Origin of the sequence: Chryseobacterium sp. MMO-72 (genome assembly GCF_037146035.1) — a bacterium.
GTDB lineage: Bacteria > Bacteroidota > Bacteroidia > Flavobacteriales > Weeksellaceae > Chryseobacterium > Chryseobacterium indicum.
This window is the reverse complement of record NZ_JBBCWG010000001.1, coordinates 173,015-288,357: the sequence shown is the minus strand read 5'-3', so window position 1 is coordinate 288,357 and position 115,343 is coordinate 173,015. Positions and strand designations below refer to the sequence as shown.

Here is a 115,343-nt window from a genome sequence, read left to right as displayed (position 1 = left end):
TTCTCACAAAAGAAAAAGAAGAATTAAGCATTGAAGTTGTTGATCAGAAGTTGACAAATAAAATGACAAAATTTAACTGGAAGTCTCAGTAACCAGACTAAAAGACTATACAAAATGGAAGAACCGCTTACCCATCTTATCATCAACTGGATTGAGGTAGATCATCATATAATTCTGGTTGGTGCCACCGACAATGAGCGCTGGAATTTGGAAAAAGAATTTGGAGGCTCAGGAACAGATGCAAAATCTTCTGTCTGGATAATTTTAAAGGAAAATGGGAAAGGCAGAAGTGTGTCCGAAGAAGCTCATTTTTTCTGTTTTCCCGGAGATCCTGTCCGGTCTCTCGCAATGTCTCGCGTATTCGATTTGTTTGAAACTGCGTGGAACATTAAAAATCAAAATATGAATCTTGATGAAGCCAGAGAAAAGTTCTTCGGAAAAATTCTTGAGGGAATTGTTTAACGAAAATAGCTTTGCTTGTTTATAATTTTATATAAAAAATGGGAGATTTACATTGCGTATACCAACTTAAACCAAGAATTCTTACTTATGGAGCTATCTTACACGTTAAGAAAGACCAAGAAAATATATTTTTAGAAAAATACAAGATCAATAAAAATATGGCATTAACATACGAGATTACACAGAAAATTTAACATTTCTTTAGCACAGAAATTCAGAAAATTTTCGTAAATTTATGTATAATTCTTTCATTAAATGCTCAACTTTTCCAGTATTTTAGAACTTATCAGAACTTTCTCTGATGAACAATCTTGTATTGATTATCTTACACAACTTCGTTGGAATAATGGAGTTGTAAGTCCGTTTGATTCACTATCAAAAGTGTATAAATGCAAGGATAACAAATACAAATGTAAAAATACAGGAAAGTATTTTAATGTAAGAACTAAAACTATTTTTGAAGGTTCTAAAATCTCATTACAAAATTGGTTTATTGCTATCTTTCTTTATACTTCTCACAAGAGAGGTATAAGCAGTTATCAATTAGCGAAAGATTTAGCCATCACACAAAAAAGTGCTTGGTTTATTTTGCAAAGATTAAGATATGCAACCGAACATGAGGCATTTGTAAAAGAATTTGAAGGAATAGTACAGTGTGATGAAACGTTTGTAGGCGGTAAAAACAAAAACCGTCATAAAGATAAGAAAGTTGCGAATTCGCAAGGTAGAAGTTTCAAGGACAAAGTACCTGTATTTGGAGCAGTAGAAACTTCCACAGGCTTTGTAAAAGCAATTGCCGTTACAGACACTAAAGCGAAAACAATTCAACCATTATTACATAAACACATTAAACACGGCTCTCATGTAATGACGGACGAGTGGCATGCTTATAAAGGTATTGGTAAGTACTTTAATCATACTTTCGTTGATCATGGTAAGAAACAATATGCAGATGAAGGAACAACAACCAATGCAATAGAATGTTTTTGGTCACATTTAAAGCGATCAATCATTGGAGTTTATTACATTACAAGTAAGAAGCATTTGCAATTGTATCTCAATGAAATGACCTTTAGATATAATACTAAGCAAATGCGAACCGATAGAAGATTTGATTTGTTTTTAGAAAAAACTCAACAAAAAAGATTAACTTGGCAATCTTTAACAGCGTAAGAAAATGAAGAAAAAGATATTTAAAGAGTTTGAAAATCAGTATAAAAAGAAATTCAAAGACGTATCATTATTAGAAAAGTTCTTTGAAAAATACGTCTTAAACGCTATTAAAGATACTGATTTACTAAAAGAACTCAACAAAAATAACAGAAACATAAACAGTCTAAAACCTTTAGATTATTTAGAGAACGAAGCTATATTATTACGAACAATCAAAGTAACTGTACTTCTTGAATTATCTAAAGATTTTGACGAGTTTAAAAAATTTGATGAAAGGATTCAAAAAGATAAAGAATATATTCCAGACATGGAATTTGAAAGGATTATGAAATCCTTACTAAGTGTACCAAACGAGTAAAGCCCCTAATTTCAGGGGCTTTTTTATTTAACAATTTTAAAATTTACAAAATGGAAAAATTAAAATTAAAAATTGAAAAGCAAAATAAAACTTATGCTTTTAAAACTGCTGAGCAAAAGGTTAGGATTTTAGAAACAGTAGCAAAAGTCAGTGATGATTTTAAATCTTTAAAAGATAACTTTAAAGAAATTATAACTCTCCTTCATAGTAGTTAATTGCATTGCTGATAATAGCAGTTAACGTATTAAAATTTTCGTATTTTTCTCTTCTTGATTTATAATATATTAATTCAGTTGTAAGGTTAGTATGAAAAGCGCTTGTACCATCAATATCATTTAAGATTTGATCGATATGTACTAAAATACCTATTCTTGAGTCAATGGAAGTGAACGCATCTAAATTTCTTCTTAATTCTTTAAGTTTGTCGAATTGTGCTTGTGTAATTTGTTTTGCCATAATTAAAAATTTTGCCTAATATACAAAAAATGTTCTACTTAGAATTTAGATTTTTAATAATTGTTTCTAAAGTATCTAATAACCATCCTATAACAATATTAGTTTGTTCATTAGAACCGTAGTCAATATCTCGACTGTCTAAGTTTTTAGAAATAGCATCTTTAAACTGATTGATTATTTGATATTTTACATTGGTATCTATATCCCATTTTCTAATATCGTTTATCATATATTCAATTTTAGATTTAACAAACTGAAAATTTTTATCATAATTCTGTTGCTTTTGTTGTAAAGCACTTTCTATCAAGCCAAGATTATTAGGTTGAATATATTCGCCATATTGTCGTGGTTGTCTTTGATATTCAGTAGACTTTAAATCATAGTATTCCCATTGTCGAGTAAGACTATTATACAGTTTATAACCGATAATATTTCCAGAGGAATTAAAGTACTCATATCGTCTATAAAGAGAATTATATCTCTCTGTTACGGATTGAGAAAAACAAAATGCTCCAACTAAAAGCATTACAGAAATGAAGATTTTTTTCATGACATAAGATGATTTTGGTTTCACCAGTCCCAAAGTGATGTTTATAATAAATACAGAAAGCGTGGGACTTTGCCGTATTTATCTCTTGCGAGGCTCTGGTAAGCCATTAGGTGAATAAACAGGAAAGCCCACGCCTATGGCATGAGCATTTCACTTATTTATCCTACACCTATTTTTGAATTTACCAGATTCCGCAAGGTAGAATAAAAAGCAAACGCTTTATTTTGTCGATATGTTTAAAGCACAAATATATAAAAAACTAAATAGATAGAAATAAATAAGAGGTGCATTCACACCCCTTATGAAACCTGTTACTTTTTGCAAGATTTAGGTTTACTTCTGTAGAAGTACTTTCTACCGTCTTTAGTAGACTTGTGTACTTTTACGAACTTGTTGGTAGATTTTCTACTCATTGTTTTACAAGTTTTACAATGACAACCACTACCGTGTCATCTTCGGCGAAATGTTTGGATGATTTGCCTATGATGTAGTAATGTAAACCTAAATCAAAAGTAACGAATTTTTAAGAGACTGCTGAAAGCGATCTCTTTTATTTGAAATAAAATAACAATCAAATTATATCAGTGTAAACTGGTATATTAATGCCAAAAATATTTATAATCAAGGGCAGGAGATTTTCTCTAATATTTTTGTAACAAATTCCTATGACGGAAAAGTTCGCAGGTACGCACTTTATGCCACTGCTAGAACAGTGGATTTAAAAAAATCCGGGGTATATTTATCTATACAAGATGGCAGCAAGTCAGGCTTTATTGACTTTGAAGAACATATAAATGAAATATCTCCCTATCTGGAAGACACTCTATTCTATGTGGTTTTAAGTTCAACAATCCATCGATATGAAATTAAAAACGGAAAATTACTATTTGAAAGAACTCAAGATCTAAATTTCGATCTTTGGGATTATAATTTTGGAAAATATTTAACGGCAAATTATCCATCAGAAAAGCAACTCATTGCTGATTTTTACACCGAAGAAATCAGTGAATTAATACGATTCCATCTTGAATTAACTGATGATGAAACTGATCCAAAAGACTATTATGACAAAGAAGAATATGAAGAGGTCTTAACTAAAATTAATGATTATAAAGAATACATTTCAATCGAAAAGTTTAAAGAATTAGAAGACTGGCTGAAAATTCAAATTGATTATTACAAATAAAATCACAAAAATGAACAACAACTTTACAATAGACGATTTACAGGATATATGGCAGAAAGTAAGCATTCTGCACAACGGACAAACATACGGCGGACAAAACAAAAACCAAAAAATAGAATACATCAATCACATCGGAAGTGTGGTATTTGAAATCATCAATGCTTCTAAAAATACTCCTGATTTTAATTTTGATCTTGCTATCAAATGTGCGTTTTTGCATGACACCATAGAAGATACAGATTTCCCAATCGAGGATCTCGAAAAAGAATATGGCAAAGAAGTGAAAGAAGGTGTTCTTGCTCTCACAAAAAATACGGAACTAGAAAAGCAACATCAAATGATCGACAGCTTAAACCGAATAAAGCAACAGCCCAAAGAAGTCTGGGCCGTTAAAATGGCGGACAGAATCTGTAATTTATATGCTCCACCCTATTTCTGGAACGAATTGAAGAAAAAGAAGTACCTTGAAGAAGCCAAAGTTATCTATGAACACCTGAAAGAAGGTAATGAATACTTGGCTAAAAGATTATACGAAAAAATAGAGGCTTATAAAAACAAATGATTAAGATTGAAACACATACTCTTGCAGGACAATTTGATATTGAAATCAAGAAAAACGAAAATTTTTATACCCTTTTAATTATTGCATCCAAATCACAATATTTCAAAGATCACAATGGTAAAGTCTGGAGTGGAAAAATTATCGAAACAGAAAAGCTTTTTGAGATCACAAATCTTATAAAAGAGTGTTACAGAAACCCTTCTGTTCCCAAAAGAATAACGATTCTTGACGGAAGATCTATCAAAATCAATTTAAAAGATGATGAATCTCAAATTACATTAAAACTGATAGACATCGATGAAAACACAAACGAATCTGAACTGATACTGAAAATTAAAGAGCTTATAAACGAGGTAATTGGTCATAGCACAACATTAAAGGATTATTTAGATGTTTTTATGTATTAGCCTTCTTAAATTAATGCAAATTCATTTTTATTAAATTATGACATACAACGAATTTTATAACAGCATCAATCTTAACAACAATATCGAAAAAAGAGATATGGAAACTTATCTTCTGGCTTTATTGAAGATTGCAGAACAGCTAAAAGAACAACCTTTGACAGCCGATTTATTATCGAAAATTCTAATGGATGCATTTACTTCGGAGCCGAAACAATTTGATACAGACTGGTTAAAGATTATAAAAGCACCAGACGAAAAAAAATTCATCAATTCAAAGACAGGTTCTTCATCCGGCGGCGAATATAATTATACAATTGCCGTTATAAAATTTCAGATTGCAGAGCTGCATAAAATGAAAGGAAAACAGCTGGAAGATGAATGGCGTCATTTTGGAATCGATTCTGAAACTGGCAACCGATGGTATAATTTTGAACCGGATTCTATTTTGGAGTGTGGCATGAGATGTTACTTAGACCACGGTGATGATGAAAGTAATGATGAAGAGTTTGAAGTAAGCTGGCTAACTCTAGGAGATTTGCTTGAAATGGGAAGAATTTACGAATAGCAGACTGGTGAAATTAAAAATAAAGGCTGTCGTTACAACAGCCTTTTCATTAATAATTATAATAAACATTTGTGTCATACTGAAATAACGTTTAGAAAAATTCCGGTTTGGATCTTTACAAAACATGAAGAATTAATTTCTTAAAAAAATATGATCTTCTTACCTTGTCATCTGTAAATAAACTTTCATTATTCACTTAAGAACATTTCCTATTATTACAGTACTTTTTTTAAATTGTTAATTTCTGTAATTCTTATATGAAGCTTTTCAGATTTTGGGAAACAGTCTTTTCCACTTTGCAACAGAGTTTCTGCTTACTTTGAAATAAGCCGCAGTATCATTATTATTCATATTATTGTTTTTCTGATACCGAAGAATCTGCAGGATAGCTTCATCATCGTACGCCCGGAACTTCTTGTTTTCTTTTTCATCAGGAATTTCCTTTTCATCAAAAATTCTCTTTTCCAGTTCAAGGATATCCATTACCGAAAGCCTCGGTTTATTGAGTAACGCTTCGCATTTATCTTTTTTATTACGATAACGCATTTCCAGAATATCAGTATATATTCTCTTGTAATCAGGTGAATTTATTCGGAACTCGGGATGTTGTACTTCTCTATCCATCTGTATAAGGTTGTTTTAGGAATTTTATACTCTTCTATGATTTCAGCTTTTGTTTTTAAATTCTTATTCAGTAATTCGAGAACAAAACTGATAATTTCTTTAGTATAAATATTTTTCCGGTAAGCGGGCAGCTTCTGCTTTTCGCTTGTGCCTGCTTTACTTTTTCCGGAAGGAGAAAAAAGAATAATATGCTGTACATATATCCTGAAAAAATCATACTTAAGCAATTTGCTCCATCTCAAAAGAACATGGGTATCTATGCTTTTCTTTTCGTACATAGAACAAATTTCTTTCTCGGTGCATTTCATGAATTTTTCTATTCTGTACATTTCTATCCCTTTTTCATTCACCACCTCGCGAATAATTTTTCCTATATGAATGTTTTTTATATCTAAAGACATAATTTTTTAAATCTGCTATTTGTGTTATTTACCTTCTTGTTTTTTTATCAAAGTCATTTACTAAGTCAACATGAAATTTTTGCATTATTTCATTTTTACAATCCTTGCTTGTTTTGTACAAATATAGATTCTGATATAAATTAAATAGTAAAAATCACAATATTTTTCAATTTAGCTTAAATTAAATAAATAACTGATAAACAACTATTTAAATAAGCTATTTTGTAAATCCAGCGAGTAAAAGTATCTTAAAATACAATTCACCTAAAAAAAAATCTCTGAAGAGTAAAATTTGCAATAAATATAGTTTCCCATTAAAAATATTCAAATCTTATAATTATTCACTAATTTTTGAATTTATTAAGCATTTGAAATTACTAAAAAATCCATTTGCGTTTTATTTTTCAATTCTGAAAAAATTACGAAATTTTTCATCTGTGCATTAATAAAAACTAAATAAAAATCATATCAGTTAATGCACAGCATAGCCGTTCTTTTTTGAGTAGCTTTTTTGATATTCGAAGCCGGCAAGATTAAGAATTAATGCCAAATTTCTTTATAAATTAAGTTTTTAAAAGTTAAAAATTCGATGCATAATTTTATTGAAAATTTTAGACTAAAAAATTATTTTGAACGTAACATTTTGATTATCTTTAAGTAAAAAAAGAATGAAAAAACTTTTACCATTTGTATTATCAGTTTACAGTATATGTAACGCTCAGACAACCGTCACAAAATCCTTTAACGATCCTGTTTCCGGAGATAATGCCAATTATCTTACGGCCACCGGAACTCCAAATAATTCCGGAACAGGTGCGAATATAACTTTTAATAATTCTTCGTTGGTGTTAGGCAGTTCTGCACCCGGAGTTTATTCTACTCCTTCAGCTTCTGAAATTTCTACCTTCCCTGCTTCTACTTTGAAACTAACCGGAAGTCCCAATACAGTCTATTATAAACAATCGGCTTCAAAACTTGAAATTACGGGTCTTATAACAACAGATGCCACGCTTAATTTATCTGCCAATAACGGAACGTTTATTTCTTATCCTGCGGCTTACGGATATAACGAGACCGATCAGGCACAGGGAACATTCACCTCAACAACCGCCAACGGTCTTTGCAAGGGAACTATAACGCTTGCAGCCGATGCATGGGGAACTTTACTTCTGGCTTCATCCTCCTTTACCAATGTTTTAAGAGTAAAATCTGTTCAGAATTTCAATCTTTATCTTCCGAATGATACTTCTTTTGTATTTCCTATAGGCTCCATTGTTAATACTTCGTATTCATATTATGGAAGCACCTATAAATTCCCTCTCCTTACAACCAATGAGACGGTGGTAAATATTCCGGTAGCGGGAATTAATAACCAGACCACAAGCTCTGCTCAGGCTTTAAGTACAATAGTATTGGCAGCCGGAGATTCCTCTGCCAAAGCAAAAGGATTAAAAATTTATCCGAATCCTGCAGATGATTTTATTAATCTTAAAGGAGATACTGAAAATTACGCAACAGCAAAAATTTACAGTTTAGATGGAAAACTCATAAAACAATCGGATCTGAAATCCGGAAAAGTACAGGTTTCTGATCTTCCGCCAGCTTCCTATTTTATTGAAGTTTCTGGAAAAAACAGTAAACCTGAGGCAGCGAAATTCATTAAGAAATAAAAACTTTTAGATAAAAAACAAAAGCCGCCCGAAAAATTTTTCGGGCGGCTTTATAATAATTAGATATTAAAACCGGCAAGTAATAATGTATCATCATCATTATTCACCCTGATCTCCCGGTTTTCGTACAGTAATATGATATTTTCTAAACTTAGAAGGAAATATTTCCTTATCTATTATATATGATGCAACTCATATAGGTTTGTGGATAAAGATGTAAAAATATAGTATTATTTATTTTTAATCCGCTACCTTTAGAGTTATAAATTCATTCTAGAAAATAAGTATATTATCACTTTTAAATGACGTTTTTTATTGAGAAAATTCATAAGAAACATACATCTGTCAGGAACAGCAGGACTGAGTATTTTATTCATAAAGTTTACACGAAAGATAAAAAAGTATTAAATATTTTGTTTATAGATCACAAATAAAATTTTTCAAATGACAGGTAAAATTATTGGAATCGGTAACTGTATCCCTTCCGAAACTATTGATAATTTATTTTTTAACAATCATATTTTTTTAGACGATAAAGGTGTTCTCTTAAAAGATGACAATTTCTCACTTACCGAAAAATTAAAGAAAATTACAGGTATTGAAGAGAGAAGATACGCATCTCAAGATCAGGTTACTTCAGATCTTGGATTAATTGCTGCAAAAGCCGCCATAAAAGACTCAGGAATAGATCCGGAAACTCTCGATTATATTATTTTTGCCCATAATTTTGGCGATGTACGCTACGGAACCGTGCAGTCGGATATGGTTCCGAGTCTTGCAGCGAGAGTAAAACATCTGCTTAAAATTGAAAATAACTTCTGTGTTGCTTATGACGTTCTTTTCGGATGTCCCGGCTGGATTGAAGGAGTTATTCAGGCAAATGCCTTCATCAGAGCAGGAATGGCAAAAAGATGTCTTATTATTGGAGCCGAGACATTATCCAGAGTGGTAGACATTCATGACAGGGACAGTATGATCTATGCAGACGGAGCGGGAGCAGTTGTATTGGAATATAACAATGAGGATAATTCAGGCATACAGTCTCATCTTTCAGCTTCTTATACTCTTAAAGAAAAAGACTATCTGTTTTTTGGCAAATCATATGATAATGAAGCCTGTCAGGATACAAAATATATAAAAATGGAGGGCAGAAAAATCTATGAATTTGCGCTTGTACATGTTCCGGATGCCATGAAAAAATGTCTTGATGAAAGTAAATATACCATTGATCAGGTTAATAAAATTATCATCCATCAGGCAAATGAAAAGATGGACGAAGCCATTGTGGAAAGATTTTACCGCTTATACGGATTAAAAATGCCCGAAAATATTATGCCTATGGTGATCCAGAAACTCGGAAACAGCAGCGTGGCAACCATTCCTTCTCTTCTTACCATGATCTTAAAAGGAGAACTGGAACAGCATCAGATCCAGCAGGGAGATATTGTTTTGTTTGCTTCTGTAGGAGCAGGAATGAACATTAATGCTTTTGTTTATAAATTTTAAAATAAAAGATTATTAATTATTCTGGCGTTTATGTTTTTGTAATTCTCTTTCAATCTCATTAACTTCTGTGAGCGGAAGAAGGTAGTTGTCTTCAATGTAATCGATAAGATTTTGATGGGTATGCCTGTTCATCTTTCTGATGAAAAGGTGGTTTCCCGACTTCAGAGATTCTATAAAATGTTCTGCATGAAGGTCTTTGCTGAAAAAAGTCTTTTCAATAACGGCTCTTTTGTCATCATTCACAATAATATCCGAAAAGTCTGTATTCATTAAAACCGTCTGGAAGAAAGATTCCGCCGGAAGCAGCGTATGCAGATAATAATCTTCAAAATCCATAACCCTTTTATTATTGGTTAAAAAAACACAGGTTTCCCTTGTAAACATAAACCATTTCCCTCCAATGTAAGGCACAACGCCTTTCATAAACTCTCTTTTATAGACATAGGAAGAAATTTTGTGGGTAAGTTCCGTAAAGTGATTTTGTATTCTCTGAAGTGTATCTGGTCTGTAAAACTTTTGGTCGTAATAAAAAATATAATTTCTGCCTTTATTAGCAGTAAGAAACTGCCTGATAATATTTTGCGATTTCAAAGGAGAATCTTCACCGCTTAAATTAATAAAGTAGTCCCACTCAATGCTTGCATTAAGAAGATATTCCATCGCATTAAGTTCTGTCTGGATCATGCTGAAACCTCCGGAAACAATGTTTACACTTTCTAAAATATATACATTGGGAAACCGGACGAGGTAATTCTGTATTTCCTCCGTTAATTCTGCTTTTGCCTTCCGGTCTATATGTATAAGATAGAACTGATCTCTGGTATAAATCTTTTCAAACATTTCTTTAAAGACATCCTGCTTATGATGGATCATAATAAAATATGCGATTCTTACCTGCTTTAAAGATCCGGAAGGAGATTTTTGTGGATATGCCAGAATTGCATCTGCGTATTTTTGCATAAAGATTAGATTAAAATTATCGGCATTATGCAAACAATTCTGTTATGCGTGAAAGGTAAGAATAAAATTTTGATAATCAATTAATTAAATTAAAGAGTATTCGCTTATTTTATCTTATATTTGCAAAAGCATTAATAAAACAGGTTTCTGCCTTCGCTATTCTGTAATAGTTTAAGATCACAATTTTTCTTTCAGTTTGCTTTTTCAGCCACCCGATTATCAGAGCGATTTCAAGTAGAATTCAGCATTTTTTTATTTGAAAGATGATATGTCATTGTGTGCTGTTCACATTATTTTACTAAAATAATATCAACGCAATACAATAGAACATTGAGATAACAGCAATATAAAACACTGTTTCTCAGCCAGAACCTATTCAAATTCTTAAAATGAATTTGCTTACCATAACGGGAAACCGAAATTAATATGATCAGTTTTAAAAATTTAAATTTAATCAATCCTATTGTAAGAGCTGTTACAGAAGCCGGATATTCAAAGCCAACCGAAATACAGGCTTCTGCAATTCCACATATTTTAGCAGGAAGTGATATTCTAGGGTGCGCACAAACGGGAACAGGAAAAACAGCCGCTTTTGCGATGCCTATCCTTCAGCTTCTGAAAAGACAGACACCAGAACATAAATCAATCAGGGCATTGATTCTTACGCCAACACGCGAGCTTGCCATACAGATAGAAGAAAACTTTAAAATATACAGTAAATATTTACCCCTTTCGCAACTCTCTATTTACGGAGGTGTATCTGCCGGAGCACAGCTTTCAGCTCTCAGAAAAAGAGTGGACATTCTGGTTGCAACTCCCGGAAGATTACTGGATCTTGTAAACCAGCGATATATTGATCTTTCCAAAATTGAAATATTCGTTTTGGATGAAGCAGACCGGATGCTTGATATGGGATTCGTAAATGATGTAAAAAAAGTTATTCAGATGCTTCCTAAGAAAAGGCAGACCCTGTTCTTTTCTGCAACCATGCCGGAAAGTATTAAAAATCTTTCGGAAACAATCCTGAATAATCCTGAAAAAGTGACAGTAAATCCGGTATCTTCTACAGCAAAAAGTGTACAGCAGTCTGTCTACTTTGTAGAGAAAAAAGATAAAACAGGGTTACTCATTAATATTCTTCAAGATAAAGGACAAGAGCGTTCTCTTGTTTTTACCAAAACGAAATATATTGCCAACAGACTTGTTGAACAGCTGGAAAGCGCAGGAATTTTTGCTATGGCAATCCACGGAAACAAATCTCAGACGGCAAGACAAACTGCTCTCAATGATTTTAAGAACAGCAGGATAAATGTTTTGATCGCCACCGATATTGCAGCACGAGGAATAGATATTGATGAACTTCCTAACGTGATTAACTATGAGCTTCCCAATGTACCTGAAACCTATGTACACCGGATCGGAAGAACCGGAAGAGCGGGAGCTGAAGGAACAGCAGTTTCATTTTGTGACGATCAGGAACGTAACGATTTAAAAAACATTCAGAAACTGATAGGATTTACAATGCCTGTCATTTCGTTTCAAAAATAAAATCTGTGAAGTCGACAGATTTATAATACCATAATTTTAATACCCATTACCATGCAACAAGGCACAGTAAAATTTTTTAACGAAGCAAAAGGCTTCGGATTTATTTCTCCTGCAGACGGAGGAAAAGACATTTTTGTACATTCTTCAGGATTAAGCACCAGAGAAATTCGTGAAAACGATAAAGTAAGCTTTGATGTACAGAAAAGCGAAAAAGGATTGAACGCAGTTAACGTTAAGTTAGTTTAGTCCCATCATCTGATGAAAAAATTTTCTAACATAATTTTACATGATAATCTGTAAATTCATATAATGTTTGACGGTATTAAGTAGATTTACTTTTTATTTTATTATGTTCATCTGCCTCTTGTGTTTCACAAGAGGTTTTATTAATTTTATAGGCAGCGAATAAATTTACCAAATACAATAATAAACAATTATAAATTTAAAATTTTTTAAATAAAAAATAAATTATTAAAAGAACATTTTGTTTTTCACACAAAAATCTATCATTTCAATTTTTGCCCGCTTTTTGCTTTTTGAAAAATATCAACCACTAAATATTAGATCATGAAAAAATTTATCTTCCTCCTTCCCTCTTTTATCTTTTCTGGATTTTCGGCACAGGAAACTACTATTCCTGAAACTCCGGCTAAAAAGGATGTTATTAAAATGACAGTTTCTGAAACCCCAGATAAAATGAACATTATCAAGACAAATGTTACAGCATATGTTTTCAGAAACATCAATCTGTCTTACGAAAGAGCCTTTAGTAAACGGTTTTCCTTAAATATGGGATTTGGAACCATGCCTGAAGGAAAAGTTCCATTTATTAATGCATTTCTCAGCGATAAAGACGAAAAAAGATTTCAGAACCTTGAAGTGAAATCATTCAATTTTACAATAGAACCCCGCTTTTATCTGGGAGCAGGCTACGGAAAAGGATTTTATGTAGCGCCTTATTACAGATACTCTAAAATAACTTCCAATACGTTTGATTTTTACTATGATTATACATTCAGCGGAACAACCTACCAGATTCCATTGAAAGGAAACGGAAGCGCACACGGAAACAGTGGCGGCGTAATGGTAGGTGTACAGTTTTTCCTTACACCAAGCAAAAATCTGATACTGGATTTCTGGATCGCAGGAGCGCATTACGGAAAAGGACAGGGTGATTTTACCATGACGAGTGATGTGATCTTAACCCCCGATATGCAGGCTCAGCTGAAAAAGGAAATTGAAGATCTGGATATTCCGTATGTGAATTACACGGTAGAAACCAATGCAAACGGCGCTAAAGTAAATGTAGACGGACCATGGCTTGGTTTCAGAAGCGGACTGTCTCTGGGATATCGGTTTTAAAAAATTTTATTTAGCTATTTTAAACCGTTCTTTCCGGAGAGCGGTTTTATTTTTTTATATTAGTCTGAAATCAACACCGCATGTATTCATCTCACGTTTCTGTTCACTATGCTATTCAGTTTGTTTTAGGATACAGGTATTTCATTAAATATGATAAATTATCTGAAAGTTCTTTAAACTGTAGTGAAACGAAAGATTTTTACAGACAGTTCAGACAAAAAGGCGCATTAAACTTAGCATTGATTCCACAAAATAAAATAGAAGAAAATTTTATTGTCAGAAAATTTTCCCGCTTTGATCATAAACCATTAGTTGAGGTCATCTATTCCGGATATTCGGAATACTTTCATATTTCGCACGAAAGAATTGTCCCGATAAAAAATTACAGAAAACAGTTTATCCTGAAAACAAAAGATCATCTGTACGAAAAAATTTACAACATCATTAAATATTATTATGAGAGTTCTTTAATAGAAGCTAATGATCCCATGTATCAGCATTTTTACGCAAGTGCATTCTCTCATCTTACCGGCAAAACTGAGGATGATATACCTGAAATTTTTCTACTGATGGATGAAAAAAACTATCATCTGATGATGGCAATGTTTAGCATCAAAGGTGTTGGAAATATGGAAATGCATAATGGATTGCAGGGAATGAAGTTATTACCCGAAGACGAAAATTTAAGGACATATATGCTTCCTGAATTGGGAAGTCAGTTTTTGTATACCATTTTCAGATAAATTAAATCTAAAATACTTTTCACAATTAAAGAAAAGAAATATCTTTCCTGTATGAATTCATCACAAATCACCACCGCACAAAGAATCAAAGCGATTGTAGGCGGATCAATCGGAAATCTGGTAGAATGGTACGACTGGTATGCTTACGCTGCTTTTGCCATTTATTTTTCAAATTCTTTTTTCCCGGATTCCGATATGACGGCGCAGCTTTTAAATACAGCCGGAATTTTCGCTGTCGGTTTTCTGATGCGACCTGTCGGAGGATGGCTTTTCGGAAGTATTGCCGACAGAATCGGGAGAAAAAAAGCAATGACGCTTTCCGTTTTGCTGATGTCTTTCGGATCTTTACTGATTGCTTTAACGCCCACTTATAAAACCATCGGTGTTTTAGCTCCTCTCCTTTTGCTGATCGCAAGATTGCTTCAGGGACTGAGTGTAGGTGGAGAATACGGTGTTTCGGCAACCTACCTCAGCGAAATGGCAACTTCAGACCGAAGAGGATTTTATTCCAGCTTTCAGTATGTGACTTTAATTGGCGGACAGTTAATTGCATTGGGAATTCAGCTGATCTTACAGAAATTACTTTTAACGGAAACCCAGCTGGAAGATTGGGGATGGAGAATTCCTTTCGTAATCGGAGCCTTGCTTTCTGTTATTGCTTTATACCTGAGAACCAATCTTCATGAAACCGAAGCTTTTGAGAATAAAAAAGATCTGGGTGAAAAGAAAAAAGGAACTTTAAAGGAACTGCTTAAACATCCGAAAGCCTTAATTACGGTTGTCGGATTAACATTAGGAGGAACACTGGCTTTCTACACCTACACTACATACATGCAGAAGTTTCTCGTAAATACCGTTCATCTTACCAAAGAAGAATCTACGCTGATTTCCTTCATCTCTCTCTTTATTTTCGCCTGTCTGCAACCTGTTTTCGGAGCGCTGTCGGATAAGATCGGAAGAAGACCATTACTATTAGCTTTCGGAGTTTTGGGAACTGTCTTCACCTACCCTCTTCTGAATGCTTTAAGCCATACAACCTCTATGTGGGGTGCATTTTTTCTGATTATGTCTGCTTTAATTATTGTAAGCGGCTATACTTCTATTAATGCGGTTGTAAAAGCAGAACTTTTTCCTTCTGAAGTAAGAGCTTTGGGGGTAGGATTACCTTACGCTTTAACGGTTGCTATTTTCGGCGGAACTGCAGAATACATCGCACTTTGGTTTAAACAGGCGAATGTGGAACATTATTTCTACTGGTACATTACTGTCTGTATTTTCTTTTCTTTTGTAGTGTACGCCACAATGAAGGATACAAAGAAAACCTCAACGCTGGATAAAGATTAATTGATGATAAAAAAAATTCGGCTCAGGTTCCCTGAGCCGAACTTTTTATTTTAATGATAAGCCTGCTTAAATTTCTCTAAAATATTGTCCAGATTATGCCTCTGAATATAAACACTCTTCACATCTTCATACCTCGGCGATTTATAAAAAACTTCGTGGAAATCCATACTGCCGTTTCCTACTTTTACCACTTTCTGTACTTCGATATTCAACTTTCTTAATTCGTCTTTAAAAACCTGAAATTCATCTTGTATATTCTTCATCTATATTTTTGGATTTAATTAAAACTATCTCTTTACATCAAACACCCTACCAAAACAAGGGGGTCGTGTTTAAATTCTGAATAAAGTTAATGAAATATTCCATACAAACATAAGATTTAGACAACATTTTAATAAAATATTTACGACAATCTAAATTATTTTATAATATATATACATTTTTAACAGATTTAACGTTTAAATAAATAATTTAAAAACTTAATAACAATGACGCTTAAAACCGCTTTTACCGTAGCACTTTTATTACTGTTTAATTTTTTCAGAACCCAGAAGCCGGAATTCAAAGCTCCCGATTATGCTTCCATTCAGAAGAACATAGAAGATAAAAAGTCGGAGTTTTACTATCCCGATCTCCTGAAAAAACTAAAACAGAACGATACACTCATTACCCAGGAACAGTACCGCCATCTCTATTACGGATATACCTTTCAGCCAGATTATGAACCGTATAAAATCGACGATAATCTTGAAGAAATGACGAAATTCTACCGTGGAGAAATATCTGATAAAGATCTGCCAAAAGGAATTAAACTGTTCAGACAAACTCTGGAAAAAAATCCTCTGGATTTAAGGGCAATGAATTATCTCGCTTATATGTACCATCTCACCAAAGACGAGGTGACAGCAAAAAAGATTTCACGTAATTTTCACGGATTACTGGAAGCATTTCTTTCCAGCGGAGACGGAATGACGTGTGGAACAGGCTTTCATGTAATTTCCATATCTCATGAATATGTACTCATGAATATGTTTGAAATGGAAGCCCAATCGCAGAGTTATGACGGAATGTGCGATTATCAGGAGTTTGAAAAAGGCAAATATAAAATTGCCGGATTATACTTTAATGTGAGTAAACTTTACGGGAAAATGTCCTTCAAAAGATAGATTTGTTTACTTCTTATGCAACTGTAAAAGATACAAATGATGAGGAGTATTATTTTCTTTGAGAAAGTCAATATACTATCCTATTATTTATCAGCAGGTTTAGCTACATTGGCAGTGAGGGTCTAAGTTTGATGAAACAAGTTTGATGAAGTTGTTTAAAGTAAAAGAGTTTGCTCCTTTAGGAGCAGAATCTGTGTAGAAATAAGAATACATCCGTCATCAATCCATAGGATTGATATCTTAAATACGATAAATTTTCTATAGATAGCGTTCCTACGGAACGCAGAACGCCTTTCGAATATGCTGTTTACACAGATAAAACTCTATAGAGTTTTCTACCATTTTACTTTAAACAACTTTGGTGTTAAAATTTTAATTTAGCATTTCTAAAAGTATTTCGAAATGACCAATAAAAGCCACTGGGAAAATGTCTATGAAACAAAAACCCCTGAAGAAGTAAGCTGGGCGCAGAAAAAACCGCAGACCTCACTGGAACTCATCAGATCTTTAGGATCGGATAAAAGTGTAAAAATTATCGATATTGGCGGCGGAGACAGCAATCTGGCAGATTTTCTTCTGGAAGAGGGCTACGAAAACATAACCGTTCTTGATATTTCTGAAAAAGCTTTGGAAAGAGCAAAACGAAGGTTAGGGAAAGACGCAGAAAAAATACATTGGATTGTTGCAGACATCACCGCCTTTACTCCTGAAGAAACGTATGATATCTGGCATGACAGAGCAGCTTTTCATTTCCTTACCCGTTCGGAAGATATTTCAAAATATGTAAGAATTGCAGAAAAAGCGGTTTCGAAAAACCTTATTGTAGGAACTTTTTCTAAAAACGGTCCGAAAAAATGCAGCGGACTTGAAATCTCGCAATATGATGAAGAATCGATGAATTCTATTTTTGAAAACAGCTTTGAAAAAACAGATTGTATCACAGAAGATCACACTACCCCTTTCAGCACTGTCCAAAACTTTATTTTCTGTACCTTTAAAAAGAAATAAAAACCGTAACCAATTTATAATTCTTAAAACTTATTCCTAAAAACAATCCGTGAATTACTTTCTGAGATTTAAACATGATATCTCCGCTTTTTTACAGTTCATGAAAAAGCCCGATGATCTGCAGACAGCACTTTCTTCCAAAAGAAAACTTCAGCTCATCTCTAATCTTCTGATTATTGAGATCGTTTTCTTTTTGATTGTCGTACTTCCTCTAAACTATCTGGCGGAAAAATGCATTACTCTAAAACCATCCGATGCTTTTGAAAATTTAACATGGCTTCAGGCAGTCTTTTTAATGGTAATTTTTGCTCCGCTTTCGGAAGAATTTATTTTCCGGTATGTTCTTCGTTACAAAAAGTTCTTTTCACACTTTATCAGCAGGGAAAAATGGAACAGAATTTTTCCGTTTCTCGTTTATATTTCCTCAATCATCTTCGGATTGGTACATCTGGATAATTACGTGAATGATTCGTGGACTTTTTATGCATTGTCTCCCTTCATTGTGGCTTCTCAGTTATCGGGTGGACTTATTTTAAGCTACATTCGTGTAAGGCTGAATATTTTTTACAGCATGCTTTATCATGCGTTATGGAATCTTCTGTTCGGAATTTCTATTCCTTGCATCATGTTGCTTTTTACGTCTCCTTTTGCTGAAAAAACACAGGATTACGATATAAGAATTGAGCAGAAAGCTTTTATAAATGACAACGAACCTGTATCATCTGAAACAAAAATAGTTGATGACAGAATATACAGCATTGAAACCAGACAATATTCACTTCAGAGTTTATTGGATCATCTTTACAGAAAAGATCAGTTTACTACAGACGAAGGCTTGATGAATATTCATTTCAAATCCGAAAAAGGAATTTCCAAGGATGAATTTTTGAAAATTTTACAGAAAGAATACGAAATCAAATAAAAAAAGGTTAAAACCAATCGATTTTAACCTTCTTATATCTACAACAAATTACTTCTTAGTTTCTTCTTCCAGTTCCACTTCATGTCTCAGTTGAGCTTTGTAAAGGGTGGAGTAATATCCGTTTTTGTCCAGAAGTTCGAGATGTTTGCCTTCTTCAACAATTTTTCCATGCTCCATCACAATAATTTTATCAGCTTTTTCAATGGTAGAAAGTCGGTGTGCAATAATGATTGACGTTCTGTTTTTCGTAATTTTTTCCGTGGCTCTCTGAATCAGTTTTTCACTTTCGTGATCGATGGAAGACGTGGCTTCATCTAAAATCAGAATCTTCGGATCAGACAGATAGGCTCTTAAGAACGACAGCAATTGTCTCTGCCCAAGAGAAATAGACGAACCTCTTTCGCTTACCACATAATCATATCCTCCCGGAAGCTGTTCGATAAATTCATCAACTTCAATTTCTTTTGCTCCTGCCCTTATTTTATCCAGTGTAATGCTTTCATCCCCAAACGAAAGATTTTCATAAATACTTCCGTGGAAAAGGAAAACATCCTGCAGAACAACTCCGATGTGGCTTCTTAAATTATAAAGCTCATAATCTTTCAGATCCACATCATCAATTAAAATATTTCCGGAATTAATATCATACAATCTTGTAATTAAACTGATGATCGTAGATTTTCCGGCTCCGGTTGCGCCTACAATTGCCACAGTTTCACCCGGATTTACTTTAAAATTAATGCCCTTTAATACTTCCTGCTTTTCATCGTACGCAAAATGTACATTTTTAAACTCTATTTTTCCGTCAAAATGATCTTTTTCCACTTTTCCGTTATTCGGCATGGCATTGTCTTCATCCATTAATCCTAAAACTCTTTCTGCGCCTACGATTCCTCGCTGAATGTTGTTGAAACGGTCGGCAATCTGTCGTAAAGGACGGATCAGCATCGAAATATACTGGATAAATGCAATCACAACTCCCGCACTGATTGTAATATATCCTCCGTAAAAAAGGATAAACCCGATGAAAAGCGAAGAAATTAATTCAACCACAGGGAAAAACAGAGAGAAGATAAAAACCGTTCTCAGCAAAGCACTCTTTAAAGTAATATTGATATCATCAAACTTTTTAAATTCCGCTTCCTGCCTGTTAAAAACCTGAATGATCGGCATTCCCGCCAGTCTTTCCTGAACAAAAGAGTTTTGGTTGGAAGTCCAGTTTCTTTCGTCTCCGAATGCCTTTTTCAGTCTTTTCTGGAAAAATCTTGTAATCACGACCATTAAAGGTAAGATAGCCAGTGTAATATAACTGAGATGAACATTGGTACTGAACATCATTACCAGTACAAAAATAATTCTCAGTACATCCCCGAAAACCATTAAAAAACCATCCGTATACACCGTTGCAATGGTTTCCACATCACCTACCGCTCTCGTCACCAACTGTCCGATCGGAGTTTTATCGAAGAAAGATGTTTTAAAATAAATCAGCTTATTATACAGCCTCTCTCTTATGTCTCTGATTACATTCTGCGAAATGAAATTGGAGAAATAAACCAGAAAAAAGTTTAAAATGGTTTCTGTGAAAACCAGACCGACCAAAAGATAAATATGCTTTAGCATCAGCGCTTTATCTTTCAGCTTGGTAATATCATTATCCACCACTTCCATGGTAAGATAAGGACGGTAAGTAGAAACTATTGCCAGAAAAATGGAAATCACTAAAGTAAGGATGAACCAAGAACGGAACTTCATTCCGATAAAGAACAGCCTCTTTACAATTCCCCAGGTATCTTGTTTTTTCATTGTACGAATTGAAGAAAAGAATTATATAAAATTCTATGCAAAAATAAGACTTTCAAATTTGTTTGCCTTTACAAGTTTGTGAAATACTCATGAAAAATTCAGATAGGTGTTATTTATGGTATAGATGAAAAACAATAATAATGCTCAATTTAAAACTAAGCAGAGCAAAAAACACAGATCATCGGAGATCTCCGGCGGCAAGATTTTACAGGTTCTTATCGTCGGAAGTTCCGACGGGGCAAACCCATATTCAGGAAAGCAAGTGTGAATGTCCGACAGGGCAAACCAATTTTGGGGCAGGCAAAAATGAACTTCCGACAGGGCAAACCAATATTCAGGGAAGCAAATGTGAATGTCCGACGAGGCAAACTACAAATTGTGGCCGAAATTCATTCTCTTCAAGTCCCGCAAAATGTTGTAATGCAAAGGCAAGTCTTTCGATTTCGTCCATGATTTTCGTTTTAAGTTTAAACAATAATGATGACTCTATACCAAGTCACCATCATGTATCACAATTCTTTTTTCCCGATTTCTTCAATTTCCAGAGAAGGTTTTTGGCGGGCTTCTTTTATAAATTTACTTTCCAGAAACATATAAACTCCACATACTGCGGCAACTGAAAGTAACCAGCTTACAAGATTAATTCCTGAAAAAGCCATAAAATTAGAATCATCCAAAGAATCGGGATCAGTAATTCCTACATAAATCCCATAAGAAAAACCGAAAACCAACTGCGTTCCTAAATAAATTCCAATGGCTAAAAGTCCGTAATGCCACTTCGTTTTTCCGAATTTCCCGGCAAGTCTCGCATAATATCTGTATGCAGCAATCAAAATAAAAATACCCATCATAATGTTATTAGTTTTTTTAATTATTTTTCATTTAAACACAAATTACACCCATATTTTTCACAAATGACTCAAATCTAATAAAGAAAATCGAAAATTATTTGTGGAATTTGTGTTTAAATATTACTCAAAATCATATCCCACATCCACCAAGTACAACCCATGCGCCGGTGCAGAAGTTCCCGCAGAATTCCGGTGTTTGTCTTCAATAACTTTTCTTACGTCTTCAGGCTGTAATTTTCCGGAACCAACTTCTACCATTGTTCCCACAATAGCTCTCACCATATTTCTCAGAAAGCGGTTCGCAGAAACGGTAAATTTCAGTTCACTTCCATGCTGCTCCCATTCTGCCTTGTACATTTTGCAGAGGTTGGTTTTATTGTCGGTATGTAATTTTGCAAAACTCGTAAAATCCTCATATTCAAATAAAATTTTACAGGCTTCATTCATTTTTTCGACATCCAAAGGTTTTCTCCAGTGCTGCCACGCCGATTCTTCCGTGAACGGATTTTTTTCAAGGGAAATATAGTATTCGTAGGTTCGGTAAGTAGCATCAAAACGTGCGTGAAAATCATCTTTTACAGGAAATATTCTTTTAATGGAAATATCCGCCGGAAGAAAACTGTTCAGCCTTCTCACCAGTTCCTGATCCAGAATTTTCTCCGTATCAAAATGAGCAAAAATCTTCTTCGCATGAACGCCCGTATCCGTTCTTCCCGCTCCCGTTGTCTTAATCTCTTCTCGTAAAATCGTGGAAAGTGCTTTTTCCAGCTCTTCCTGCACAGAAATAGCATTCGGCTGAATCTGGTAACCGAAATAATTCTTGCCGTTGTAGGAAAATTCTATAAAATATCTCAAGGTAATAAAATAAATATCTGTTGTTTATTTCTACATATAACTTAATTTGAATCAATATCAATTTGTATTTCTTCCATAAACGAAGTGGCTTTGTTTAACTTAAAAAAAGATTTGTTTTAATAAAACTTTGTTTAACCTTGCGAAAACTTAGACGCAAAGGCATACAAAGATTTTTATTTATCTACAATTCCCAAATATTTTAAAGATAAACAAAGGCATTTCACTTATTATAGAAAGACAAGTTAAAATGCACAGCAGATTATAACTCTACAAAAATACTTTAATTTGATGATAATCAATAACAGATTTTTTAAAATAAATATCGAAAAGTAGCTACCATAATCATCCAAATCCATGTGAAATTTCCTATTTTTGCAAACGTATGAAAAGATGGTACCTCTATCCTTTTTCCCTCGGTTATCACATGGTAACGGGTATCCGAAACACAATGTATGATCTGGGAATCTTTAAATCTGTGAAATTCAAAACGCCGATAATCTGTGTCGGAAACCTTTCTGTGGGCGGAAGCGGAAAATCGCCGATGGTGATGTATCTTGCACATTTCCTGTCTAAACATTACAGAACCGGTGTGCTTTCCAGAGGATACGGAAGACTTACAAAAGGATATGCTGTTACGAATTATGAAAGCAATTACAAAACAGTAGGCGATGAAGCCATGCAGTTGTTTGAACGCTTTAAAAACCGTTTTGTAATTGCCGTTTCCGAAGAAAGAGTTCCGGGAGCCAAAAAAGTAATCAGCGATATGGATCTTGATGTTCTGGTTCTGGACGATGCAATGCAGCACAGAGCGATAAAAGCAGGATTCAATATTATGATGACCGATTTTAATGATCCTTATTTTAAAGATCATCTTTTACCGGCGGGAGATTTAAGAGAATCCAGAGCAGGATCCAAAAGAGCAGATATCATCATGGTGAGCAAATGTCCCGATGAACTTACTGAGGAAACCAAACAGTATTACATTTCCAGAATAAGACCGGACCGTACCCAAAAAGTATTCTTTTCATCCATCGGATACGATGAAAATGTGTACGGAAGAGAAAAAATGCTTCCCGATAACAACCTGAATTATTACGACATTCTTTTAATTACAGGAATCGCGAATCCGAAACCTCTCCTCACCCATCTTGCAAAATTTTCGCAGAGGGTGAAACATTTAAAATTCAGAGACCATCATAATTTCACCGAAGCCGATATCAAAAATATTGTTGCGGAATATAAGAAACTAGGGGAATATAAATTGATTTTAACCACTGAAAAAGACTATGTTCGTCTGAAAAGTTTTGACTATCTTAGAGATATTGTTTACTACTGGCCGATCAATGTAATTATTGATAAAAAAGAAGAATTCAATCAAATCATCTTAGATTATGTTAGAAAAAATTAAGCAGACCGCAGATTTCGTTAAAAACATCATTAAAGAAACTCCCGATTTTGCCATTGTTTTAGGCTCCGGCTTAGGCAAGCTGCAGGATGAAGTGGAAGCCATTCATACTTTAGAATACACTGAAATTCCCAACTTTCCGCAGACTACCGTTGCAGGACACGGCGGAAAACTGATCTACGGAATTCTGGAAGGAAAAAAAGTTCTGATGATGAGCGGTCGTTTTCATTACTACGAAGGACATTCCATAGAAACGGTTGTCTTTCCGATCCGTGTTTTTTATCTGTTGGGAATTAAAAATCTCATTCTTTCCAATGCTTCAGGCGGAATTAATCCAAGCTATAAGATCGGCGATATTGCAATCATCCGGGATCACATTAATATGATGCCTGAACATCCGCTTCGTGGCAGAAACATCGACTCCTTCGGTCCCCGATTTGTGGATATGAGCGAACCCTACAGCAGAAAAATGATCTCCGTTGCACAAAATACTGCTTCTGAACAGAATATTACCGTACACCAAAGTGTGTATGTAGCTTTGCAGGGACCCACTTTCGAAACTCCCGCAGAATACGGAATGATTAAAGCCATTGGCGGAGATCTTGTAGGAATGAGTACCGTTCCGGAAGTGATCGTTGCTAAACATATGGGAATGGATGTTTTCGGTATTTCCGTCGTGACCGATTTGGGCGGTCCCGATATTGCCCACTCCGTTTCTCACGAAGAAGTTCTGAATGCAGCTAATACAGCCATGCCAAATGTAATTGCAGTGGTAAAAGGTTTGGTGAAAAATTATTCCTAAACCTAAGATTATTAACAATAAACTTGTGATAAACTAATTTCAGAATTAACCGCAAAAGGGACAAAAGATAATGTAAAGCGAATTTCCAAAATAATGAAAGAACTCAAAAGAATAAAAATCAAAGATTTTAAAAACTATTATGTTCTTTTTCATTGATAATAATCAACTTTAAATAAAAAATTTAGTAGATCTTTTGTGACTTTTGCGGTTAAATAAAAGTTTAAACAGACTTAATATTTGTCGATGTTTTCAGAACGATAGAATTTGTGAATTTTTTAATTGTAAATTCAATAGAAATATTCAATTCAATCAATTCTTATAAAGTCATCAAAAAATCAGTACAGATTGCACGGCATTGTCTAGATTTGCATACATAATTTTTTTGAACATGAAAAAACTGTTGTTACTATTAATGATGGGAATTTTCGGATTAGGCTGTTCTCAGCAGACCCCGAAAGTCCTGAAAAAAGGTTTCTCCAAAGAAGCTTTGGCGCAGAAACTGGAAGATGAAGACGGAAAAACAGTTACCATTCAGCAGATTCTCGATCAGCATAAAGGTAAAGTTTTGGTTATTGATTTTTGGGCAGGATGGTGCAGAGACTGTTTAAATGCGCTTCCGAAAGCCAGAGAACTGGAAGAAAACAATAAAAACATAGATTTTGTATTTCTATCGTTAGACCGTTCCAAAGAAGGCTTTGACAGAAGTCTGGAAAAATTTGAAATGAAAGACAAAGAGAACTACTGGTTTTCATCCGGCTGGAAAAACGATTTCAATAATTATGTTGATCTGAACTGGATTCCGAGATATATGGTGATCGATCAGAAATCCGCCATTGCAAAATATTACGCCATTACTCCGGAAGATCCTGAAATTCAGACAACAATTGATAAACTTTTGAAGTAATTCTTATTTTTACCGCAAAGTAAAACAAAGCTTTATTTTTTATATTGTCTATTATTTTAAGTTATACAAAGGCGCTTCGCTTAAATAAAGTAAGACAATATTTATTCAATTGTATTTCGAAAATAAGTGAAACGGCTTTGTTTTATCTTAAAAATATTTCATTTCTATAAATCTTTGTCTATCCTTCTTGCGATTAAATAAATTCAGGACAAAAGAAAATAATTAAAAATACAGGAATCCATATCTTTGCGGTATGGATTCTTCTTTTCCCATGCGCAAAATAATTCATGTTGATATGGATGCATTCTATGCTTCTGTGGAGCAGCATGACAATCCTGCATTGAAAGGAAAAGCAATTGCTGTCGGAGGCGGACATCGTGGTGTGGTTTCGGCAGCGAGTTACGAAGCCAGAAAATTCGGAGTCCGTTCTGCAATGCCCAGCAAAACGGCGAAAGAAAAATGTCCGCACCTTATTTTCGTACCTCCGCGCTTTGCACGTTATAAAGAAATTTCTAAAAAGATCCGTGAAATATTTTACGAATACACCGATCTGGTAGAACCGCTTTCTTTGGATGAAGCCTATCTCGACGTTACAGAAAATAAAAAAGGAATGGAATCTGCCAATCAGATCGCCAAAGAGATCCGTCAGAAAATTTTTGCCGAAACCGGACTTACTGCTTCCGCCGGAATTTCCGTAAATAAATTTTTAGCCAAAGTCGCTTCAGATATCAACAAACCGAACGGACAGAAAACCATTCATCCCGACAAAATTGAAGGTTTTCTGGAAGAACTTCCTGTAGAAAAATTTTATGGAGTCGGAAAAGTAACGGCTAATAAAATGTTCAGTCTGGGCATTTACAAAGGAAAAGATCTAAAGAAAAGATCCATTGAAGATTTAACAAGACTGTTCGGAAAATCCGGAGCTTATTATTACAACGTGGTTCGCGGAATTCATCATTCAGAAGTAAAACCGCACCGAATCCAGAAAAGTGTGGCGGTAGAAAGAACTTTTTTTGAAGATCTTTTTGATGAACAGCAGGTCAATGAAAAACTGGAAAGCCTGAGTGAAGAGCTTCACACACGTTTACAGAAAAATAATATTCTCGGAAGATCTTTAACTTTAAAAATTAAATACAAAGATTTCTCACTCTACACAAGAAGCATCACCAAAGAAGAATATTTTTCCTCTGCCGAACAATATCTTAAAACCAGTAAAAAACTTTGGGAATTAAGACCTTTTGATAAACCGGTGAGACTGTTGGGATTATCTCTCTCCCACCTCAACACTGAAGAAAAAAAACAGGTTTCTGTTCAACTAAAAATTCCGTTTAAAGAATTCGAAGACTGATAATCCGGATTTTTTCACTAAATTGTAGTAACCAAATTTACAATTTATGAATGAAACGATGATTCAGTATTTCCACTGGTATACAGAAGGAGACAGCAAACTGTGGAAAGAAGCAGAACAAAACGCAAAATATTTAGCCGGACTCGGCATTACCTCAGTCTGGTTTCCGCCCGCTTACAAAGGCGCAACAGGAGGTCATTCTATTGGCTACGACGCTTACGATCTCTATGACCTCGGAGAATTTGATCAGAAAGGAACGATTCCCACCAAATACGGCACTAAAGAAGATTATATTAAAGCGATAAAAGCGCTTAAAGAAAACAATATTAAAGTAATTGTAGATATTGTACTTGGACATAAAGGCGGAGGCGATGAACTGGAAACCTTTAAAGCATTAAAAGTAGACGAAGAAAACAGAGAAAAAATTATCTCGGATGAAATAGAAATACAGTCTTATACCAAATTCACCTTTCCCGGAAGAAATAAAAAATATTCTGAATTTGAATGGAACTTCACCTGCTTCAGCGGTGTGGATTATGCCGAAGGAATGGATTCGCAGATTTTTAAAATTAAAAATGAATACGGAACCGATTGGGAAGAAATGATCGATGATGAGAAGGGAAATTACGATTACCTGATGTACAACGATGTGGAACACAGAAATCCGTTCGTGCGCGAAGAACTGAACAACTGGGCAAAATGGTATTTTGATGAAACTGATTTCGACGGCGTGAGACTGGATGCCTTAAAGCATATTTCATTTGATTTTTATAAAGAATGGCTCACTCTTCTCCGTTCCAATACCGGAAAAAATATTTTTGCGGTCGGCGAATACTGGGCTCCCGGATATCTGAATCTCTTGCAGAAATACATAGAAGTTACAGAAGGATGCATGAGTCTGTTCGACAGTTCTCTACAGAATAGTTTCCATACCGCTTCCAACGAAGGAGCGTCTTACGATTTGCGGAGAATTTTTGACGAAAGTCTTACTCAGGCAGATCCGCTTCACTCGGTAAGTCTTGTGGATAATCATGATACACAGCCTTTACAGGATCTTGAAGCTCCTGTTGAAGAATGGTTCAAACCTTTGGCATATGCACTGATTCTGCTGAGAAAAGATGGTTATCCGTGTATTTTTTATCCGGATCTTTACGGAGCGCATTATGTGGATAAAGATAAGGAAGGCAACGATCAGGAAATATTCTTAAATAAAGTGGACGGTATTGAAGAACTTCTGAAAGCCAGAAAAAACAATGCTTACGGCGAACAGAGAGATTATTTTGAGGATGCCAATTGTCTGGGCTGGGTTCGTGAAGGCGATGAGGAACATTCCGGATGTGCGGTTGTCTTAAGCAATAAAGACGCGTACGAAAAACCGATGGAAATGGGTGAAAGATATATCGGACAAACGTTTTATGATGCTTTGGGAAGATTTGAGGATAAAATTACCATTGATGAAAACGGTTGGGGAAATTTCCCGGTTCCGGCAGGAAATGTGAGTGTATGGCTTGCTGAATAAGTCTGAACACGAATATCACAAATGGCTTTCACAAATGACTCGAATATTTTTGCAAATAGCACAATTTTAAATGAATCTATCTAAAATTACTTTGTGAATATTCGTGAAAATATTTGTGACATTTGTGTTTAAAAAATAAAACTAAACTTTTCGGAGTTCAAGAATTTCCGGTCGTTCTGAATGATCGGAAATTTTTCCTGTTCTTGCAAATTCCGCCCACAATGCGCGAAGTTTTTTTCCGTTTTCCTGAATGTGTTTCCACGGAACATCTTTTAAAAGTTCTGCCGATTTCCATGCTTCCTGATTTTCGAAAATCAGCGGAAGATCTGCACAGTGGGAAGCTCCGATGTAATTATTTTTCAGAATAGAATTAATTTTAAACTGATAAATATTTCCACCACCCGAAGCATAATTTTCAGCAAAAATCTTTGCCGGTTTTTCGTAAATGGATTCTGTTGTTTTACGAACGATTTTGTTGAGAATCTTTTCGTGAAGATAGGTGTAAAGTCCTTCCTGAGCTGTTTTTACATAAAAAGCTGTTTCGTCATGATTGGAACCGATTAATACATCATATTTTTTCGCATTCGCTTTCCATTCTGGTAAACTTTCCTGTTCCGTACATAAAGGGGCAAAACCATATTGCGTACAAAAAGGCATGGACGTTTTCAAACCATATTTTCTGAATGACGGTAAAAATTTCATGTATTCATCCACCATTTTCAGGGGATCTTTTTCATCTTTCAGGAAATCGGTCTTATTAAAAAATTCTAAAGACATTTTGCTTCTTTTCATCCTGAAACCAAGCGGTGCGCTGTGGATAATTGCCCGCTTAAACAGACCGTCAATTCCTTCGGAAATCATCAGATGTGCAATCGCATCGCCTCCCGAAGACTGCCCGAAAAGAGTAACATTTTCCGGATTTCCGCCAAAACTGTGAATATTTTTCTGAATCCATTTCAGGGATTCCATAATATCGAACAAACCTAAATTGGCTGGTCTTTCTTCGTTTCCACCTAAAAATCCAAAAAGTCCGAGACGATAACTTACAGCAACAACAATAATATGCTGTTCTTTTACCCAAACCGAAGGATCGGAAGTGGGAAGATCTCCGCAGCCGATTTCATAGGAACCTCCGTGAATCCAGACTACCACCGGAAGTTTTTCATTTTCTTCAAAATTTTCCGGACGGGTGACTGTTAAAAACTGAGGAGATTCATCGGGTTCGAAATGTTCTACATTCGTTTTCTGGATCAATCTTTCCAGCAGCGGACTAATGTGTTGAGGACAGACCGGTGTTTTATCCGGAATTTCGTGTGTCTGAATATCTTCTACAGGAACCGGCTTTTTATATCTTTCTGATCTCGCGTAACGGATGCTTTTCGCTTTGATCACCCCGTTCGTCTTTATTGCAGAGATTTTACCGATAGAAGTATGAAAAGTATGAATTCCTGTATTTTGTTGTGCCGTCATGATGAAACAATATTGGTCTGCTTTTTAAAGGTAGTGATTTCTTACTTTAACTTCACCTCAATATCTCTTTTTTGCGCTAATTTAACCAACAGATTTGCTCGTTGTACCCGTGGAAATTTATTTTTTAAACTAATTCAGTGTTTTGTATTCACTTGGAGAAACGCCTACTTTACTTTTAAAAAGTCTGGTAAAATGCTGCGGATATTTAAAGCCTAAATTATAAGAAATTTCACTGATGGACTTCGCAGAATCGAAAATCTGGTCTTTTGCCACATCAATCAGTTTATTGTGGATGAATTCCTGAGCGGAAACTCCCATTTCTTTTTTAATGAGATCACCAAAATAATTCGCGGAAAGATTAAGTTGTTCCGCAAAATAATTTACCATTGGAAAGCCTATATTTTTTGGTTTTTCGGAGGTGAGATAATCATTCAGAAGAGTTTCAAATTTTCCGATAACTCCCTGATTGATGTGATCTCTGGTGATAAACTGACGGTCGTAAAACCGCATACAGTAATTCAGGAACAGTTCGATATTGTTAACAATTAAAGATTTACTGTGTTTATCAATCGGCTGTTCCAGTTCATGCTTTATATTTTTAAAACATTCGAGAATAATTTCTCTTTCTTTTTCTGAAAGATGGAGTGCTTCATGCACTTCATAAGAGAAAAAATTATACTCTTTGATATTTTTTCCGAGATTAGTTCCTTTTAATAAATCAGGATGAAAAACGAGAGCAAAACCGGCTGGCTGAATGTAGGTACCTGCATTATAAATTCCGTACGTCTGTCCCGGAGCAATAAACACCAGTGTTCCTTCCTGATAATCGTAGCTGTGTTTTCCGTACTGCATATCGCCGCACATCACATCTTTTAAAAAGACCGTGTAAAAACCAAACTGTCTTACATGCTGACAAATAGGATCAGATTTGGAAAAATCGATTACACTTACCAAAGGATGTAACGTCTCGTGATTCAGCATTTTATTGTATTCTGAAACTGTATTGTAGATTTCAGTCTCCCGATTTTCCATGAAGTAAATTTTAATTGCTATTCAAAATTACTACTTTTAACCCTACATTTTATTCCGTCTGTAAAATTGGTACATCTTTCCGTAATTTATATAAGATGATTTGTTTTAAAAGGTTCGAATTTTGCAGCTAGGAAAATGAAGAATTTTCTATTCTGAATCAAACAGATTAATCAAAATAATTAATACTTAGCAAAAATGAGCACATTCACAGTAAAAGCTTACGGGGCAGAATCCAAAACTGCTGATTTACAGGAATTACATATCACCAGAAGAGAAGTAACCGCAAAAGATGTAGAAATTGAAATTCTATACTGCGGTGTTTGCCACTCTGATCTTCACACCGCAAGAAACGACTGGGGCGGATCAATGTATCCTGTAGTTCCGGGACACGAAATTGTAGGAAGGGTGACTAATGTAGGAAGTGAGGTTTCAAAATTTAAGGTTGGCGATCTGGCTGCAGTTGGCTGTATGGTAGATTCATGCGGCGATTGCGAAAGCTGCAAACATGATCTTGAACAATATTGCCAAAATGGTTTCACAGGAACTTACAACGGAGCTGACAAACATTTAGGAGGTCATACTTTCGGAGGATATTCTCAAAAAGTAGTTGTAGATGAGCATTTCGTATTAAGTGTTCCTGAAAACTTAGATTTAGCGGCTGTTGCTCCGCTTCTTTGTGCAGGAATTACAACATGGTCTCCGTTAAGACACTGGAATGTAGGTCCTGATTCTAAAGTTGCTGTTGTAGGTTTGGGAGGTTTGGGACACATGGCGATTAAACTGGCAAAAGGTTTGGGCGCTGAAGTAACATTATTCTCGCGAACTCTGGGAAAAACGGAAGATGCTAAAAAACTGGGAGCAGATCATGTGGTGATTTCTACGGAGCAGGATCAGATGGATGCTGTAAAAGGGAAATTTGATGTGATTATTGATACTGTTCCTTATGAACACGACATTAATCCTTACATGCAGACTGTTGCTTTAAACGGAACTCTGGTTATGGTAGGATTTGTAGGGGAATTCGAAAATGAAGCTCCAAGTACAAGACCGCTTATTTTCCAGCGTCGTTCGGTTGCCGGATCTTTAATCGGAGGAATTGCCGAAACTCAGGAACTTTTGGATTTCTGCGGAAAACATAATATTGTATCGGATATTGAATTAATCAAAATGCAGGATATTAATGAAGCGTATGACAGAATGCTTAAAAGCGACGTGAAATACCGTTTCGTGATTGATATGCAATCTTTGTAATTCTTTGTATATTGTTAACTAAGGCTCTCTTCGGAGGGCTTTTTTTGTTGGTGGTTTATGGTTTATGGTTTATGGAAATTAAGCTTTCTGATGGTTAAATTTTTCTGATGGTTAAATTTCTACAATGCTACATTTCTTAAATGGTCATATTTCCCTTCCATATGTTTAAATGCCCATTCTGCCATGGAACTGATAACGGGAATTAAACCTTTTCCTGCCTCACTCAGTTCGTAGGTTACGTGTGGCGGAACAACAGGTTTTGCGGTTCTGATAATCAGTCCGTCATTTTCAAGTTGCTTTAAATGCTGGATCAGCATCTTTTCTGTTACCGCAGGAATGGCGCGTTTCAGTTCGCTGTATCTTTTGTCTCCGTTGGAAAGATGATATAAAATTATCGGTTTCCAGAATCCGCCGATCTTTTCCATGACATACGTTACAGGACAGGAATCGAGTGCGTATTTTTTATTCTGCTGAATGGTGGATGTTTCTTTTATGGCTGTCATAATGAATACATACTTTAGGGTAAGTACTTGTATAAAAGTAAGTACAAATATACCTTTGTATCAGGAAATAAAAAAATAATTATCAACAAAAAAATAAAAATTATGAAAATCATCATCACCGGTTCATTGGGAAATGTAGCAAAACCTCTTGCAGAGCAATTAATTGCAGAAGGACATGACATCACCGTAATCAGCAGCAGCGAATCTAAAAAAAGTGAAATTGAAAATCTGGGAGCCAAAGCCGCTATCGGTTCTATTACAGACCTCAACTTTTTAGTTGAAACTTTTAAAGGAAATGATGCCGCGTTTCTGATGACTCCACCCAATATGGGATTTGAAAATCTTGTTGAAAACACAAAAAATGCAGGAAAGAATTACGCTGAAGCCATTCAACAAACCGGAGTTAAAAGAATCGTAATGCTGAGCAGCATCGGAGCAGATTCTCCTGTGGAAAACGGACCGATAAAAGGTCTTCATGCTATTGAGAAATTCTACAATGAGCTGGAAAATACATCCGTCACTTTTTTAAGAGCAGGATATTTCTACATCAATTTCTTTAATGACATTCCTCTGATTAAAAACGCAGGAATTCTTGGAGCAAATTATCCTGATCACACGGAAGTTCCATTGGTTCATCCCAAAGATATTGCAAAAGCTGCTGCTGAAGAACTGTTAAAAAGTTCTGAAGGTAAAAATATAAGATACATTGTGAGCGACGTTCGCAAAGCGCAGGATTTTGCAAATATTTTCGGAAATGCCATCGGAAAAGCGGAACTTCCGTGGGTAGAATTTAAAGATGAAGATTCTTTACACGGAATGCTTCAGGCAGGAGTTCCGCAGGAAATGGCAGAATTGTATACAGAAATGGGAAGAGGAATCCGTACCGGAATTGTTCAGAAGGATTTTATTGAACATGGTTCTGTAGTGGAGGGAGAAATTAAACTTGAAGATTTTGCGAAGGAATTTGCGGGTAAATTTAATGCTTAATGTTATTTTATAACTTTTTCTTTTGTCTTGAAACAAAGGAAACAAAAATTCAAGACTCGGAAACTTCCGCTAAAAATTAAAATTTAATTCTAAAATTCCCAAAACTTGTGCGAATTAAAGATTTGCCTTTTGATTTAATATTTGTCTCGCGCTTCAAACAGTGGGAATTTCTTAACGGACTAAATTTAAATTTTCTTAACGCTCCATTTTCCTATGTCATTTAATCATTACATTCAAATCAGTTTCGGCGAGCCAAAGGCTCGCCGAAACTTTTATCAATTGATTATTTAAATTTAACCTTTACATCAACCTTAATTTATTCCTTTTCTTTTAAAATTTGCTTCAGAACCTTCAGTTTTCCATCAATCGGCTGATCGATTTTTAAGCCTAAAATTTCTGCAACCAAAGGATAAACGTTGATGTTCTGAAATTCATCGATTACCATACTATTTTTGAATTCCGGTCCCCACGCAAAAAATGTGGCTTTCATCTCAGGAACCATCTGCGGATTGTAGCCGTGCTTTCCTACTGATGATTTTTTACCTTTTTCCAAAAATATTTTAGGAGCATTCGGAATTAATAAAATTTGCCCGATTCTTTTGTACCGATCATCTTTTGTTGAAAAATGAAGATATTTGGGAAGCTTTTTATCCAAGTAGACTTCGTAATCTTCTGTTTTATTGGCTTTTAATTCTTTATAAACCTTTTTAACCTCATCAGGATTTTTAACGTAAACCCTCAATAAAGTCTGCGAATTGTAAAAATCAAATCTTTCCTTATTAAAAAGCATTGCGGGAATTTCCAACGGGCTTCCTCCATCTACTTTTATCATTCCGTGATCTGAAACAAAGACAAAGTTTACATTTTGTAATCCTAAATCATGAACCTTTTTCATCAGTTCTCCAATGGCTCCATCCACCAGATGAACAGCATCTTCGGTTTCTCTGGAATCCGGACCGAAATGATGTCCGCTCGCATCAACTTCAGGAAAATACAATGAAATGAAATGTGGTCTTTTTTCCATTGGCAGCTTTAGCCATTCAATTACTTTATCCACTTTTTCCAGCGGTGAGAATTTTTCGTTATAATGGTAATAATAGGTTGGTCTGTTTCCTCCGGCATTACTTGCAGAACCTACCCACATTAACGAAGCGGAAAGCATTCCCTGTTTTTCAGCGAGTCCCCAAAGCGGCGTTCCGCCGTACCAGTTTCCGTCTTCAGCATTTTTCTTATCGCTCATGGCGTAACTTTCCTTCTTTTCATAATCGTAGAAATAATTATCGATCAGTCCGTGATGAGAGGGATACAATCCGGTAATCAATGTCCAGTGATTGGGAAAAGTAATGCTTGGATAACTGGGAATCATGGCTTTTGCCTGAATGCCTTCATTGGAATATTTCAACAGATTTTCTGCGTTGTATTTTTTAGCATAATCATACCGGAATCCATCGGTAGAAATCATGATGACATAAGGTTTTGTCTGGGCTTCAGCAGTATTGTACCGACCAGCAATTACAACCTCTTCTGTATCAACATTATCTTTTTGAGCAAAAACTGTCAGTGAAAAAATTAACAGTAAGAATTGAAGGCTTTTCTTCATTATTTATATTTTCTGCAAAATTAGGATCTAGAATCCTGAAAGAAAAGATTCTCCGGTTAAAAAAAGATTAAAAGTATTTTTTAGAATGAGTGTAAATAAAGAATATTTTATATTTGGATAAAATATCAAATATTGGAATTTTTACTGGATCTTTTAGGAAATTTTATTCGATGGATATTTATTTACCACTGCGATTCTGAAAGAATGAACGAGAAATACAGTTCCCATCCTAAATCTGAGGGATTAAAAAATACTTTAGCAGGAATTATATTAATCGTTTCTGCCACAATTATCATTTTATATTTTTCATAAAAGGTAATGTGGTCAAAAATAGTTGGTGTTTTTCACAAAAATAATTCGTAATATTTGGATGTTGATTGGAAGAGGAAATGAGCAATGCTGAGGAGCAACTCATCAGCAATACAATCAACGCTGTAAACAATAGTTTAGAGGATGGCTTTTGCCATCCTTTTTTTAAAAATTATTGGAACAGCACTATGGCTTAAAAACCTTTTACGAACGAGACTTACTGTTTTGCTTTCCCAAAAAAATCACATCCAGACTTTTTGAAACTCCAACAACGATATTTTTTGAATTTTCAGCTACAAAAAAAGTTTATTGAAACAAAGTTCAATAAACTTACTGTATCATTAGTAATAATAAGCGTTGCGAAGAATTTCACCAACTAATTTTGACCATTAAACCTCATAAAAAAGACCACTTTTCAGTGGTCTCTGTTTTATTCTTTAATTAACTTTTCAAAAGAAGTTGTTCCATCTTTCAACGCAATTTCCAGATAATAATTTCCGGACTTCAAGTCGGAAATATTGACTTCTTTTCCATCTGCTTTTATTGTTTTTACCTTTCTTCCTGTAGATTCAAAAACATCGATATTTTTTATTTTATCTGCGTTTTTGAAATTAATGGTTTCTTTTGCAGGATTTGGGTAAAGAACTACTTTTTTGCTTTGAGCCGCTGCTTCGTTGGTTGCCAGAAGAGCCGTTCTCGTTAGAGTTGTGGAACCTCTGTTGGTAGATGAGTGCTGGCTTAAAGTTGTTGAAGAACCTTTGGCATAAATAATAGGAATTGAGGATGTATTATTCAAAAAAGTATAATCTCCTGATGATGTTAACGGTCGTGTTGCAACAACAGTTCTTACAGTTCCCGAAGTAGTATCGGATGTTACCGTCCAGCTTTGAGAAGCGTCAGCAGTTGGCTGACACTGACAGCTTAAACCTGTATAGTCTCTGCTTGTGGTAGAATTCCAGATAAAATAATCTGTAATCGCGCTCATAGACGTTCCTCCAAAACCTATAGCTAACCATGTAGTACTGGAACCTGTTAACGTAATGGTAGCTGTTGTAGCATCGGTATCTATTTTCACAGTCATTCCTGTAGATCCCAAACTTACTGTACTTGTCGTAAATTGTGACCAAGCCAGATTAGCAATGGCTATTGAAATAATAAGTAGAATTTTTTTCATCTTTTAATTTTTAAGTAGGTTGATTATTTCTTTATTGTTTGTCTGTAAAGCATACTCAAAAGGAGTCATTCCCTGTGCATCTTTTAAAGTTTTATCTGCTTTATATCTGAGTAATAATTCTATCAGTTCTTTATTACCAAATTTCACCGCCCAAAATAAAGGGGTAGATCCTGTAGCATCTGCAATATTCGGATCTGCTTTCTTATTGAGAAGATAGGTTACGAGATCTTTGTTATATTTCACAGAAAGTCCTGATAATGCAGTTCCTTCCTGACTTTTATAGTTCACGTCTTTCACATTGTCTATCAGAAATTTGGCTACCTCAACATTTCCTCTGTAGCAAGCCAGAATTAAAGGAGAAAAACCGCTTTCATTGGTCTGATTAATAATATCAGGGTTCTGCTTCATCATATCCTTAACTTCAGCGACTGTACCGCTTCTCGCAAGATCAAATATAGATTTAGTCTTATCCTGAGCTGTTACAAAAGTAAAGCTCAGGAAAATTCCCATCAATAAAATTAATTTTCTCATTGTTTTGTAAGAACATAATTGTATTGAACATTTACACTTTCAGCAATTTTTTTAGACACCATTTTAGGGATGGTTACTTTATGATCTGCCGTTTTTACTATAAATCCGCCTGACATATAAATTTTTCCGTCTTTGGAATAAATAGCAGCAGTGGAATTATACGCTTTATCTACTCCATGAAAATTCAATTTCCCCTGAACTGTATATTTCTGAGGAGATGCCGATAATTTAGACTTATCAAAATTCAGTATTTTTCCGGTGAAGGTTGCTTTTGGATATTTAGCAGTTTCAGCATAGCTTTCATTGAAATGTTCTTCCATTAATTTTGTTTTGAAATGGAAATTTTTAACCACTGAAACCGATGCAAACTCTCCGGTATCGGCATTGATAACTGCCACATTATTGTCGTCCTGCGCAAAAACATCTTCAAATAAAGGAACCGAGGCTTCAAAAGAAACTTTTCCGGTTTTAGACATATATTTCTGTGCAAACGCAAGATTAGTAAAAAATAATGCTGATATAATTAAAATTAGCTTTTTCATATTTGATCTTTAATTTTCAAGAAGCCCGTCGGCTTTCCATTTTGTAATGATATTAATCTGTGCAGGTGATAAACTTCCGCCTTGAGGCATCTTTAAAGGATCGCCGTTCGCGCGGCTTATCCTGTCGATAATTCCATCTATATCACCTTTCACCTGAGAATACGTTCTAAGATCTTCAGGTCCCGGAGAATGGCAGCTTACACAATTGGCATCGATAATGGGTTTTACATCTTTATTGTAGGTTACAACTCCGGTAATCGGAGTATTATCCGAGATTTCCTCATACGTTCTGCTTTCACAAGCGGTTAATACAACTGCTGATGAAATGATGTACATAAACTTTTTCATACTTTAAAATACTCTGTAAAGATTAAACCCAAAGAAAATCTGCCCTTTTTCCCATTTTCCTGCTGCATTAGTTAGATAACCGATATCCGAATTAAGCTGGGAGTTGGTGAATAATAGCTGGAACACGTGTCCCCCGGTTTCTATATCCATTCCTAAAGAAAGTGGATTTTTATAAAAACTGTGATTGTCGAAATTCACAAAATACTCTGCATTAATAGAAACTCTTTTGGAGATTTTGTAGCGTCCTCCCAAACCTGCAAGAAACTGGTTTTTGTCTTCAATGGTAGGCTCATATAAATTTTTATGAACATATGATGGCGACAACTGAAGAGAAAATTTATCGCTGAATCTTCTGGAAATTAATGCCTGTGTAAGATAAGAAAGCCTGTCCCCGAACTGAAGATGCGGATAATTATCTTTGCCGAGATCTGTATTTACCGCCAAAACGTTATATCCTACAATGTCTACAGGAAAATTTTCATTCTGCTGTACTAGCTTGTACTTTACTCCGCCTTCGAAAGTTTTCAGGTTGGTTTCTCTGGAAAGACTTAGTGAAATTTTATCTGTAACACCATAAATTGCACCCAGTTTTGTAGAGGCGTCATCCAGCCCGAAGAATTCTTTAAAGCCTTTGCTTACATCACCAAAACGGTGCGCCACAACAATATACCACTCGTTTTTTGCAGGAAGTTTAGTAGATTGCCCTGTAACAATTTGTAATGCTTTAAAAGCGGGTTGGGAAACATCGGTGTTTTTTGTCTGAATGGTATCAATATCTTTCAGCAGATCTTCCTGTGCAAAGGAAAAAACTGATGCGAACATTGACAAAAATAAGAGAGTTTTTGTCATACAAGTATATTTAAATTAGTATAACAAACTTATCGACTTATCGAGTTACAATTGTGTGATAAAAGTCACCGACTGAATTGTTTTTATCAATCAAAATGTTAAATTAATTAAATGTAATGTATTAGCCCTGACTAACATTTTCATTTACAGATATTTTTATGCCTTCTTTTGTCTGGATGATCTCTCCCTCATTCTCAATTTTTTTCAAAACACGGCTTACCACCTCTCTCGAAGTACCCAAACTGTTTGCAATTTCTCTGTGGGTAAGTTTTATCGGATTATTTCCGGTAACTGAAATCTGTTGTTTTATATAATTTAAAACTCTCTTGTCTAGCCTGTGAAAGACCGCATCATTAACCATATTCATTAAATCGATAAATCTTTTATCGTATTCTGAGTAGAAAAGCCTGTTGATTTCAGGGAACTTAATCAGCCATCTGTGAACAACGGATACAGGAAATAATAAGACTTCAGAATCTTCTTCCGTAACGGCATAGATCCGGCTTGTATAATCTGTAAAAATTGAAGAAAATGTCATCAGACAGCTGTCGTTGGCACGGATGTAATAATAAATCAGTTCACGCCCGTCATTCAGGCTGAACACTCGTATAGATCCTTTAATAAGAAAGGGAACAAATTTATTTTTCTGCCCTTCTCTTACAATTTCGGTTTTGGCTTTAATTTCAGTAACAACAGCATGCTTATCCAGCTCTTTTAAAAAGTCATTCCCTAAAAAGCCAAACTTGTTAATAATAAACGGATTATTGATCATCTTTATATCCCTACTAAAAAACAAATTTAAAAAATATCAGCATATTAATGCAGAGAATTATTGAAGAATATTATAAAAAAAGCTGCTCCACTTTTGTGAAACAGCTTTCTTTAATTTACAGCCTGTATTTAAGGTTCAAACCATAAAAGAAATAGGATTTGCTTGGCCCCGGATTAAGATCCGTTGCTACTCCTTTCGGATAGCCACTTCCTGTATCTGAATCATTAATGCTGTTTCCTAAGAACAGAAATGTATAATTAATCTGATTGGTGAGATTATTTCCCATCACATAAGCATCAAGATCGAATCTTCCGAAAGATTTTTTATACCCCAGTTTGGAATTAAGCAATCCAAATCCTTTTACCAGATTGGTATTGGCAAAATCTGTGTAGACATTTCCTAAATAATTGTATGTGTTTACGAGATAAAAGCCGGGTTTTGTATATAAATCCAGACCAATTGCGTATTTATTTCTTGGAACGCCAACTACAGTTTTGTGGTCATAAGTTTGATCCGCTCCCAGCAATCTTGTTTTAAAATCTTTATATTTTGCGTCATAATAAGACATATTTACAAAAGGTACAATTCTGTTGATGAAAGAATTATCGTTTTTATACTGATATCCTATGCTCACTTCCAGACCATTATTTTTCTGGCTTCCTGTATTTGACCAATACGTTTGGTTTCCCGAATTTGGGATTACTAATTGTGTCAATTTATTAGAATAATCAATTCTGAATACGGAAACCTGATAATCCAGCTTGGTATCCAATAACAATCCGTGTACACTGAAATCTAACATCTTAGCACGTTCAGGCTGCAAATCATTATTTGCGGTATTGGTAAAATTAATGAAAGATGCGGTAGCTGTCGGAGCGTTGTATCCTTCACTGTAACTTAGATTAAAAATCTGATTTTTCCACTCTTTCTGTAGTGCAAAGTGCGGAGTGTAAGCTGTTTCGTACTGCTTGGTAAATGATTGGTCTTTCTTTCCCGTAATTAAACCAGGAACTGCAAATAAATCTTTTCTGTCGTAATTGGTTCTGTTCGCACTTACTCCCGCAAGAAATGTCAATCCCCAAGGTTTGTACGTTAGATAATCTATTGCAAAATAGGTTGCCTGATTGTTGTTGTATTTAAAATAAGAAGCTCCTGAAATGCCTGTAGTTTCTAATGGATTTGTGATGGATCCTGTAAAACGGTAACTGGAAGTCGTAGACATTGAATTCTGAATCTCCGTTCCGAAATCCAGTCTGTTTTCGAAATCTTTGAATTCATTTTTCAGGGTAAATGTGGAACGTAATCCTACGTTTGGAGAGCTGGTTACGCCGAAAGCCCCTGCAGAAACACTCTCCGTATTTCCGTTATAATAAAAAAGTGTGGTGTAATTTCTAAGATTCGGAAGAATATTTACAGAGTTGCTTAATCCTACTCGTGTGGATTTTATTTTTGTTCCTGAATTTTTTCTGATGTAGGCCGGATTTCCATTGTCGATTCCTGCGTAATAATCATCATAAGAAATCTGTCCGGAAGTATGTTCGTAAGAGTAAGCCTGACTTCCAAAGAAGCTTAACTGATCGTTTTTTCCGAGTTTAACTGTTCCGTTTACATTAAAAAAGTTTTTCAGACCGCTTCCGTTAGGTCTGTAACCATCTGTTTCAAGGTGACCGTATGCAGCATTCACAGAATAGTTTTCATCAGCAACATTGAGCTGAGTGCGGGACTGAAATGTTTTAAAAGCACCAACTAAAGCGTTTTCTGAAACAGTAATGCCTTTGGTAAAATCCGGACGGGTATAAAAGCGAACCGCTCCTCCTACTCCGCCGCCATACATGGTTGCCGCAGGTCCTTTGATCACCTCAACATTGTTTACATAAGCAAAATCGATGTCATCCAGAATGGTAATTCCTTCAGCATTGGTTAAAGGCATATTGTTCCAGTAGGCTTTTACTCCCCAGTTATTAAATTTCTGGTCGTTTCCGTATCCGCGGACAACCAGTCTCTGTCCTCCGAAATTCGTTCTTTTATCGACCTGAACTCCGGGCATTGTAGATAAAGTCTGATCTATTGCTGCCGGATTATTTCTGCCAAGTTCTTCTTCCGAAAGGGTTTCTACAGACTGTGCATGTCTTTTGAACTCTGCCCGTTCCTGTTTTATTTTTTTTCTTCCCTGGATTGCAACTTCTTCGATTTCTGATGATTGTTGTGCATTTGCAATTGTGCAGCCTAATAAAGCTGCAATGCATATATATTTTTTCATTGATTTTAAAAATTAATTATTTGTCGTTTAAAAGTTTATGATGAGATAAAACTTTTTTCCGGAGGCGGAATAATAACGGACAGATAATATGTATTTTCTAATCTTTTAAGATAATCTGATTTCGGTCTGAAATAAAAGGTAAAAAAATGAAGTTTTTCTGCTTCGAAAAAAGTATAAAAGCTGGATGTCTTTATGATTTTCTTATGCTGAAAAGGTGAATTAAAATGCCGCCATGCCCCTATTTTTTTAGCCGCAAAAAATTCTGAAAATTTTAGAATTGAATGAATAACAATATCTTTTTTATCAAAATAGCAGTGATAGTATTTTTCGCCGTTTTTAAGATCAATTTTAATGATATCGTAAGAAAATCCGTTTAACGTAAATTCTTTTTCTTCCTTCCATTCGGCATTTACAATTTCTTTCTCAGAAAAATAAATGGTTTCTGCCGCATCCAACTTATGATTTAAAATATGATATTGTGTTGTTTCATAAATTTTGGTTTTAATGTAGGAAACAAAAGGATAGATCATATTCATCAATACGATCATGAAAGGAATAAACAGAAATATGAAAAACAGTTTTTTGTGCAAAAAAATTTATTGTCTTCGGGGGATGAGTTCTCCCTCTGGTTCTACCAAAGTGAATTTTGGGATATTGATTTTGTAACTTTTATCAGAATCTTTTATGGTGTATTCTATCCAGTTTTCTTTTGGGTCTGAAGAAATCGTTTTTTCAGATTTTACAGCTGCAGATCCGGAAGGTGAATATTCCAGATTATTGATCTCGTCTGGTTTTTGAAAGCTACCTTTTACAGTTATTGCATCTTCTGAAACAGACTGTGCAAACTTCAACGTATTGCCTTCAGCTTTGAAAGATTTTACAGTAATACGATCTTTACTGTTTTTTAATTTTAAAGCTACAGTGTATAAAGTCCCTCTTATGCCGGGTCTTCCGCCGGACCATTCTGTTTTTTCCGCAGAAACTAAAGTTACATTACCCTGATAAAATGAGGAAACCGGCGCTTTACAGGAAAACGCCAGTATCCAAAATATAATTATCAATAGCTGATTGTTCATTTTTTAATCGTCATCTCCGTCATCATTTACTTTCCCTAAAACCAGATAGTTTCCGCTGTATACAACTGTTCCTTTGGATTCAGCTTTCAGGATGTAATTCCCCGGAGTTAATCTCTGACCGAATTCTTCATCAGATTTCACATTCTTTTTGCTGTAAACCAGTCTTCCAGAAGCATCAAAGATACTGATATCAACTGTATTGTATTTAGCAGAATCAAATCTTATGTGTGAAATCCCTTTTGAAGGGTTAGGGTATATTCTCGTTTCGTTGTTTTTACTTTTTACATCGCCAGTGGCTAAAGTAACGGTTGTATTCTGAGTAGTCCATGCTCCTCTTCCATAGGTAGAAACCAAAACGGTTCTTGTTGTAGGTCTGTAATCTAAATTTGTAACTCTTACATTTCCGATATTTCCACTGATAGAAGACCAGGTTGGCGATGCAGAAAGGAAATTGGTAGTTCCCCAAACTCCCATTTCTGTTCCCAGGATTACTTCATTAGCGTCATCAGGATTTCCAAGAATTGTTCTTACCGGCATATCAGGAAGATTTCCTTCTTTGTTTTGCCAAGTTGTTCCTCCGTCTGTAGAAAAGAATACACTTGTAAGATTATAATTGGATAATGTTACCATAATCTCATTTTCATTTTTCCCGAATTCGATATCAGAAATGGTTCCTGCAGCGGGTGTTGTAAGTACAGTAGACGCATACGATGTCGTATTTGCATTTGTAACCTTGATAATTCTTCCTAAATTAGTTCCTACAAATAGTGTTGTAGAAGCTGTTGTATAAGGAGAAACCTTCATCCATGAAATTTGCTCGTTTGTCTGCGCTGTTCCCACAGTCACTATATCATTAGTAAATGTAGTTGATGTTGCAGACAATCCGCCTGTTCTGAATATAGTTAGCCCTGAACGGTAAGAATAAAATACATTATTAACTCTGTCCAAAGCAATTTCGTTCACGAAATGACCATAAGCATTTCTGTTGGCGCTGGAGATAAGATAATAAGTACTGCTCGTTAACAGATAGTGATTATTGTACACATAACTTGCAATTTCATAATTATCCTGATCGTCATATTCGGTATACATTCCGTCTCCTGATGTTGCTGCCTGACTTGTTAAGAAATTATTAGCCTGTGGAGCGCCATATAACCACCAGGAACCATTATCCTGAGCTCCAGCTAAAAGTTCTTCATTAGAAGGTGTTTTAATAGGATTCAGCATAGCAGTATAAAACTGGGTAACGTTGTATCTTGTGTTTCTTGCAGCAAAACCTGATGTGGTTGCAATAGTGTTTTTATTTGCCGCAAAATAAATTCCCCCATCATTTCCAAACATCATCTGATTGGTAGAATAGTTATTAAAAGGGTTAAAAACTATTTCATGCTGATCTGCGTGTACCTGCGAAACCTGTAACGCAGCCATGTTATTGTTGTTGGACCATTTTGAAATCTGCGTCCAGTTTGCTGCTCCGTTTGTAGATTTGTACAGATCAACTCCTCCTATATAAACTGTATTATCATCCAGAGGATCGGTAGCAATAATAAGATCATAGAAAGACTGTCCTCTTGTAAAATCGTTTGCCGGAATTCCTGTATCTGTTGCTGTCGGAAGCGTGATAACCGGAGTGGCATCATTTGTTGCCTGCCATGTTGTTCCTCCATCCGTAGATCTAGCAATACGAACAGGTTCAGAAGTACTGTTCGCTCCCTGCATAAGGGCGTAAACTTTATTGGCATCTGTTCTGGAAAGTGTAAAATTAACTCTCGCACCGGAATTTCCGACATTGTAAACTACACTGAAAGTATTTCCATCCGCAGATTTTAAAATTCTTCCTCCTGAATCTATATTAGAATATCTTGAAGATCTTGTAGACACCCAAACTGAATTGTCTGCTCCAATTTCTATCTGCTGAATAGAATAGCCCGTTGTACTGGTTGTATTGGTAGTGGTATTAAGTGCCAGTAAACTTGTATTTTTTGTAAAGGTAGCACCTCCGTCGGTAGATTTATACAATCCTGCCTGACTTAAACCCTGAAATGCTCCATCGTTATAATTACCGCTTACACCGGCATAAACTTCCGAAACTCCTCCATTGTTTCTTACTTTGATATCATTGATGTAAAAATTTCCGCTTCTTACGTTACCGGAATAGGTTGGAGTAATGGTAAAAATTTGTGTCCATGTACTTCCTCCGTTAATGGATTTCCATATTCCTGAACCTATTGCATCCGCAGTACAGGACTCTCCTGTTCCCACGTATATTATTTGTGGATTATTTGGATCATAAGCAATGGATGATATAGAAGTATTCGCCCAGAATGTGCTTATTGGAGTCCATTCATTTGTACTTACCGAAGGATCCTGATTTACCCAAAGTCCTCCTGAAACACCTCCCGCAAAAACTCTCTTTCCTGTAGGATCATTCGGATCATACATAATAGCACGCGTTCTTCCGCCTACACTGTACGGTCCTCTTTCAATCCATGGTTCGTTAACGATCTTATTGGTAGAAGATCCTCCACTGTTAATAAAAGACATAGGAGCAGTTGGTGCATATTTCCCCTGAGCAATTTCTTCACTCAGCTTTGCAAGAGAACCAAAATTATTTTCACCCGTTACAGGATCCATCGTTCTCTTGAAATCTTCTTCGTTATAAGGATTAGGTGGAATTCCCGCAGACTTCGATAATTTATGCTGCTTTTTTAAGTTTTTCTGGTACTTGGAGTATAATTCCTGAAGATGCTTTTGATTTGTCTGAAGTGTTTTATCCTGAGCATATGCATTTACGGTAATGCATAGCATAATGCCAAGAATGGTATATCGTTTCATTTTTTTTATTTTTTACAAATATAAATGAACTGTAGAAATAATTTTATAAAAAATTATAATTTATATAAAATAATACAATTAAAACGATACAATGTAATTATTATGTTAAATGTAATTCATAAAAAATGCCCCAATAAAAATTGAGGCATTCATGTATTTTTTTAAAGTAAATCTTAAGCGTTTACGTTGTTTCCTCCTAATACGAAAGGTTCAACTTCTTTGATTTCTCCGAATTGCTGCTCGTAGTTAGCAATGTTTTGCTGAAGAGCAGAAAGTACTCTCTTAGCGTGAAGTGGAGCAAGAATAACTCTTGATCTTACTTTTGCTTGCTGTACTCCCGGCATTAACTGGATGAAATCTACTACAAACTCAGATGGAGAGTGGTTTACCAAAGCTAAATTAGCATAGATACCAGCTGCTACCATTTCGTTTAATTCGATGTTGATGTTTCCGTCTTGTGGATTTTGATTGTTGTCCATTGTTATAAAATATTTTTTTATTCGAAATTTTGAGGTTGTGAAAATATAAAAATAAATTCAAACCTCAAATTTCCGAATCATTATTTTTAGTTAAGATCTTCGAATTCTTTTTTAGAACCTACGATCACATTTTGGTATTCTTTAAGACCAGTACCTGCAGGAATTCTGTGTCCTACAATTACATTTTCTTTAAGACCGTTAAGATCATCTACTTTACCTGCAACTGCTGCTTCGTTAAGAACCTTAGTTGTTTCCTGGAATGATGCTGCAGACATGAAGGATTTCGTCTGAAGAGCAGCTCTTGTGATCCCCTGCAATACAGGAGTTGCTGTAGCCGGTAAAGCTTCTCTTACTTCTACTAAAGCTAAATCTTCACGCTTCAGTTTGGAGTTTTCGTCTCTTAATTCTCTTGCAGTAATCATCTGTCCCGGCAGGAATACTTTAGAATCTCCGGCATCAACTACCACTTTAAGACCGAATACTCTGTTATTCTCTTCCAAGAAATCATACTTGTGTTCAAGAGCACCTTCAAGGAATTGAGTATCACCTCCGTCAACGATAGATACTTTCGTCATCATCTGTCTTACAATGATTTCGAAGTGCTTGTCGTCGATTTTTACCCCTTGTAAACGGTAAACTTCCTGAATTTCGTTTACTAAATATTCCTGAACCGCAGTTGGACCTTTGATTCTTAAGATATCGTCCGGAGTAATAGAACCGTCAGAAAGTGGTGAACCAGCTCTTACGAAGTCATTCTCCTGTACTAAAATCTGGTTGGATAATTTAACTAAATAAATTTTTCTCTCTCCTGTTTTAGCTTCAACGATCAATTCTCGGTTACCTCTCTTGATTTTTCCGTAAGAAACTACCCCATCGATTTCTGTAACAACCGCCGGGTTTGAAGGGTTTCTTGCTTCAAATAATTCGGTAACTCTCGGAAGACCTCCGGTGATATCCCCTGCTTTTGCAGATTTTCTCGGGATTTTGATTAAGACTTTACCAGCCTTAATTTTTTCACCATCGTTTACCATTAAGTGGGCTCCTACCGGTAAGTTGTATGCTTTCTGCTCTACCCCTTTAGAATCTACCACCTTCAAGGTTGGTACGGCTTTCTTATTTCTGGATTCAGAGATTACTTTCTCTTCAAATCCTGTCTGTTCGTCAATCTCCAACTGGAATGATACCCCTTGGATAATGTCTTCATATTCTACCTTACCTGCAGTTTCTGCAATGATAACCGCGTTATACGGATCCCACTTACAGATTACGTCTCCTTTCTTCACTTTATCACCCGGCTTCACAGATAATATGGAACCGTAAGGTACGTTAGCCACCATTAACGGAGTTCTGGACTCGTTATCAGCAACTAATCTGAATTCTGTTGAACGGGAAACTACCACTTCAGCAGTATTACCGTTTTCATCTTCAGAAGTAATTGTTCTTACCTCATCCATTTCAACGATACCGTCTCTTCTTGCAACAATTGACGGGTTTTCTGATACGTTTCCTGCAGTACCCCCCTGGTGGAAAGTTCTCAACGTAAGCTGAGTTCCCGGTTCCCCGATGGATTGTGCTGCAATTACACCTACCGCTTCACCCATGTGAATCATTTTACCTGTTGCCAAGTTTCTACCATAGCATTTTGCACAAATCCCTTTTTTAGCCTCACAAGTAAGTGGCGAACGAACTTCAACTGCTTCTAATCCAGCTTCTTCAATTCTCTTCGCGAATGATTCAGTGATTACCTGATCTGCTTCTGCAATTAATTCGTCAGTTTCAGGATCATAAATATTATGTAATGATACTCTACCTAAGATTCTCTCTGAAATTCTTTCAACAATCTCGTCATTTTTCTTAAGTGCGGTAACTTCTGTACCTCTCAGCGTTCCACAGTCGTCTTCTGTAACGATAACATCCTGTGCAACGTCTACCAATCTTCTCGTTAAGTATCCTGCATCGGCAGTCTTAAGAGCGGTATCCGCAAGACCTTTACGGGCACCGTGGGTAGAGATAAAGTATTCTAGAATGGAAAGACCTTCTTTAAAGTTTGCAAGGATAGGGTTTTCGATGATCTCCGCACCGGTAGAACCGGCTTTCTGTGGTTTTGCCATCAAACCTCTCATCCCTGATAACTGACGGATCTGTTCTTTAGAACCCCTCGCTCCGGAATCAAGCATCATGTATACAGAGTTGAAACCACCTTGGTCAGTTTTCATTCTGCTCATGATCATTTCCGTTAATCCTGCGTTGGTATTTGTCCAAACGTCAATTACCTGGTTATAACGTTCTGTATCTGTAATTAGACCCATGTTATAGTTAGCTCTAATTTCGTCTACAGTTTCAATTGATTGTGCAATCATTTGCTTTTTCTCAACAGGAACCACGATGTCTCCTAATGAGAAAGAAAGACCTCCTTTGAATGCGTTTGAGTATCCTAAATCTTTCATTGCATCCAGAAACTTCACAGTTGTAGGGAAATCGGTATCTGCAAGGATCTTACCGATAACGTTTCTTAATGATTTCTTCGTAAGAAGTTCATTAATATAACCTACCTGCTTCGGTACAATCTGGTTGAATAAAATTCTACCCACAGAAGTTTCGATCAATCTTGTAACGATTTGTCCGTCTTCTTTAACCGGAAGCCTACATCTTACTTTAGCATTTAAAGATACTCTTCCTTCAGCATAAGCGATTTCCGCTTCTTCAGGAGAATAGAATGCAAGACCTTCACCTTTTACTTTCATATCTTCTGTAGAACTCAATTCTTTAGTCATGAAATAAAGACCAAGAACCATGTCCTGAGAAGGTACTGTAATTGGAGAACCGTTTGCTGGGTTTAAGATATTTTGAGAACCTAGCATTAATAACTGAGCCTCAAGGATCGCCTCAGGACCTAACGGTAAGTGTACCGCCATCTGGTCACCGTCAAAATCGGCGTTGAATGCTGTTGTTACCAACGGGTGAAGCTGAATTGCCTTACCTTCGATCATCTTAGGCTGGAAAGCCTGAATACCCAGTCTGTGAAGCGTAGGTGCTCTGTTCAGTAGAACAGGGTGACCTTTCATCACGTTTTCAAGGATATCATAAACTACCGGCTCTTTTCTATCGATAATTCTCTTTGCAGATTTTACTGTTTTTACAATTCCTCTTTCAATTAGTTTTCTAATGATGAACGGTTTGTAAAGTTCCGCAGCCATATCTTTAGGAATACCACACTCGTGAAGCTGTAAGTTCGGACCTACAACAATTACGGAACGCGCAGAGTAATCTACCCTTTTTCCTAATAAGTTCTGACGGAAACGACCCTGCTTCCCTTTCAATGAATCTGAAAGTGATTTCAATGGTCTGTTTGATTCAGATTTTACTGCTGAAGATTTTCTTGTATTATCGAATAATGAATCTACTGATTCCTGAAGCATACGCTTCTCGTTTCTTAAGATTACTTCCGGAGCTTTGATTTCCAATAATCTCTTCAAACGGTTATTTCTGATAATAACTCTTCTGTAAAGGTCATTCAAATCGGAAGTCGCGAAACGTCCACCATCCAGTGGAACCAATGGTCTTAGTTCTGGCGGGATAACCGGAAGCACACGCATAATCATCCACTCAGGCTTGTTGATCATTCTTGTATTAGCACCTCTTAATGCTTCTACAACGTTCAATCTTTTTAAAGCCTCAGTTCTTCTTTGTTTTGAACCTTCGTTGTGTGCTTTGTGTCTCAGGTCGAAAGACAATGCATCAAGATCGATTCTTTTTAATAATTCTTCAACCGCTTCCGCACCCATCTTAGCGATGAATTTGTTCGGATCAGAATCATCAAGATACTGGTTCTCAATCGGAAGAGTTTCCATGATATCAAGGTACTCTTCTTCAGTTAAGAACTCCATATTTTCGAAATCAGAACCGTCTAATTTTTTAGCAATACCCTGCTGGATCACTACATATCTTTCGTAGTAGATGATCATATCCAATTTCTTGGAAGGAATTCCTAAAAGGTAACCGATTTTGTTCGGTAAAGAACGGAAATACCAGATGTGCGCAATTGGAACTACCAGATTGATATGTCCGATTCTCTCTCTACGTACTTTTTTCTCTGTAACTTCTACTCCACAACGGTCACAAACGATCCCTTTGTAACGAATTCTCTTGTATTTACCACAAGCACATTCGTAATCCTTTACAGGACCGAAGATTTTTTCACAGAACAAACCGTCTCTTTCAGGCTTATGCGTTCTGTAGTTAATAGTTTCCGGCTTAAGAACCTCCCCTCTCGATTCCTGAAGAATAGATTCGGGTGAAGCTAAACCGATGGTTATTTTATTAAATCTACTTGATTTATTTTTATTTGACATTTGTTAGATTTTAAATTTTAGATTTTAGATTTTAGATTAATTTCCGAATGTTTCCATTCAGCATTTATAATTTAAAATTTAAAATTATTCCTCTAGTCTTACGTCTAATCCAAGACCTTGTAGCTCGTGAAGCAGTACATTGAATGATTCCGGAATACCTGGTTCAGGCATTGATTCACCTTTTGCAATGGCTTCGTAAGTTTTCGCTCTACCTATAACGTCATCCGACTTCACGGTAAGGATCTCTCTCAGGATATTTGATGCACCGAATGCTTCAAGTGCCCAAACCTCCATCTCTCCGAATCTCTGACCTCCGAACTGAGCTTTACCTCCTAACGGCTGCTGAGTAATCAATGAGTACGGACCGATAGAACGTGCGTGCATTTTATCATCAACCATGTGCCCAAGTTTCAACATATAGATTACCCCTACTGTTGCAGCCTGAGTAAATCTTTCTCCGGTACCCCCATCATAAAGGTGAGTGTGACCGAATTTAGGAAGACCTGCTTTCTCAGTGTATTCTGTAATCTGATCTAAGCTAGCTCCGTCAAAGATTGGTGTCGCGAACTTCAATCCTAATTTCTGACCAGCCCATCCAAGAACTGTTTCATAGATCTGACCGATGTTCATACGCGAAGGTACCCCAAGTGGATTCAATACGATATCTACCGGTGTTCCGTCTTCAAGGAATGGCATATCTTCTTCACGAACGATTCTCGAAACGATACCTTTGTTACCGTGACGACCCGCCATTTTATCTCCTACATTCAGTTTACGTTTCTTAGCGATATACACTTTAGCCAACTTCATGATCCCTGCAGGTAATTCGTCTCCGATTGAAATTGCAAATTTCTCACGGTTTTTAACCCCTTGAATATCGTTGTACTTGATTTTATAGTTGTGAATTAACTGTTTGATTAATTCATTTTTATCGTTATCAACTGTCCAGTCTGAACCGCTAACGTTTACATAATCTTCAACTGAAGTCAATAATTTGTGAGTGAACTTAACCCCTTTACCGATGATTTCTTCATCAAGGTCATTTTTCACGCCCTGAGAAGTTTTACCGCTTACAAGGGTATTTAATTTTTCAATTAAAGTGTTTCTCAAATCATCAAACTTTGCCTTGTAAGTGTTTTCAATTTCTTCAAGCTTAAGTTTTTCTTCAGTTCTCTTCTTTTTATCTTTGATGTTTCTTGAGAACAATTTTTTGTCGATCACAACACCTCTTAATGAAGAATCTGCTTTCAATGAAGCATCTTTTACATCACCGGCTTTGTCACCGAAGATCGCTCTCAAAAGTTTTTCTTCAGGAGTCGGATCAGATTCACCTTTTGGAGTGATTTTACCAATCATAATATCTCCAGGCTTCACTTCTGCACCGATTCTGATCATACCGTTTTCGTCAAGATCTTTAGTAGCTTCTTCAGAAACGTTCGGAATATCTGCTGTCAATTCTTCCATACCTAATTTGGTATCACGAACTTCCAAAGAATATTCATCTACGTGGATTGAAGTAAACCAGTCTTCACGAACTACTTTTTCGTTGATTACGATCGCATCCTCGAAGTTGTATCCTTTCCAAGGCATGAACGCTACCACTAAGTTTCTACCAAGAGCCAATTCTCCTTTTTCAGTAGCATAACCGTCGCAAAGTACCTGTCCTTTTTCCACTACATCACCTACTCTTACGTTTGGTCTTAGAGTAATGGTAGTACTCTGGTTGGTTTTTCTGAACTTAGTTAAGTTATATGTTTTAGTAGCAGACTCGAATTGTACTAAATCTTCGTCTTCGCTTCTTTCATATTTAATAACGATTCTGTCGGCATCTACATACTCTACAGTACCTGTACCTTCAGCGTTAATCAAGATTCTTGAATCTCTTGCAACCTGCTGCTCAAGCCCTGTACCTACGATCGGAGCCTGTGGCTTCAATAGAGGAACTGCCTGACGCATCATGTTCGATCCCATCAACGCACGGTTCGCATCATCATGCTCCAAGAAAGGAATTAATGAAGCAGAAATACCAGAAATCTGGTTTGGTGCAACGTCGATAAGGTCTACCTGAGATGGCTCAACTACAGGATAGTCACCATCTAATCTTGCAATAATTCTGTCTGTTTCGAATTCACCGTTGTCGCTCAATTCAACGTTTGCCTGAGCAATAACTTTAGATTCCTCGTCTTCTGCATTTAAGTAGATAGGATCTGCATTAAGCTCGATTTTACCATTTTCTACTTTTCTGTACGGAGTTTCGATGAAACCAAGTCTGTTAATTTTCGCATAAATACCTAAAGATGAAATCAAACCGATGTTTGGTCCTTCCGGAGTTTCAATCGGACAAATTCTTCCGTAGTGGGTATGGTGAACGTCTCGAACCTCGAAACCTGCTCTTTCTCTTGATAAACCTCCAGGTCCTAATGCAGAAAGTCTACGCTTGTGCGTGATTTCTGATAGAGGGTTGGTTTGATCCATGAACTGAGAAAGCTGGTTGGTACCAAAGAACGAGTTGATTACTGATGTTAAAGTTTTCGCGTTAACAAGATCAAGAGGAGTAAAGATTTCGTTATCTCTAACGTTCATTCTTTCCTTGATTGTTCTTGCAATTCTTGAAAGACCTACCCCAAACTGTCCTGCCAATTGCTCACCAACAGTTTTAATTCTTCTGTTTGATAAGTGGTCGATATCATCAACCTCAGCTTTAGAGTTTACAAGTTCGATCAAGTGTCTTACAATCGCAATGATATCCTCTTTTGTAAGAACCTCAGTTGTCGTAGGAATGTTTAGACCTAACTTTTTGTTTAGTCTGTAACGTCCTACTTCACCAAGAGAGTATCTCTGCTCAGAGAAGAATAATTTTTCAATGATTCCTCTTGCTGTTTCCTCATCTGGCGGATCTGCGTTTCTTAGCTGACGATAGATATATTCTACTGCTTCTTTTTCAGAGTTTGTAGGGTCTTTCTGTAGTGTATTCTGGATGATAGAGAATTCATTGCTGTTTTCTTTGTGAATCAGGATTGATTTCACACCCGCATCAAGAATAAGATCTAAATGTTCTTTTTCAAGAATCGTTTCTCTGTCTAAGATGATTTCGTTTCTTTCGATAGAAACAACCTCACCGGTATCTTCGTCTACGAAATCTTCGAACCAAGTGTTCAATACTCTCGCAGCCAATGTTCTTCCTTCTACTTTTTTAAGGGCAGCTTTAGAAACTTTCACTTCTTCAGCAAGGTCGAAGATCTGAAGAATATCCTTATCAGACTCATACCCGATCGCTCTTAATAGAGTGGTTAATGGTAATTTTTTCTTACGGTCGATATAGGCGTACATTACGCTGTTGATATCTGTCGTAAATTCCATCCAAGATCCTTTGAAAGGGATAATTCTTGAATAGTACAATTTGGTTCCGTTTGCGTGATAAGTCTGTCCGAAGAATACACCCGGAGATCTGTGTAACTGAGTTACGATTACACGTTCTGCTCCATTGATAATGAATGAACCAGAGGGCGTCATGTAAGGAACCGGACCTAAGTATACATCCTGAACCACAGTCTGGAAATCCTCGTGTTCAGGGTCTGTACAATACAATTTAAGTCTTGCTTTAAGAGGAACGGAATACGTTAAACCTCTTTCCACACACTCATCGATTGAATAACGTGGAGAATCTACCAAATAATCCAAAAATTCCAATACGAATTGGTTTCTGGAATCGGTAATCGGGAAATTTTCCTGAAAAGTCTTGTAAAGACCTTCATTTTTTCTGTCTTCAGGAAGCGTATCAAGCTGGAAAAATTCACTAAAAGACTCAATCTGGATATCCAGAAAGTCCGGAGTAATGATTTTTCCTTTCGCTGAAGAGAAATTCACTCTCTGATTTCCCCTAGTTGTAGGTGTTGTTTTACTCATAAAACTTTTAAGAAAGGTTAAAAAATATTTTGATTCATTAAAAAATATCAGAAAAAAGAGTTTGAGAAGAGAAAAGTTCCAAAAGACCTTATAATGTTGGCGCTATTAGAAATAGTCTTATATTTTTTTCTCTTGATTCTCAGAATCTTATTCCTAACTGCAACACTGGTATATCTTTTCACAGCGTAATGCAAAATATTTTTATTACTTTTGAGGCAGAACAGCCGCAGTATCTATACATACGAAATCCTCTTCATTTCCATGAAAGAGGTGATATTCAATATTTTATAGATTTACAAACAATTATTCGCGCCAAAAGAGACTGCAAATTTACAACATTTTATTTTCATATACAAATAAAACAACTTCATTTTGAAGATGTTAATTATTTCGTTGAAAAATAAAAAAGGTCATCCAAAATATGGATGACCCGCCCTTAATAAAAAAAACTTAATCTTAAAATTAATTATATAACCTAAGATTTAGCTGTATTTTAAAATACTGAACAGAATAATTAATTCTATTACAATATATATTTTTCAGAACTAAAAATATTTTAAACTTTAATCTGTCAATATATAAAATTAATAAAAAAAATATTAAAATATTAATTTTCAGATAATTAAAATTTCAAAAACACAAGTCACCCCTTCGGATGACTTGTGTGTAGAAACTATTTGCTTATTGAAATTACCTCACGATGACCTTATATGATTTTACAGTCGTTTTTGTTTCTACTTTTATAACATACATTCCTGCAGGTAAAGAAGAAGTACCGATTTCAGCATTTCCGGAGAATTTACCTGATTTGATTAATTGTCCCTGAGCTGAAAACAAAGTATAAACACCTTCTTCGTTAGATTTTACATTTAAATTTTCACCTGCTTTTACAGGATTAGGATACACTTTAACATCATTTGCAGCAGTTTTTACTTCTCCAAGAGATGCTTTTGCTGTTAGACCGCTGTTTTTAGCTACAGAAGAATATGGAGAAAGAGGAGAATTCGGAGAACCTTTTTTAACAAGATCCGTATCTACAACCGCCTGAATTCCATCTGCATCTGCATCATCTATTCTTGAAATAAATCCTTCTCCAAGATCATCCAGATTATCCTTACCGATGGTATAAAGATCGAAGTCCACGTTATTGGATTTAAGATCCACAAAGTCTGGCTTATCATCTCCGTCTGTATTTTTTAAAGGATATTTCATCACTCCGGAATCCGGTGCTGTTTCAAGAACATCTGCAATTCCGTTATTTCCTACCGCAACTCCGCTATCAATTACTCCATTATGGTCTGCGTCAATCTGATCAATAACCGAAGCCGGGATTCCTGATTCAAATAAATCTAAAATACCATCATTATCCGAATCCAGATCAAGGTAACTTGAAATTCCGTCTCCCAATTCTGAAATTACCAGTTTATTTCCATCCACATCATCATCTTCAAATTTTCCGTTCCCGTTAAGATCTTCCAGCGCATCTGGAATACCGTCGTTATCAGAATCTTTATCACAAGCATCAGCAATTCCGTCTCCATCACTGTCTACAGCCGAAGACTTATCGTTCACCGCAGAACATCCTTCCGCACAATCCGGAATACCATTTCCGTTATTATCAATACTGTCGTTTCCGTTCGGACACTTATCATTACAGTTCGGAACACCATCCTGATCATCATCAAGCTGAACAAAAGCATTATAAATATAATATTGCTGAGCCAGAGTAATTCCGATTCCCGGATTGATTTCAATTTTCATCCTGTCAAACGATTTTGTTGCAGTAAAGCCTACATAAAACTGATTGGTTGAAGAAGTAAAGAACTGTCCACTGAACAATCCGCCCGAAGTTCTGGATTCCGTTACTGTTGTTCCTTTATAAAAAGTAACGGTAATATAATCTAAAGCATTTACAGTTAATAAATTAGCACTTTTCGTTAATGTAAATCCGCCAAAAGTTCCCGCAGGATATTCTCCCGTATTGCTTTTAACCGTTAGTCTAACGGTAGGAATTAACAAATTTATAGGAGATAAATTTACTGTAGCAAAATTTGTGGTGTTGGTATCTACAACGTTTCCTGTGTTGGTAATGTTGGTTAATCCGAAAATCGTTCCGGAAGCACCTGTCCAAGAAGCACCCTGTACAATATCTCCTAATCTTGAAGTTCCCGAAGTCTGAATGTACTCATTACAGTCGCAGTCCTGAGGTTCTTCGAAGGCATAAAATACTTTCATCGCTCCAAAATTTACCCCTACAGTCTGAGTGATCTTTAATCTCACTTCATTGAAAGGTTTTGTTGTATTGAGGGAAATTTTTTGTTTGTTGGAGCCGAATCTTAAAACTTTAATATTAATAAGCCCTCCTCCATCAAATAAGTTTTTAGAATCCTGTAATTGTCCGAATAAATAAGTTTCAATTGTTATGTTCTTCAAAAATTCAGCACTCAATAACTTGCCCTGATCATCAGGTTCGATTACAAAGCCCGCTTTATTTCCTGCAGGATAAACCTGATTTTTGTCTAAAACACCCACAGAGTAAGAACCTAACAAACCAGCAGGTAAAACAACAGAACCGTAAGAATTTTTGTCTCCGTCTCCAATTTTATCTCTGTCAATTACAAAAGAAAGAGGTGCTAAAAAGTTACTGCTTCCCGAAACATTCCCATCCACTCCGTTTCCGGCAATAATATCATCGCAAATCCCGTTATTGTCTACAGGAACTTTATTCGGATCGAAAGCAAATGCATAATAAACATTCAGCGCGCTGAATACTGAGAGAGCATTAACCTGATATAGTCTTACTTCATCAAAACTTTTAGACGTTTTAAAATGCAGGAAAACTCTTGTTTTTGTACCTCCAAATGCAGGTACAGACAACAAAGTAGCACTATTGGAACATTCCTGAAGAACTCCCGCTTTATAAGTACTTATTCTTAAATTACTTAAAAAACTTGCTGTAAAAATACTGGTACCAAGATCTACATTAAATCCTGTAATATAACCTGCAGGATAGGTAACATTTGTATTTTTTACAGATACTCCGTTTCCGCTTACCAAAGTGGCAAAGCTTCCCATACTGACACTGTTATCTAAATTGGCATCAATAAGAGGATTCATGCTTCCGCTGTAACAGGCAATACATATACCATTAGCATTTAATGGTTTTGCCTCCACACCCATTCCGCGGATCGGTGTGTAGCCTTGTCCGAAAATCTTTACAGACAACAGTAACAGCATCAGAAAAGCTGTAGTTTTCCCGAATAATTTTTTTGTCATTTTAAATTGGTTTAAAGTTTGTGTATTTTTTTAAAATTGTTGCCATGCATAAATACCAGCAGAAATTCTACATCCGTAAAAATTTCCTGTAGTACCGGATTTTCCGTAAACAATTGTCCCTTCATTACTCGCATTACAATCCGAAGCTAAAGGAACTCCGGTTGCTTTAATTAAAATTCCTTTGCTGATTTCCAGATCCGGAATATTGGTTCCGCTCGGGGTCATATTAATTCCCACATCCGTAACCGCCGTGCCTATTGCACCCTGTCCTGAGAAAGCATGAGAAGTATTTGCATAAACGGTCTGATTGGCAATAGTCGCACTTGCATTAGTTCCGAAGGCAATAGCTCCGGCAGCTCCGCTGGCAACATTGGCATTTCCAAATGCATAATTATTACTCGTTACAGTATTTCCTGTACCAAAAGCAAAACCTCCTGAATTGACGTTAGAATTTCCTACATTAATTCCGCTTACATTCGTTCCGGAAGTTCCGTTATTATTTCCCAGAACAATTGTATTTGCACCTGTCGCAAAATTGTTGTTACCTATTGTTTTTGCACCACTCAAAGAACTATTGGTAGCTCCAATCGCCACTCCCGGAAAATTAGCAGCCTGTGCAGCAACCGTATTTTCTCTTCCTAAAGCTACATTTGAAGAAGTATTGTTTGATAAAGTATTATTTGACCCCCATGAAACTGAAGCATAAGGTGCGGATGCATTTGAATTTCCTCCTCTAAAATTTCCGTTTACATCAAGAATTGCTTTTACGGAATTATTTGTTGCTAAAACTAAATTCTGGCTATCTGCTGTTCCCAGGAAATTTCCGGAAGAAACAGCAGTTCCTAAAGCTGAAGATGTAGCAGTAGTACCGGAATTTCCGGTAATTTTCCAGTTTGAAGACTGAGGCTGATTCATCTGAGTCCAGACAGAGCCATCAAAATAATAATACCCTGCATTTGTCACATTAACAGTCTGTCCTGAAGGTGTTGTATCGGCTGCTGTTACATAAACTATCGCACCTGTTTGAGCCGTGGTATAATTTTTAGCTCTTAACTGATCTCCTGTTAATCTGGGCGCGATAATCCCATCAAATTTCGCTGGATTTGAAGGAAAGCCCGTGACATCAAGCGTAGCCTGACCTTGAGTAGTATTGATACCTACTTGAGCATTAACAATACATCCCAAAAATGTTAGGATAGATAATCCGAATAATTTGCTTTTCATTTTAGTGATTTTTGTAGTTTTTAGAAAAAAATATGTAAAGTGGGTTCATTAAAAATGAACATTAAAATATCAGCTACAAAATAAATATTATTTATTGCGTATTAGCTGTTGTTTTAACTTTATTTAAATTTGCAGATTTCACAAACAGGACAGTAAAATGCCTATTTTTATTAATTAGAAATAGAAAAGTGCAATAAAGAATAATCAGAAGAAGATTCTCCGAAAGAAAATAATTTGTATCCAAAGCTGTGTGTTTTTGAGAATACAAATATAATATATTTTCAATCAAAATAATATTTATTGTTAAATAATTTAAATAAAAATACAATTTAACACATAATAATTAATTAAAAATAATAAAAATTACGAAATAAACAAAAATAAAAATTTATAAATGTATATTTTTAATAGATAAGCCATTATTACAATAAGAATATCAAATATGTAATAAACAAAAAAAGGCCTGAACAAATTGTTCAGGCCCGATATTTTTGAGTAAAGTGAAATTATTTCAATTCTACTTCAGCACCAGCTTCTTCTAATTGCTTCTTAAGAGCTTCAGCTTCGTCTTTAGATACACCTTGCTTCAATGGAGCTGGGGCACCGTCTACGATGTCTTTAGCTTCTTTAAGACCAGCACCAGTTAAATCTTTTACTAATTTAACGATAGCTAATTTAGAAGCACCTGCAGACTTAAGAATTACGTCGAATTCAGTTTTTTCTTCAGCAGCTTCACCTGCACCACCTGCAGCAACTACCACTGCAGCAGCAGCTGGCTCAATTCCGTACTCATCCTTAAGGATAGCAGCTAATTCGTTTACGTCTTTTACTGTTAAGTTTACTAGCGTTTCAGCTAAATTTTTTAAATCTGACATTGTTGTAATGTTTTTGTTGATTATTGATTATTTTTTGAGTGTAAATTATTCAGCAGCTGGAGCTTCTCCTTCAGCAGCCGGAGTTTCCGGAGTTTCAGTAGCAGGAGCTTCTTCTACTGCAGGTGCAGCTTCTTCAGCTTTAGCTTCTACTGTCTCAGGTTTGTTTTGAAGAGCAGAAACAACTCTCTGGATTGGAGACTGAAGTAATCCGATGATTTCACCGATCATTTCTTCTCTAGACTTGATGTTAGCTAACATCTCTAGGTTATTGTCACCAACATAGAAAGTTTCCTGAACGAAAGCAGACTTCAACGCCGGCTTTTCTTCTTTCTTTCTGAAGTCTCTGATTAATTTTGCAGGAGCACTTGCAGTCTCAGAAATCATAATTGCTGAATTTCCTTTGAAAGACTGGAACATCTCAGAGTAATCTACTCCTTCAATTTGCTCCATTGCTTTTTGTAAAAGTGTATTTTTAACAACTTTTACTTTGATATTTTGCTTGAAAGCCTGTCTTCTGAAGTCAGAAGATTTTCCAGCGTTCAAACCTTCTAGATCTGCAACATAAACTACTTTAGCATCCTGAAGCAAATCTTTGATCTCTTGTATTGCTACAACTTTTTGGTCTTTTGTCATTGTCTTAGGATTTATAATTAGTTAACAGATTTAGTATCGATTGCAATACCAGGACTCATTGTAGAAGAAAGATAGATCGACTTCACATAAGTACCTTTAGCAGCAGTTGGCTTCATTTTAATCAAAGTAGAGATCAATTCCTGAGCATTTTCCTTGATTTTAGCAGCATCGAAAGATACTTTACCAATACCAGCGTGGATAATACCGTATTTATCAACTTTGAAATCAATTTTACCAGCTTTCACTTCAGTTACTGCTTTACCAATTTCCATTGTTACAGTACCTGATTTAGGGTTTGGCATTAAACCTCTTGGTCCTAATACTCTACCCAATGGTCCTAATTTACCCATTACAGCCGGCATCGTAACAATAACGTCAACATCAGTCCAACCTTCTTTGATTTTTTGTAAATATTCATCAAGACCTACATAATCAGCACCCGCTTCTTTAGCTTCTGCTTCTTTATCTGGAGTTACTAAAGCCAAAACTTTAACATCTTTACCAGTTCCATGAGGAAGAGACACAACACCTCTTACCATTTGGTTTGCTTTTCTTGGATCTACCCCTAATCTTACAGCGATGTCTACAGAAGCATCAAACTTTGCAGTATTTACTTCTTTTACAAGAGCTGCACCTTCTTCAAGGTTATAGATTCTTCCTTTTTCTACTTTGCTTAAAGCTTCCTTTTGCTTCTTTGTTAATTTTGCCATTTCTTTAAGTTTTAAGCGTTAAAAGTTGGTTTAGTTCCTGTTACTCTTAATCCCATAGATCTTGCAGTACCTGCAACCATAGAAACAGCTGAATCCATTGTAAAGCAGTTAAGGTCTGCCATTTTATCTTCAGCAATCTTTTGAACCTGAGCCCAAGTTACAGCACCTACTTTGTTTCTGTTCGGTTCTCCGGAACCACCCTTGATTTTAGCTGCATCCATTAACTGGATCGCTGCAGGAGGAGTTTTGATTACGAATTCAAAAGATTTGTCTTCGTATACTGTAATAACTACAGGTAAAACTTGTCCCGGCTTATCTTGAGTTCTTCCGTTAAATTGCTTACAAAACTCCATGATATTCACACCTGCAGAACCCAAAGCTGGACCTACTGGTGGAGAAGGGTTAGCTGCGCCACCTTTCACCTGAAGTTTTACCATTTTAAAGACTTTTTTAGCCATTGTTTGTTTTTTAAATTTGAATAATTAATGAGTTTGGAAGCATTTATTATTCAGCAGGTTATCCATTCTCACATTAGATAATCCTACTTTTCGGACTGCAAAATTATGAAATATTTTTGAAATAGCAAACGGAATAGATTGATTTTTAAATAAATTAAGGTAAATTATCCTCAAACGCCTGTGGAATTTTAAACATACTGTCTTTATTATCGAATGGCACAACAATTTTATCCAGAATTTTATCCTTATCTTCTTTTAAGCAACTTCTCTTTACGAGTTGCAAATCGTACACCGCCTTCTCTGATGGAAGAAACGCATACTGGACATTATAACAAAATCTGGTTCCATCTGAATTATCATCCCAGTCTCCGTAAGAATATTCTGTAGTAACAGTGCAAGCCTTTTTTAATTTATTCTGGCTGAAAATAACCAAATCATCATAATATAAAGTTCCCATATGAGTTTGTCCGCCTGATAAAGCGAAGCATACTGTTTTTTTACCAATCACAGTAAATCTATGCAACGAACCGGAATTCCCATACATTCCCCCACTTCCTGCTTCGATCATAAAATCAGCAGTTTCCCAATTCTTCCCATTGAATCGGAATATGAACAGATCGCAATGCCCTGTAGATGCGCCTGCAAAAGGATATTGATTTTCTACTACTAAAGCAGCAAATTTTTCTTTTCCTATTACAAAACGTTTGATATCTGATCTTGAAAGCTGTATTTCCTCATCCATCTCTTCTAAAGGTTTCATATTCATCGTATCATAGACAGGTTTTAAAAGATTATCTACAATTCCCGAAGTTAAAGTTGTATCTACAGCCATTACAACATTTTGCTTTTGAGGTAACGGAGAATTGACCGATGGCGGCGAAGAAGTTTCCTTTTTACAGTTCATTGCAGACAAAAGAAGCAATGTTAAGAATACATATAATGAAATAGTTCGAATCATCATCAAATATATTAAAAAAGAAAAGACCATTCTTTCGAACAGTCTTTTTAAATTATTTTTAAAGCTTTTACACTTTTTCTACCTGCATATAGCTAAGCTCCATTGGAGTTTTTCTACCGAAGATAAGTACAGAAACTTCAATTTTCTTTTTATCTTCAAGAATTTTTTCAACAGTTCCGTTGAATCCGTTGAATGGTCCGTCAATTACTTTAACGTTTTCACCCACTACATAAGGGATTTCAACATCGCTTGCAAACTCAGAAAGTTCATCCATTCTTCCAAGCATTCTGTTTACTTCAGATTTTCTCATCGGAACGGGATCTCCTCCTTTTGTTAAGCTTAAGAAAGAAATAACTCCCGGAATGTTTTTGATAACGTGAGGAATTTCCCCCATTAAATCAGCTTCAATCATTAAGTATCCAGGATAGTAAGGTCTTTCTTTAGGAACTTTTTTACCGTTTCTGATCTGAATAACCTTTTCCATAGGAATAACTACCTGAGTAACGTACTGCTCAAAGCCTAAACGCTTGATTTCCGTCTCAATGTAGTTTTTCACTTTATTTTCCTGTCCGCTGATCGCTTTCAGCACATACCATTTCAATTCGCTCATTATTGGGAAAATACTTTTATTATTAATTGAACAAGTTGATTAGCATTCCAATGATGTTGCTGATTGCTTTAGAAAACAATTCATCAACTCCAAAAGTAAATAACGCCAAGATCACTGTTGCAACAGTTACTACAATTGTAGACGATTGCAGATCAGACCACTTTGGCCATTCAACTTTATGTCTGAACTCGTTATAAGAACCTTTTAAAAAATCGACAAATGAACTCATAATTGTTATTTGCACGGGCACAAGGATTCGAACCCTGATCAACGGTTTTGGAGACCGGTATCCTACCATTGGACGATGCCCGTAGTTAAAAAAAGCTTCCGTAAAGAAGTTCCTTACGGAAGCCTTTATATTGTGTTAGATGATTAGTCTAAGATTTCAGTTACCTGACCTGAACCAACTGTTCTACCTCCTTCTCTGATCGCGAATCTAAGACCCTCGTTAAGAGCGATTGGTTGTAACAATTCTACAGTGATCTCTAAGTTATCACCAGGCATTACCATTTCTACACCTTCTGGTAAGAAGATCTCACCTGTAACGTCAGTAGTTCTTACGTAGAACTGAGGACGGTATTTGTTGTGGAATGGAGTGTGACGTCCACCTTCTTCTTTAGAAAGGATATAAACAGATGCTTTGAATTTTTTGTGTGGCTTCACAGAGTCTTTCTTAGCGATAACCATACCTCTCTTGATGTCAGTTTTTTCAATACCTCTCAACAATAAACCTACGTTATCACCAGCTTCACCTCTGTCTAGGATTTTTCTGAACATCTCAACCCCTGTAATTGTAGAAGTTAATTTTTCATCACCCATACCTACGATATCTACAGGATCACCAGTGTTGATGATACCAGCCTCGATTCTACCAGTTGCTACAGTACCTCTACCTGTAATAGAGAATACGTCTTCGATTGGCATCAAGAATGGCTTATCTGTATCTCTTGTTGGCTCTTCGATCCACTCATCAACAGCATCCATTAACTGCTCAACAGTTTTGAACCACTTGTCATCAGAGTTACCTTCAGTAGCAGCAGTAAGAGCTCCTAATGCAGAACCTTGGATAACTGGAGAGTTATCTCCGTCGAATTCATAAGTAGATAATAAGTCTCTAAGCTCCATTTCAACAAGCTCTAATAACTCAGCATCATCTACCATGTCAACTTTATTCATGAAAACAACGATTCTTGGTACGTTTACCTGACGGCAAAGTAGAATGTGTTCTCTTGTTTGAGGCATTGGTCCGTCAGTCGCAGCACATACCACGATAGCTCCGTCCATCTGAGCAGCACCAGTTACCATGTTCTTTACGTAATCCGCGTGACCTGGACAGTCAACGTGAGCATAGTGTCTTTTTTCAGTTTCGTATTCGATGTGAGCTGTATTGATAGTAATACCTCTTTCTTTTTCTTCTGGAGCAGAGTCAATTGCAGAGAAGTCTTTTTTCTCAGCAAGACCTTTGCTAGCTAATACAGCAGAAATAGCAGCTGTAAGAGTAGTTTTACCATGGTCAACGTGACCAATAGTACCAATGTTCAAGTGTGGTTTGTTACGATTAAACGTTTCCTTTGCCATGATTTAAAATTATTTATTTATTGTTTTTCAAATTTTCGGTGTGCAAATATAATGAATTTTTAAATACCAAAACCTTTTTATTAAAAAAAGTTTCAATATTCGAATCCAATGAAGCACAAACCTTATATTTCAATGTATTGAGATTGCAAATTTACACAAATTTCTCAATTTAGAAAATCAGGAATAGACCTTTTAGCCAAAATATAAACTATCTCTTTAATTATGAATACAATAAAATAGGCGAAAAAGAATCCTGAGAAAAAATTACAGTACGGCAAAACCATAATTTATCTTTTATCGTAGATGAAAGTATGAACCATTAAAAATAATATATTATGAGAAAATTATTACATTTATGTACCGTATTGTTCAGCACCATTATCCTTTTTTCATGTGACGATTCCGATGATATGATGTCTACAGACATGAATATGCCTGTTCAGGGGCCCGATCTTATGGCTTACGGACTTACAGCAAATAACGAACTTGTTGCCTTCAATGCCAACAATCCCAAAATGTTTACTTCTAAAACCGCTGTTACAGGAGTCATTTCAGGCGAAAAACTGATGAGCATTGATTTCAGACCTGCAACAGGAGAACTTTACGCTTTATCCAATGCAAGTAAACTTTACATCATCAACACTTCCAATGCTTCTGCAAGAGCAGTAAATACAACCGCATTTTCACCTGCTGTCTCTGGAACTATCGCTTCGATTGACTTTAATCCTACCGTAGACAGAATTCGTTTAGTAAGCAATACGGGGCAAAATTTAAGACTTCATCCGGAAACGGGAGCAGTGGCGGCAACCGATATGAACATTAACGGAGGCGGAACTCCTTCTGTAGCGGGAGTTGCTTATACGAACAGTAAATCCGGAGCTTCAAGCACAGTGTTGTATGATATTGATATGACTTCCGGAAAGTTATTTAAGCAGGATCCGCCTAACAACGGAACATTGGTAGAAGTCGGAAATCTGGGAACTACTTTTACAGGACAGGCTGCTTTTGATATTAAATATGATAACAGCGTTGCTTTATTAGCTTTAAATAATAATCTACATTTATTAGATCTGAATAGCGGCAAAGCTACTAATATAGGAATGCTTCAGCAACAGATCATTGATCTTGCGATTCCTACAGAACCGGTTGCTTACGCGGTAGATAATTCAAACAACCTTCAGATTTTCAACCCAAACAGTCCGATGCCTGTTTCAAAAGCGATTACAGGACTTCAGAGTGGTGAAAGTATTTTAGGAATAGATTTCAGACCGTTAAACGGACAGCTTTATGCTTTGGGAAGTTCAAGCAGATTGTATACTATTAACTTAGGAACAGGAGCTGCAACTGCAGTGGGAACTTCTCCTTTTGCAACGTTACTTGCCGGAACAGATTTCGGATTTGATTTTAATCCAACCGTTGATAAAATCAGAGTCGTGAGCAACACGGGACAAAATCTTCGTCTTGATCCTGTAACAGGCGGAATAACGGCAGCAGACGGAATGCTGAATCCGGGAACTCCGATGATCGGAGCGGCTGCTTATACCAATAATTTTGCAGGAGCTACTTCAACGACTTTATTCGTTATCGATCATAATACAGACAAACTATATCAACAAAATCCACCGAACAACGGAACTCTGGTAGAGACAGGTTCTTTAGGAATCAATATTACCAGCGCAAACGGTTTCGATATCGGAAGCATGAGCCAAAAAGCGTATTTACTGGCAACAGTGGGAACTGCCACAAAAGTATACAGCATTAATACTTCAACAGGGGCTGCGACTGCGGTTTCAGATTTTCCAAATACAGTAAGAGGTTTTGCTGTGGGATTAGGATTCTAAACTCATAATAATTATTTCAATAGCGAGAATCGCGGAAAACTTCGTTTTCCGCGATTCTTTTTTAACCGAATGTTTATTTAGCCGCAAAGGCAAAAGATTTCGAAAATATGTTGATAGTTTATTATTAAGGTGAAGACAAAAAAACATAAAACTCTTTCTTTAAAGCTTTAGTTATCTTATTTAAATATCTTTTGCCACCTATGGTTAAATAAAAGGTTAAAAGTAAAACTTGTCTAAATTTTTACCGCAAAAGATTGTAACACTTTAGTTGTTTAAGTCTGATACTTAAATGAAAAAAAGAGCATATAAGTTAAAAAAATCAAAGATTTTTTCTCTTTGCAGACTTTTGAAATCCTTTAAATAAATTCAATAAAGTCTTTTGTCTTCTGCGGTTAAATTTAAAATGAGTTTAAAATATAAATGAAAGAATGATCAGATCTGTTGAGATTTTTTAGTTCGGTTGAAAATCCAGAAAATAATCGGGAAAATCAGCAGGGTTAAAACAGTTGCCGTAATTAATCCTCCGATAATGACGATTGCCAAAGGTTTTTGGGATTCCGATCCGATTCCTGTGGATAAAGCTGCAGGCATTAATCCGATGGATGCCATTAAAGCCGTCATGATCACAGGACGTGTTCTGGATTTCACCCCATTCAGCAGTGAGCTGTCCAGATCCATTCCGTTTTTAACATTCTGATGAAATTCTGTAATGAGGATGACTCCGTTCTGAATACAGATTCCCAAAAGGGCAATCATTCCCACTCCGGCTGAAATTCCGAAATTAATTCCGGTAACGTGCAGTGCGATAATTCCGCCAATTAAAGCAAAAGGAACATTTGCCAAAACCAGTAAAGAATCTTTCATATTTCCGAAAAGGATAAATAAAAGAAAGAAAATTCCTAAGATACTGATGGGAACAACCTGCGCCAATCGTTTTGAAGCTCTCTGCTGATTTTCAAACTGACCGGTCCATCCTACAGAATATCCGTCCGGAAGATCAATTTTAGCAACCGCTTTCTGCGCATCGGCAATCGTACTTCCCAAATCACGGTCGCGAATGGAAAATTTAATCCCTATGTATCTTTTAATATCATCTCTGTAAATAAATGCGGCTCCGTTGTCTTTTTCAATCGTGCTGATTTCTTTGAGCGGAATTTTAGCACCGTCCTGTGTAGGAACCATTAAGGCAGCAATATCATTTTCATCCTTCCTGTACTCCTGCGAATAACGGAGACGGATCGGGAATTTTCTTTCGCCATCAAACATTTCCGAAGCGGTCTTACCTCCGAAAGCCATCTCCAGAACAGACTGCGCATCATCGGGCATTACTCCGTAAGCCGCCATTTTATCCCTGTCGAGGACTACGCTTACTTCCGGCTGACCGATATTTTTAATAATTCCGGCATCTTTTACACCTTTAATATCCTTTACCTCTTTTAAAACTTTTTCAGCAAGTACATCCAAAGTCTGAAGGTTGTCTCCGTAGATTTTAATTCCGTTTTCTGCTTTGAAACCGGCAACTGCTTCAGCCACGTTATCTGAAATCGGCTGGGAATAATTGAATGTAATTCCCTGATAGTTTCTTAATTTTTTATCGATTTCTTCAATCAGTTCTTCATAAGTAATGTTCCCTTTCCATTCTTCTTTGGGTTTAAGATTCACGGCAAACTGTACGAACCCAAAACCATTCGGGTCGGTTCCGTCATTACTTCTCCCCGTCTGCGCGAGAACATCCGTAACTTCCGGAAAACTCATAATATCTTTCTTGAGAAGATCGGCTGTATTTAAAGATTCTTTTAATGAAGAACTCATCGGCATTTCGGCAGTGATCCACAATGAACCTTCATTTAACTGCGGTAAAAATTCGGTTCCTAAAAATTTCCCTGAAAATAAAGTCACGGCTAAAAATGACAAAGAAACAATTAAACTGAGTTTTTTATGTTTAAAGGTAAAATTGAATCCTTTTAAAACGATTCTGTCCCAGAAATTAACGAACGGATTATTTTTCTCCTTTACATTTTTATTTAAAAGGATATGTGAAAGCACCGGAACGAGCGTTAACGTAAAAATCAAAGCGCCCATTAAAGCAAAACCTAACGTAAATGCCAATGGTGAAAACATTTTTCCTTCTACTTTCTGGAATGAGAAAATCGGGATCAGTGAAGTAATGATGATTAATTTTGAAAAGAAGATTGCTTTTCCAAGACCTGTCCCGGTCTGTTTGATCCAGCCTGCTTTTGCCAGTTTGTTGAATTTTTCATCACCGTATTTGTGGGCTTTATGGTCGAGCATCACAAAAAGTCCTTCTACCATGACGACGGCTCCGTCAATGATAATTCCGAAATCTACCGCGCCGAGTGAAAGTAAATTTGCGCTCATTCCCGCCAGTTTTAAACATAAAAATGCAAATAATAAGGATAAAGGAATGATGATGGAAACGATAAGCGTTGTTCTCCAGTCTGCCATGAAAATCAAAACAATCACGGTAACCAGAACAATTCCTTCAATAAGGTTGTGCATTACAGTGTGTGTGGTGAAATCCATGAGGTTATCACGGTCATAAAAAGTGACCATTTTTACATCTTTCGGAAGCACTTTTTCATTGAGTTCTTTAATTTTTGCTTTTACACCGACCAAAACTTCACGCGGATTTTCTCCTTTCCGCATCACGACAATTCCTTCAACAGTATCTTCCTGATGATTAAGTCCCGCCTGTCCTACTCTAGGCATAGAACTTTCGTGTACTTCCGCAACATTTTTAACGAGAACAGGATTTCCGCTGTCATTCTGGATGGTAATATTTCCGATATCGGCAACAGATTTCACCAAACCGATTCCACGTACTACATATGCCTGTCCGTTTTTTTCTATAACATCACCGCCGACATTCAAATTACTTTTTGTGACGGCATCATAGACCTGAAGCGGCGTAAGATTATATTTATCTAAAGCTCTCGGATCGATGCTTAATTCGAACACTTTGTCCTGACCTCCAAAAACATTGATGTCTGCAACACCGGGAACTCCTCTCAAAGCACGGTCGATTACCCAGTTTTGTAAGGTTAACAGTTCTCTGGAATCTTTGGTTTTGCTTTGTAAAGTATACCTGAAAATTTCTCCGGTCGGTCCGTAAGGCGGCTGTACTTCGGGATCCACTTCATCGGGAAGACTCACGGTTCGAAGCTGATTATTGACCTGATTTCTGGCAAAAATATCGTCTACTCCATCGTCAAAGAGAATTTTAACAATGGAAAGTCCGAACATCGTGGTACTTCTGACACTGGTTTTCTTCTGAACCGGACTCATTGCGAGTTCAATAGGTGTGGTAACGAAACGTTCTACTTCTTCAGCACTTCGTCCGTTCCATTGGGTAATGATGACAATCTGGGTATTGGTAACATCGGGAAAGGCTTCAATGGGCATATTTTTGAAACTTATGAATCCCGAAACCGCCAGAATCGCTACCCAAATAAAGGTGAATGCTTTATTTTTTAACGAAAAAGCAATGATATTTTTAATGAATTTGTTCATGATGGATTTTTTGATGACCTAAAAAAGTCGTTGAATTCTTTTAACGCAAAAGAGCGCAATGATTTTTGTGACTATTGTCCTGCATATTCTCTTTCACTCAGAGAAAAATCTTCTGATTTGAATCATTAAGGATATGTAAGGAGTTAAGAATTATTAAGAGTTTGCAAGCAGATTGATAAGCACAGATGCTATTTTTTAGATATTTTCTTGATTCAACTTAACTTATTAATTAAAATCTTAATGGTTTAAATAAAATCAGCTATTCAAAGAGCGATAAATCAACAACTGATTGTTTGTAATTACCTGTTCTCCTTCGGATAACCCTTCGGAAACATAGGTAATGTCTCCTACCTGTTTCAGAACTTTTATTTCTTTCACTTTTACATCGGTTCTGGATTTATAGATCACTACAAAACTTCTGTTATCATCAAAAATCACAGCTTTGGAAGGAACCGTAAGTGCGGTTTTATTCTCCGAACTCGTTACTTTAATCGTCGCTTTGCTTTCGGGAATCAGCAACCCGTTCTGGTTATCAAGCACTACTCTTGCCTGCATCGCATTGGTTTGAGGATCGATGATTTTAAAAATTTTATCAATTTTTCCGTCAAAAACCTTATCCGGATACGATAATGTGGAAACCTGCGCTTTCATTCCGAGACTGATTTTATCAATATCAGATTCGTTAACGTTCATGATTGCCCAAACGTTGGTGGTATTGGCAACATCAAAAATATTATCGCTTCGGTCGCTTCTGAGCTGCATATCTTTATTGATATTTTTCTGAACAATATATCCGCTGATTGGTGCAACCACACTGTAGATATTTCCTTTTTTTACATTATATACCGTACTCACTGCACTTGCCCGCTGCAACTGATCCTGTGCTTTCTGAAGCTGGCTTTTGGCTTCCAGAACGTCTCTTTCGGTATTCAGTTTTCCTTCGTACATTTCTTTGGCAACGCGAAGATTATTTTGGGCAACAACCAAATCTGTTTTTGCATCGCTCACATCTTTCTGCACTTCCGCCAATTCTGTACTTCGTATGGTGGCGAGAACCTGCCCTTTTGTTACATGATCGCCCAGTTCAACATTAACGCTTAAAACATTTCCGCCGACCAAAGGATAGACATCGATGTAACTGTTTTTGTCTGCTGAAATCTTTCCATAGAAATTGTAATCGTCTTCTATATATTTTTTTTCAACTTTTGCTAAATCGATTGAATTCAGCATGGTGTTGCTCAGTTCAAAACCTTTTTTTGCCTGCGGTTTTGTTTCTTCCTCTTTTTTGGAGCAGGATAAAACAGACAGGGCAATCATTACCGGAATTATATAATTTTTCATGTTTAATAGAAGATTTTCGTTTGTACTAGTTGATTCAATTGTTCTGCAGACTGCATGATCCCGTTTTTCATATCGTAAATCTGAAGTGCCGTTTCGCGGTAACTGTCCATAAAGTCTGTAAATTCAATAAGACTGATGTTGCCTTTTCTGAAATTATTCAGCATCCCGTTATAGACCAGTTCCATATTATTAAGATCGGTAGATTTAATCTGAGTGAGCTGATCGTATTGTGTTTTCCAGATTTTGTAAGCCGACTGTACTTTTGTTTCAAGGTTCAGCTTCTGAAATTCTGCATTTTTCTGATTCTGCTGAATGGCAAAATTGGCTTTATCCACATTTCCTTTATTGGATTTCCAAAGCGGAAGAGGAATTCCGACCATCAGATTGACTTCATTTTTGAAGGTTCCGCCATTCTGGTCCCACCCTGCCCCGAGATTAAGATCGGGAACGTTTAAAGATTTCTGCCATTGCGCATACAGCTTACTGTTGTCGATTAATTTTAAATTATATTGATAATCGGCATTGTTTTCGAGTGCTTTTTTCTGAAGTTCCGTTTCGTCGCCGAAAGGCTGAGCGGCAAGAATTTCTTTCGCTTCAGAATCGGAAAGCTGTGGTTCTATTTCTTCGGTGACTCCTGTAAGAAGTTTCAGAGTCTGTTCAAATTCAAGAATATTTTTATTGATTCCGACTTTGTCATTATTTAACTGAATGACAATACTCTGTAATCGAACTTCATCTTTCAGCGAAACATTTCCTTTGGCAGACTGTATTTTGTAGGCAGCCAGAAGATCGTTCATATAACCAAGCTGTTTATTGGTATTGTTGAGTTTTAGTTTTTCGTAGTAAAGATCAAAATAAGTGGAACGGAGCTGGGATTTGAGATCAACCAAAAGCTGGGCAAACTGAAGCTGCGCCAATTCCTTATTGGATTTTGCGAAGGCAATTTCATTCTTCTTTTTGCCCCCCATGTAAATTAATTGAGTGACCTGCGCTCCTTTTGCGTGTCCGAAATCGAAAACTTTTCTGTCTTCGGGGTTGTATGCGTTTATTTGTCCGCTCAACTGCGGAAGTTCCCAGATTTTAGCCTGCAAAATATCTGCATCAGCCATATTAATGTTGTACTGTTCGGCGAGCAGTTGTAAATTGTTCTTCTGGAAAGCTTCTTCGCAATCCCGAAGCGACATTTGCTGTTGTGCCGTCATGAATGAAGAAATGACGATGAACAGCCCTGCAAATTTGTTCATTTTATTGATTTTATGATACAAAAATGCCTTTCTGCTATTAAAATGCTCTTAAAGAATGCTTAAAAAAAAATTAAATTTGTTAAGCTGCAACATATAATCATCTCATTTAAATAAAGTTACGAGTTCATTACAGTATTAATTGAATTCATGTAACACTAAGTCTGCAAAGATTTATTTAAAATTTTTGAGAATATTTTCTTTTGCAAGGGCTGAACTGCGTAAATATTTTTAGATTAACTTAAAAAATTATTTCACAAAAATCACACTGAACTTATTGAGGAGATCTGCAGGAGAAGTATAAATAATTTGTGCTCCGTGATATTCTAGAATTCTTTTAACAATTCTTAAACCCAACCCGGAACCTGAAATATTCTGAGAATTTTTTCCTCTTTTAAAGGCTTCAAAAAGTTTTGCCTGTTCTTCTTTCGGAATGGTATTTCCGTGGGAAATAACGTCAACAATCAGATATTCGTCATTTTCTTTAATCAGTACATCCACTTCCACATCATCGGAATAGATGGCTGCATTTTTAAATAAGTTGATGAAAACAATATCGAGTAAAGACTGAATTCCTTTAATGGTTAAAAGAGCATCTTCAGAAGTATCCTCGGAGATCAGAAAATCCAGTTTTAATTTGGGGTAGCTTTTTTCAACTGCCTCAAAGGATTCAAAAATAACTTCATCAATTCTCACTTCTTCATAAATGCTCTGGATGTTTTCCCTGTCGAATTTGGTAAGCAGCAAAAGTGAATTGGTAAGATCTGAAAGCTGATACACATCCCTCTGAATCTGCTGCAAAGATGATAAAGTTTCAGGAGAATGCTGCCCGAATTTTATTAAATTTTCAAGCTGAAAAGCCATTCTTGTGATCGGTGTCCGTATTTCGTGGGAAGCACTTGCTGTAAAATCTTTCTGCGACTGAAATACATCGTCTAATCTTCCGATCATCGTATTGAAGGATTTGGCAAGAACATCAATCTCATCGTTAGAATTACGAACCGGGATCTGGGTTGTTAATTTATGAGCCGTAACTTCAGAAATTTCCTGATTAAGATCTTCCAGAGGCTTTAAAAACTGTCCCATGAAATAATAACTGAAGAAGCCAATGAGAAGGGCACTCATCACATAAGCCGTTATTAAAAGATATTTGAGATATTCCAGTTTGGATTTTCCATTGGTATCTAAAGCACTTGTTAAAATATAGTAATTTTCTCCGTTGATGGTTCTTAATGCCGCATAAATTTCGGGAACTGTTTTTTCGGAATAGATTACTTTTTTTTCGTCAAGCTCTTTAAGAAGATCATTATCCCAGGTCACATTACGGTCTTTAATGGTGCTGTAGATAAGTTCTTTCTGCCCGTTGAAAATTAATATGGTTTCGTTTAAAAGAATGTTATCTGAATTTTCATTAAAAAAAATAGGTGCTTCTTCTTCAAAATCTTTAGACTTGGCAATGAAATGAGAAGTGAACTCCAGTCTCTGCCTGAATCTTTCTTTGAATTCTTCTCTTCGGAAATCATTAAAAGACATATAAATCACCACCATCACAATACCGAAAAGCAATGAAAAGGCAATACTGAGATTAAGTGCGATCTTCCTTTTTAGAGACATTCTATAACGGGCTTAAATAATATCCGAAACCCGATCGGGTGTGGATAAGTTTTACTTTAAAATCTTTATCGATCTTTTTACGCAAAAAATTGATGTAGACTTCTACAGTATTGGTATTGGTATTAAAGTTATGTTCCCACACATGTTCTGTAATCTGCTGTTTGGAAACTGTTCTTCCCTGCGCTTCCGCAAGATAAACCAACAGTTGAAATTCCTTCAGGGTAAGACTGATTTCATTTCCGCCACGATAGACTTTCTGTTCAGTTTTGTTCACAATGAGATCATCAATCCTGATAATTTCCTGATCCATATTTTCAGAAGGTGTTTTTCTTCTCAGCAGAGAATTGATACGCAGCAATAATTCCTCAAACTGAAACGGTTTTACCAGATAATCATCCGCCAAACGTGTAAAGGCATCTTTTTTATCGGAAAGGTCTCCGTAAGCAGAAATAATGATAATGGGTGTATTTTTATCGAAAGAGCGGATGGTCTGACAAACGTCCAGTCCGTTAATTTTCGGAACATTGATGTCCAGAAGATACAAATCGTAGGAATTGTTCCTGATCTGGCGAAGAAATGTTTCCCCATCATAAATCTTGTCGCAGGTAAAATTATTTGACTCCAGAAATTTGCAAAGTTCCGCCGAAAGAATTAAATCGTCTTCCAATAAAAGAATATTCATCGAAAATTATTTTATACGAATGTAACGAAATTTTTGGTGATTGTAAAGGAATTCAAAAGTGCAGGAATTACTTTTAATTGAATTTTAAGATTTGTATTGAATGCTTCTGGAAATTTTTATCCTGAAAATAAAATAAATTCGAATTGCTTTTTATGCAGAGTGTTTAACAGAATCTATAAGGTAAGGATCACTATTTTTCATTTTCCCGAAAGTTTTTAAAATTTCAAACGAGATTCAGACATGAAATAAAGACATAAAAAAATCCCGAAGAAATCGGGATGAAATGAGAGCCAACTACGGGACTTGAACCCGTGACCTCTTCCTTACCAAGGAAGCACTCTACCGCTGAGCTAAGTCGGCTTAAACTAAAAAATCACACCGGAAAGCGTGATTTTTATTGAGCGGAAGACGGGGGTCGAACCCGCGACATTCAGCTTGGAAGGCTGACGCTCTACCAACTGAGCTACTTCCGCAATCTTGTTTCCAAAATTATTGGTAACGCTGTGCAAACTTAAGGAAAATCCTTTATTTATGCAACTTTTTTCTAATATAAAATGTGGGGAGAGCAGGATTCGAACCTACGAAGCCGAAGCAACTGAGTTACAGTCAGTCCCATTTAGCCACTCTGGAATCTCCCCAGATATTTTATATTAAATTGAGCTTCCAGAGGGATTCGAACCCACGACCCCGAGATTACAAATCACGTGCTCTGGCCAACTGAGCTATGGAAGCATTTTAATACATGGACTGAACGCTGTGAGAAACTCTACTCTACATCATTTCAGTAGTAAAAAAAATCACGCTTTTTAAGAGTGTGATATTTGAGCGGAAGACGGGGGTCGAACCCGCGACATTCAGCTTGGAAGGCTGACGCTCTACCAACTGAGCTACTTCCGCAATTTTGTTTCCAAAATTATTGGTAACGCTGTGCAAACTTAAGGAAAATCCTTTATTTATGCAACTTTTTTCTAATATAAAATGTGGGGAGAGCAGGATTCGAACCTACGAAGCCGAAGCAACTGAGTTACAGTCAGTCCCATTTAGCCACTCTGGAATCTCCCCAGATATTTTATATTAAATTGAGCTTCCAGAGGGATTCGAACCCACGACCCCGAGATTACAAATCACGTGCTCTGGCCAACTGAGCTATGGAAGCATTATTAAAAAAGAATTCAAAAGATCGCTGTTCCCTTTTTGCGAGTGCAAATATAGAACGGATTTTTTGAATTCTCAAATTTTTTAATAACTTTTTTTAACTTTTTTTCCTAAGCCATTTCTTTTTTCTTGATTAATAGCTTTTTAGCAGTATCAACGCATAGGTCTAAACTTTCTTCAAAAGTTGTAGAGGTTTTCTTTACTACGATATCGTCTCCCGGAACCGCCAGAATAATCTCGGCCGTTTTGTTTGCTTTATCCGAGTTGTTTTCTACTTTTAAGAATATTTTACACTCCTGAATTTTGTCATAAAAAGTATCCAGTTTGCTTACTTTTTTTTCAATGTGTGATTCTAGTGGTTCGTGTGGAGTTAAACCAATTGATTGTACTGTGATCTTCATAATTCGTCATTTTTTGAAGCTCTTGGATGAGCCCGATTAAACACTTTTTTCAATTGTTCAATATTAGCATTCGTATAGACTTGAGTACTTGCAAGACTGGAATGTCCTAATATTTTTTTTACTTTAGAGATCTCTGCCCCATTATCCAAAACGTGTGTAGCAAAGCTGTGACGAAGGATGTGAGGACTTCTTTTTTCTTTTGTTGTTATAAGACTAAGGTACTTATTAACGACCACATAAACAAATTTTTCAGTGAGTTTTTTGCCTTTGGTATTGACAAAAAAATATAAATCATGTTCAGGCAGCGGTTTCCTTATTTTCAAATAACGATTCAGCAGATCCGAAAGCTCTCCGGAGATGGGAATATATCTTTCTTTGTTTCCCTTTCCTATTATTTTCAGTTCGTTTCCGCTGAGATTTACATTTTCAAAAGTCATACCACAAAGCTCTGCTTTCCGGATTCCTGTCTGGTAAAGAACTTCCACAATGCATTTATGCAAAACATCCTGAATTTCTTCAAAAACCTGATCACTAAGTTTTTGCATTTCTTCTTTTGACATCGGGATCTGTTTTTCGGGATAAAATTTTAATGAAGAAATACTTTCTGTGGGAGAAACTTTTATTTCGCCGATTTTTAGCAGAAATAAATAAAAGCTGCGAAGAGAAGACAATTTTCTGTTGATACTTCGTTTGGAAATATCATTTTTGCTTAATTCAACGATAAAATTTCTGATAATTTTTTTGTCCGCTTTTGAAATATCTTCTGAAGATTCTGTTTTCATGTAAAAACGGGAGAAATCTTCAAGATCTTTTCTGTAGCTTGTAATGGTGTGAGGAGAATATCTCTTCTCGAATTGTAAATATTCCAGGAATTTGTCCAGCATCATTTAGTATATAAAAACAAAAAATTCACTCTTCAAATATAAACATTTAAAGAGTGAATTTAGTATGTGGGTAAGAAAATTCTTAAGCCTGTTCTTCTTTGCTAAGATTTCTTTGCTTGTGAGCAGCTTTTAATCTAGCTTGTCTTAAAGTTACAGAAGGCTTGATAAACTGTTGTCTAGCTCTTAACTGACGAACTGTACCAGTTTTATCAAATTTTCTTTTATATTTTTTTAATGCTCTATCGATAGACTCTCCGTCTTTTACTGGAATTATTAACATATATTACATCTCATTTTGGATTGCAAAAATAAACATTATTTATTAAACCACAAAACTTTATTAAATAAAACATTCAAAGTAAATGAATTCAAATTTTGAAAAAGCTTAACAAAACTGACATTTAACAATAATTTTATAATAATTTATGTTTATTTATAAATAATTATTTAATAAATTATATATTTTTACGTACTTATTTATTTATTTTTGTAAATAATATTAAATTGTTTAAAACCAAACAGCTATGCCCACATTTCCATAACTCTTAATTGTAGTAGATTTTGCTTTATCTCTGGCAAATTCCGGATCCTGATTTTATTCTGAGTAAAACCATATTCATATTCCCTTCACAATGCTTAAAAAATTACTCTTTTCTATTTTTATATTCTTTTCCGGTTTCGTGTTTTCACAGGAAGATTGTATTTCCGCCATTACAGTCTGCGGAAATTCAGGTATAAATTACACTCCCGTAGGAATAGGAAACATCAATGAAACTCTGGGAGGATGTCTCTCATACGAAAATCATTCAGTTTGGTATAAGTTTACAATAGCTACCAGCGGAACCCTTACTTTTGATCTGGTTCCCACAGGACCGGTAGATTATGACTGGGCGATTTACGGGCCGAATGTAACCTGTTCCACCAGAGGAACTCCGGTAAGATGTAATGCTTCAGGATATTACGTTAATACCGGAATGAACATGACCAATACCAACACTTCATCCGGTGCCGGAAATACAGATCCTTACTGCAAATACATGGATGTTTTGGCAGGACAGACGTATTACTTATATATAGATAACTGGTCTCCGTCGGTTTACACTTTTAATCTAACCTGGGGCGGAACTGCAACTTTTGTTTCACCTTTTACCAATTCAACACTTGCACCCAACCCTTTTGTTCCTCCCGGAAACCCCGGACCTACTCCAGGCTCTCCGAGAGAAATAAATATCTGCGGAAGTTCTGCAACTTTTAATTTCAGTACATTATCTCCCGGGATACTAAACGGAAATTCTAATTTTTTCGTTTCATATTACAGCACAGCAAACAATGCTGCAACAGGAAGCAACCCGATCACAGCACCTATTACTGTAAATACAGGCAATACCTATTATTATAATATAAGCTATCAGGATCCTAACAATCCTAACAATTCCATCAATTCCTGCAAACAGACAAATGCCATAGTTTTTAAAGACAAAAGTTTAACCGCATCTATTACCGCATCTGCAACAAAACTCTGCCCAGGCGGAAATATTACGCTAACATCAAGTAACGCTACCGGAAACACATGGTCTACAGGAGCTACAACCCAGTCTATCACGGTAAATACACCAGGGACCTACACCCTAACCAGCAGCAACGGAGTTTGCACAAGCCCACAAGCTTCGGTTACCATCACTCAGGACACGGATCCGAATGTGCAGATCACAGGAAATCTGACATTGTGCGAAAATACTTCCACGACACTTACCGCAACCTCAACCGGAACAGGAAACACCTATTTATGGTCTACAGGAGCTACCACTCTTACAATTACTGTAACCACACCGGGAACATACACCGTAACAGTGAAAACTCCGGCAAACTGCCAATATCCTAAATCTGTAACCGTTGTACAGGGAACCGTTCCCGTTACTCAGAATGCCACTTTAACCAACTGCTCCAGTACAAGCACAGCAGTTTTTAATTTAACCACCGCTCAGCCTAACATCAGCACGACTTCGGGAGTTACTTTTGATTATTATGTAAATCAGGCAGATGCCATTGCCGGAAATACAAATACCATCGCAACCCCGACCGCTTACACATCAGGAAACGCAACAATTTATGTAAGAGTGAAAACTGCAACGTGCTCAAAAGTCGTTTCGCTTCAGCTCAATGTAACTCAGCTTGCGTCTCCTACAATTACCAGTTCATCTTCAACGATCTGTTTCGGTGGAAATGTAACGCTCACATCAAGTGTTCCGACAGGAAATACATGGTCTACCGGAGCAACAACGCAATCTATTACGGTTACATCCGGAGGAACTTATTCCTTAACCAACACCAACGGAACATGTACAAGCGCACCGGTTTCAGTAACACTAACCGCAGAAAGTGATCCTAATCCTCAGATTACAGGAAATTTAATTGTGTGCGGATCTCCGACAACACTTACGGCAACCTCAACCGGAACAGGAAACACATATTCATGGTCTACAGGTGCCATAGGAAATTCAATTTCAGTTTCTGCGCCGGGAACTTATACGGTTACAGTACAAACTCCTGGGAACTGCCAGTACACAAAATCCGTGACAGTAGTTCAGGGGGCTGTACCTGTTGTACAAAATTTGTCATTGAGCTTATGTTCAAATAATAGTACGGCAACTTTTAATTTAATATCGGCACAGCCCAATATCAGTACAACGACGGGGGTAACTTTCAGCTACTACCTGAATCAGGCGGATGCATTGGCAGGAAACAGCTATACCATTGCAAATCCTTCGGCATATACTTCAGGAAACGCTGTGATTTATGTTTTGGTGAAATCCGGTTCTTGTTCGAAAGTAGCAGAATTACAATTAATTGTTAATGTAAAACCTGTTCCGACGATTACTGCTTCATCGAATGTCATCTGTAACAATAATGCTGTTACTTTAACCTCAAGTTCAGCAACAGGAAATACATGGTCTAACGGCGCAACGACACCGTCAATTACCGTATCAACTCCGGGAACCTACACTTTAACCTATAATAACGGAACCTGCACAAGCGATCCTGTTTCGGTGATAATAACCCAGGGAACTGATCCGAATGTTCAGATTTCCGGGAATTTAAATTTCTGTGAAGGCGCTTCAACCGTTTTAACAGCTACTGCAAACGGAACGGGAAATACATTTTCATGGTCCAACGGATCAACAACGGCTAGCACAACGGTAACCGCATCAGGAACTTATACCGTGACCGTGACCACTTCCAACGGCTGTCAGTACACAAAATCGGCAACTGTTACGATGGATCCGGCTATTATAGTAAACATTAATACTCCGGCAGAAATTAACTGTACAAATTCTCAGGTTACTTTAAATGCTACAGCTTCTGTATACCAACCGGGATCAACCTTTTTATGGACCGCTACAGGAGGTGGAAATATTGTTTCCGGAGCCAATACCTTAACTCCGACAGTGAATAATGCGGGAACTTATTCTTTAACGATTACGAGCCCGACTTCCAACGGATGTGTGAAACAAGGTTCAGTGATGGTCATTAAGAATATAACACCGCCGATCATAAGCGTTTCAGCTCCTAAACTATCGATTTGTAAAGGTGAGTCTATTGCTCTTACGGCAATGGGCGCAGCAACCTACACATGGACGGGATTAACAGGAAACGGCAACACACAGATTGTTTCCCCGACTACGACTACAACGTACACAGTAACGGGAATCGGGACAAACGGCTGTTCTGCTACAACTCCTGCTACAATTACTATTACGGTTGTTCCGGAAATTATTTCTACTCTGAAAAATATCGAAATCTGTAAAGGTGACAAAGGTATTCTTGATACAGGAAGCGGTCCGAATTACTCTTATTCATGGAATACCGGAGCAACTTCTCAAACCATCAATGTAGACACAGCGGGAACCTATTCAGTAACCATCAGTAACGGAGTCTGTTCTAAAACCTTTACTGCAACGGTAGGATATATTGTAACTCCTCAAATTAAAGAAATCACTTACAAAGATCCTTTTTTAACGATTGTTGTACAAAATAATGGCAATGTACCTATAGAGTATTCCATAGACGGAGGTGTTACGTGGCAGGCTTCCAACACTTTTCAGGTGTTAAAAAATACGAAATATTCGATAAGGGTAAGAAACAGAGGTGCAACCTGCGATACCACCGCAGAATATTATACTTTCTTTATGGCAAACGTTATTACTCCGAACAGCGACGGAAGCAATGATGTAATTGATTTCAGCGAGATCAGCAAATATGGAAATTTTGAAGGGGGTATTTTCGACAGATACGGAAAAGAAGTTTTCCGACCAACCACCAAAACACCGATCTGGGACGGAAAATACATCGGAAGACCTCTTCCAACCGGAACCTATTGGTATAAATTACAATGGGAAGATAAAATCATTAAAAAGCCTGTTCAGCTTTCGGGATGGATTTTACTGAAAAACAGGGATTGATGAGGTTGAGGTTAAGATTGAGGTTGAGATTGAGATTGAGGAGAGAAATTAGATGAATTATAGAAGTGTCGGGTTTTTTCCGGCACTTTTTTTTGCTGTTCAGACTTTTATTCTTTGCTGAAAGTTTTTTTCTGACTATCATTTATACTACCCACTTCTATCCTAGCCCTGATTGAAGAGAAAATCCCGGAATGGAGCGGCGGAGCGAAGCGGAGCCGCACAATGAGGAATTGTAACGGAAAGCAGGATAAAGCTCCAAATAAAAAACACCTTGAAATTCCATTATTAAAATGACTGAAAGAATGTGAACTGAATTTGAATAAAAGTGTTATCTTTGCATTCACTTTATTCATGGGGTTGACTGGTTTCGACAGCAAGACCAATGGGTAAGTAAGCATGCAGAGAACCGTAGCGCGATCTCTATAATCCCTTGCTACAAAATTTTAACTGGCAACGAAGAGTTCGCTCTTGCAGCTTAATATCGAAGTATAGTAGATCAAGCGTTTTCCCGAAGATGTTAGTAGGGAAGCAAGATATTCCACAAATGCTCTGTTCTGCGGCGTTTGATTCTGGGATATAGGAATGCGGAAATAAGGCTTTGGACGCTTCGGCTAAAGCTCGAAAACCTCAGAAGATAAGCCGGAAGTTGGGTGTCTGCTCTCTGCTTCCCGTCGAAAATCAATAGCAGAATAAGCATGTAGAAAGCTTATGTATTGCTTGTTTGGACGAGGGTTCGAATCCCTCCAACTCCACAAAAGAGATTGTTTTCAGCAGTCTCTTTTTTCTTTCTCAGATATTAAAGGGCTTTACTTTTATTGTCCGAGTTTTTCTCCCTTCTGCTCTTTCGGTATTCCCAAGGCGAAACTGCATTTTTATCCGTCCATAAACCCAAACGATTCTCTTTCGCGCTGTCCTGTAGTTTTTGCAGATCAAGATTCTTCGATGCTTTAAAATACCACCATCCGAAACCTGCTTTAATGATTTCCTCAGAAAGATATTTATTATGATCGTAAAAAATTTTAGCAACAGTTCTTTTGTATCGGTCTTTTGCGGTTCTGTAAAATGTAATTGTTTTGCCAAATACAGCATCACTGGTAAACTGTTTGGCATTTTTACCAAAAGCCTGGCCTTTTTCGGGACAATCTACTTCCGCGAGCCTTAAAGTTTCCTGTGTGCTGTCGGATAACAGCACAACCACCGTATCACCATCTTTCACTTTAATTATCTTTCCTGTAGTTTGTGAAGAAATAAGAACTGAAAACAATACAAAAAGAATGAGCAGATTTTTTTTCATCAATAACAAATAATATTTCGAATTTTAAAACAGGCTGCAAAAGTAGTAATTATAAAGCTCTGAGGTAAAAAATAACTTTTAAAAAGCTCAATCAGACAGATTCTATATTGAGTCTAAAAAATTGTGAATGGCAAACTTAAATAAGACAATGAAATGTTAAAATATAAACCCCTGAAAACTAAAAGACTAAACTCACAAATTACAAAATACTCTTATGTAAACCACAAAAAAGACTAAAAAAATGTTTTATCGTAAAGAATTTTATATATTTGCACCATCTAACAATTAAAAAAAAATTTACTATGTCAGACATTGCATCAAGAGTAAAAGCTATCATCGCTGATAAGCTTGACGTTGAAGAAACAGAAGTAACTCCAGAAGCTAGCTTCACAAACGATCTAGGAGCTGATTCATTGGATACAGTTGAACTTATCATGGAATTTGAAAAAGAATTCAATATTCAAATCCCTGATGATCAAGCAGAAAAAATTACTACTGTAGGACACGCTATCGCTTATATCGAAGAAGTAGTAAATAAATAATATTCTTCAACAAAAAAGAAATTAAACAAAGTTTATGGAATTAAAAAGAGTAGTTGTAACCGGTTTTGGAGCAATAACACCAATTGGAAATAATGCAAAAGAATACTGGGAAAATCTTGTAAAAGGTGAGAGCGGAGCTGCTCCTATTACTCTTTTTGATGCCACAAACTTTAAAACTAAGTTCGCTTGCGAAGTTAAAAATTTCAATCCTTTAGACCATTTCGATAAGAAAGAGGCTAAAAAAATGGATCGGAATACACAGCTTGGGCTTGTTGCTGCAAGAGAAGCAGTAGCGCACTCAAGAATTATTGAAGACAATGTAGACAAAAACAGAGTCGGCGTAATCTGGGGTTCAGGAATCGGAGGTTTAGAGACTTTTGAAACTGAAGTTTTAGGATGGGCAAACACGGAAATCCCGAGATTTAACCCGTTCTTTATTCCTAAAATGATTGCGGATATTACACCGGGGCATATTTCTATTGAATATGGTTTCCATGGTCCTAATTACACTACTGTTTCTGCATGCGCATCTTCTGCAAACGCTTTAATTGATTCCAAAATGCTGATCCAGCTTGGAAAAGCAGATGTAATTGTATGTGGAGGCTCTGAAGCAGCCGTTACAGCAAGTGGTGTCGGTGGTTTCAATGCAATGATGGCACTTTCTACAAGAAATGATGATCCGAAAACAGCTTCACGACCTTTCGACAAAGACAGAGACGGATTTGTGTTGGGTGAAGGAGCAGGATGTATCGTTCTTGAAGAATATGAGCACGCTGTAAAACGTGGTGCTACAATTTACGCAGAATTAAAAGGCGGCGGTCTGAGTGCAGATGCACATCACATGACTGCACCTCATCCTGAAGGTTTAGGCGCTTATCTCGTAATGAAGAACTGTCTGGAAGATGCAGGATTAACTGCTGATGAAGTAGATCACATCAATATGCATGGTACATCTACTCCATTAGGAGATATTGCAGAATCCAATGCTATTTCAAAATTATTGGGAGAACACGCTTTCGACATTCAGATTAATTCTACAAAATCAATGACCGGTCACCTTTTGGGTGCTGCAGGAGTTATTGAGGCTATTGCTGCGTTGGGAACTATTATTCATGGTATTGTTCCTCCTACCATCAACCATTTTACTGATGATGAAAATATCGATAGCAGACTGAATTTCACATTCAACGAAGCTGCTAAGAAAGATGTAAAAGTAGCCATGAGTAATACTTTTGGGTTTGGTGGGCACAATGCCTGCGTTCTATTTAAGAAAATCTAAATCTACTGAATGGAGTTACAGAAATACTTTTCTAAATTCCTTCTCAAAAAAAGAAAAAGACAATTAACGGAGAGAGATTATTTTCTCATTACTGAACTCAGCAAAATGCTTGGAACTGAGGTACAAAATGTTGCCCTCTACCGCGAAGCTTTTTCTTTAAAAAATTCTTCTAAAAATAAAGACAGCAATTACGAAAGGCTGGAATTTTTAGGAGATTCTGTTTTGGGTACAATTATTTCTTGTCATTTGTTTCATACCTATCCTCAAGCCAATGAAGGATATCTGACGCAGATGAAATCTAAGATTGTTAATAGGAAGAATCTTAATAAATTAGGAGAAGATTTAAAACTTACCAGTCTTCTGCAGAAACAAAACTCTGTAGTGGCTTTAGGTGAAAACATCTCCGGAAATTTATTTGAAGCTTTAATTGGTGCTGTTTATCTTGACTTCCAGTATGAAACCTGTAAAAAGATCATTCTGGAAAGATTATTGACGCCAACGGAAATTAACAAACTGGAAAATAAAATTGTAAGCTACAAAGGTCTTCTGCTCGAATGGAGCCAAAAGAAGAAACTGAATATAAAGTACGAAACCTGCGAAGAAATTCAGGTAAATAAATCGATTGTTTTCCGCTGTCATGTATGGCTGGGAGAAGAAAAAATCGCGAATGCCACAGAAACTTCTAAGAAAAAAGCCGAAGAAAAAGCTGCACAAAGAGCATTTTATATTTTAAACAAAAAAGAAAATATACTTGGAAATCCAAAAACTTTATGACATTGATGATATAGAATTTGAAGATATTACCATAGGATTGGTAAGATTAGCAAAAAATATACCCGATCATGAGTTTTTCTACAAGGTGAATCAAAACAACGATCTTACATTCAAAAGGATTGAAGATGTTATTCTTCACGGGTCGTATTATGATTATTTTTTTTCAAGATTTGAGGCTTACCATAAGTTTACAAAGACCTGTTTTACTTTTATTTCGAACAGATCTTCGGAAAGTAAACAAAAAAAATTACAGACAGAGCTCTTCTCGGAAGAAGAAAACATTAAATTTTTATTAAATAATCAGGTAGAAGTGCAATATATTTTGCACAGTTCGGAACAGTTTCCTGATTTTTCCGTAATTTTGCTCCCTGAAAATCTTGTGTTTCCAATTCAAGATTATACACTAGGTTCTGAAGAAGAACTTTATCAAATTATCCAGTATTATGAATAAGTATTTAAAGAAAACAAAAATTATTGCAACGCTTGGTCCGGCTTCATCGTCAAAGGAAGTAATGTTAGGGTTAATGAAAGCAGGTGTTGATATTTTCAGAATCAATTTTTCACACGCTGATTACGACTTAGTTCGTTCAAATATCGAAATCATCAGAGAACTGAATAAAGAATACGGTTTCTCGGTTGGTATTTTAGGAGATTTACAGGGTCCTAAACTGAGAGTAGGAGTTGTAAAAGAAGGTTCCTACCTTAATCCAGGAGACATCCTTACTTTCACCAATGAAAAAATTGAAGGAGATTCTACAAAAGTGTACATGACGTACCAACAGTTTCCACAGGATGTGAAAGTTGGAGAAAGAATTCTTATTGATGACGGTAAATTAGTTTTAGAAGTAACTGAAACCAACCTTACAGATACCGTAAAAGCGAAAACCATTCAGGGGGGACCATTAAGTTCCAAAAAAGGAGTAAACCTTCCGAATACGAATGTTTCTCTTCCTGCATTAACGGAAAAAGATATTCAGGATGCCAATTTCATGCTGGATCAGGAGGTAGACTGGATCGCACTTTCATTCGTTCGTCATGCACAGGATATCATCGATCTTAAAGAATTGATTTCTAAACATCCGAACGGAAAATTCAAAACGCCGATCATTGCGAAAATTGAAAAGCCGGAAGGCGTAAAAAATATAGAAGAAATTTTATTGGAATGCGACGGTTTAATGGTTGCACGTGGAGATTTAGGAGTAGAAGTTCCGATGGAAGAAGTTCCTGCCATCCAGAAAACTCTGGTTGAAAAAGCAAGATTCTATTCCAAACCGGTAATTATCGCTACTCAGATGATGGAAACGATGATTAACAGTTTAACACCAACAAGAGCGGAAGTAAATGACGTTGCAAACTCTGTATTGGACGGAGCGGATGCGGTAATGCTTTCAGGAGAAACTTCTGTAGGAAGATATCCGGTTCAGGTAGTGGAAAATATGGCTAAAATTGTGAAAAACATTGAAACTACTCATTTTTACCAGCACAAAAACGAGCCTATCGAAAAGGATTTCAACTGTATTGATGATCGATTTATCACCAACAGAGTTTGTCTTGCGGCAGTAAGAATCGCGAAGACCACCAACGTTTCTGCGATTGTTACCTTAACAAGTTCAGGATATACAGCGTTCCAGCTTTCTGCACACAGACCCAATTCACACATCATTGTATACAGCGGAAACAAGAGAGTTATTACCATGCTGAACCTTCTTTGGGGAGTTCACGCCTATTATTATGATATGAAGAAATCTACTGATGAAACGATTATCCAGGTAAATATGCTGACACATAACTACGGATATATCGAGGCTGGAGACTTTGTAATCAACATCAATGCAACTCCATCTTACGAAGGCGGAAAAACAAATACCTTAAGATTAACGACAGTTTAATTAATACAAAACTGTTAATTATAAAACAAAAAAACTCACGAATAAATTTCGTGAGTTTTTTGTTTTTATGAGCCAAAAACGGAAAGAATAAATATTGAACGTTAATTAAGCAGCACTTTTATAAACTTCCATCTCCCCTCTTCCAACTTTCCTATTTACTCATAATTTCCTACAACAGTTCTTGCCGTTACGAATTCCCGTAGAGCCAATAAAGAAAGTTCTGTTCCATAACCTGAAGCCTTTGATCCTCCGAAAGGAAAACGGGGATCAGAACTCGTCATTCTATTGATATTAACGGTTCCGGATTCAAGGTTTTCGATAAAAAATAACTGTCTTGACTGATCTTTTGTCCATACGGAATTAGAAAGCCCAAAAGGAATATCATTCGCCATTTTTAAAGCTTCTTCGTCATTTTTAGCAATCATCACCATTCCCAAAGGTCCGAAAAGCTCTTCCTGTAAAATAGGATTTCCTTCCTGCACACGAATTAGACCGGGTCTGAATTCATTTTCAGAAATTCTTTCCAACGGAAGAATGATTTCAGCTCCATATTCCAGTGCTTTCTGAAATTGCTTTTCCAGTTCATCCGCAAGATCCGGTCTTGCCATTCCGGCAATTTTGGTTTCTTTATCCATTGGATCTCCAACTTCATATGTTTTATATTCTTCAATAAATATAGGAAGAAAAGCGTCTTCAATTTTTTCATCAATAATGAATCTTTTTGCCGCAGTACAGGTTTGCCCGCAATTCTGAAGTCTTGATTTTACCCCTGCTTTTGCCGCTTCATCCAGATCTCCGTCGTCCAGTACAATGAAGGCATCACTTCCGCCAAGCTCAAGCAGAGATTTTTTGATATTTAATCCTGCAATAGAAGCCACTTCTCCTCCAGCTTTTCCACTTCCTGTAAGACTGACTCCTTTTACCGTACTATGTTCGAGAATTCCTTTTACTTCTTTATGACTTACCTCAAGATTCTGGAAAATCCCTCCCGGAAATCCGGCTTCCAAAAGTACTTCTTCTATAGCGTTTCCGCTTCCAAAACAAATTGAAGCATGTTTTAAAACAACGGTATTTCCGGCTAAAATCGCAGGAACGGCAAATCTCAAGACCTGCCAGAAAGGGAAATTCCAAGGCATTACTCCTAAAATTACCCCTTTTGGAACATAATGAACTTCAGAATAAGAAAATTCAGAATCGATTTTCTCTGGTTTTAAAATATTTTCGGCATCTGCATAATAATTCATCATTAAAGCACACTTTTCTACCTCAGCAACAGATTCTGAAATAGGTTTGTTCATTTCCTGAGTAATGATCGTTCCAAATTTTTCAGAATTGTTCTTTAAGATTTCCGCTGCTTTAGCAATGAGTTTCTGTCTGTCTTCGAATGGTACTTTTCTCCATTCTGAAAATGCCTTATCTGCTTTGATAAGTTTATTTTCAATTAATTGTTCCATACTATAATTTCTGTTTTTAAATCCGAATCTGTGCCGAATTTAATTCATGCTTTCTTCAAGCGTTTTGGAAGCAACAAATCCTGTTCCTTCGGGTTATATAAAATAATGATTTTTTCTATCGGAATATTGTTAAATTTTATGTTAAATCATAAACCATTCATTTATAAGTGTTGCCGCCAGTCTTGCCGTTCTTTCCTGTATGTCAAACTGTGGATTTACCTCTGCCACATCAAGTGCCAAAAGTTTTTCACTTTTCAGAATATGTCTGTAAAAATGCATAAATGTCGCATCAGCAAAAATACCGTTGTATGCAGACGCAGAAACTCCCGGAGCAATAGAAGCATTGAAAACATCCATGCAAATCGTAAGATAAAGATAGTCTACACTGTCGAGAAGATCATTTATTCTTTGGTAAACAGAAGGTAAATTTTCAAAGAAAAGTTCATCGGCAAGAATATATTTCATCCCGTACTGATGAGCGGTATCAAATAATTTCAGAGTATTAGAATTCCTCTGAATCCCGATATGCAGCGAATGAATTTCGCCTTCCTGAGCAATTTGCCAGAATCCGGTTCCCGAACTCGCTCCTACTCCATTTTCAGGCTGTCTGTTATCAAAATGAGCATCAATATTAATAATTCCTATTTTCTGTTCAGGAAAAGCTGTTTTTAGTCCTAAATAATGTGCGTAAGTGACTTCATGACCTCCGGCTAAAACCACAGACCTTCCTCCTTTCAACAACACTTTGGAAACATTTTTGGCAAGATTGTTCTGGGTATTTTCTAAATTTCCGTCTTCACAGGTAATATTTCCAAAATCCAGTAATGAAAAATCAGGACGGATTACAGGAAAATTCGACATATTTTTACGGATAATATCCGGAGCATCTTTTGCGCCCTGTCTTCCTTTATTCCGTCTAACACCTTCATCTACAGCAAATCCATGTAAAACGAAATCTTTAGGTGAAATAAAATCATAATTATTTTCCTCTTTCACCCTCTGAAATATCCTGTGGAAAAGAAGTTCTTTTCCGTCTAATCTTCCCTGCCAAATCGTGTTCATCATTAATAAGTTTAATTTGTGTGTGGTTTATAATTATTATCCCAGAAATATCTCTGGAATTTATTCAAAAAGATAATTAAGAAATTCTAAATTGGGATTTATTGCTCTTATTAATTCAAGTTTTTTGTCTCTTTTTAATAATTTTATTTCTTTTTCTCTTTCTATCGCCTGATGTATCCAGCCAAAGCTTTGATAGTAAATCAGAAAACAGACATTATATTTTGCGGTAAAACTATCAGGATTTAATTTATTTATATGCTGAGATAATCTCTGATGCAAGTTTCCGGTAACTCCCGTATATAAAACTGTTCTGTTTTTATTAGTTAAGATGTAAACATAAAATTTATAAATTCCTTCATTTAATTCGAACATTTTTTATCATTTGTATTAAAGTATATTTAGATGCTTTCAGCATGACAATTCGAACGTCTTAATATAGCGTAATATTTGTCATGCTGAAAGCATCTAAATTAATCTGTAATATATTTTTAAATTTTAATTCCATCAATATAAACATTCTCCGCTTCTAAGCTCCCCTGATTATAAAGGACATTCTGGAAATTATTGGTTTTAAAAGTCACAAAATCCGCTTTTTGTCCTTCTGTTAATCTTCCTCTATCTTCCAGACCAAGCGCAAAAGCCGATCGGAAAGTAATTCCCGCTAACACTTCTGCTGTCGTTAATTTTTCAAATGTTGCCAAAATAGAAGCTTGTGTAATTAAATTTCCCATCGGCGCAGAACCGGGATTCCAGTCACTTGCGATCGCTACAATCGCTCCTGCATCCAGTAATTTTCTCGCCGGCGTAAACTTTTCTCCCAATCCTAAACTTGCACCGGGTAAAGCGGTTGCCACTGTATCGGATTCGGCTAAAAATTCAATATCGTCATCAACAGTTGCTTCCAGATGATCGGCAGATTTTGCCCCCACTTCAACTGCAATTCTTGAACTTCCCGGAGTAAACTGATCGGCATGAACTGTAATTTCAAAACCTAATTCTTTAGCTTTTAACAAAAAGTTTTTGCTTTCTTCGGGCTGAAATGCAGATTTTTCAATGAAAATATCTACGCGCTTTGCCAAATCCTCTTCTTTTACTTTCGGTAAAATTTCATTTACAATGTATTGTAAATAGTCTTCATTGCTTCCTTCAAAATCTTTTGGCTTCAGATGTGCGGAAAGACAGGTCGGAATCAAAGTGGCTTTCGTCTGTTCCTGCGCTTTTTTGATGATACGAAGCATTTTCAGCTCGTTTTCCATATCCAGACCATACCCGCTTTTTACTTCAATGGTAGTAATTCCAAGTGAAATTAAAAAGTCAATTCTTTCCAGCAAAGTTTTTAACAATTCTTCCTCCGAAGCACTTCTAGTATGCTGTACCGAACTCCAGATTCCGCCTCCGCTTTCAGCAATTTCGAGGTATGTTTTTCCTGCATTACGCATGGCGAAATCATTCGCTCTGTTTCCGCCAAAACAAATATGTGTATGAGAATCTACGAAAGCCGGAAGAACAATCTGCTCTCCTTCTACCGTTTCAATTTCTATATTCTGGTTTTCGGATTTTAGAATCTCAAAGTTTCCAACCTTTTTGATTTTATTATTATCGATTAAAATTCCTCCATCGGGAATGATCTCAAGTTGTTCGTCTGAAAGTTTTCCTCTTAAAGGAAGGTTTGCAAGTGTTACAACTTGCCTGAAAGGACCAATTAGTTTCATTACTATAAGATTAAGATTGAGGCTTAGATTAAGGATTAATTCTGCTTAAATGGTTTGTTATCTTATTTAAATCATGTACAACTTCATTAATTAAATTTTTCATTTCTAAGCACTCATTTTCTGAAAAATATTTTACTCGGCTTCCGTATATCAAATGGCTTTTAGTTTCAAATGCAGACCCTCTGGAAATATCATAAAATCTGCCTTTATCTTTCGCTGTTCTTCTCCCAAAACCTTCAGCAATATTTGCTGAAATACTTTCCGCTGATCTTCTTAATTGTGAAGTCAACGCATAATCTTCTTTTTTGGGTAAACTTTCAGATATATTAAAACATTTTTCAGCAATATCCATTGCCTTTTGCCAAACGGGCATCTCAGTAAAATCTTTTATCATTTGTTATTACTATTTGCCTCTCAAAAATACTTAAAATATATCAATATTGTAAATCACAAATACACTTGCCCTTAATCTTTACTTAAAGCTCAGAATTACACTAAAATTAATCTCAGCCTCAACCTTAATTTTTACCTCAATTTTCCTATCTTTACGGTAAATGAAATTGAATTAATGCCCGATTTTTTACATCCCGATAAAGAAAATTATTCCCGCGAAGAACTTGCGCAGGAAGAGCAGATTCGTCCCCAGAGTTTTAAAGATTTTGCCGGACAAAGAAAAACATTGGAAAATCTCGAAGTTTTCGTGACGGCTGCCAAAAGACGTGGCGGAGCTTTGGATCATGTTCTTTTGCACGGTCCTCCCGGTTTGGGAAAGACTACTCTTGCCAATATTATCGCTAATGAACTTGGAGTAAACTGCAAGATTACTTCAGGACCTGTTCTGGACAAGCCCGGAAGTTTAGCCGGTTTATTAACGAATCTGGAAGAAAATGACGTGCTTTTCATCGATGAAATCCACCGTCTTTCTCCTGTTGTGGAAGAATATCTGTATTCTGCGATGGAAGATTATAAAATCGACATCATGCTGGAAACCGGTCCGAATGCACGAAGTGTACAGATCGGCTTGAATCCGTTTACTTTAGTGGGAGCAACAACCCGAAGCGGAATGCTTACCAAACCGATGCTGGCAAGATTTGGAATCCAAAGCAGGCTGGAATATTATACCATTGAACTTTTGTCGATGATTATTATCCGAAGCGCAAGAGTTCTGGGCGTAAAAATCTATGAAGATGCCGCAATTGAAATTGCCAGAAGAAGCCGTGGAACACCAAGAATTGCCAATGCACTGTTAAGAAGAGTTCGTGATTTTGCAGAAATAAAAGGAAACGGGGAAATAGAAATCAACATTACAAAATATGCTTTGGATTCTTTAAACGTTGATGAATTTGGTCTGGATGAGATGGATAACAAAATCATGCGTGTCATGATTGAAAATTTTAAAGGAAAACCTGTGGGAATCTCTGCTCTGGCAACATCTATTGCAGAAAACCCTGAAACTCTGGAAGAAGTTTATGAACCTTTTTTAATTCAGGAAGGATTTATCATCAGAACACCGAGAGGTCGTGAAGTAACAGAAAAAGCTTATAAGCACCTCAACATTTCAATGCCTAAAAACCCGGGAGAACTTTTCTGATTTTTGACTTAAATAAAAAATAAATAACATTATAAAAAACTCAATATTATATGAAGCTATATCCAATACAATGCGGAAAATTTAAGCTCGACGGCGGAGCGATGTTCGGAGTCGTCCCAAAGAGTCTGTGGGAAAAAACAAATCCTGCAGACGAAAGAAACTTAATTGAGCTGGGAACACGTTCTCTTCTTGTGGAAGACGGAAAAAAATTAATTTTAATTGACTGCGGTTTAGGAAATAAGCAGGATGATAAATTTTTCGGTCATTATTCGCTTTGGGGAGACGATAATTTAGACAAAAACTTAAAGAAATATGGTTTTGTAAGAGAGGACATCACGGATGTTTTCCTTACTCACCTTCACTTCGATCACTGCGGTGGCGCAATTGAATGGAATGACGATAAAACAGGTTACAGACCTGCTTTCAAAAATGCACAGTTCTGGACGAATGAAAACCACTGGAAATGGGCAACGGAACCTAATGCCAGAGAAAAAGCGAGTTTTCTGAAAGAGAATATTATCCCGATTCAGGAAAGCGGACAACTGAACTTTTTACCTCTTCCGGCAACGGGAAATTACGGTTTTGCACCTGACTTGAAAATGGATGTGATTTTCGTTGATGGTCATACCGAAAAACAAATGCTTCCTGTCATTCAGTATCAGGAAAAAACGATTGTTTTTGCGGCCGATTTAATTCCGACAGCGGGACATATTCCTCAGGTTTATGTGATGGGCTATGATACCCGACCTCTTTTAACTTTAGAAGAAAAGGGTAAATTTCTTAAGCAGTGTGTGGATAATGAATATTTGCTATTCTTTGAGCATGACGCACATAACGAACTGGCAAGTCTGAAAATGACTGAAAAAGGGGTAAGATTAGATGAGACGTTTAGTTTTAATGATGTTTTTGGATATTAATTTTTGATCATGGAGGAATTACATTCAGAAACTCAGAAAGCAGAACCTGATCCCTTATCTGCACCCAAAATCATTGGCTTAACTGGCGGAATCGGATCCGGAAAAACTACAGTTGCAAAATTTATTGAAGAGTTCGGATTTCCGGTTTATTATTCGGATGACAGGGCAAAAGATATTGTGAATGACAATGATGATTTAAAACAGAAGATCAAAGAACTTTTAGGAGATAATGCCTATGATGAAAACGGAGTCTACAACCGTAAATATGTTGCTGAAAAAGTTTTTAACAATAAAGATTTACTTCAGGGATTAAATGAAATTATTCATCCTGCTGTAAGAACAGATTTTGAGGATTGGGTAAAAAGACAAACGAAATATCTGGTTTTTAAAGAAACAGCTTTATTGTTTGAGTTAAAATTAAACCAGCAATGCTACAAATCCATCTTGGTTACCGCAGAAGATAATATCAGAATAAAGAGAGTGATGGACCGGGACGGAAAAACCTACCGCGAAGTTCAGGCTGTTATGGAAAAACAAATGCCGGAAAAAGAGAAAATAAAACTTGCCGACTGCATTATCTATAACAACACAAATCTTGAAGACCTCAAGGAACAAACCGAAAAAGTTGTTTTTGATATTGAATAAAATTAAGCTCGTTGGATGTATTTCTAACGAGTTTTTTGGTGCTTTCTGTTTCTCACATAAAAAAAACAGGCTCTCATTTCTGAGAGCCTGCTTAAGTTGATTAATGATTAAATGTATTATTCTTTGACAAATTTCTTCTGAACAGAAATAGTATTTCCATCCAAAATATCTATCACATAAAGTCCATTTATTAAATTGTGTACATCAATCTTATTATTCAGGATAATACCGCTTGATACCAATTGTCCTGCTGAACTGTAGATCTTATAATTCGCTTTTTTGCTGATATTTTTCACATACAGTACAGAACTCACCGGATTCGGATAAATCATGACATCTGTTTGATTAATTGAATTAGCAACAGGAAGTTTAGAAATTCTTACCGTGTAATCTTCTACTTCTCCATTCGGGAAGTTGGTACAATTTACAGGAATAACATCTCTGCCCATTGCCACTCTCATTACTACATATTTGTAGTCTACCAGACTGATGAATGCATCTGCAGGTACCGTAAATGTAGTGCTCGCAGTAGGATTACTGTTTGGTCCGTCAGCAAGGATTCTTTCGTTGATATCGAAGTATCCGTTTCTGTTGAAATCGATCCATACTGCAACTCCTGCTTTATTGTTTCCTGACAGCTTTTTATCAATTATGATTTTATTGTCGGAAGACCCCTGAATCAGTTCAATAAATTTAGCCGGAACTCCTGTATAATCTGTATAATTAGATCCTACGGAAGTATTCGTCATCTGAGGCTTACCATTTGGCGTTACCGTTACTTTAGAGATGTACTCTGAAGTTGTTGTTCCGGTAGATGCCATCTGACAGTAAACAATTGTTGGTGTCGTGAAGAAATAAGGCAGTGTATATGTACCCGGAGTTCCGCTACAAACGTTTGCTACCTGCATTTCATACTGTGTTAACTCTAATAACCCTGTAAGAGTAATCGTATTGGTATTCGATGGTACCATTGTCCAGCTCGGAATACCTACTTTTCTGTATCTCAGGATATAAGTAGCACCCGGGAAAGGATCCCATGTTACCTGTGCCGTTGTTGGAGTAATTGCTGTAATGGTAAGTCCCGGAGGAGGTAACTGACACGTTCTTTCTGTAGTAAACACTTTAGGATTAGACCATGGATTTACAGTAGTTTCTCCATTACAGATATTCGCCACCTGCACTTCATAAGTCGTATACGGGCTTAAACCTGTAAGTGTATATGTATTTAACGGTGCTGCAGTAACGTTGATTGTAGCCCATGTTGCTGTACCTACAATTCTGTATCTGATTACATAAGTAGCACTTGGTACAACAGGAGCCCATGTTACTACGGCTGAGTTGGTAGTTACAGTTCCTATTGTAACATTCGGAGGTGTAGGATCACATCTTGTAGTGAATGTCTGTGTAGGTGTAAATGTACCCGGAGTTGTTCCACAACTTCCTGCTATCTGTACTTCATAAGTCGTAGCAGGTGTTAAACCGGTTAAAGCCAATGGTGGGTTACCTGTTAAAGTTGATACTACAACCTGAGTCCATGTACTTGTTCCTGCCACTCTGTATCTTACAATAAATGTAAGACCACCTGCAGGCACAGTCCATGTAACATTCGCAGAAGTATGAGTAATTGTGTTAAATGCTAAATTAGTAGGTGCTGTTGTAGAACAAGGTCTCAATTTCACCGCATAATCTTCGACTTCACCATTCACTGCATTCTGGCACATAACTGGTGCACTTGTACGTTTAAGAACAACTCTCATTGTAGTTGTCAAAGGCCCGTTATATGCTGTTGAAGGAACGCTGAATAATGCTGTAACAGGAGTTGTAGTACTTGCTGCAGACGCCATAATCTGCTCTGTAGTTTCAAATACTCCGTTTCTGTTAAAATCGATCCAAGCTGAAACTGCATCATTTTGTGCCCCGCCTTTAGCTACTGAAATCTGGTTATTTGTAGAACCTATTTCCAGATTTACCAATGTTGCCGGAGTGGTATAGCTGATGTAGTTTGTCTGTACAGAAGTATTGCTCATTGGAGGAATACCCGGATTCACTGAAGTTATTGTCACATTTGAAATAAAGTCAGTCGTTCCTGTACCCGTCATATTACAATAAGTAATCGGAGTAGTTGTGAAAAGTACAGAGTTAGACCAAGGTCCCTGAACTCCACCACAAATTGTAGCTACCTGTACTTCATAAGCAGTTTGTTCAGTAAGCCCTGTAATATTATAAAGGTTTCCTGTAACTACAGGTGATGTATTCCAAGTTCCTACAGGGTTGGTAGTTCTCCATCTTACCAAATAAGTTGCCCCAGTAGAAGAGATCCAAGATACTGTAGCTGTAGTAGCTGCAATATTTGATATTGTAATACCTGTAGGTGCAGCCGTAGTACATGGCTGGATATCTACAAACTGAACCTGATAGTCTTCTACCTCGCCATTACTTGTAAGAGGTGAACAAGCATCGGTAGGAGTTAAGAAGTAAACAATCACACGCATTTTTACTTTATTCGTACCCGAGTAAGCTCCGGCAGGAACAGCGAAATTAGCAGTAACAGGTGTTGTTGAAGAATAACCTAAGTTCATTATTCTTTCTCCACCGGCAACTGTAGTAGGATTGTTATTAAAAATTCCATCTCCGTTAAAATCAATCCAAGCATAAGTAGAATATGTGCTTGATAAGATCGTTCTTCCTACAGAAAGTACGTTACCTGTAGAGTTACGAGCCAAAGTAATGATCTTAGTAGGATCATTAGAATAATCTGTGTAAGTACTAGCTCCGGAGTTGTTAGACATCATCGGTGTATTCGTACCTGTAACAGTAATATTATTAATGTATCCGTCAGTTACTGTCGCAGTCCCTGAATTACAATATGAAATTGCAGGGGTAGTAAAATAAGTAGAAGCAGACCAAGCCCCTGTAACACCACCACAAATAGTTGCAACCTGTACTTCGTAAGTAGTGGAAGCATTTAAGTTTATAATAGTGTAAGGGTTGGTTACCGGAGCAGCAATTACCGTCCAAGCACCAGTACCTGTTCTGTATCTTAATGTATAAGTTGCTCCCGTTGTATTGATCCAAGAAACCAAAGCTGTAGAAGCTGTAACGTTTGAAACCACTATCGGTGTTGGAGGAGCCGTTGTACAAGCCGCAAGATCAATAATCTTAACCGCATAATCTTCGATTTCTCCATTTGCAACCGTTGCACAAGGATCTGTAATTGTAGAAGTAGAGAAAATAACTCTCATTCTAAGTGTTAACGGACCATTGTAAGAAGTTGTAGGAACTGTAAATGTAGCTGTAATAGGAGTGGTTGTACTTGCAGTAGTATTAATTACTCTTTCTGCAGCTTCAAAGATACCGTTTCTGTTGAAATCAATCCAAGCTCCAACTGCTAGTGAAGACTGAGTAGTTGTTAACCAAGATTTAGAAACAGAAATTGAGTTATTGGCAGTATTACGAACCAATGTTATCAATTTGGTTGGATCTGGAGAATAATTCGTATATGAATTCGCTCCTGAATTGTTACTCATTACGTAAGAACTCACTGGAGCTACCGTTACGTTAGAAATATATCCATTGGTATTATTCGTAGAAGTAATATTACAATATGTAACCGCCGGAGTTGTGAATTGCAAAGGAGCAGTAAATGTTCCCGTAGTTCCCGAACAAACATAAGCTACCTGAACCTCATATTGAGTCTGTTCAAGAAGGTTGCTCAGTGTATAAGCATTCGTTGTTAAAGGAACTGTAATCCAAGTCGGAGAACCTACCTGTCTGTATTGTAAAACATAAGTTGCCCCCGTTGCAGGATCCCATGTTACATATGCAGAAGTTGCTGTAATATTTGTAACCGATAAGTTTAACGGAGCATTACTTGTACAAGCAATTGGCTGAATTAATTTTACTGCGTAATCTTCAACCTCACCATATGTATAACTTGTACACATTACCGGAGAAGAGCTGAATTGTAATGCAACTCTCATCTTAGTAGTTGCAGGTCCGTTATAAGCAGTTGTCGGAACATTGAAAGTGGCAGATACAGGAGTAGTTGTACTTGCTGCAGAGTTCATTACCTGTTCTGTAGCTTCAAAAACTCCGTTTCTGTTGAAGTCGATCCATACTCCTACAGCTTCACTATATACTGTACCTGTCCAAGCCTTGCTAACTGAAACTGTATTACCAGTAGAACCGATTACTAAATTTACCAAAGCACTTGCTGTAGTAGAGTAATCTGTGTAAGTAGCACCTGCAGAGTTATTACTCATTACAGAAGCTCCTACAGGAGTTACCGTAACATTAGAAATATATTCTTCTGTAGGGTTACTTGATGTCATTGTACAATAAGTAAGTCCTAAAGTTGTAAAGTTCGTAGAAGCAGAAAAAGGTCCCTGAACACCGCTACAAACTGTAGAAACCTGTACTTCGTACTGGATGCTGTCACTAAGACCTGTAAGGTTTACAGAGTTTGATGCCGCATTCACAGTAATCCATGTTGTACTTCCTACCGGACGATATCTAACAATATAAGTAGAGTTAGCAGTTGCTGTCCATGTTACTGTAGCAGTAGTCTGTGTAATAGCAGAAACTACAATACCTGTAGGAGCAGCTCCGGTACAGTTTAGCAAAGAAGCTACCGTTGAACTTCCGATTGCATAGAAAACATTTCCGATAGAGCTCACTCTGATCTTAACTGTTCCTCCAAGAGTAAGACCCGTTAGGTTAAGAGACTCACTTCCGTCATTTGGTGTGGAAGCTGCAGCTACCGTCCATGTTACTCCGTTGTCTGTAGTATAATCAATTTTTACATTCGCTACACTATAAGGAGCAGCGGTAGTATTTACCACATCCCATGTTACGTTCGTTGCACCGTTATTATATGCTGTGGTTGTAGTTACTTTGAACGGCCCATCGTTTCCAACAATGATCTGCTGATTGGCAAACTGAGTCTGCTGCTGAGTTGGCACCGGATTATTATCTCTTACCGTAACTCTGAAGTTTGTTGTTCTTGCAACGGTAGAAACAGATTCCCATCCATTGTTAGAGTTATTTAATACTCCCGCCAATACAGAAGATAATTTAGGAAAATATCTTGTTGGGCTTGTTGTAGGGTTAAATGATCTAAACGAGGCTCCGCTTGCAGTAGTTCCTAAGTTATTCTTATTAATAGTAACACTTGCATTATCAACTTCTTCCCAGCAATACGTCATAGGATCGTTTTCTGGATCTGTTGCAGAAGCCGTTAAAACGAATGCCGTACCTTTAGGAATATTAAATGTTGATAATGGCGCAATTACAGGAGGATTGTTTGTAACCGGGGTTTCAACATCACAGGTTTTACTGGTAAGATTATTTTGTACCTGTGTAATACTTACGGCATGGAAATAAGGATCAGAATGAGCCTGAACATCCGTATTTGCTCCAGTAATCCCGGCATAACCCATAATTGTTGAACCAGAACCCGGCTCAACATTTACACCTGCACTTTCCAGACCGTGAGAAAAGGTGTGGTTTGCTCCCAGCTGGTGTCCCATCTCATGAGCAACATAATCTATATCAAAATTATCACCCTGAGGAATACCATCCGCCGGAGAAGTATATCCGGATCCTTTCTGTTGAGAAGTGGAACTTGTAGGATCTATACAGACACACCCGATACACCCCGCATTACCACCCCCTCCGGAAGCTCCGAATAAGTGTCCGATGTCGTAGTTGGCATTACCAACATTGGCTGTAAGAGTCTGCTGAAGTTCCAAATTCCAGTTATTCATCTGCGCTGCAGGCGAATATGGATCGGTAGAAGCATTAGTATAAATTATGTTCGGATAATTTTGTAAATTAAGGTGTAATGCAAAATCTTTTTCAAATACACCATTTACTCTTGTTAATGTAGCATTGATTGCTGTTAAAGCATTAGCAACTGTACCTCCGAAGTACTGAGTATATTCACCTGTTACAGACATTGCCAACCTCATGGTTCTGTACTTTTTGTCGGATGACTTGGCAAAGTTTGTTGTCTGATTAGCAAATGACTTCCCTGCTGAATAAAGATTTGCTATCTCTTGCTTAGACAGCTTATCCTCGTTCATAGAACAAAGAAAACCTTCATTGCTTTTATCAGTTTTTGGATGCACACCATAAACTGTTTTGTTTTTATCAGCAGGTTCTATGAATTCATATTTACCATCCTTGACGATCATCGACTGAAAATCATCCGGTGCTAAACTGAATCTCAGGTATTTGCCGGGATCATCTACCCCGACTCCTACATAAGAGCCTAACTGATACTGGCCTGCCAGTTCTTTCACTACCACAGGGAAGCTGTAAACGGCAAATTTTTCAATTTTCCCATCTAAAGTTGGCAAAGAGATCGTGACGGGTTTTGCATTTTTTCCCGTTTCCTGAGCTTTCGCCAATTGAGACTTTAGTAGAGAAATGTCCAAAGAGTAGTAGTTCTTAATCTCAGAACTAGCTCTCGTCTTTTCCCCTCGAAATGTCGTGGGACTCCATTGTGCACTGGTAATCGCAAACAAAAAGAGGAAAAAGAAAGAAGTAAAATTTTTCTTCATAACTTTCTCAATATATTAATTACACAAATCTAAACAAATTTAATTATTAAATTAAAAATATTTCCATTTTTTTTATACAGACTTTTCAACAATTCAATTCAAAGCATTGGGAATAACTAACCAAACAAACAATATATACGAAATTGAAAATCTGATCTTATTTTAATTCATTGGATATTATTAAAAACAAAATATCCGGAATACAAATTGGGCATACAGTAATAAGCAAAAAAAATCCCCAGAAAATCTGAGGATTTTATTATTTAGATAAGGCTTAAATTATTTTTTGATGAATTTAGAAGTGAAAGAATCTTTTCCTTTTTCTTCAATCGTAATTACATATCCGCCTTTAATTAATTCTGAAACATTAATTTGTCCGGCAGTAATATTTCCTTGTTTTACCAACTGCCCTGTTGCTCCGTAAATTTTATAAGAAGCTTTATCTGACACTTTTGTAACATTTAAAATATCTGATACCGGATTTGGATAAATCTGAATATCATTTTTAGGGTTTGCTACATCACTGGTTGCTAACTGAACCTCAGAAACAACAACATTATAATCTTCATATTCCCCATACGTATTAATAGTTCCACAAGAATAATTGTGAACATATCCGGAAGTACCATAATACAATAATCCGATTCTCATTCTTAATCCTAAACCAGATACTGCAGAAGCAGGAACTGTGAATGATGAAGTTACAGGATTAGCTGTTACTGTATTTGCACTTTGCATAATTCTTTCAGAATCTTCGAATGTACCATTTCTGTTGAAATCAATCCATGCTGTAATCATTTCCGGAACCGCAGAACTTGTCCAACCTTTTGTTACAGATAAAGTGTAAGTATTGCCTTTAATAAGATTTACCTGAAGAGCTGGATTTGACACATAACTTGTATACGTACTTGGTCCTGAAGTATTGGTCATCGTTCCTAAAGAAACCCCTGCAATATGATCATCTGTAGCATTGTTAGTAGCTACCGCACAATAAGTCCCCATTGTAAGGGTAGTAAAATTCACAGAAGCAGAATAAGGACTTGGTGTTCCTGAACACACCGCTGCAATCTGAACTTCATAAGCTGTACCGTCTGGTAAATTTGATAAAGTAACACTTAAAGCACTTGTATTGATGGTAGTCCACGTTGTTTCTGAAACCTTTTTATATCTTACAATATAAGTAGCACCCGAAATAGGAGCCCAGCTTATATCTGCTGAACTTACTGTAATATTATTTGCTACAATAGAAGTCGGAGCAGTACCGTTGCAAGGAGCAAAAGCTGTTACAGAAACTGATTTTACAGCATAAAATACATTTCCGATTGCAGATACTCTTACTTTTATTGTCTGCCCATTAAGAGAAGATGGTAAACTTACGTTTTCAGAACCATCATTTGGAGTTGAAGCTAAAAGTACCGTCCAAGAAGCTCCATTGTTTGTTGTATAATCAATTTTAACATTTGCTACATTGTAAGGAGCCGCATTTGTATTTACAACATCCCAAGTAATTGGTGAAGGAGCGGCACTGTTTGCAAATTGAGAATTTATTTTAAATGGTCCGTTATTTCCAACAATTATCTGTTGTGTTTTCGTACTTGTTTGCTGTTGATCTGCAAATGGGCTATTGTCTCTTACGGTAACCGCAAAATTTGTTGTTCTTGCAACTTGAGAAACAGCCTCCCAAGTATTATTGCTATTATCCAAGTATCCGTTAAGTACCGATTCTAATTTAGGGAAGTAACGAGTTGGATTAGATGTTGGGCTTACAGATCTAAATGTAGCTCCCGTAGTAGTTGTTCCTAAATTTGTTTTATTAATCACTACATTGGTATTATCAACTTCTTCCCAAGTATACGTCATTGGATTATTTTCAGGATCTGTTGCAGAAGCTGTTAATACAAACGCAGTACCTTTAGGAATGTTATAAGTTGGTAAATCATCAATCACTGGTGGAAAATTATTAGTAGAAGTTTCTACATCACAGGTTTTTGTAATTAAGTTAGCCTGAACCTGATCGATACTTCCTTTAAAGAAATAAGGATCTGAGTGCGGCTGAACATCTGTGGTTGTACCTGTAATACCTGCGTATCCCATAATCGTAGACCCTGAACCCGGTTCCATTTGCACAGGACTTCCCTGCATTGTATGAGCAAAAGTATGGTTGGCTCCTAATTGGTGGCCCATTTCGTGAGCTACATAATCAATATCGAAATTATCACCTGACGGCGGGTTTGCTGTAGTCGGTAAAGTACTTCCTGTTGCAGGAGAAGTAATACCCGATCCTTTACCATATCCTACGACAGAGTCATAGCCTGTACCAACAGGACTTAGACAAACACATCCGATACATCCTGCGTTACCTCCACCTCCGGAAGCACCAAATAAATGTCCGATATCGTAATTAGCCTGTCCTACATTATTTGCCAACACATCTCTAAGAGAAGTATTCCATGTAGCAGGTGGAGATGAGGCACTTGTAACAGCATCATAAGGATCGGTAGCAGGATCTGGATAAATTAATGCAGGATAACTTAATAGATTTAAATGAACGGCAAAGTCTTTTTCAAATACCGCATTTACTCTTGTTATCGTCGCATTTATCTGAGCTAATGCTCCTGCAACTCCTCCAAAGAACTGCGTGTATTCTCCTGTTGTAGACATTACCAGCCTTAACGTTCTGTACTTTTTGTCTGAATTTTTTGAGAAATCTGTTGGCTGATTGGCAAATGAGTGACCCGCTTTTAGCATTTGATCTATTTGATGTTGCGCAGCCGGACCTTCTTCTGTAGAACACACAAAACCATTTTCATTCTTTTTAGTTTTTGGATGAATGGAATAAATAGTTTTATCCGTTTTTGTAGGTTCAATAAATTCATATTGCCCATTATTGATAACCATAGACTGGAAATCATTAGGAGCTACTGAAAATCTAAGGTATTTTGCAGGATCATCTACTCCAACTCCGGCATAAGAACCAAGCTGATACTGTTCAGCAAGATCTTTCGCCATAACAGGAAAACTGTATACGGCAAATTTTTCAATTTTTCCGCTTAGCGTAGGCAATGAAATAATTACAGGTTTAGCGTTAGGACCCATTTCCTGTGCGCCTCTAAGTTGGGTTCTGATCTGATCAATATCCAACTTATAATAATTCCGTTCAAGAGATAATTCCATTTTGGAACTTCTCTTTGGCGTTGTGGGTGACCACTGTGCCATAGCCGAACCGCCTATTAAACCGAGTAATAAAGCAGTAAAAAGTTTCTTCATAGCTTTTTTAAATTAAATTTACCTGCCAAATATAGCCATTTTATGCAATAAATATCATATTAGCACCTATATTAACTTAAAAAATATTTTTTACTATTGTAACTTCATAAAAAATAAATAATCTCCAGATTTTTCCGGAGATTATTTTATCATCAATAATTTGATTAAATTTTTATTATTTTTTAATGAACTTAATTGCCAATCGTTTCCTGCTTTTCCTTTAGTAATGATCACAAATTCCATATTTAATTGATGACAAAACAACAACTTATTCATTATTATATTGTTTGTCTATTACCATAAAACCGTAATAATATTTCCGGTGTGAAGCATATCTGTGTTTCGATTAAGATTTACACTAAATAAATATGTATTAAAAGAGAAAACAGCTATTAGATCATAAAAAAGCTCTGAAATAAAATTCCAGAGCTTTTATAAGTGTATATTGTTTATTTACTTTTTAATAAACTTAATGTTTTCAGAGATACTACCCTCTTTTACAGTGATAATATAAGTTCCTTTAACTAGTTCAGAAACTCTCACCTGATTATTATCAATATTTCCTGCTTTCACTAATTGCCCTACTGCATTATAAATTTCATATTTAGCTTTACCTGAAACTTTTGTAATATTTAGAACATCATTAGCAGGGTTTGGATAAACTACAAATGAATCCTTGCCTTTCACCTCATTTGTTGCCAAAACTAAATTAGGTATAACTTTAAATGTTCTCGTTTGTGAATATTGATAATCGTTTCCAGAAACAACTACCGTACCAGTAGAGTTTAAAATTCTATAAGATCCTCCTTCAACGTAAATACCATCACCATAAGTATCATTAATAGTAAAAGTATAACAGTCGTTTACCGGAAGATTCCAAGTTTGGGTAATAAGAGCCGGCAAAGATGTATTTGTACTTGGATAACCACTTCCACTATACAATGTACTACCTGCGCTATTTTTTAAATCCCAAGAAACTTCAGCTCCGTAAGGATCAAGCTGTAGCTGGAAAGTAAAATTAGTACTGGCAACCGGAATTGAGTTTCCTATCACAACAGTAGAAGAATTATTTCCTGCTCTTTGATCAGCAGTTCCATTTACAGATATAATCTTAGCAGTAATACTACCTTGAGAAGCACCAGTTGGCAAACTAATCATGGTATATTTGTCTTGAGCCAAATTTCCTGTCCAGTTGTAAGTTTGAGAAGCAGCACCATTAACTGAATAAGAGATTGCAGCAGAAGTCAGCGCATTTGTTCCTCTATTATAAAGCATAAATTGCACTGTCACATTTGAAACTGCCCCACAAGAAGTTTCACTGCAACTTCTTTCTCCCTTTAACTGAGCATCATTAGCAAATAAAGGAATTGCCACATCAGCAGTAGAAGTTTTTAATTCCATTCTTCTTGGAGAATTATTCATTACAGTTGTAATTCTATCTTTTTGGTTTATCGTGAAGATATTCATACAAGTATCATTTGTATAATCCATATAGTTTTCAAACATTTCATCTGCCGTGCCGCATATGTTTGATTTTGGGTGTGAAGGACAACCTCCATTAGATGTTCTGTGAGTAGGAGTATCCGCACAATAATCTGTTCCACAGTTTGCATCTCCCCAAATGTGTCTCAATCCTAAGAAGTGTCCTACTTCATGCGTCATAGTTCTTCCTTTATCATAAGGAGCATTTAACATAAATGTTCCATCATCGTAATCACTGCTTCCAAAAGTTGAATAATTTGCCACAACACCATCAGTATCTGCATACCCGCCAATTGGATCCAATCCAGGAAGACTTGAATCAGGAAATTGTGCATAACCCAGTAAACTTGTATCTACAAAATTCACACTCCACATGTTCATATATTTTGTAGGATCCCATATTGTTAATGGCTTAACATAATCATCAATAGCGGTAGTTGACCATGCTGTCTGACAAAGATTCACTCGATCGATGCCATCGGTAGGATTGCCATTAGGATCAACTTTTGCAAGTGCAAACTGAATCATAGTATCAGCACCTACTGCATTGGAATTGAATCCTGGAGTTCCAGCCATCTTTCTATAATCATTATTCATTACTGTAATTTGGGATTTAACCTGATTATCAGTAATATTCGGAGCTACACCTAAAGCTTCTCCACTATGAATTACGTGAACTACAACAGGTATTGTAATAATTCCACCATTCTGAGATTTATTAGCTTTTGAATTCTCAATTAATGGCGCCAGCCAAGCTTCAAACTGCGCTTCTGTCATTCTTTTTGGATTCTTATTCTGCAACATTGCTTCATATTCTGTAGAAGCACATCTTACGAATCCATTCATTTTTTTTAATTCTTCTATTGTATATGTTTTGCCAAATACAATCTTTTCCTGCTCGGCATGTTTTTGAGCAAAGATTGAACAGCATAGTAATACAAAGAATAAAAGAGATACTCTAAAAGTAGTTTTACAATTCATACATTAGGAATATTTAATTAATTCACAAATATATTAATTTGTGGCATTTTTTTTTAATATTACCCAATAAAATATTTATTTTAATAAAAAACATCAAAATGAAAACAAATACCCTATTTTTATTAATATGCTATATTATAAATATTAAATGCACTTCACAACATAATACAGAAGAACAGAAAAATAATTCAGTGATAAATAAAAAATACAGCCAAATCGAAAAAGTAGAATTAAGAGAACAGACAAGAGGAACAAACCGTTTAATTACTTTCACAAAAGATGCGGTAACTACCTATCTTAACGGAAATACTTCAACATCACAAATTACTGCAGCGGATTGGGAAAGTATTTCCAAACAAACAGGTCTGTTGGATCTCTCAAAAATATCCACTTATGAATCTCCAACAACCAAAAGGTTTTCAGACGGAGCTTTGGCTTCTTCCATTACTGTTACAGCAAATGGAAACACTTACAATTCAGCAGGATTTGATGCAGAAATCCCCCCAAAAGAATTGGAGGGACTTTATATTGTTAAAAGGGAAATCTAAATCTATTGTCAAAATGCCGAAAACCCGCTAAAACTTGTAGGCAAGATTCCATGCGAATCCCATTCCGAATTTAGAAGAACTTCTGCCGAATCCCGGCACGATCATGGGCTGGATTTCATCCTGCTTTGTGGTATATACCAGATATCTCGGCTGAAGATTGACATCAATGTAGAAATTAGTTTCAAAAAGCTGTACTCTTCCTCCCAGTGTTCCTTCCAGCCAATAGGATGACTGTGTAGAAGAAGGAAAAGATATTGCAGAGCTGCTTCCACCGTAACCACGAACCGGAACTGCCATATATTCCTGTTTGTAAAATGAACCGGCTACTTTTCCTCCGGCATAGAAACCATTGAATTCATTTTCAAGATCTTTTGCCAGCATATAAAAGGCTCCGATTTTTACGAAAGGGCCATTTGCTTTTCCGTCATAACCGTTTTTCTGGTAAATATTAGACTCAAAACCAGCTTCTGCTACTGCATGAAGATTATCTTTCAGTTTTGAAGACACAAAACCCTGATACAGCTTTCTGTCTGAAAAGAAAGAAACTCCCGTATTCAGAACATCAAAACCGATCATGAAATTCGGCTCATACTTCCATTTTTCCTTTGCAGCTTCCTTATCTTTTTTCTCCTGAGCAAAACCCAAAAGACTGATTACACTAAAAAAGAAGGAAAAGATTAGTCTTGTCTTCATTCTCTATAAAATTTTGTCCGGCCTGAATTTCTTTTACCGGAGTCGTTGTGTTTGGATCTAATACAGAATTTAAATTTTCGTAGGTAAGCTTTATTCCGCATCCTGGAGAAACATATGCAGATTTCGTAGTGTAATTTACTCTTACTTTAGATTCCGCACCTTTGTTGGTAATTCTGAAATAAATATCTGTATACGCAGAATTGTCTACTCTTAAAGGAATAACTCTTGACGTAATTTTAGCCTGTCCTCCCAACTGCACTTTTCCGGAACCGTAATCTACCGCTACATAAAGAGAATCCAGCGTTCTTTCCTTATCGGTTGCCTGTGTTTTGAAAGAAACTCTCATTCGTGGGGTTCCTTCCCCGCTTTCGCAGATATCGTTATCTCCTCCACATGAAAACAGCAGACTGATAAAGGAAATGGCAATTAAAAATTTAAAATATTTCATCTGAACATTTTGTTTTACTTTACCGGACAAATCCGGCATTTCATCTTAAGATTTGATTCCTTCAAAAGTAATTAAATTATTTCTTAATCAGCAACGCAATATTTTCTACGTGATGGGTCTGCGGGAACATATCCACAGGCAAAATCTTCACGACATTATATTGTTCCTTCATCAAGGCTAAATCTCTTGCCTGAGTAGCAGAGTTGCAGCTTACATAAACCACTTTTTCCGGAGAAAGCTTTAAAATCTGTTCAACCACTTTCTGGTGCATTCCGTCTCTTGGAGGATCTGTGATCAGGACATCTGCTTTCGGATGATTCGCCAGAAAGTCGTCATTGAAAATGTCTTTCATATCTCCGCAATAGAACGTTGTATTCGTAAGACCGTTCAGTTCTGCGTGTTCAATGGCTGCATCTATGGCTTCCTGTACAGATTCTATTCCGATGACCTGCTTTGCATTTCTTGCAACATACTGAGCAATTGTTCCTGTACCTGTATAAAGGTCATACACAACTTCATCTCCTTTTAAATCTGCAAATTCAAGCGTTTTTCTGTATAACTCCAAAGCCTGTTTATAATTGGTCTGAAAGAATGATTTCGGGCCGATTTTAAACTTTAAACCATCCATTTCTTCCATTAAATAGCCTTCCCCGAAATACACATTGATATCCAGATCATAAATAGAATCGTTGGCTTTCGGATTGATTGCGTAGACCAAAGTCTTGATCTGCGGGAATTTTTCAAGCAAAAAGCCGAATAGTTTTTCTCTGTTTTCTTTTTCTTCTCTGAAAAGCTGAAAAAGAACCATCCATTCGCCTTTCGAGTTCTGTCTCATCATTAAAGTTCTTAAAAAACCTTCGTGATTGCGGACATCAAAGAAGTCTAAACCTTCATTTACAGCATACTGTTTCACTGCCAATCGGATCGCATTCGAAGGATCTTCCTGAAGAAAACATTCTTTAAGATCAAGGATTTTACTCCACATCCCCGGAATATGAAATCCTAAAGCGTCTCTGCTTCCGAAATTTTCTTCGGAACTGATCTCATATTGGGTTAGCCAACGGGAATTGGAGAAAGAAAACTCCATTTTATTTCGGTAAAAATACTGTTCTTCCGAACCTAAGATGGGAACGGTTTCAAAGTTTTCAATCCCTCCGATTCGTTTAATATTATTATATACTTCTTCCTGTTTGAAAGCGAGCTGCTTTTCATAGCTCATATTCTGCCATTTGCAGCCTCCGCAAACTCCGAAGTGCACACATTTCGGTTCTACTCTGTAAGGCGATTTTTCCAGAACTTCCAAAGCTTCACCTTCATAGTATTTGGATTTTGCTTTTTTCACTCTTACATTCACCACATCTCCCGGAATTGCGCCGGAAACCATAACGGTTTTCCCTTCTTCCGTTCTTCCTATTGCCACTCCTTTAGCTCCTGCATTTAAGAGTTTTATATTTTCAAGAATTAAATTTTTCTTATTCTTTCTGCTCATTATCTATTTTCTATTTTCCTAAAGAAACTTTACGTTTCAGTCTGCAAAAATACAATAAAAAAAACCTTATCCGAAGATAAGGTTTATATCTGTACTCAATTTAAATTATTTCGTCTGAGCCGGTTGAGGATTTGCCTGTTGCTGAGGAGCCTGTTGCGCTGCTGCCTGCTGAGCCGCAACCGCTGCAGGATCCATTCCTAATCCCGGTTGTAACTGAACGTTAGGATTTACCTTTGGTGCAGAAAGACCTGTTTGCTTGTCTAAAACGGTCACCAATTCAGGATCTCCTAAGTTGAAGAACGGCTTGCTTGCAATTTTACCGTCTTTGTCTACTACGATAAAGCAAGGTAACTTAAATGCATAAACTCCGTATTTTTTAGCAATATCAGAATTTAGCCCGTTCTCGCCATATACATTTGTTCCTGTAATTCCTTTTAATAAAGAGCTGCTTGTTTTTACAAACTGATCTTTTGTATCGTCAACATTTACAAAAACAAAGTTCATTTTAGATTTGTAGAAATTCACTACTTCTTTCAATACAGGAGTTGTAGCTTCTCCGATGTATGGATTCCATGAAGCGTAGAACGCCAATAAGTATGGTTTTCCTTTATTTTCAGAAAGATTGTAAGATTTTCCGTCTGCTTTTACCAGAGAAGCTTCAGGAGCCTGCTCTCCAATTTTGAATCCGTTGATGGCAAACTGAATTTTCTTTAGATCTTCTTTAATGGTAGCATCTTTAATATCTTCATCAATAATTTTTTTGATCTTCTCAACCGTTTTCTCAGGTGAACCCGGATGAATATCAGACTGCGCCATTACAAATGCTAATAAATAATCTTTAGCGGTCTGTGAAAGATCTTTCTGGTTTTTCTTTAGATATTCTGTGAATAGTTCTGAAGTAGTAACATCTGTTTTCCCTGCAGTTTTTGCCTGAGCATATTTCTGAAAATCTGGACTCATTTTGGTTAAAAGATATTCTCTGTATAAAGGATGTTCTTTTACCAGTACATCTTTGTTCTCTTCCAGTTTTCCGGCAAAGTCCGTGAAGGCTTTAGTCACTTTAAATGAAGGATTCCCCATTTGCTTGTGACCCATTTCATACTGGTTCAGGATGGTAAGTAACGTCGTTGAAAGATCATTTTTCTTCCAGGTTACCACTTCATTGTCAGGACTGAATTTCTTAACGTTTTCATCAATATTTTTGTTAATATCTGCCTGAACTTTTTCCATTCCTTTAAGGAAGGTTTTTTCATCCTTAGACATCAGCTCATTCATATTAACAGTCTGAGCGTATGTTGCAAGATATTTCTGGGTAGCCATAAAGAAATCGTTGTTATTCTTCGCATCTCCCGTAATCACATATTCAGTCGGGAAAGTCATTGCATTTCCTGAAATTTCAAGTTTCTGACCTCCTTTAAGATAGATTAAATTTCTTTTTCCTCCGTAAGAAAGAAGATACATTCCGCTTTTCGGAGCGTCGAAATTTCCTGTGAAAGTTCCGTCTTTATTAACTCCGATATTCATTAATGGTAAAGTAGCTACTCCCGAAGCTTCTATTAATTCGATTCTCTCCAACGGAGAACCTCCCGTGATTTTTCCTTTTACTTCTACTTTTTTAGAGCAAGACATCGCAAAAACCGCGATGATAAACAATAAAAGATATTTTTTCATTTTGAATTTTATAATTACGCAAAAATAGTTTTTTCAATAAACTAAAAGCAATTAAATGTTACTTTTATGAAAGATTTAACTAAAAAAAATCGCCATCCGGTGAGGAGACGATTTTTTATGTTATCTCAATAGATTTTATCCTCTGTCAGCAAAAGCTGTGATGAATTCTCTGTTCATTCTTGCAATGTTTTCAAGAGAAATCCCTTTCGGACATTCCACTTCACAAGCTCCTGTGTTTGAACAGTTTCCGAATCCTTCTTCGTCCATGGCTTTTACCATGTTCAGCACTCTTCTCTTCGCTTCTACTCTACCCTGCGGTAAAAGTGCGTACTGAGAAACTTTAGCTCCAACGAAAAGCATTGCAGATCCGTTTTTACAGGTAGCTACACAAGCTCCGCATCCGATACAAGCTGCAGCGTCCATTGCTTTGTCAGCATCTTCTTTAGGAACCGGAATTGCATTGGCGTCCAGAGTATTTCCTGAAGTGTTCACCGAAATGAAACCACCTGCAGCCATTACTCTGTCGAATGCGCTTCTGTCTACCATTAAGTCTTTAATAACCGGGAAAGCAGCACTTCTCCAAGGTTCGATAACGATGGTTTCACCGTCTTTGAACATTCTCATGTGAAGCTGGCAGGTTGTAATTCCTGTATCCGGACCATGCGCTCTGCCGTTGATATAAAGGGAACACATTCCGCAGATTCCTTCACGACAGTCGTGATCGAAAGCTACAGGCTCTTTTCCTTCGTTAATTAAACTCTCGTTAAGGATGTCCAACATCTCCAGAAATGAAGAATCTGTAGAAACATCCGATATTTTATAAGTCTCAAACTGACCTTTAGATTTATTATTTTTTTGTCTCCAAATTTTCAGCGTAAGATGTAAGCCTTTTTTTGCACTCATAATGTTATATTTAAAAGATTGGAGATTATTTGTAACTTCTTGTTTTAACTTCGATGTTGTCGTAGATCAGTTCTTCTTTATGCAACACTTCCGCGTTGATATCGCTTCCCTGATATTCCCAAGCTCCTACATATTTGTAATTTTCGTCATCTCTTTCAGCCTCTCCGTCCGGAGTTGAGTGGTCTTCACGGAAATGTCCTCCACAAGATTCGTTTCTGTGCAATGCATCGATAGCCATTAACTGTCCAAGTTCTAAGAAATCGGCAACTCTGAACGCTTTTTCAAGCTCTGTATTCATTCCGTCGTTATCTCCCGGAACTTTTACATCTTTCCAGAAATTGTTTCTTACTTCTTCAATTTCTCTGATGGCTTCTCCTAAACCTTCTGGCGTTCTTCCCATTCCTACTTTATTCCACATAATGTTTCCTAACTGCTTGTGGAAATAATCTACCGAATGGGTTCCATTATTATTTAAGAAGAAATCAATTTTCTCTTTAATCCCCTTTTCAGCCTCTGTAAAAGCAGAAGAATCTGTAGGAATAGCTCCTGTTCTGATATCTGCTGAAAGATAATCTGCAATAGTGTAAGGAAGTACGAAGTATCCGTCTGCAAGTCCCTGCATCAAAGCAGAAGCTCCCAATCTGTTGGCTCCGTGATCTGAGAAGTTTGCTTCCCCGATAACGAAACATCCCGGAATAGTAGACTGTAAGTTGTAATCTACCCAAACTCCCCCCATGGTATAGTGAACCGCAGGATAAATCTTCATCGGAGTTTTGTAAGGATCGTCTGCTGTAATTTTTTCGTACATTACGAAAAGGTTACCGTATTTCTCCTCAACCCACTTTTTACCCAAATCATAAATCTGCTGATCCGTAGGATTGCTGATGTGTTTCTCAATAGCGGCTTCTCTACCTTTTTTCATGATCTCTGTAGAGAAATCAAGGTAAACTCCTTCCTGAGTATCGTTATTTTCGATTCCGTATCCGGCATCACATCTTTCCTTAGCTGCTCTTGAAGCTACGTCTCTAGGAACAAGGTTACCGAATGCAGGATATCTTCTTTCCAGATAATAATCTCTGTCTTCTTCTTTGATGTTTTCAGGTCTTAATTTTCCTGCTCTAATCGCTTCTGCATCTTCAATCTTTTTAGGAACCCAGATTCTTCCGGAGTTTCTTAAAGATTCAGACATCAAAGTAAGCTTAGACTGCTGTGTTCCGTGAACCGGAATACACGTCGGGTGAATCTGTACGTAGCAAGGGTTTGCGAAATACGCTCCTTTTTTGTGAATCTTCCATGCTGCAGAAACATTTGAACCCATTGCGTTTGTAGAAAGGAAATATACGTTTCCGTATCCTCCCGAAGCAATAACCACTGCGTGTGCAGAATGTCTTTCGATTTCCCCTGTTACAAGATTTCTTGCGATGATTCCTCTTGCTTTTCCGTCTACGATCACAAGATCCATCATTTCATGACGGTTGTACATTTTAATTCTGCCTTTACCGATCTGACGGCTCATTGCAGAATAAGCACCTAATAATAACTGTTGACCTGTCTGTCCTTTTGCGTAGAATGTTCTCTTTACCTGAACCCCGCCAAATGAACGGTTATCTAACTGACCGCCGTACTCACGTCCGAAAGGAACTCCCTGAGCAACGCACTGGTCGATGATATTTGCAGAAACTTCAGCCAATCTGTAAACGTTTGCCTCTCTTGCTCTGTAGTCTCCCCCTTTAATGGTATCATAGAACAATCTGTAGGTAGAGTCACCGTCTCCCTGATAGTTTTTAGCTGCGTTGATACCTCCCTGAGCTGCAATAGAGTGCGCTCTTCTCGGAGAATCCTGATAGCAGAATGCTTTTACGTTATATCCCTGCTCAGCTAAAGTAGCTGCTGCAGAACCACCTGCCAAACCTGTACCTACAACAATA

General features: G+C 36.5%; 97 protein-coding genes, 8 tRNA genes and 1 other RNA gene (2 of these 106 running past the window's edge). 39 read left to right on the top strand and 67 right to left on the bottom strand.

Going from position 1 to position 115,343, the window contains the following annotated elements; genetic code table 11:
- The 5 genes from WFH39_RS01290 to WFH39_RS01270 all read left to right on the top strand — a co-directional run.
- Positions 1-92, top strand: partial view of a metallophosphoesterase family protein gene (locus WFH39_RS01290; protein ID WP_336688493.1) — the end only. 754 nt of this gene lie to the left of the window's left edge; 92 of the gene's 846 nt are visible here — the last part of the coding sequence; its start codon lies off the left edge, out of view; its stop codon occupies positions 90-92.
- A gap of 22 nt (positions 93-114) precedes the next feature.
- Positions 115-462: a hypothetical protein gene (locus WFH39_RS01285; RefSeq protein ID WP_336688492.1), complete on the top strand. Its 348-nt coding sequence runs from the start codon at positions 115-117 to the stop codon at positions 460-462.
- A 255-nt stretch (positions 463-717) separates the two neighbouring features.
- The gene (locus tag WFH39_RS01280; RefSeq protein ID WP_336688491.1) at positions 718-1,635 is read left to right on the top strand and encodes an IS1595 family transposase; all 918 of its coding nucleotides are present in this window, start codon (positions 718-720) and stop codon (positions 1,633-1,635) included.
- 4 nt (positions 1,636-1,639) lie between these two features.
- Positions 1,640-1,993, top strand: a complete 354-nt coding sequence (locus WFH39_RS01275; RefSeq protein ID WP_336688490.1) for a hypothetical protein — start codon at positions 1,640-1,642, stop codon at positions 1,991-1,993.
- 50 nt (positions 1,994-2,043) lie between these two features.
- Entirely contained in the window at positions 2,044-2,208 is a 165-nt protein-coding gene (locus tag WFH39_RS01270; protein ID WP_336688489.1) for a hypothetical protein, read from the top strand.
- Here the strand turns inward: WFH39_RS01270 and WFH39_RS01265 are convergent.
- Together WFH39_RS01265 and WFH39_RS01260 are read right to left on the bottom strand one after the other, a co-directional pair.
- Complete coding sequence (locus WFH39_RS01265) at positions 2,183-2,449, bottom strand: hypothetical protein (RefSeq protein ID WP_336688488.1); 267 nt, start codon at positions 2,447-2,449, stop codon at positions 2,183-2,185. The two genes, WFH39_RS01270 and WFH39_RS01265, sit on opposite strands and share 26 nt — an antisense overlap.
- 34 nt (positions 2,450-2,483) lie before the next feature.
- The gene (locus tag WFH39_RS01260; RefSeq protein ID WP_336688487.1) at positions 2,484-2,999 is read right to left on the bottom strand and encodes a hypothetical protein; all 516 of its coding nucleotides are present in this window, start codon (positions 2,997-2,999) and stop codon (positions 2,484-2,486) included.
- A gap of 712 nt (positions 3,000-3,711) precedes the next feature.
- Here WFH39_RS01260 and WFH39_RS01255 point away from each other — a divergent pair.
- The 4 genes from WFH39_RS01255 to WFH39_RS01240 are packed head-to-tail and all read left to right on the top strand — an operon-like array spanning position 3,712 to position 5,719.
- A complete protein-coding gene (locus WFH39_RS01255) occupies positions 3,712-4,185 on the top strand; it encodes a hypothetical protein (RefSeq protein WP_336688486.1) in 474 nt (157 codons plus the stop codon).
- Between the two features lie 10 nt (positions 4,186-4,195).
- Positions 4,196-4,747 carry a bifunctional (p)ppGpp synthetase/guanosine-3',5'-bis(diphosphate) 3'-pyrophosphohydrolase gene (locus WFH39_RS01250; protein ID WP_336688485.1) on the top strand — a complete coding sequence of 184 codons (552 nt, stop codon included), beginning with the start codon at positions 4,196-4,198 and terminating at the stop codon, positions 4,745-4,747.
- Positions 4,744-5,154, top strand: coding sequence for a hypothetical protein (locus tag WFH39_RS01245; protein WP_336688484.1), 411 nt, complete (start codon positions 4,744-4,746; stop codon positions 5,152-5,154). The genes WFH39_RS01250 and WFH39_RS01245 overlap by 4 nt, the downstream gene beginning before the upstream one ends.
- Before the next feature lie 37 nt (positions 5,155-5,191).
- A complete protein-coding gene (locus tag WFH39_RS01240) occupies positions 5,192-5,719 on the top strand; it encodes a hypothetical protein (protein ID WP_336688483.1) in 528 nt (175 codons plus the stop codon).
- A 267-nt stretch (positions 5,720-5,986) separates the two neighbouring features.
- On the opposite strand, the gene WFH39_RS01235 is transcribed toward WFH39_RS01240, so the two are convergent.
- On the bottom strand, positions 5,987-6,343 hold the full coding sequence (locus tag WFH39_RS01235; RefSeq protein ID WP_336688482.1) for a helix-turn-helix domain-containing protein: 357 nt from the start codon (positions 6,341-6,343) through the stop codon (positions 5,987-5,989).
- Positions 6,307-6,744 carry a transposase gene (locus WFH39_RS01230; RefSeq protein WP_214590959.1) on the bottom strand — a complete coding sequence of 146 codons (438 nt, stop codon included), beginning with the start codon at positions 6,742-6,744 and terminating at the stop codon, positions 6,307-6,309. The genes WFH39_RS01235 and WFH39_RS01230 overlap by 37 nt, the downstream gene beginning before the upstream one ends.
- A gap of 668 nt (positions 6,745-7,412) precedes the next feature.
- Between WFH39_RS01230 and WFH39_RS01225 the strand changes: the two genes are divergently transcribed.
- Positions 7,413-8,414, top strand: a complete 1,002-nt coding sequence (locus WFH39_RS01225; protein WP_336688481.1) for a T9SS type A sorting domain-containing protein — start codon at positions 7,413-7,415, stop codon at positions 8,412-8,414.
- Between the two features lie 444 nt (positions 8,415-8,858).
- Positions 8,859-9,920: a 3-oxoacyl-ACP synthase III family protein gene (locus tag WFH39_RS01220; RefSeq protein ID WP_336688480.1), complete on the top strand. Its 1,062-nt coding sequence runs from the start codon at positions 8,859-8,861 to the stop codon at positions 9,918-9,920.
- A 12-nt stretch (positions 9,921-9,932) separates the two neighbouring features.
- On the opposite strand, the gene WFH39_RS01215 is transcribed toward WFH39_RS01220, so the two are convergent.
- Entirely contained in the window at positions 9,933-10,880 is a 948-nt protein-coding gene (locus WFH39_RS01215; RefSeq protein ID WP_336688479.1) for a beta-1,6-N-acetylglucosaminyltransferase, read from the bottom strand.
- Positions 10,881-11,309: 429 nt separating this feature from the next.
- Here WFH39_RS01215 and WFH39_RS01210 point away from each other — a divergent pair, with 429 nt between their 5' ends.
- The 5 genes from WFH39_RS01210 to WFH39_RS01190 all read left to right on the top strand — a co-directional run bounded on the left by WFH39_RS01210 (position 11,310) and on the right by WFH39_RS01190 (position 15,877).
- Positions 11,310-12,428, top strand: coding sequence for a DEAD/DEAH box helicase (locus WFH39_RS01210; protein WP_336688679.1), 1,119 nt, complete (start codon positions 11,310-11,312; stop codon positions 12,426-12,428).
- 51 nt (positions 12,429-12,479) lie between these two features.
- Positions 12,480-12,674, top strand: a complete 195-nt coding sequence (locus WFH39_RS01205; RefSeq protein WP_336688478.1) for a cold-shock protein — start codon at positions 12,480-12,482, stop codon at positions 12,672-12,674.
- Between the two features lie 321 nt (positions 12,675-12,995).
- A complete protein-coding gene (locus WFH39_RS01200) occupies positions 12,996-13,790 on the top strand; it encodes a DUF3575 domain-containing protein (protein ID WP_336688477.1) in 795 nt (264 codons plus the stop codon).
- An 80-nt stretch (positions 13,791-13,870) separates the two neighbouring features.
- The gene (locus WFH39_RS01195; protein WP_336688476.1) at positions 13,871-14,533 is read left to right on the top strand and encodes a hypothetical protein; all 663 of its coding nucleotides are present in this window, start codon (positions 13,871-13,873) and stop codon (positions 14,531-14,533) included.
- A 51-nt stretch (positions 14,534-14,584) separates the two neighbouring features.
- Positions 14,585-15,877: an MFS transporter gene (locus WFH39_RS01190; protein ID WP_336688475.1), complete on the top strand. Its 1,293-nt coding sequence runs from the start codon at positions 14,585-14,587 to the stop codon at positions 15,875-15,877.
- A 50-nt stretch (positions 15,878-15,927) separates the two neighbouring features.
- Here WFH39_RS01190 and WFH39_RS01185 read toward each other — a convergent pair whose 3' ends face one another.
- A complete protein-coding gene (locus WFH39_RS01185) occupies positions 15,928-16,140 on the bottom strand; it encodes a hypothetical protein (protein WP_336688474.1) in 213 nt (70 codons plus the stop codon).
- Positions 16,141-16,365: 225 nt separating this feature from the next.
- Between WFH39_RS01185 and WFH39_RS01180 the strand changes: the two genes are divergently transcribed.
- The 3 genes from WFH39_RS01180 (at position 16,366) to WFH39_RS01170 (ending at position 18,973) form a co-directional block, all read left to right on the top strand.
- Complete coding sequence (locus WFH39_RS01180; RefSeq protein ID WP_336688473.1) at positions 16,366-17,043, top strand: DUF4919 domain-containing protein; 678 nt, start codon at positions 16,366-16,368, stop codon at positions 17,041-17,043.
- A 402-nt stretch (positions 17,044-17,445) separates the two neighbouring features.
- The gene (locus WFH39_RS01175) at positions 17,446-18,051 is read left to right on the top strand and encodes a class I SAM-dependent methyltransferase (RefSeq protein WP_336688472.1); all 606 of its coding nucleotides are present in this window, start codon (positions 17,446-17,448) and stop codon (positions 18,049-18,051) included.
- Positions 18,052-18,100: 49 nt separating this feature from the next.
- Positions 18,101-18,973, top strand: coding sequence for a CPBP family intramembrane glutamic endopeptidase (locus tag WFH39_RS01170; protein WP_336688471.1), 873 nt, complete (start codon positions 18,101-18,103; stop codon positions 18,971-18,973).
- Between the two features lie 48 nt (positions 18,974-19,021).
- On the opposite strand, the gene WFH39_RS01165 is transcribed toward WFH39_RS01170, so the two are convergent.
- The 3 genes from WFH39_RS01165 to truA form a co-directional block, all read right to left on the bottom strand.
- Positions 19,022-20,779 carry an ABC transporter ATP-binding protein gene (locus WFH39_RS01165; protein ID WP_336688470.1) on the bottom strand — a complete coding sequence of 586 codons (1,758 nt, stop codon included), beginning with the start codon at positions 20,777-20,779 and terminating at the stop codon, positions 19,022-19,024.
- A gap of 509 nt (positions 20,780-21,288) precedes the next feature.
- Positions 21,289-21,630, bottom strand: a complete 342-nt coding sequence (locus tag WFH39_RS01160; RefSeq protein ID WP_336688469.1) for a hypothetical protein — start codon at positions 21,628-21,630, stop codon at positions 21,289-21,291.
- 120 nt (positions 21,631-21,750) lie between these two features.
- A complete protein-coding gene (gene truA / locus WFH39_RS01155) occupies positions 21,751-22,485 on the bottom strand; it encodes a tRNA pseudouridine(38-40) synthase TruA (protein ID WP_336688468.1) in 735 nt (244 codons plus the stop codon).
- A 382-nt stretch (positions 22,486-22,867) separates the two neighbouring features.
- Between truA and lpxK the strand changes: the two genes are divergently transcribed.
- From lpxK to WFH39_RS01130, 5 genes are all read left to right on the top strand, one after another.
- Positions 22,868-23,893, top strand: a complete 1,026-nt coding sequence (gene lpxK / locus WFH39_RS01150) for a tetraacyldisaccharide 4'-kinase (RefSeq protein WP_087707434.1) — start codon at positions 22,868-22,870, stop codon at positions 23,891-23,893.
- Positions 23,877-24,692: a purine-nucleoside phosphorylase gene (locus WFH39_RS01145; protein ID WP_336688467.1), complete on the top strand. Its 816-nt coding sequence runs from the start codon at positions 23,877-23,879 to the stop codon at positions 24,690-24,692. Before lpxK ends, WFH39_RS01145 begins: the two co-directional genes overlap by 17 nt.
- A 388-nt stretch (positions 24,693-25,080) precedes the next feature.
- Entirely contained in the window at positions 25,081-25,596 is a 516-nt protein-coding gene (locus WFH39_RS01140) for a TlpA family protein disulfide reductase (RefSeq protein ID WP_336688466.1), read from the top strand.
- A gap of 253 nt (positions 25,597-25,849) precedes the next feature.
- Positions 25,850-26,944, top strand: coding sequence for a DNA polymerase IV (gene dinB / locus WFH39_RS01135; protein WP_336688465.1), 1,095 nt, complete (start codon positions 25,850-25,852; stop codon positions 26,942-26,944).
- Between the two features lie 46 nt (positions 26,945-26,990).
- A complete protein-coding gene (locus WFH39_RS01130; protein ID WP_336688464.1) occupies positions 26,991-28,463 on the top strand; it encodes an alpha-amylase in 1,473 nt (490 codons plus the stop codon).
- 141 nt (positions 28,464-28,604) lie between these two features.
- On the opposite strand, the gene WFH39_RS01125 is transcribed toward WFH39_RS01130, so the two are convergent.
- Both WFH39_RS01125 and WFH39_RS01120 read right to left on the bottom strand, forming a co-directional pair.
- Positions 28,605-29,933: a carboxylesterase family protein gene (locus WFH39_RS01125; RefSeq protein ID WP_336688463.1), complete on the bottom strand. Its 1,329-nt coding sequence runs from the start codon at positions 29,931-29,933 to the stop codon at positions 28,605-28,607.
- A 129-nt stretch (positions 29,934-30,062) separates the two neighbouring features.
- Positions 30,063-30,965, bottom strand: a complete 903-nt coding sequence (locus tag WFH39_RS01120; protein ID WP_235131865.1) for a helix-turn-helix domain-containing protein — start codon at positions 30,963-30,965, stop codon at positions 30,063-30,065.
- Between the two features lie 195 nt (positions 30,966-31,160).
- Here WFH39_RS01120 and WFH39_RS01115 point away from each other — a divergent pair, with 195 nt between their 5' ends.
- Positions 31,161-32,216, top strand: coding sequence for an NAD(P)-dependent alcohol dehydrogenase (locus tag WFH39_RS01115; protein WP_336688462.1), 1,056 nt, complete (start codon positions 31,161-31,163; stop codon positions 32,214-32,216).
- 119 nt (positions 32,217-32,335) lie between these two features.
- Here the strand turns inward: WFH39_RS01115 and WFH39_RS01110 are convergent, their stop codons facing one another.
- Positions 32,336-32,719: a winged helix-turn-helix transcriptional regulator gene (locus WFH39_RS01110; RefSeq protein ID WP_336688461.1), complete on the bottom strand. Its 384-nt coding sequence runs from the start codon at positions 32,717-32,719 to the stop codon at positions 32,336-32,338.
- A 102-nt stretch (positions 32,720-32,821) separates the two neighbouring features.
- Here WFH39_RS01110 and WFH39_RS01105 point away from each other — a divergent pair, with 102 nt between their 5' ends.
- Positions 32,822-33,706, top strand: coding sequence for an NAD(P)H-binding protein (locus tag WFH39_RS01105; protein WP_336688460.1), 885 nt, complete (start codon positions 32,822-32,824; stop codon positions 33,704-33,706).
- A 316-nt stretch (positions 33,707-34,022) separates the two neighbouring features.
- On the opposite strand, the gene WFH39_RS01100 is transcribed toward WFH39_RS01105, so the two are convergent.
- Entirely contained in the window at positions 34,023-35,306 is a 1,284-nt protein-coding gene (locus tag WFH39_RS01100) for an alkaline phosphatase family protein (RefSeq protein WP_336688459.1), read from the bottom strand.
- 132 nt (positions 35,307-35,438) lie between these two features.
- Between WFH39_RS01100 and WFH39_RS01095 the strand changes: the two genes are divergently transcribed.
- Positions 35,439-35,618, top strand: coding sequence for a hypothetical protein (locus WFH39_RS01095; RefSeq protein WP_336688458.1), 180 nt, complete (start codon positions 35,439-35,441; stop codon positions 35,616-35,618).
- A gap of 427 nt (positions 35,619-36,045) precedes the next feature.
- Here the strand turns inward: WFH39_RS01095 and WFH39_RS01090 are convergent, their stop codons facing one another.
- The 24 genes from WFH39_RS01090 to tuf all read right to left on the bottom strand — a co-directional run bounded on the left by WFH39_RS01090 (position 36,046) and on the right by tuf (position 65,061).
- Entirely contained in the window at positions 36,046-36,789 is a 744-nt protein-coding gene (locus WFH39_RS01090; RefSeq protein ID WP_336688457.1) for a T9SS type A sorting domain-containing protein, read from the bottom strand.
- A gap of 3 nt (positions 36,790-36,792) precedes the next feature.
- The gene (locus tag WFH39_RS01085; RefSeq protein ID WP_214590983.1) at positions 36,793-37,320 is read right to left on the bottom strand and encodes an ankyrin repeat domain-containing protein; all 528 of its coding nucleotides are present in this window, start codon (positions 37,318-37,320) and stop codon (positions 36,793-36,795) included.
- The gene (locus WFH39_RS01080; RefSeq protein WP_336688456.1) at positions 37,317-37,862 is read right to left on the bottom strand and encodes a YceI family protein; all 546 of its coding nucleotides are present in this window, start codon (positions 37,860-37,862) and stop codon (positions 37,317-37,319) included. Before WFH39_RS01080 ends, WFH39_RS01085 begins: the two co-directional genes overlap by 4 nt.
- A gap of 9 nt (positions 37,863-37,871) precedes the next feature.
- Positions 37,872-38,210, bottom strand: a complete 339-nt coding sequence (locus tag WFH39_RS01075; protein WP_235131857.1) for a c-type cytochrome — start codon at positions 38,208-38,210, stop codon at positions 37,872-37,874.
- A gap of 3 nt (positions 38,211-38,213) precedes the next feature.
- Positions 38,214-39,059 (bottom strand): DUF5777 family beta-barrel protein, encoded by an 846-nt coding sequence (locus WFH39_RS01070; RefSeq protein WP_336688455.1) that lies wholly within the window; start codon positions 39,057-39,059, stop codon positions 38,214-38,216.
- A gap of 121 nt (positions 39,060-39,180) precedes the next feature.
- Positions 39,181-39,831 (bottom strand): Crp/Fnr family transcriptional regulator, encoded by a 651-nt coding sequence (locus WFH39_RS01065; protein WP_214590986.1) that lies wholly within the window; start codon positions 39,829-39,831, stop codon positions 39,181-39,183.
- Between the two features lie 115 nt (positions 39,832-39,946).
- The gene (locus WFH39_RS01060; protein ID WP_336688454.1) at positions 39,947-42,091 is read right to left on the bottom strand and encodes a TonB-dependent receptor; all 2,145 of its coding nucleotides are present in this window, start codon (positions 42,089-42,091) and stop codon (positions 39,947-39,949) included.
- 35 nt (positions 42,092-42,126) lie between these two features.
- Positions 42,127-42,681, bottom strand: a complete 555-nt coding sequence (locus WFH39_RS01055; RefSeq protein ID WP_336688453.1) for a hypothetical protein — start codon at positions 42,679-42,681, stop codon at positions 42,127-42,129.
- A gap of 6 nt (positions 42,682-42,687) precedes the next feature.
- Positions 42,688-43,167 carry a hypothetical protein gene (locus tag WFH39_RS01050; RefSeq protein ID WP_336688452.1) on the bottom strand — a complete coding sequence of 160 codons (480 nt, stop codon included), beginning with the start codon at positions 43,165-43,167 and terminating at the stop codon, positions 42,688-42,690.
- Positions 43,168-43,170: 3 nt separating this feature from the next.
- Complete coding sequence (locus tag WFH39_RS01045; protein WP_336688451.1) at positions 43,171-46,002, bottom strand: T9SS type A sorting domain-containing protein; 2,832 nt, start codon at positions 46,000-46,002, stop codon at positions 43,171-43,173.
- A gap of 173 nt (positions 46,003-46,175) precedes the next feature.
- Positions 46,176-46,481, bottom strand: a complete 306-nt coding sequence (locus WFH39_RS01040) for a DUF3467 domain-containing protein (RefSeq protein WP_029295596.1) — start codon at positions 46,479-46,481, stop codon at positions 46,176-46,178.
- Positions 46,482-46,567: 86 nt separating this feature from the next.
- Positions 46,568-50,833: a DNA-directed RNA polymerase subunit beta' gene (rpoC, locus tag WFH39_RS01035; RefSeq protein WP_214590991.1), complete on the bottom strand. Its 4,266-nt coding sequence runs from the start codon at positions 50,831-50,833 to the stop codon at positions 46,568-46,570.
- An 84-nt stretch (positions 50,834-50,917) separates the two neighbouring features.
- Entirely contained in the window at positions 50,918-54,739 is a 3,822-nt protein-coding gene (rpoB, locus tag WFH39_RS01030; protein WP_235131850.1) for a DNA-directed RNA polymerase subunit beta, read from the bottom strand.
- A 690-nt stretch (positions 54,740-55,429) separates the two neighbouring features.
- Positions 55,430-58,015: a T9SS type A sorting domain-containing protein gene (locus WFH39_RS01025; protein ID WP_336688450.1), complete on the bottom strand. Its 2,586-nt coding sequence runs from the start codon at positions 58,013-58,015 to the stop codon at positions 55,430-55,432.
- A 30-nt stretch (positions 58,016-58,045) separates the two neighbouring features.
- Positions 58,046-59,239: a hypothetical protein gene (locus WFH39_RS01020; protein ID WP_336688449.1), complete on the bottom strand. Its 1,194-nt coding sequence runs from the start codon at positions 59,237-59,239 to the stop codon at positions 58,046-58,048.
- A gap of 506 nt (positions 59,240-59,745) precedes the next feature.
- Complete coding sequence (gene rplL, locus WFH39_RS01015; RefSeq protein WP_076390710.1) at positions 59,746-60,114, bottom strand: 50S ribosomal protein L7/L12; 369 nt, start codon at positions 60,112-60,114, stop codon at positions 59,746-59,748.
- A 45-nt stretch (positions 60,115-60,159) separates the two neighbouring features.
- The gene (gene rplJ / locus WFH39_RS01010) at positions 60,160-60,747 is read right to left on the bottom strand and encodes a 50S ribosomal protein L10 (RefSeq protein ID WP_214590994.1); all 588 of its coding nucleotides are present in this window, start codon (positions 60,745-60,747) and stop codon (positions 60,160-60,162) included.
- A 17-nt stretch (positions 60,748-60,764) separates the two neighbouring features.
- The gene (rplA, locus tag WFH39_RS01005) at positions 60,765-61,457 is read right to left on the bottom strand and encodes a 50S ribosomal protein L1 (protein ID WP_029295585.1); all 693 of its coding nucleotides are present in this window, start codon (positions 61,455-61,457) and stop codon (positions 60,765-60,767) included.
- 11 nt (positions 61,458-61,468) lie between these two features.
- A complete protein-coding gene (rplK, locus tag WFH39_RS01000) occupies positions 61,469-61,915 on the bottom strand; it encodes a 50S ribosomal protein L11 (RefSeq protein ID WP_076390708.1) in 447 nt (148 codons plus the stop codon).
- A gap of 154 nt (positions 61,916-62,069) precedes the next feature.
- Positions 62,070-62,873 carry a hypothetical protein gene (locus WFH39_RS00995; protein WP_336688448.1) on the bottom strand — a complete coding sequence of 268 codons (804 nt, stop codon included), beginning with the start codon at positions 62,871-62,873 and terminating at the stop codon, positions 62,070-62,072.
- A gap of 67 nt (positions 62,874-62,940) precedes the next feature.
- Entirely contained in the window at positions 62,941-63,483 is a 543-nt protein-coding gene (gene nusG / locus WFH39_RS00990) for a transcription termination/antitermination protein NusG (protein WP_002976412.1), read from the bottom strand.
- 22 nt (positions 63,484-63,505) lie between these two features.
- Entirely contained in the window at positions 63,506-63,712 is a 207-nt protein-coding gene (gene secE, locus WFH39_RS00985) for a preprotein translocase subunit SecE (protein ID WP_076390705.1), read from the bottom strand.
- 12 nt (positions 63,713-63,724) lie between these two features.
- A tRNA-Trp gene (locus tag WFH39_RS00980) sits at positions 63,725-63,795 on the bottom strand.
- A 60-nt stretch (positions 63,796-63,855) separates the two neighbouring features.
- The gene (gene tuf, locus WFH39_RS00975; RefSeq protein WP_072955499.1) at positions 63,856-65,061 is read right to left on the bottom strand and encodes an elongation factor Tu; all 1,206 of its coding nucleotides are present in this window, start codon (positions 65,059-65,061) and stop codon (positions 63,856-63,858) included.
- A 335-nt stretch (positions 65,062-65,396) separates the two neighbouring features.
- Between tuf and WFH39_RS00970 the strand changes: the two genes are divergently transcribed.
- A complete protein-coding gene (locus WFH39_RS00970; RefSeq protein ID WP_336688447.1) occupies positions 65,397-66,902 on the top strand; it encodes a DUF4394 domain-containing protein in 1,506 nt (501 codons plus the stop codon).
- A 432-nt stretch (positions 66,903-67,334) separates the two neighbouring features.
- On the opposite strand, the gene WFH39_RS00965 is transcribed toward WFH39_RS00970, so the two are convergent.
- From WFH39_RS00965 to rpsU, 15 genes are all read right to left on the bottom strand, one after another.
- On the bottom strand, positions 67,335-70,433 hold the full coding sequence (locus tag WFH39_RS00965; protein ID WP_336688446.1) for an efflux RND transporter permease subunit: 3,099 nt from the start codon (positions 70,431-70,433) through the stop codon (positions 67,335-67,337).
- Between the two features lie 255 nt (positions 70,434-70,688).
- The gene (locus WFH39_RS00960) at positions 70,689-71,774 is read right to left on the bottom strand and encodes an efflux RND transporter periplasmic adaptor subunit (protein ID WP_214590998.1); all 1,086 of its coding nucleotides are present in this window, start codon (positions 71,772-71,774) and stop codon (positions 70,689-70,691) included.
- 2 nt (positions 71,775-71,776) lie between these two features.
- Positions 71,777-73,018, bottom strand: coding sequence for a TolC family protein (locus WFH39_RS00955; RefSeq protein WP_214590999.1), 1,242 nt, complete (start codon positions 73,016-73,018; stop codon positions 71,777-71,779).
- Positions 73,019-73,264: 246 nt separating this feature from the next.
- Positions 73,265-74,629, bottom strand: coding sequence for an ATP-binding protein (locus tag WFH39_RS00950; protein WP_214591000.1), 1,365 nt, complete (start codon positions 74,627-74,629; stop codon positions 73,265-73,267).
- A gap of 1 nt (position 74,630) precedes the next feature.
- A complete protein-coding gene (locus WFH39_RS00945) occupies positions 74,631-75,311 on the bottom strand; it encodes a response regulator transcription factor (RefSeq protein ID WP_214591001.1) in 681 nt (226 codons plus the stop codon).
- 288 nt (positions 75,312-75,599) lie between these two features.
- Positions 75,600-75,671: transfer RNA gene (locus tag WFH39_RS00940), tRNA-Thr, on the bottom strand.
- 40 nt (positions 75,672-75,711) lie between these two features.
- Positions 75,712-75,784: transfer RNA gene (locus tag WFH39_RS00935), tRNA-Gly, on the bottom strand.
- An 84-nt stretch (positions 75,785-75,868) separates the two neighbouring features.
- Positions 75,869-75,949, bottom strand: a tRNA-Tyr gene (locus WFH39_RS00930).
- A 20-nt stretch (positions 75,950-75,969) separates the two neighbouring features.
- A tRNA-Thr gene (locus tag WFH39_RS00925) sits at positions 75,970-76,043 on the bottom strand.
- A 92-nt stretch (positions 76,044-76,135) separates the two neighbouring features.
- Positions 76,136-76,208: transfer RNA gene (locus WFH39_RS00920), tRNA-Gly, on the bottom strand.
- Positions 76,209-76,292: 84 nt separating this feature from the next.
- Positions 76,293-76,373 (bottom strand) — tRNA-Tyr (locus WFH39_RS00915).
- A 20-nt stretch (positions 76,374-76,393) separates the two neighbouring features.
- Positions 76,394-76,467: transfer RNA gene (locus WFH39_RS00910), tRNA-Thr, on the bottom strand.
- 109 nt (positions 76,468-76,576) lie between these two features.
- Positions 76,577-76,867 carry an HPF/RaiA family ribosome-associated protein gene (locus tag WFH39_RS00905; protein WP_214591002.1) on the bottom strand — a complete coding sequence of 97 codons (291 nt, stop codon included), beginning with the start codon at positions 76,865-76,867 and terminating at the stop codon, positions 76,577-76,579.
- A complete protein-coding gene (locus WFH39_RS00900) occupies positions 76,864-77,751 on the bottom strand; it encodes a tyrosine-type recombinase/integrase (protein ID WP_336688445.1) in 888 nt (295 codons plus the stop codon). The genes WFH39_RS00905 and WFH39_RS00900 overlap by 4 nt, the downstream gene beginning before the upstream one ends.
- A gap of 82 nt (positions 77,752-77,833) precedes the next feature.
- The gene (gene rpsU / locus WFH39_RS00895; protein ID WP_062697349.1) at positions 77,834-78,031 is read right to left on the bottom strand and encodes a 30S ribosomal protein S21; all 198 of its coding nucleotides are present in this window, start codon (positions 78,029-78,031) and stop codon (positions 77,834-77,836) included.
- A 352-nt stretch (positions 78,032-78,383) separates the two neighbouring features.
- On the opposite strand from rpsU, the gene WFH39_RS00890 reads away from it, so the two are divergent.
- The gene (locus WFH39_RS00890; protein WP_336688444.1) at positions 78,384-82,211 is read left to right on the top strand and encodes a T9SS type B sorting domain-containing protein; all 3,828 of its coding nucleotides are present in this window, start codon (positions 78,384-78,386) and stop codon (positions 82,209-82,211) included.
- 353 nt (positions 82,212-82,564) lie between these two features.
- Positions 82,565-82,966: a transfer-messenger RNA gene (ssrA, locus tag WFH39_RS00885) on the top strand.
- A 41-nt stretch (positions 82,967-83,007) separates the two neighbouring features.
- Here the strand turns inward: ssrA and WFH39_RS00880 are convergent.
- Positions 83,008-83,505 (bottom strand): thermonuclease family protein, encoded by a 498-nt coding sequence (locus tag WFH39_RS00880; protein ID WP_336688443.1) that lies wholly within the window; start codon positions 83,503-83,505, stop codon positions 83,008-83,010.
- A gap of 302 nt (positions 83,506-83,807) precedes the next feature.
- Between WFH39_RS00880 and WFH39_RS00875 the strand changes: the two genes are divergently transcribed.
- From WFH39_RS00875 to pyk, 5 genes are read left to right on the top strand one after another with little or no spacing between them, the layout of a single operon-like run.
- The gene (locus WFH39_RS00875) at positions 83,808-84,047 is read left to right on the top strand and encodes an acyl carrier protein (protein ID WP_002976354.1); all 240 of its coding nucleotides are present in this window, start codon (positions 83,808-83,810) and stop codon (positions 84,045-84,047) included.
- Between the two features lie 34 nt (positions 84,048-84,081).
- Entirely contained in the window at positions 84,082-85,326 is a 1,245-nt protein-coding gene (gene fabF / locus WFH39_RS00870) for a beta-ketoacyl-ACP synthase II (RefSeq protein WP_336688442.1), read from the top strand.
- A gap of 9 nt (positions 85,327-85,335) precedes the next feature.
- Positions 85,336-86,100 carry a ribonuclease III gene (gene rnc / locus WFH39_RS00865; RefSeq protein ID WP_087709639.1) on the top strand — a complete coding sequence of 255 codons (765 nt, stop codon included), beginning with the start codon at positions 85,336-85,338 and terminating at the stop codon, positions 86,098-86,100.
- Complete coding sequence (locus WFH39_RS00860) at positions 86,078-86,551, top strand: IPExxxVDY family protein (protein ID WP_302713974.1); 474 nt, start codon at positions 86,078-86,080, stop codon at positions 86,549-86,551. Before rnc ends, WFH39_RS00860 begins: the two co-directional genes overlap by 23 nt.
- On the top strand, positions 86,544-87,989 hold the full coding sequence (pyk, locus tag WFH39_RS00855; protein WP_214591007.1) for a pyruvate kinase: 1,446 nt from the start codon (positions 86,544-86,546) through the stop codon (positions 87,987-87,989). The genes WFH39_RS00860 and pyk overlap by 8 nt, the downstream gene beginning before the upstream one ends.
- 155 nt (positions 87,990-88,144) lie before the next feature.
- Here the strand turns inward: pyk and WFH39_RS00850 are convergent, their stop codons facing one another.
- The 5 genes from WFH39_RS00850 to WFH39_RS00830 form a co-directional block, all read right to left on the bottom strand.
- The gene (locus WFH39_RS00850) at positions 88,145-89,443 is read right to left on the bottom strand and encodes an aldehyde dehydrogenase family protein (protein ID WP_336688441.1); all 1,299 of its coding nucleotides are present in this window, start codon (positions 89,441-89,443) and stop codon (positions 88,145-88,147) included.
- Positions 89,444-89,584: 141 nt separating this feature from the next.
- Positions 89,585-90,505, bottom strand: a complete 921-nt coding sequence (gene hutG / locus WFH39_RS00845) for a formimidoylglutamase (protein ID WP_336688678.1) — start codon at positions 90,503-90,505, stop codon at positions 89,585-89,587.
- Between the two features lie 60 nt (positions 90,506-90,565).
- Positions 90,566-90,877: a GIY-YIG nuclease family protein gene (locus tag WFH39_RS00840; protein WP_076390687.1), complete on the bottom strand. Its 312-nt coding sequence runs from the start codon at positions 90,875-90,877 to the stop codon at positions 90,566-90,568.
- Positions 90,878-90,993: 116 nt separating this feature from the next.
- Positions 90,994-92,217 (bottom strand): imidazolonepropionase, encoded by a 1,224-nt coding sequence (gene hutI / locus WFH39_RS00835; RefSeq protein ID WP_336688440.1) that lies wholly within the window; start codon positions 92,215-92,217, stop codon positions 90,994-90,996.
- Positions 92,218-92,245: 28 nt separating this feature from the next.
- Entirely contained in the window at positions 92,246-92,611 is a 366-nt protein-coding gene (locus WFH39_RS00830; protein ID WP_336688439.1) for a four helix bundle protein, read from the bottom strand.
- Positions 92,612-92,785: 174 nt separating this feature from the next.
- Between WFH39_RS00830 and ruvB the strand changes: the two genes are divergently transcribed.
- Genes ruvB through coaE form a run of 3 tightly spaced genes read left to right on the top strand, consistent with a single transcriptional unit; the run spans position 92,786 to position 95,370 of the window.
- Complete coding sequence (gene ruvB / locus WFH39_RS00825) at positions 92,786-93,808, top strand: Holliday junction branch migration DNA helicase RuvB (protein ID WP_336688438.1); 1,023 nt, start codon at positions 92,786-92,788, stop codon at positions 93,806-93,808.
- Positions 93,809-93,858: 50 nt separating this feature from the next.
- A complete protein-coding gene (locus tag WFH39_RS00820; protein ID WP_076390684.1) occupies positions 93,859-94,725 on the top strand; it encodes an MBL fold metallo-hydrolase in 867 nt (288 codons plus the stop codon).
- Positions 94,726-94,734: 9 nt separating this feature from the next.
- Positions 94,735-95,370 (top strand): dephospho-CoA kinase, encoded by a 636-nt coding sequence (coaE, locus tag WFH39_RS00815; protein WP_336688437.1) that lies wholly within the window; start codon positions 94,735-94,737, stop codon positions 95,368-95,370.
- 116 nt (positions 95,371-95,486) lie between these two features.
- Here coaE and WFH39_RS00810 read toward each other — a convergent pair whose 3' ends face one another.
- From WFH39_RS00810 to WFH39_RS00800, 3 genes are all read right to left on the bottom strand, one after another.
- A complete protein-coding gene (locus WFH39_RS00810) occupies positions 95,487-101,933 on the bottom strand; it encodes a GEVED domain-containing protein (protein WP_336688436.1) in 6,447 nt (2,148 codons plus the stop codon).
- A 279-nt stretch (positions 101,934-102,212) separates the two neighbouring features.
- Entirely contained in the window at positions 102,213-105,200 is a 2,988-nt protein-coding gene (locus tag WFH39_RS00805) for a reprolysin-like metallopeptidase (protein ID WP_336688435.1), read from the bottom strand.
- A 453-nt stretch (positions 105,201-105,653) separates the two neighbouring features.
- The gene (locus WFH39_RS00800; protein ID WP_336688434.1) at positions 105,654-107,663 is read right to left on the bottom strand and encodes a zinc metalloprotease; all 2,010 of its coding nucleotides are present in this window, start codon (positions 107,661-107,663) and stop codon (positions 105,654-105,656) included.
- Between the two features lie 191 nt (positions 107,664-107,854).
- Here WFH39_RS00800 and WFH39_RS00795 point away from each other — a divergent pair, with 191 nt between their 5' ends.
- Positions 107,855-108,211: a hypothetical protein gene (locus WFH39_RS00795; RefSeq protein ID WP_336688433.1), complete on the top strand. Its 357-nt coding sequence runs from the start codon at positions 107,855-107,857 to the stop codon at positions 108,209-108,211.
- Positions 108,212-108,238: 27 nt separating this feature from the next.
- Here the strand turns inward: WFH39_RS00795 and WFH39_RS00790 are convergent, their stop codons facing one another.
- The 6 genes from WFH39_RS00790 to WFH39_RS00765 all read right to left on the bottom strand — a co-directional run.
- Complete coding sequence (locus WFH39_RS00790) at positions 108,239-108,904, bottom strand: DUF6048 family protein (RefSeq protein WP_336688432.1); 666 nt, start codon at positions 108,902-108,904, stop codon at positions 108,239-108,241.
- Entirely contained in the window at positions 108,870-109,352 is a 483-nt protein-coding gene (locus WFH39_RS00785) for a DUF6452 family protein (protein WP_336688431.1), read from the bottom strand. The genes WFH39_RS00790 and WFH39_RS00785 overlap by 35 nt, the downstream gene beginning before the upstream one ends.
- Before the next feature lie 76 nt (positions 109,353-109,428).
- Complete coding sequence (gene rlmD / locus WFH39_RS00780) at positions 109,429-110,841, bottom strand: 23S rRNA (uracil(1939)-C(5))-methyltransferase RlmD (protein ID WP_336688430.1); 1,413 nt, start codon at positions 110,839-110,841, stop codon at positions 109,429-109,431.
- A 105-nt stretch (positions 110,842-110,946) separates the two neighbouring features.
- The gene (locus tag WFH39_RS00775) at positions 110,947-112,512 is read right to left on the bottom strand and encodes a TlpA family protein disulfide reductase (protein ID WP_336688429.1); all 1,566 of its coding nucleotides are present in this window, start codon (positions 112,510-112,512) and stop codon (positions 110,947-110,949) included.
- Between the two features lie 135 nt (positions 112,513-112,647).
- Positions 112,648-113,415 carry a succinate dehydrogenase/fumarate reductase iron-sulfur subunit gene (locus WFH39_RS00770; protein ID WP_076390676.1) on the bottom strand — a complete coding sequence of 256 codons (768 nt, stop codon included), beginning with the start codon at positions 113,413-113,415 and terminating at the stop codon, positions 112,648-112,650.
- Positions 113,416-113,440: 25 nt separating this feature from the next.
- A protein-coding gene (locus tag WFH39_RS00765; protein WP_336688428.1) for a fumarate reductase/succinate dehydrogenase flavoprotein subunit crosses the window boundary here: on the bottom strand, positions 113,441-115,343 show its 3' portion. 110 nt of this gene lie beyond the right edge of the window; the window shows 1,903 of its 2,013 coding nt (coding positions 111-2,013); its start codon lies beyond the right edge, outside the window; the stop codon is at positions 113,441-113,443.

What these genes read in the sequence shown, in the direction of transcription:
- WFH39_RS01285 (WP_336688492.1), top strand. Translation starts at nt 115, where the DNA reads ATGGAAGAACCGCTTACCCATCTTATCATCAACTGGATTGAGGTAGAT.
- WFH39_RS01280 (WP_336688491.1), top strand. Translation starts at nt 718, where the DNA reads ATGCTCAACTTTTCCAGTATTTTAGAACTTATCAGAACTTTCTCTGAT.
- WFH39_RS01275 (WP_336688490.1), top strand. Translation starts at nt 1,640, where the DNA reads ATGAAGAAAAAGATATTTAAAGAGTTTGAAAATCAGTATAAAAAGAAA.
- WFH39_RS01270 (WP_336688489.1), top strand. Translation starts at nt 2,044, where the DNA reads ATGGAAAAATTAAAATTAAAAATTGAAAAGCAAAATAAAACTTATGCT.
- WFH39_RS01265 (WP_336688488.1), bottom strand. Translation starts at nt 2,449, where the DNA reads ATGGCAAAACAAATTACACAAGCACAATTCGACAAACTTAAAGAATTA.
- WFH39_RS01260 (WP_336688487.1), bottom strand. Translation starts at nt 2,999, where the DNA reads ATGAAAAAAATCTTCATTTCTGTAATGCTTTTAGTTGGAGCATTTTGT.
- WFH39_RS01250 (WP_336688485.1), top strand. Translation starts at nt 4,196, where the DNA reads ATGAACAACAACTTTACAATAGACGATTTACAGGATATATGGCAGAAA.
- WFH39_RS01245 (WP_336688484.1), top strand. Translation starts at nt 4,744, where the DNA reads ATGATTAAGATTGAAACACATACTCTTGCAGGACAATTTGATATTGAA.
- WFH39_RS01240 (WP_336688483.1), top strand. Translation starts at nt 5,192, where the DNA reads ATGACATACAACGAATTTTATAACAGCATCAATCTTAACAACAATATC.
- WFH39_RS01235 (WP_336688482.1), bottom strand. Translation starts at nt 6,343, where the DNA reads ATGGATAGAGAAGTACAACATCCCGAGTTCCGAATAAATTCACCTGAT.
- WFH39_RS01230 (WP_214590959.1), bottom strand. Translation starts at nt 6,744, where the DNA reads ATGTCTTTAGATATAAAAAACATTCATATAGGAAAAATTATTCGCGAG.
- WFH39_RS01225 (WP_336688481.1), top strand. Translation starts at nt 7,413, where the DNA reads ATGAAAAAACTTTTACCATTTGTATTATCAGTTTACAGTATATGTAAC.
- WFH39_RS01220 (WP_336688480.1), top strand. Translation starts at nt 8,859, where the DNA reads ATGACAGGTAAAATTATTGGAATCGGTAACTGTATCCCTTCCGAAACT.
- WFH39_RS01215 (WP_336688479.1), bottom strand. Translation starts at nt 10,880, where the DNA reads ATGCAAAAATACGCAGATGCAATTCTGGCATATCCACAAAAATCTCCT.
- WFH39_RS01205 (WP_336688478.1), top strand. Translation starts at nt 12,480, where the DNA reads ATGCAACAAGGCACAGTAAAATTTTTTAACGAAGCAAAAGGCTTCGGA.
- WFH39_RS01200 (WP_336688477.1), top strand. Translation starts at nt 12,996, where the DNA reads ATGAAAAAATTTATCTTCCTCCTTCCCTCTTTTATCTTTTCTGGATTT.
- WFH39_RS01195 (WP_336688476.1), top strand. Translation starts at nt 13,871, where the DNA reads ATGTATTCATCTCACGTTTCTGTTCACTATGCTATTCAGTTTGTTTTA.
- WFH39_RS01190 (WP_336688475.1), top strand. Translation starts at nt 14,585, where the DNA reads ATGAATTCATCACAAATCACCACCGCACAAAGAATCAAAGCGATTGTA.
- WFH39_RS01185 (WP_336688474.1), bottom strand. Translation starts at nt 16,140, where the DNA reads ATGAAGAATATACAAGATGAATTTCAGGTTTTTAAAGACGAATTAAGA.
- WFH39_RS01180 (WP_336688473.1), top strand. Translation starts at nt 16,366, where the DNA reads ATGACGCTTAAAACCGCTTTTACCGTAGCACTTTTATTACTGTTTAAT.
- WFH39_RS01175 (WP_336688472.1), top strand. Translation starts at nt 17,446, where the DNA reads ATGACCAATAAAAGCCACTGGGAAAATGTCTATGAAACAAAAACCCCT.
- WFH39_RS01165 (WP_336688470.1), bottom strand. Translation starts at nt 20,779, where the DNA reads ATGAAAAAACAAGATACCTGGGGAATTGTAAAGAGGCTGTTCTTTATC.
- WFH39_RS01160 (WP_336688469.1), bottom strand. Translation starts at nt 21,630, where the DNA reads ATGATGGGTATTTTTATTTTGATTGCTGCATACAGATATTATGCGAGA.
- lpxK (WP_087707434.1), top strand. Translation starts at nt 22,868, where the DNA reads ATGAAAAGATGGTACCTCTATCCTTTTTCCCTCGGTTATCACATGGTA.
- WFH39_RS01145 (WP_336688467.1), top strand. Translation starts at nt 23,877, where the DNA reads ATGTTAGAAAAAATTAAGCAGACCGCAGATTTCGTTAAAAACATCATT.
- WFH39_RS01140 (WP_336688466.1), top strand. Translation starts at nt 25,081, where the DNA reads ATGAAAAAACTGTTGTTACTATTAATGATGGGAATTTTCGGATTAGGC.
- dinB (WP_336688465.1), top strand. Translation starts at nt 25,850, where the DNA reads ATGGATTCTTCTTTTCCCATGCGCAAAATAATTCATGTTGATATGGAT.
- WFH39_RS01130 (WP_336688464.1), top strand. Translation starts at nt 26,991, where the DNA reads ATGAATGAAACGATGATTCAGTATTTCCACTGGTATACAGAAGGAGAC.
- WFH39_RS01125 (WP_336688463.1), bottom strand. Translation starts at nt 29,933, where the DNA reads ATGACGGCACAACAAAATACAGGAATTCATACTTTTCATACTTCTATC.
- WFH39_RS01120 (WP_235131865.1), bottom strand. Translation starts at nt 30,965, where the DNA reads ATGGAAAATCGGGAGACTGAAATCTACAATACAGTTTCAGAATACAAT.
- WFH39_RS01115 (WP_336688462.1), top strand. Translation starts at nt 31,161, where the DNA reads ATGAGCACATTCACAGTAAAAGCTTACGGGGCAGAATCCAAAACTGCT.
- WFH39_RS01110 (WP_336688461.1), bottom strand. Translation starts at nt 32,719, where the DNA reads ATGACAGCCATAAAAGAAACATCCACCATTCAGCAGAATAAAAAATAC.
- WFH39_RS01105 (WP_336688460.1), top strand. Translation starts at nt 32,822, where the DNA reads ATGAAAATCATCATCACCGGTTCATTGGGAAATGTAGCAAAACCTCTT.
- WFH39_RS01100 (WP_336688459.1), bottom strand. Translation starts at nt 35,306, where the DNA reads ATGAAGAAAAGCCTTCAATTCTTACTGTTAATTTTTTCACTGACAGTT.
- WFH39_RS01090 (WP_336688457.1), bottom strand. Translation starts at nt 36,789, where the DNA reads ATGAAAAAAATTCTACTTATTATTTCAATAGCCATTGCTAATCTGGCT.
- WFH39_RS01085 (WP_214590983.1), bottom strand. Translation starts at nt 37,320, where the DNA reads ATGAGAAAATTAATTTTATTGATGGGAATTTTCCTGAGCTTTACTTTT.
- WFH39_RS01080 (WP_336688456.1), bottom strand. Translation starts at nt 37,862, where the DNA reads ATGAAAAAGCTAATTTTAATTATATCAGCATTATTTTTTACTAATCTT.
- WFH39_RS01075 (WP_235131857.1), bottom strand. Translation starts at nt 38,210, where the DNA reads ATGAAAAAGTTTATGTACATCATTTCATCAGCAGTTGTATTAACCGCT.
- WFH39_RS01070 (WP_336688455.1), bottom strand. Translation starts at nt 39,059, where the DNA reads ATGACAAAAACTCTCTTATTTTTGTCAATGTTCGCATCAGTTTTTTCC.
- WFH39_RS01065 (WP_214590986.1), bottom strand. Translation starts at nt 39,831, where the DNA reads ATGATCAATAATCCGTTTATTATTAACAAGTTTGGCTTTTTAGGGAAT.
- WFH39_RS01060 (WP_336688454.1), bottom strand. Translation starts at nt 42,091, where the DNA reads ATGAAAAAATATATATGCATTGCAGCTTTATTAGGCTGCACAATTGCA.
- WFH39_RS01050 (WP_336688452.1), bottom strand. Translation starts at nt 43,167, where the DNA reads ATGAACAATCAGCTATTGATAATTATATTTTGGATACTGGCGTTTTCC.
- WFH39_RS01045 (WP_336688451.1), bottom strand. Translation starts at nt 46,002, where the DNA reads ATGAAACGATATACCATTCTTGGCATTATGCTATGCATTACCGTAAAT.
- WFH39_RS01040 (WP_029295596.1), bottom strand. Translation starts at nt 46,481, where the DNA reads ATGGACAACAATCAAAATCCACAAGACGGAAACATCAACATCGAATTA.
- rpoC (WP_214590991.1), bottom strand. Translation starts at nt 50,833, where the DNA reads ATGTCAAATAAAAATAAATCAAGTAGATTTAATAAAATAACCATCGGT.
- rpoB (WP_235131850.1), bottom strand. Translation starts at nt 54,739, where the DNA reads ATGAGTAAAACAACACCTACAACTAGGGGAAATCAGAGAGTGAATTTC.
- WFH39_RS01025 (WP_336688450.1), bottom strand. Translation starts at nt 58,015, where the DNA reads ATGACAAAAAAATTATTCGGGAAAACTACAGCTTTTCTGATGCTGTTA.
- WFH39_RS01020 (WP_336688449.1), bottom strand. Translation starts at nt 59,239, where the DNA reads ATGAAAAGCAAATTATTCGGATTATCTATCCTAACATTTTTGGGATGT.
- rplL (WP_076390710.1), bottom strand. Translation starts at nt 60,114, where the DNA reads ATGTCAGATTTAAAAAATTTAGCTGAAACGCTAGTAAACTTAACAGTA.
- rplJ (WP_214590994.1), bottom strand. Translation starts at nt 60,747, where the DNA reads ATGACAAAAGACCAAAAAGTTGTAGCAATACAAGAGATCAAAGATTTG.
- rplA (WP_029295585.1), bottom strand. Translation starts at nt 61,457, where the DNA reads ATGGCAAAATTAACAAAGAAGCAAAAGGAAGCTTTAAGCAAAGTAGAA.
- rplK (WP_076390708.1), bottom strand. Translation starts at nt 61,915, where the DNA reads ATGGCTAAAAAAGTCTTTAAAATGGTAAAACTTCAGGTGAAAGGTGGC.
- WFH39_RS00995 (WP_336688448.1), bottom strand. Translation starts at nt 62,873, where the DNA reads ATGATTCGAACTATTTCATTATATGTATTCTTAACATTGCTTCTTTTG.
- nusG (WP_002976412.1), bottom strand. Translation starts at nt 63,483, where the DNA reads ATGAGCGAATTGAAATGGTATGTGCTGAAAGCGATCAGCGGACAGGAA.
- secE (WP_076390705.1), bottom strand. Translation starts at nt 63,712, where the DNA reads ATGAGTTCATTTGTCGATTTTTTAAAAGGTTCTTATAACGAGTTCAGA.
- tuf (WP_072955499.1), bottom strand. Translation starts at nt 65,061, where the DNA reads ATGGCAAAGGAAACGTTTAATCGTAACAAACCACACTTGAACATTGGT.
- WFH39_RS00970 (WP_336688447.1), top strand. Translation starts at nt 65,397, where the DNA reads ATGAGAAAATTATTACATTTATGTACCGTATTGTTCAGCACCATTATC.
- WFH39_RS00965 (WP_336688446.1), bottom strand. Translation starts at nt 70,433, where the DNA reads ATGAACAAATTCATTAAAAATATCATTGCTTTTTCGTTAAAAAATAAA.
- WFH39_RS00960 (WP_214590998.1), bottom strand. Translation starts at nt 71,774, where the DNA reads ATGAAAAATTATATAATTCCGGTAATGATTGCCCTGTCTGTTTTATCC.
- WFH39_RS00955 (WP_214590999.1), bottom strand. Translation starts at nt 73,018, where the DNA reads ATGAACAAATTTGCAGGGCTGTTCATCGTCATTTCTTCATTCATGACG.
- WFH39_RS00950 (WP_214591000.1), bottom strand. Translation starts at nt 74,629, where the DNA reads ATGTCTCTAAAAAGGAAGATCGCACTTAATCTCAGTATTGCCTTTTCA.
- WFH39_RS00945 (WP_214591001.1), bottom strand. Translation starts at nt 75,311, where the DNA reads ATGAATATTCTTTTATTGGAAGACGATTTAATTCTTTCGGCGGAACTT.
- WFH39_RS00905 (WP_214591002.1), bottom strand. Translation starts at nt 76,867, where the DNA reads ATGAAGATCACAGTACAATCAATTGGTTTAACTCCACACGAACCACTA.
- WFH39_RS00900 (WP_336688445.1), bottom strand. Translation starts at nt 77,751, where the DNA reads ATGCTGGACAAATTCCTGGAATATTTACAATTCGAGAAGAGATATTCT.
- rpsU (WP_062697349.1), bottom strand. Translation starts at nt 78,031, where the DNA reads ATGTTAATAATTCCAGTAAAAGACGGAGAGTCTATCGATAGAGCATTA.
- WFH39_RS00890 (WP_336688444.1), top strand. Translation starts at nt 78,384, where the DNA reads ATGCTTAAAAAATTACTCTTTTCTATTTTTATATTCTTTTCCGGTTTC.
- WFH39_RS00880 (WP_336688443.1), bottom strand. Translation starts at nt 83,505, where the DNA reads ATGAAAAAAAATCTGCTCATTCTTTTTGTATTGTTTTCAGTTCTTATT.
- WFH39_RS00875 (WP_002976354.1), top strand. Translation starts at nt 83,808, where the DNA reads ATGTCAGACATTGCATCAAGAGTAAAAGCTATCATCGCTGATAAGCTT.
- fabF (WP_336688442.1), top strand. Translation starts at nt 84,082, where the DNA reads ATGGAATTAAAAAGAGTAGTTGTAACCGGTTTTGGAGCAATAACACCA.
- rnc (WP_087709639.1), top strand. Translation starts at nt 85,336, where the DNA reads ATGGAGTTACAGAAATACTTTTCTAAATTCCTTCTCAAAAAAAGAAAA.
- pyk (WP_214591007.1), top strand. Translation starts at nt 86,544, where the DNA reads ATGAATAAGTATTTAAAGAAAACAAAAATTATTGCAACGCTTGGTCCG.
- WFH39_RS00850 (WP_336688441.1), bottom strand. Translation starts at nt 89,443, where the DNA reads ATGGAACAATTAATTGAAAATAAACTTATCAAAGCAGATAAGGCATTT.
- hutG (WP_336688678.1), bottom strand. Translation starts at nt 90,505, where the DNA reads ATGAACACGATTTGGCAGGGAAGATTAGACGGAAAAGAACTTCTTTTC.
- WFH39_RS00840 (WP_076390687.1), bottom strand. Translation starts at nt 90,877, where the DNA reads ATGTTCGAATTAAATGAAGGAATTTATAAATTTTATGTTTACATCTTA.
- hutI (WP_336688440.1), bottom strand. Translation starts at nt 92,217, where the DNA reads ATGAAACTAATTGGTCCTTTCAGGCAAGTTGTAACACTTGCAAACCTT.
- WFH39_RS00830 (WP_336688439.1), bottom strand. Translation starts at nt 92,611, where the DNA reads ATGATAAAAGATTTTACTGAGATGCCCGTTTGGCAAAAGGCAATGGAT.
- ruvB (WP_336688438.1), top strand. Translation starts at nt 92,786, where the DNA reads ATGCCCGATTTTTTACATCCCGATAAAGAAAATTATTCCCGCGAAGAA.
- WFH39_RS00820 (WP_076390684.1), top strand. Translation starts at nt 93,859, where the DNA reads ATGAAGCTATATCCAATACAATGCGGAAAATTTAAGCTCGACGGCGGA.
- coaE (WP_336688437.1), top strand. Translation starts at nt 94,735, where the DNA reads ATGGAGGAATTACATTCAGAAACTCAGAAAGCAGAACCTGATCCCTTA.
- WFH39_RS00810 (WP_336688436.1), bottom strand. Translation starts at nt 101,933, where the DNA reads ATGAAGAAAAATTTTACTTCTTTCTTTTTCCTCTTTTTGTTTGCGATT.
- WFH39_RS00805 (WP_336688435.1), bottom strand. Translation starts at nt 105,200, where the DNA reads ATGAAGAAACTTTTTACTGCTTTATTACTCGGTTTAATAGGCGGTTCG.
- WFH39_RS00800 (WP_336688434.1), bottom strand. Translation starts at nt 107,663, where the DNA reads ATGAATTGTAAAACTACTTTTAGAGTATCTCTTTTATTCTTTGTATTA.
- WFH39_RS00790 (WP_336688432.1), bottom strand. Translation starts at nt 108,904, where the DNA reads ATGAAGACAAGACTAATCTTTTCCTTCTTTTTTAGTGTAATCAGTCTT.
- WFH39_RS00785 (WP_336688431.1), bottom strand. Translation starts at nt 109,352, where the DNA reads ATGAAATATTTTAAATTTTTAATTGCCATTTCCTTTATCAGTCTGCTG.
- rlmD (WP_336688430.1), bottom strand. Translation starts at nt 110,841, where the DNA reads ATGAGCAGAAAGAATAAGAAAAATTTAATTCTTGAAAATATAAAACTC.
- WFH39_RS00775 (WP_336688429.1), bottom strand. Translation starts at nt 112,512, where the DNA reads ATGAAAAAATATCTTTTATTGTTTATCATCGCGGTTTTTGCGATGTCT.
- WFH39_RS00770 (WP_076390676.1), bottom strand. Translation starts at nt 113,415, where the DNA reads ATGAGTGCAAAAAAAGGCTTACATCTTACGCTGAAAATTTGGAGACAA.